105 protein-coding genes, 2 tRNA genes, 1 pseudogene and 1 riboswitch (1 of these 109 running past the window's edge) are annotated in these 114,140 nt (G+C 59.1%); of the genes and pseudogenes, 65 read left to right on the forward strand and 43 right to left on the reverse strand.

Annotation, left to right across the window (positions count from 1 at the left end):
- Positions 1 to 156, reverse strand: a pseudogene (gene glyA, locus C4S59_RS12505) (serine hydroxymethyltransferase); the annotation flags it as partial.
- A gap of 200 nt (positions 157 to 356) precedes the next feature.
- Between glyA and C4S59_RS12510 the strand changes: the two are divergent.
- A complete protein-coding gene (locus tag C4S59_RS12510; protein WP_103910869.1) occupies positions 357 to 1,118 on the forward strand; it encodes an NAD kinase in 762 nt (253 codons plus the stop codon).
- A gap of 168 nt (positions 1,119 to 1,286) precedes the next feature.
- Here C4S59_RS12510 and C4S59_RS12515 read toward each other — a convergent pair whose 3' ends face one another.
- Positions 1,287 to 3,179, reverse strand: coding sequence for a propionyl-CoA synthetase (locus C4S59_RS12515; RefSeq protein ID WP_103910870.1), 1,893 nt, complete (start codon positions 3,177 to 3,179; stop codon positions 1,287 to 1,289).
- Positions 3,180 to 3,421: 242 nt separating this feature from the next.
- The gene (locus C4S59_RS12520) at positions 3,422 to 5,701 is read right to left on the reverse strand and encodes an NADP-dependent malic enzyme (protein WP_103911230.1); all 2,280 of its coding nucleotides are present in this window, start codon (positions 5,699 to 5,701) and stop codon (positions 3,422 to 3,424) included.
- Positions 5,702 to 5,939: 238 nt separating this feature from the next.
- Here C4S59_RS12520 and cdd point away from each other — a divergent pair, with 238 nt between their 5' ends.
- From cdd to C4S59_RS12550, 6 genes are all read left to right on the forward strand, one after another.
- Positions 5,940 to 6,332, forward strand: a complete 393-nt coding sequence (cdd, locus tag C4S59_RS12525; RefSeq protein WP_103911231.1) for a cytidine deaminase — start codon at positions 5,940 to 5,942, stop codon at positions 6,330 to 6,332.
- Positions 6,332 to 7,648 carry a thymidine phosphorylase gene (locus C4S59_RS12530; RefSeq protein WP_103910871.1) on the forward strand — a complete coding sequence of 439 codons (1,317 nt, stop codon included), beginning with the start codon at positions 6,332 to 6,334 and terminating at the stop codon, positions 7,646 to 7,648. Before cdd ends, C4S59_RS12530 begins: the two co-directional genes overlap by 1 nt.
- Positions 7,645 to 8,853: a phosphopentomutase gene (locus tag C4S59_RS12535; protein ID WP_103910872.1), complete on the forward strand. Its 1,209-nt coding sequence runs from the start codon at positions 7,645 to 7,647 to the stop codon at positions 8,851 to 8,853. The genes C4S59_RS12530 and C4S59_RS12535 overlap by 4 nt, the downstream gene beginning before the upstream one ends.
- Positions 8,853 to 9,884 (forward strand): adenosine deaminase, encoded by a 1,032-nt coding sequence (locus C4S59_RS12540; protein ID WP_103910873.1) that lies wholly within the window; start codon positions 8,853 to 8,855, stop codon positions 9,882 to 9,884. Before C4S59_RS12535 ends, C4S59_RS12540 begins: the two co-directional genes overlap by 1 nt.
- On the forward strand, positions 9,881 to 10,513 hold the full coding sequence (gene upp / locus C4S59_RS12545; protein ID WP_103910874.1) for a uracil phosphoribosyltransferase: 633 nt from the start codon (positions 9,881 to 9,883) through the stop codon (positions 10,511 to 10,513). The genes C4S59_RS12540 and upp overlap by 4 nt, the downstream gene beginning before the upstream one ends.
- Positions 10,514 to 10,578: 65 nt before the next feature.
- Positions 10,579 to 11,556, forward strand: coding sequence for a hypothetical protein (locus C4S59_RS12550; protein ID WP_103910875.1), 978 nt, complete (start codon positions 10,579 to 10,581; stop codon positions 11,554 to 11,556).
- 141 nt (positions 11,557 to 11,697) lie between these two features.
- Here the strand turns inward: C4S59_RS12550 and C4S59_RS12555 are convergent, their stop codons facing one another.
- Complete coding sequence (locus C4S59_RS12555) at positions 11,698 to 12,726, reverse strand: hypothetical protein (RefSeq protein ID WP_103910876.1); 1,029 nt, start codon at positions 12,724 to 12,726, stop codon at positions 11,698 to 11,700.
- Between the two features lie 74 nt (positions 12,727 to 12,800).
- A complete protein-coding gene (locus C4S59_RS12560) occupies positions 12,801 to 14,429 on the reverse strand; it encodes an AMP-binding protein (RefSeq protein ID WP_103910877.1) in 1,629 nt (542 codons plus the stop codon).
- 198 nt (positions 14,430 to 14,627) lie between these two features.
- Between C4S59_RS12560 and C4S59_RS12565 the strand changes: the two genes are divergently transcribed.
- From C4S59_RS12565 to C4S59_RS12580, 4 genes are all read left to right on the forward strand, one after another.
- Positions 14,628 to 15,284 (forward strand): sulfotransferase family 2 domain-containing protein, encoded by a 657-nt coding sequence (locus C4S59_RS12565; protein ID WP_103910878.1) that lies wholly within the window; start codon positions 14,628 to 14,630, stop codon positions 15,282 to 15,284.
- An 83-nt stretch (positions 15,285 to 15,367) separates the two neighbouring features.
- Positions 15,368 to 16,570 (forward strand): acetyl-CoA C-acyltransferase, encoded by a 1,203-nt coding sequence (locus C4S59_RS12570; protein ID WP_200813226.1) that lies wholly within the window; start codon positions 15,368 to 15,370, stop codon positions 16,568 to 16,570.
- Positions 16,571 to 16,747: 177 nt separating this feature from the next.
- Positions 16,748 to 21,112 (forward strand): ExeM/NucH family extracellular endonuclease, encoded by a 4,365-nt coding sequence (locus C4S59_RS12575; protein ID WP_103910880.1) that lies wholly within the window; start codon positions 16,748 to 16,750, stop codon positions 21,110 to 21,112.
- Between the two features lie 95 nt (positions 21,113 to 21,207).
- Positions 21,208 to 21,675 carry a copper chaperone PCu(A)C gene (locus C4S59_RS12580; protein WP_103910881.1) on the forward strand — a complete coding sequence of 156 codons (468 nt, stop codon included), beginning with the start codon at positions 21,208 to 21,210 and terminating at the stop codon, positions 21,673 to 21,675.
- Positions 21,676 to 21,838: 163 nt separating this feature from the next.
- Here C4S59_RS12580 and C4S59_RS12585 read toward each other — a convergent pair whose 3' ends face one another.
- From C4S59_RS12585 to C4S59_RS12595, 3 genes are all read right to left on the reverse strand, one after another.
- Entirely contained in the window at positions 21,839 to 22,807 is a 969-nt protein-coding gene (locus tag C4S59_RS12585; protein ID WP_103910882.1) for a pirin family protein, read from the reverse strand.
- Positions 22,808 to 22,889: 82 nt separating this feature from the next.
- Positions 22,890 to 23,291 (reverse strand): hypothetical protein, encoded by a 402-nt coding sequence (locus C4S59_RS12590; protein ID WP_103910883.1) that lies wholly within the window; start codon positions 23,289 to 23,291, stop codon positions 22,890 to 22,892.
- Positions 23,282 to 24,292, reverse strand: a complete 1,011-nt coding sequence (locus C4S59_RS12595) for an alkane 1-monooxygenase (protein ID WP_103910884.1) — start codon at positions 24,290 to 24,292, stop codon at positions 23,282 to 23,284. The genes C4S59_RS12590 and C4S59_RS12595 overlap by 10 nt, the downstream gene beginning before the upstream one ends.
- A 186-nt stretch (positions 24,293 to 24,478) precedes the next feature.
- Here C4S59_RS12595 and C4S59_RS12600 point away from each other — a divergent pair, with 186 nt between their 5' ends.
- Positions 24,479 to 26,167 carry an NAD(P)H-dependent oxidoreductase subunit E gene (locus tag C4S59_RS12600; protein ID WP_103910885.1) on the forward strand — a complete coding sequence of 563 codons (1,689 nt, stop codon included), beginning with the start codon at positions 24,479 to 24,481 and terminating at the stop codon, positions 26,165 to 26,167.
- 69 nt (positions 26,168 to 26,236) lie between these two features.
- Positions 26,237 to 26,896, forward strand: coding sequence for a lysoplasmalogenase (locus tag C4S59_RS12605; protein ID WP_103910886.1), 660 nt, complete (start codon positions 26,237 to 26,239; stop codon positions 26,894 to 26,896).
- Here the strand turns inward: C4S59_RS12605 and ccoS are convergent.
- From ccoS to ccoG, 4 genes are read right to left on the reverse strand one after another with little or no spacing between them, the layout of a single operon-like run.
- The gene (gene ccoS, locus C4S59_RS12610; protein WP_103910887.1) at positions 26,893 to 27,030 is read right to left on the reverse strand and encodes a cbb3-type cytochrome oxidase assembly protein CcoS; all 138 of its coding nucleotides are present in this window, start codon (positions 27,028 to 27,030) and stop codon (positions 26,893 to 26,895) included. The genes C4S59_RS12605 and ccoS overlap by 4 nt on opposite strands.
- Positions 27,030 to 29,162 carry a heavy metal translocating P-type ATPase gene (locus tag C4S59_RS12615; protein WP_103910888.1) on the reverse strand — a complete coding sequence of 711 codons (2,133 nt, stop codon included), beginning with the start codon at positions 29,160 to 29,162 and terminating at the stop codon, positions 27,030 to 27,032. Before C4S59_RS12615 ends, ccoS begins: the two co-directional genes overlap by 1 nt.
- Positions 29,159 to 29,617, reverse strand: coding sequence for a FixH family protein (locus tag C4S59_RS12620; protein WP_103910889.1), 459 nt, complete (start codon positions 29,615 to 29,617; stop codon positions 29,159 to 29,161). Before C4S59_RS12620 ends, C4S59_RS12615 begins: the two co-directional genes overlap by 4 nt.
- Complete coding sequence (gene ccoG, locus C4S59_RS12625; RefSeq protein ID WP_103910890.1) at positions 29,614 to 31,050, reverse strand: cytochrome c oxidase accessory protein CcoG; 1,437 nt, start codon at positions 31,048 to 31,050, stop codon at positions 29,614 to 29,616. The genes C4S59_RS12620 and ccoG overlap by 4 nt, the downstream gene beginning before the upstream one ends.
- 188 nt (positions 31,051 to 31,238) lie before the next feature.
- Here ccoG and C4S59_RS12630 point away from each other — a divergent pair, with 188 nt between their 5' ends.
- From C4S59_RS12630 to C4S59_RS12665, 8 genes are all read left to right on the forward strand, one after another.
- Entirely contained in the window at positions 31,239 to 32,135 is an 897-nt protein-coding gene (locus C4S59_RS12630; RefSeq protein WP_103910891.1) for an Abi-alpha family protein, read from the forward strand.
- A 472-nt stretch (positions 32,136 to 32,607) separates the two neighbouring features.
- Positions 32,608 to 33,111: an Lrp/AsnC family transcriptional regulator gene (locus C4S59_RS12635; protein WP_103910892.1), complete on the forward strand. Its 504-nt coding sequence runs from the start codon at positions 32,608 to 32,610 to the stop codon at positions 33,109 to 33,111.
- A gap of 138 nt (positions 33,112 to 33,249) precedes the next feature.
- Positions 33,250 to 34,389, forward strand: coding sequence for a glycine cleavage T C-terminal barrel domain-containing protein (locus tag C4S59_RS12640; protein WP_103910893.1), 1,140 nt, complete (start codon positions 33,250 to 33,252; stop codon positions 34,387 to 34,389).
- A 3-nt stretch (positions 34,390 to 34,392) separates the two neighbouring features.
- Positions 34,393 to 34,839 (forward strand): OsmC family protein, encoded by a 447-nt coding sequence (locus C4S59_RS12645; RefSeq protein ID WP_103910894.1) that lies wholly within the window; start codon positions 34,393 to 34,395, stop codon positions 34,837 to 34,839.
- A 9-nt stretch (positions 34,840 to 34,848) separates the two neighbouring features.
- Complete coding sequence (locus C4S59_RS12650) at positions 34,849 to 35,640, forward strand: enoyl-CoA hydratase (RefSeq protein ID WP_103910895.1); 792 nt, start codon at positions 34,849 to 34,851, stop codon at positions 35,638 to 35,640.
- Positions 35,637 to 37,274, forward strand: coding sequence for an acyl-CoA synthetase (locus tag C4S59_RS12655; RefSeq protein ID WP_200813227.1), 1,638 nt, complete (start codon positions 35,637 to 35,639; stop codon positions 37,272 to 37,274). Before C4S59_RS12650 ends, C4S59_RS12655 begins: the two co-directional genes overlap by 4 nt.
- 124 nt (positions 37,275 to 37,398) lie before the next feature.
- Complete coding sequence (locus tag C4S59_RS12660; RefSeq protein WP_103910897.1) at positions 37,399 to 38,799, forward strand: selenium-binding protein SBP56-related protein; 1,401 nt, start codon at positions 37,399 to 37,401, stop codon at positions 38,797 to 38,799.
- Between the two features lie 2 nt (positions 38,800 to 38,801).
- Positions 38,802 to 39,461, forward strand: a complete 660-nt coding sequence (locus C4S59_RS12665; protein ID WP_103910898.1) for a hypothetical protein — start codon at positions 38,802 to 38,804, stop codon at positions 39,459 to 39,461.
- A 26-nt stretch (positions 39,462 to 39,487) separates the two neighbouring features.
- On the opposite strand, the gene C4S59_RS12670 is transcribed toward C4S59_RS12665, so the two are convergent.
- The 5 genes from C4S59_RS12670 to ccoN form a co-directional block, all read right to left on the reverse strand.
- A complete protein-coding gene (locus C4S59_RS12670; protein WP_103910899.1) occupies positions 39,488 to 40,300 on the reverse strand; it encodes a DUF2189 domain-containing protein in 813 nt (270 codons plus the stop codon).
- A 95-nt stretch (positions 40,301 to 40,395) separates the two neighbouring features.
- On the reverse strand, positions 40,396 to 41,262 hold the full coding sequence (gene ccoP, locus C4S59_RS12675) for a cytochrome-c oxidase, cbb3-type subunit III (RefSeq protein ID WP_103910900.1): 867 nt from the start codon (positions 41,260 to 41,262) through the stop codon (positions 40,396 to 40,398).
- Positions 41,262 to 41,456, reverse strand: a complete 195-nt coding sequence (locus C4S59_RS12680) for a cbb3-type cytochrome c oxidase subunit 3 (RefSeq protein WP_103910901.1) — start codon at positions 41,454 to 41,456, stop codon at positions 41,262 to 41,264. The genes ccoP and C4S59_RS12680 overlap by 1 nt, the downstream gene beginning before the upstream one ends.
- A gap of 12 nt (positions 41,457 to 41,468) precedes the next feature.
- A complete protein-coding gene (gene ccoO, locus C4S59_RS12685) occupies positions 41,469 to 42,194 on the reverse strand; it encodes a cytochrome-c oxidase, cbb3-type subunit II (protein ID WP_103910902.1) in 726 nt (241 codons plus the stop codon).
- A gap of 12 nt (positions 42,195 to 42,206) precedes the next feature.
- Complete coding sequence (ccoN, locus tag C4S59_RS12690; protein WP_103910903.1) at positions 42,207 to 43,805, reverse strand: cytochrome-c oxidase, cbb3-type subunit I; 1,599 nt, start codon at positions 43,803 to 43,805, stop codon at positions 42,207 to 42,209.
- A 121-nt stretch (positions 43,806 to 43,926) separates the two neighbouring features.
- Between ccoN and C4S59_RS12695 the strand changes: the two genes are divergently transcribed.
- Positions 43,927 to 44,382: a DUF6525 family protein gene (locus C4S59_RS12695; RefSeq protein ID WP_234994763.1), complete on the forward strand. Its 456-nt coding sequence runs from the start codon at positions 43,927 to 43,929 to the stop codon at positions 44,380 to 44,382.
- Between the two features lie 27 nt (positions 44,383 to 44,409).
- Here C4S59_RS12695 and C4S59_RS12700 read toward each other — a convergent pair whose 3' ends face one another.
- Positions 44,410 to 44,901 (reverse strand): hypothetical protein, encoded by a 492-nt coding sequence (locus tag C4S59_RS12700; RefSeq protein ID WP_146064540.1) that lies wholly within the window; start codon positions 44,899 to 44,901, stop codon positions 44,410 to 44,412.
- 63 nt (positions 44,902 to 44,964) lie between these two features.
- Positions 44,965 to 45,705, reverse strand: a complete 741-nt coding sequence (fnrL, locus tag C4S59_RS12705; protein WP_103910906.1) for a transcriptional regulator FnrL — start codon at positions 45,703 to 45,705, stop codon at positions 44,965 to 44,967.
- A 58-nt stretch (positions 45,706 to 45,763) separates the two neighbouring features.
- On the opposite strand from fnrL, the gene hemN reads away from it, so the two are divergent.
- Complete coding sequence (gene hemN / locus C4S59_RS12710; RefSeq protein ID WP_103910907.1) at positions 45,764 to 47,107, forward strand: oxygen-independent coproporphyrinogen III oxidase; 1,344 nt, start codon at positions 45,764 to 45,766, stop codon at positions 47,105 to 47,107.
- Here the strand turns inward: hemN and C4S59_RS12715 are convergent, their stop codons facing one another.
- Positions 47,108 to 47,992, reverse strand: coding sequence for a lytic transglycosylase domain-containing protein (locus C4S59_RS12715; protein ID WP_103910908.1), 885 nt, complete (start codon positions 47,990 to 47,992; stop codon positions 47,108 to 47,110).
- Positions 47,993 to 48,124: 132 nt separating this feature from the next.
- On the opposite strand from C4S59_RS12715, the gene ftsY reads away from it, so the two are divergent.
- The 3 genes from ftsY (at position 48,125) to C4S59_RS12730 (ending at position 50,996) form a co-directional block, all read left to right on the forward strand.
- Complete coding sequence (ftsY, locus tag C4S59_RS12720) at positions 48,125 to 49,369, forward strand: signal recognition particle-docking protein FtsY (protein ID WP_103910909.1); 1,245 nt, start codon at positions 48,125 to 48,127, stop codon at positions 49,367 to 49,369.
- An 88-nt stretch (positions 49,370 to 49,457) separates the two neighbouring features.
- Entirely contained in the window at positions 49,458 to 50,357 is a 900-nt protein-coding gene (locus C4S59_RS12725) for an EamA family transporter (RefSeq protein WP_103910910.1), read from the forward strand.
- A gap of 36 nt (positions 50,358 to 50,393) precedes the next feature.
- Complete coding sequence (locus C4S59_RS12730; RefSeq protein WP_103910911.1) at positions 50,394 to 50,996, forward strand: inner membrane-spanning protein YciB; 603 nt, start codon at positions 50,394 to 50,396, stop codon at positions 50,994 to 50,996.
- Here the strand turns inward: C4S59_RS12730 and C4S59_RS12735 are convergent.
- Positions 50,993 to 51,427, reverse strand: coding sequence for an Lrp/AsnC family transcriptional regulator (locus tag C4S59_RS12735; protein WP_103910912.1), 435 nt, complete (start codon positions 51,425 to 51,427; stop codon positions 50,993 to 50,995). The two genes, C4S59_RS12730 and C4S59_RS12735, sit on opposite strands and share 4 nt — an antisense overlap.
- A gap of 183 nt (positions 51,428 to 51,610) precedes the next feature.
- Between C4S59_RS12735 and C4S59_RS12740 the strand changes: the two genes are divergently transcribed.
- From C4S59_RS12740 to C4S59_RS12750, 3 genes are all read left to right on the forward strand, one after another.
- Entirely contained in the window at positions 51,611 to 52,774 is a 1,164-nt protein-coding gene (locus C4S59_RS12740; RefSeq protein ID WP_327346440.1) for a type III PLP-dependent enzyme, read from the forward strand.
- A 36-nt stretch (positions 52,775 to 52,810) separates the two neighbouring features.
- Entirely contained in the window at positions 52,811 to 55,105 is a 2,295-nt protein-coding gene (locus C4S59_RS12745; protein ID WP_103910914.1) for a xanthine dehydrogenase family protein molybdopterin-binding subunit, read from the forward strand.
- Between the two features lie 164 nt (positions 55,106 to 55,269).
- Positions 55,270 to 55,737, forward strand: coding sequence for a CoA-binding protein (locus tag C4S59_RS12750; RefSeq protein ID WP_103910915.1), 468 nt, complete (start codon positions 55,270 to 55,272; stop codon positions 55,735 to 55,737).
- A 42-nt stretch (positions 55,738 to 55,779) separates the two neighbouring features.
- On the opposite strand, the gene C4S59_RS12755 is transcribed toward C4S59_RS12750, so the two are convergent.
- The 4 genes from C4S59_RS12755 to hisA all read right to left on the reverse strand — a co-directional run bounded on the left by C4S59_RS12755 (position 55,780) and on the right by hisA (position 57,995).
- Positions 55,780 to 56,100, reverse strand: a complete 321-nt coding sequence (locus tag C4S59_RS12755) for a phosphoribosyl-ATP diphosphatase (RefSeq protein ID WP_103910916.1) — start codon at positions 56,098 to 56,100, stop codon at positions 55,780 to 55,782.
- Positions 56,097 to 56,855: an imidazole glycerol phosphate synthase subunit HisF gene (gene hisF, locus C4S59_RS12760; protein ID WP_103910917.1), complete on the reverse strand. Its 759-nt coding sequence runs from the start codon at positions 56,853 to 56,855 to the stop codon at positions 56,097 to 56,099. The genes C4S59_RS12755 and hisF overlap by 4 nt, the downstream gene beginning before the upstream one ends.
- 4 nt (positions 56,856 to 56,859) lie before the next feature.
- Positions 56,860 to 57,153: a hypothetical protein gene (locus C4S59_RS12765; protein WP_103910918.1), complete on the reverse strand. Its 294-nt coding sequence runs from the start codon at positions 57,151 to 57,153 to the stop codon at positions 56,860 to 56,862.
- A gap of 119 nt (positions 57,154 to 57,272) precedes the next feature.
- Positions 57,273 to 57,995, reverse strand: a complete 723-nt coding sequence (gene hisA / locus C4S59_RS12770) for a 1-(5-phosphoribosyl)-5-[(5-phosphoribosylamino)methylideneamino]imidazole-4-carboxamide isomerase (RefSeq protein ID WP_103910919.1) — start codon at positions 57,993 to 57,995, stop codon at positions 57,273 to 57,275.
- Between the two features lie 158 nt (positions 57,996 to 58,153).
- Between hisA and C4S59_RS12775 the strand changes: the two genes are divergently transcribed.
- Positions 58,154 to 58,540: a DUF2147 domain-containing protein gene (locus C4S59_RS12775; protein WP_103910920.1), complete on the forward strand. Its 387-nt coding sequence runs from the start codon at positions 58,154 to 58,156 to the stop codon at positions 58,538 to 58,540.
- A gap of 93 nt (positions 58,541 to 58,633) precedes the next feature.
- Here C4S59_RS12775 and C4S59_RS12780 read toward each other — a convergent pair whose 3' ends face one another.
- The 3 genes from C4S59_RS12780 to C4S59_RS12790 all read right to left on the reverse strand — a co-directional run bounded on the left by C4S59_RS12780 (position 58,634) and on the right by C4S59_RS12790 (position 60,401).
- Positions 58,634 to 59,131 carry a GNAT family N-acetyltransferase gene (locus C4S59_RS12780; protein WP_103910921.1) on the reverse strand — a complete coding sequence of 166 codons (498 nt, stop codon included), beginning with the start codon at positions 59,129 to 59,131 and terminating at the stop codon, positions 58,634 to 58,636.
- Entirely contained in the window at positions 59,119 to 59,757 is a 639-nt protein-coding gene (gene hisH, locus C4S59_RS12785; RefSeq protein WP_103910922.1) for an imidazole glycerol phosphate synthase subunit HisH, read from the reverse strand. The genes C4S59_RS12780 and hisH overlap by 13 nt, the downstream gene beginning before the upstream one ends.
- 62 nt (positions 59,758 to 59,819) lie before the next feature.
- A complete protein-coding gene (locus C4S59_RS12790) occupies positions 59,820 to 60,401 on the reverse strand; it encodes a TetR/AcrR family transcriptional regulator (protein ID WP_103910923.1) in 582 nt (193 codons plus the stop codon).
- A 99-nt stretch (positions 60,402 to 60,500) separates the two neighbouring features.
- On the opposite strand from C4S59_RS12790, the gene C4S59_RS12795 reads away from it, so the two are divergent.
- The gene (locus C4S59_RS12795) at positions 60,501 to 61,109 is read left to right on the forward strand and encodes a DUF2306 domain-containing protein (protein ID WP_103910924.1); all 609 of its coding nucleotides are present in this window, start codon (positions 60,501 to 60,503) and stop codon (positions 61,107 to 61,109) included.
- A 4-nt stretch (positions 61,110 to 61,113) separates the two neighbouring features.
- Here the strand turns inward: C4S59_RS12795 and hisB are convergent, their stop codons facing one another.
- The 3 genes from hisB to C4S59_RS12810 all read right to left on the reverse strand — a co-directional run bounded on the left by hisB (position 61,114) and on the right by C4S59_RS12810 (position 62,097).
- Positions 61,114 to 61,701, reverse strand: coding sequence for an imidazoleglycerol-phosphate dehydratase HisB (gene hisB / locus C4S59_RS12800; RefSeq protein WP_103910925.1), 588 nt, complete (start codon positions 61,699 to 61,701; stop codon positions 61,114 to 61,116).
- A gap of 224 nt (positions 61,702 to 61,925) precedes the next feature.
- Positions 61,926 to 62,000: transfer RNA gene (locus C4S59_RS12805), tRNA-Gly, on the reverse strand.
- A 22-nt stretch (positions 62,001 to 62,022) separates the two neighbouring features.
- Positions 62,023 to 62,097: transfer RNA gene (locus C4S59_RS12810), tRNA-Gly, on the reverse strand.
- A 170-nt stretch (positions 62,098 to 62,267) separates the two neighbouring features.
- Between C4S59_RS12810 and C4S59_RS12815 the strand changes: the two genes are divergently transcribed.
- The 5 genes from C4S59_RS12815 to C4S59_RS12835 all read left to right on the forward strand — a co-directional run bounded on the left by C4S59_RS12815 (position 62,268) and on the right by C4S59_RS12835 (position 70,236).
- Positions 62,268 to 63,425 (forward strand): alpha-hydroxy acid oxidase, encoded by a 1,158-nt coding sequence (locus tag C4S59_RS12815; protein WP_103910926.1) that lies wholly within the window; start codon positions 62,268 to 62,270, stop codon positions 63,423 to 63,425.
- Positions 63,426 to 63,513: 88 nt separating this feature from the next.
- Positions 63,514 to 66,960 (forward strand): pyruvate carboxylase, encoded by a 3,447-nt coding sequence (locus C4S59_RS12820; protein ID WP_103910927.1) that lies wholly within the window; start codon positions 63,514 to 63,516, stop codon positions 66,958 to 66,960.
- Between the two features lie 4 nt (positions 66,961 to 66,964).
- Positions 66,965 to 67,354 (forward strand): rhodanese-like domain-containing protein, encoded by a 390-nt coding sequence (locus C4S59_RS12825; RefSeq protein WP_103910928.1) that lies wholly within the window; start codon positions 66,965 to 66,967, stop codon positions 67,352 to 67,354.
- Positions 67,354 to 67,743, forward strand: coding sequence for an MAPEG family protein (locus tag C4S59_RS12830; RefSeq protein ID WP_103910929.1), 390 nt, complete (start codon positions 67,354 to 67,356; stop codon positions 67,741 to 67,743). The genes C4S59_RS12825 and C4S59_RS12830 overlap by 1 nt, the downstream gene beginning before the upstream one ends.
- Before the next feature lie 78 nt (positions 67,744 to 67,821).
- Positions 67,822 to 70,236, forward strand: a complete 2,415-nt coding sequence (locus C4S59_RS12835; protein WP_103910930.1) for an ATP-dependent helicase — start codon at positions 67,822 to 67,824, stop codon at positions 70,234 to 70,236.
- Between the two features lie 35 nt (positions 70,237 to 70,271).
- Here the strand turns inward: C4S59_RS12835 and C4S59_RS12840 are convergent, their stop codons facing one another.
- Positions 70,272 to 71,243, reverse strand: coding sequence for an alpha/beta fold hydrolase (locus C4S59_RS12840; protein WP_160006868.1), 972 nt, complete (start codon positions 71,241 to 71,243; stop codon positions 70,272 to 70,274).
- Between the two features lie 112 nt (positions 71,244 to 71,355).
- Positions 71,356 to 71,433, forward strand: a riboswitch (SAM riboswitch).
- Between the two features lie 63 nt (positions 71,434 to 71,496).
- Here C4S59_RS12840 and metZ point away from each other — a divergent pair.
- The 8 genes from metZ to C4S59_RS12880 all read left to right on the forward strand — a co-directional run bounded on the left by metZ (position 71,497) and on the right by C4S59_RS12880 (position 80,943).
- A complete protein-coding gene (gene metZ / locus C4S59_RS12845) occupies positions 71,497 to 72,675 on the forward strand; it encodes an O-succinylhomoserine sulfhydrylase (protein WP_103910932.1) in 1,179 nt (392 codons plus the stop codon).
- 125 nt (positions 72,676 to 72,800) lie between these two features.
- The gene (folE2, locus tag C4S59_RS12850; protein WP_103910933.1) at positions 72,801 to 73,901 is read left to right on the forward strand and encodes a GTP cyclohydrolase FolE2; all 1,101 of its coding nucleotides are present in this window, start codon (positions 72,801 to 72,803) and stop codon (positions 73,899 to 73,901) included.
- 60 nt (positions 73,902 to 73,961) lie between these two features.
- A complete protein-coding gene (locus C4S59_RS12855; protein WP_103910934.1) occupies positions 73,962 to 75,410 on the forward strand; it encodes a TrkH family potassium uptake protein in 1,449 nt (482 codons plus the stop codon).
- A gap of 42 nt (positions 75,411 to 75,452) precedes the next feature.
- Positions 75,453 to 76,583, forward strand: a complete 1,131-nt coding sequence (locus tag C4S59_RS12860; protein WP_103910935.1) for an ABC transporter permease — start codon at positions 75,453 to 75,455, stop codon at positions 76,581 to 76,583.
- A 3-nt stretch (positions 76,584 to 76,586) separates the two neighbouring features.
- Positions 76,587 to 77,375 carry an ABC transporter ATP-binding protein gene (locus C4S59_RS12865; protein WP_103910936.1) on the forward strand — a complete coding sequence of 263 codons (789 nt, stop codon included), beginning with the start codon at positions 76,587 to 76,589 and terminating at the stop codon, positions 77,373 to 77,375.
- Between the two features lie 8 nt (positions 77,376 to 77,383).
- Entirely contained in the window at positions 77,384 to 79,117 is a 1,734-nt protein-coding gene (locus C4S59_RS12870; RefSeq protein ID WP_103910937.1) for an MlaD family protein, read from the forward strand.
- 9 nt (positions 79,118 to 79,126) lie between these two features.
- A complete protein-coding gene (locus C4S59_RS12875) occupies positions 79,127 to 79,741 on the forward strand; it encodes an ABC-type transport auxiliary lipoprotein family protein (RefSeq protein ID WP_103910938.1) in 615 nt (204 codons plus the stop codon).
- A gap of 188 nt (positions 79,742 to 79,929) precedes the next feature.
- Complete coding sequence (locus C4S59_RS12880) at positions 79,930 to 80,943, forward strand: GNAT family N-acetyltransferase (protein WP_103910939.1); 1,014 nt, start codon at positions 79,930 to 79,932, stop codon at positions 80,941 to 80,943.
- Positions 80,944 to 80,946: 3 nt separating this feature from the next.
- Here C4S59_RS12880 and C4S59_RS12885 read toward each other — a convergent pair whose 3' ends face one another.
- Together C4S59_RS12885 and metF are read right to left on the reverse strand one after the other, a co-directional pair.
- Positions 80,947 to 81,927 (reverse strand): type I glyceraldehyde-3-phosphate dehydrogenase, encoded by a 981-nt coding sequence (locus C4S59_RS12885; RefSeq protein WP_103910940.1) that lies wholly within the window; start codon positions 81,925 to 81,927, stop codon positions 80,947 to 80,949.
- Between the two features lie 253 nt (positions 81,928 to 82,180).
- Positions 82,181 to 83,047: a methylenetetrahydrofolate reductase [NAD(P)H] gene (gene metF / locus C4S59_RS12890; protein ID WP_103910941.1), complete on the reverse strand. Its 867-nt coding sequence runs from the start codon at positions 83,045 to 83,047 to the stop codon at positions 82,181 to 82,183.
- A gap of 95 nt (positions 83,048 to 83,142) precedes the next feature.
- Between metF and C4S59_RS12895 the strand changes: the two genes are divergently transcribed.
- On the forward strand, positions 83,143 to 84,048 hold the full coding sequence (locus C4S59_RS12895) for a LysR family transcriptional regulator (RefSeq protein ID WP_103910942.1): 906 nt from the start codon (positions 83,143 to 83,145) through the stop codon (positions 84,046 to 84,048).
- Between the two features lie 62 nt (positions 84,049 to 84,110).
- Here C4S59_RS12895 and C4S59_RS12900 read toward each other — a convergent pair whose 3' ends face one another.
- Positions 84,111 to 84,317: a cold-shock protein gene (locus tag C4S59_RS12900; RefSeq protein WP_103910943.1), complete on the reverse strand. Its 207-nt coding sequence runs from the start codon at positions 84,315 to 84,317 to the stop codon at positions 84,111 to 84,113.
- A gap of 212 nt (positions 84,318 to 84,529) precedes the next feature.
- Between C4S59_RS12900 and C4S59_RS12905 the strand changes: the two genes are divergently transcribed.
- Positions 84,530 to 84,844 carry an ArsC/Spx/MgsR family protein gene (locus C4S59_RS12905; RefSeq protein WP_103910944.1) on the forward strand — a complete coding sequence of 105 codons (315 nt, stop codon included), beginning with the start codon at positions 84,530 to 84,532 and terminating at the stop codon, positions 84,842 to 84,844.
- Here C4S59_RS12905 and C4S59_RS12910 read toward each other — a convergent pair.
- From C4S59_RS12910 to thrS, 5 genes are all read right to left on the reverse strand, one after another.
- Positions 84,841 to 85,416: a DoxX family protein gene (locus tag C4S59_RS12910; RefSeq protein WP_103910945.1), complete on the reverse strand. Its 576-nt coding sequence runs from the start codon at positions 85,414 to 85,416 to the stop codon at positions 84,841 to 84,843. The two genes, C4S59_RS12905 and C4S59_RS12910, sit on opposite strands and share 4 nt — an antisense overlap.
- A gap of 17 nt (positions 85,417 to 85,433) precedes the next feature.
- Positions 85,434 to 86,168 carry an HvfC/BufC N-terminal domain-containing protein gene (locus C4S59_RS12915; protein WP_103910946.1) on the reverse strand — a complete coding sequence of 245 codons (735 nt, stop codon included), beginning with the start codon at positions 86,166 to 86,168 and terminating at the stop codon, positions 85,434 to 85,436.
- Complete coding sequence (gene bufB, locus C4S59_RS12920; protein WP_234994764.1) at positions 86,165 to 87,016, reverse strand: MNIO family bufferin maturase; 852 nt, start codon at positions 87,014 to 87,016, stop codon at positions 86,165 to 86,167. The genes C4S59_RS12915 and bufB overlap by 4 nt, the downstream gene beginning before the upstream one ends.
- 59 nt (positions 87,017 to 87,075) lie before the next feature.
- Positions 87,076 to 87,381, reverse strand: a complete 306-nt coding sequence (locus C4S59_RS12925) for a BufA1 family periplasmic bufferin-type metallophore (RefSeq protein WP_103910947.1) — start codon at positions 87,379 to 87,381, stop codon at positions 87,076 to 87,078.
- 251 nt (positions 87,382 to 87,632) lie between these two features.
- Positions 87,633 to 89,582, reverse strand: a complete 1,950-nt coding sequence (gene thrS, locus C4S59_RS12930) for a threonine--tRNA ligase (protein ID WP_103910948.1) — start codon at positions 89,580 to 89,582, stop codon at positions 87,633 to 87,635.
- Between the two features lie 174 nt (positions 89,583 to 89,756).
- On the opposite strand from thrS, the gene C4S59_RS12935 reads away from it, so the two are divergent.
- From C4S59_RS12935 to C4S59_RS13025, 19 genes are all read left to right on the forward strand, one after another.
- Complete coding sequence (locus C4S59_RS12935) at positions 89,757 to 90,425, forward strand: DNA-3-methyladenine glycosylase I (protein WP_103910949.1); 669 nt, start codon at positions 89,757 to 89,759, stop codon at positions 90,423 to 90,425.
- A gap of 60 nt (positions 90,426 to 90,485) precedes the next feature.
- Complete coding sequence (locus C4S59_RS12940) at positions 90,486 to 91,736, forward strand: MFS transporter (RefSeq protein WP_103910950.1); 1,251 nt, start codon at positions 90,486 to 90,488, stop codon at positions 91,734 to 91,736.
- Positions 91,737 to 91,795: 59 nt separating this feature from the next.
- On the forward strand, positions 91,796 to 92,536 hold the full coding sequence (locus C4S59_RS12945; protein ID WP_103910951.1) for an alpha/beta fold hydrolase: 741 nt from the start codon (positions 91,796 to 91,798) through the stop codon (positions 92,534 to 92,536).
- Complete coding sequence (locus C4S59_RS12950) at positions 92,529 to 93,419, forward strand: alpha/beta hydrolase (protein ID WP_160006871.1); 891 nt, start codon at positions 92,529 to 92,531, stop codon at positions 93,417 to 93,419. Before C4S59_RS12945 ends, C4S59_RS12950 begins: the two co-directional genes overlap by 8 nt.
- Before the next feature lie 92 nt (positions 93,420 to 93,511).
- Entirely contained in the window at positions 93,512 to 94,507 is a 996-nt protein-coding gene (locus C4S59_RS12955; protein ID WP_103910953.1) for a nuclear transport factor 2 family protein, read from the forward strand.
- Between the two features lie 91 nt (positions 94,508 to 94,598).
- Complete coding sequence (locus C4S59_RS12960; protein ID WP_160006874.1) at positions 94,599 to 95,339, forward strand: alpha/beta fold hydrolase; 741 nt, start codon at positions 94,599 to 94,601, stop codon at positions 95,337 to 95,339.
- A gap of 113 nt (positions 95,340 to 95,452) precedes the next feature.
- A complete protein-coding gene (gene ftsW / locus C4S59_RS12965) occupies positions 95,453 to 96,619 on the forward strand; it encodes a putative lipid II flippase FtsW (RefSeq protein WP_103910955.1) in 1,167 nt (388 codons plus the stop codon).
- Positions 96,620 to 96,664: 45 nt separating this feature from the next.
- Positions 96,665 to 97,774 (forward strand): UDP-N-acetylglucosamine--N-acetylmuramyl-(pentapeptide) pyrophosphoryl-undecaprenol N-acetylglucosamine transferase, encoded by a 1,110-nt coding sequence (locus tag C4S59_RS12970; RefSeq protein ID WP_103910956.1) that lies wholly within the window; start codon positions 96,665 to 96,667, stop codon positions 97,772 to 97,774.
- Complete coding sequence (murC, locus tag C4S59_RS12975; protein ID WP_103910957.1) at positions 97,774 to 99,180, forward strand: UDP-N-acetylmuramate--L-alanine ligase; 1,407 nt, start codon at positions 97,774 to 97,776, stop codon at positions 99,178 to 99,180. Before C4S59_RS12970 ends, murC begins: the two co-directional genes overlap by 1 nt.
- Positions 99,181 to 99,311: 131 nt before the next feature.
- On the forward strand, positions 99,312 to 99,569 hold the full coding sequence (locus C4S59_RS12980) for a DUF2484 family protein (protein WP_103910958.1): 258 nt from the start codon (positions 99,312 to 99,314) through the stop codon (positions 99,567 to 99,569).
- A gap of 72 nt (positions 99,570 to 99,641) precedes the next feature.
- Positions 99,642 to 100,565, forward strand: coding sequence for a UDP-N-acetylmuramate dehydrogenase (gene murB / locus C4S59_RS12985; protein WP_103910959.1), 924 nt, complete (start codon positions 99,642 to 99,644; stop codon positions 100,563 to 100,565).
- Positions 100,566 to 100,669: 104 nt separating this feature from the next.
- Positions 100,670 to 101,590, forward strand: coding sequence for a D-alanine--D-alanine ligase (locus C4S59_RS12990; RefSeq protein ID WP_234994765.1), 921 nt, complete (start codon positions 100,670 to 100,672; stop codon positions 101,588 to 101,590).
- Complete coding sequence (locus C4S59_RS12995; RefSeq protein ID WP_234994766.1) at positions 101,578 to 102,447, forward strand: cell division protein FtsQ/DivIB; 870 nt, start codon at positions 101,578 to 101,580, stop codon at positions 102,445 to 102,447. The genes C4S59_RS12990 and C4S59_RS12995 overlap by 13 nt, the downstream gene beginning before the upstream one ends.
- A 2-nt stretch (positions 102,448 to 102,449) precedes the next feature.
- A complete protein-coding gene (gene ftsA, locus C4S59_RS13000; RefSeq protein ID WP_103910962.1) occupies positions 102,450 to 103,784 on the forward strand; it encodes a cell division protein FtsA in 1,335 nt (444 codons plus the stop codon).
- A 173-nt stretch (positions 103,785 to 103,957) separates the two neighbouring features.
- Entirely contained in the window at positions 103,958 to 105,556 is a 1,599-nt protein-coding gene (gene ftsZ / locus C4S59_RS13005; RefSeq protein WP_103910963.1) for a cell division protein FtsZ, read from the forward strand.
- Between the two features lie 245 nt (positions 105,557 to 105,801).
- On the forward strand, positions 105,802 to 106,722 hold the full coding sequence (gene lpxC / locus C4S59_RS13010) for a UDP-3-O-acyl-N-acetylglucosamine deacetylase (protein ID WP_103910964.1): 921 nt from the start codon (positions 105,802 to 105,804) through the stop codon (positions 106,720 to 106,722).
- Between the two features lie 123 nt (positions 106,723 to 106,845).
- Positions 106,846 to 107,703: an outer membrane protein assembly factor BamD gene (locus tag C4S59_RS13015; protein ID WP_103910965.1), complete on the forward strand. Its 858-nt coding sequence runs from the start codon at positions 106,846 to 106,848 to the stop codon at positions 107,701 to 107,703.
- A gap of 42 nt (positions 107,704 to 107,745) precedes the next feature.
- The gene (gene recN, locus C4S59_RS13020; protein ID WP_103910966.1) at positions 107,746 to 109,392 is read left to right on the forward strand and encodes a DNA repair protein RecN; all 1,647 of its coding nucleotides are present in this window, start codon (positions 107,746 to 107,748) and stop codon (positions 109,390 to 109,392) included.
- A gap of 147 nt (positions 109,393 to 109,539) precedes the next feature.
- A complete protein-coding gene (locus C4S59_RS13025; protein WP_103910967.1) occupies positions 109,540 to 111,222 on the forward strand; it encodes a chloride channel protein in 1,683 nt (560 codons plus the stop codon).
- Here C4S59_RS13025 and C4S59_RS13030 read toward each other — a convergent pair whose 3' ends face one another.
- The 3 genes from C4S59_RS13030 to cobT form a co-directional block, all read right to left on the reverse strand.
- Entirely contained in the window at positions 111,223 to 111,567 is a 345-nt protein-coding gene (locus tag C4S59_RS13030; RefSeq protein WP_103910968.1) for a DUF427 domain-containing protein, read from the reverse strand.
- Between the two features lie 55 nt (positions 111,568 to 111,622).
- Positions 111,623 to 113,404: an aminopeptidase P family protein gene (locus C4S59_RS13035; RefSeq protein WP_103910969.1), complete on the reverse strand. Its 1,782-nt coding sequence runs from the start codon at positions 113,402 to 113,404 to the stop codon at positions 111,623 to 111,625.
- A gap of 132 nt (positions 113,405 to 113,536) precedes the next feature.
- Positions 113,537 to 114,140: the 3' portion of a cobaltochelatase subunit CobT gene (gene cobT / locus C4S59_RS13040; protein WP_103910970.1), read on the reverse strand. 1,274 nt of this gene lie beyond the right edge of the window; only the last 604 of its 1,878 coding nucleotides appear in the window; its start codon lies beyond the right edge, outside the window; its stop codon occupies positions 113,537 to 113,539.

The following is a 114,140-nucleotide window of genomic DNA, read 5'->3' on the forward strand; positions in this document are numbered from 1 at the left end:
CTGCATCACGGCGCGGGACACGATGTTCTCAGACGCGATCAGCTCGATCTCGTCGCGCTGACGACCAAGCTCACCCGTGATCGACGCAAATAGCTTGGGGTCACTCTCGGATAGCGGGGTGGTGAAGAAGCCGTCTTCAAGGTGAGAGGCGGTCATGTTGCAGGTACTCCTGTCGCGTGGATTCGTTGCGGCGTTTCGTATCGGAAACACAATAAGATGTCCAAGGTGATAAACCGGTCTGATACGACAATGTAAATCCCGTTGGCGGCAAAATATCGGTCTAACCTATCGTCTTGCTGGTCCATCGGGGGAGTTTGTGGTTCTTTCGGAGCCAAAGGGTTCGCACAGGAAACAAAATGGCGCTTCGTATCGCTTTTGCAGCCTCTAACGCGCCGATCGCGCAGGCCGCTTTACAGACTTTGACCCGCCGGTATGGGGACCATTCGGAAAAGGGCGCTGATGTGATCGTCGCTTTGGGCGGCGACGGGTTTATGTTGCAGACGTTGCACCGCACACAGGATCTGGATGCGCCGGTCTACGGGATGAACCGTGGCACAGTTGGCTTCCTGATGAATGAATATTCCGAACACCTGCTGGAAGAACGTCTGGATGCGGCCGAGGAAGAGGTGATCAACCCGCTGTCCATGCGCGCCGTGACCCGCGATGGCGAGGTGCACAATGCGCTGGCCATCAACGAGGTGTCGTTGCTGCGCTCTGGACCGCAAGCGGCGCGGTTGAAGATTTCGGTCGATGGCAAGTTGCGGATGGCCGAACTTGTCTGTGACGGTGCGCTGGTGGCGACACCTGCGGGGTCGACGGCCTATAACTATTCCGCCCACGGGCCGATCTTGCCGATCGGATCGGACGTTCTGGCGCTGACCGCGATGTCGGCGTTCCGCCCCCGTCGCTGGCGCGGTGCCTTGCTGCCGTCAAGCGCACATGTGCGGTTTGATGTTGTCGATCCCGACAAACGCCCCGTGATGGCCGAAGCGGATGCGCGGGCGGTCGAGGATGTGGTGCAGGTCGATATCAAGTCAGAGCCGTCGATTGCACACCGTGTTCTGTTCGATCCGGGCCATGGACTGGAAGAACGGCTGCTGCGCGAGCAATTCGTTTAATCCGCCTGATCCACCCGCCCGATCCAATTGTGCGGCCTGTCGGCCGCGCAGGTTTTCCGCGCCGTCGCTGACGCTTTTGGCGCGCGTGCGGGTGCCCTTTGGCGGACCAAAAGGAACGGGGCCGCGCCTACGGCACGACCCCGAACACCCAGGGACTTAACTTTTGGCTTAGGCTTTGGGGTAGCCCAGTGTTTTCACAGCGTCGCTGATTTCATCGAGGATCGCGGGATCGTCGATGGTCGCGGGCATTTTGAATTCTTGCCCGTCGGCGATGGACGCCATTGTGCGGCGCAGGATTTTGCCCGAGCGGGTTTTGGGCAGGCGGTCGACCACCGTGCAAAGTTTGAACGCCGCCACCGGACCGATCTGGTCGCGGACGCGTTTCACGCATTCCGCAGCGATTTCGCTGTGATCGCGGTTCACGCCTGTGGTCAGGCAGACAAAGCCCATGGGCAGCTGGCCTTTGAAGCTGTCTGCGACGCCAACCACGGCGCATTCCGCCACATCGGGGTGACCAGCCAGAACTTCTTCCATCGCGCCGGTGGACAGGCGGTGGCCTGCGACGTTGATGACGTCATCGGTGCGCGCCATGATGTAGAGATAGCCGTCTTCGTCGATCATGCCTGCATCGCCGGTTTCATAGTAGCCGGGGAATTGCTGGAGATAGCTTTTGCGGAAGCGGTCTTCTGCGTTCCACAGTGTCGGCAAGGTTCCCGGGGGCAGGGGCAGTTTGACCGCGATGGCGCCCAGTTCGCCTGCTTTCATCGGGTGACCGGCTTCGTCCAGAATTTGCACGTCGTAGCCCGGCATCGGAACCGAGGGGGAGCCGATTTTTACGGGCAGTTCTTCGATGCCTGCGGGCATTCCGGCGATGGTCCAGCCGGTTTCTGTCTGCCACCAGTGATCGTAGATCGGCTTGCCTGTGACGCGTTGCGCCCATTCGATGGTGTCCGGATCGGCGCGTTCGCCTGCCAGATAGATCGCACGTAGGCCCGAGATGTCGTGGCCCTTCATCAGTTCAACCTTGGGGTCGTCGCGTTTCACGGCGCGGAAGGCCGTAGGCGCTGTGAAGAAGGATTTCACGTCGTATTCAGAGATGATGCGCCAGAAGGTCGAGGCATCGGGGGTGCCGATAGGCTTGCCTTCGAACAGAACGGTTGTGTTGCCGTGGATGAGCGGACCGTAGACGATATAGCTGTGGCCCACGACCCAGCCCACGTCGGATGCGGCCCAGAACACCTCGCCGGGATTGACGTTGTAGATGTTCTTCATGGTCCAGTTCAGCGCAACCAGATGGCCGCCTGTGTGGCGCACAACGCCCTTGGGCGCGCCTGTGGTGCCAGAGGTGTACAGGATATAGGCGGGGTGGTTGCCTTCGACCGGTGTGCAGCCTGTCGGTTCCGAGCCTTCCTGAACGCTGTCCCAATCGTAATCGCGACCCTCGACCAGAGAGGCCTGCACTTGCGGGCGCTGGTAAGTCACCGTGAACTCGGGCTTGTGTTCGGCCAGGTCAATCGCGCCGTCCAGAAGGGGTTTGTATTCCACGACGCGGCCCGGTTCGATCCCGCAGGAGGCAGCGATGATCGCCTTGGGTTTTGCGTCGTCGATACGGACGGCCAGTTCGTGGGCTGCAAAGCCGCCGAAAACGACCGAATGGATTGCACCCAGACGGGCGCAGGCCAGCATCGCAACAGCGGTCTGCGGGATCATCGGCATGTAGATGATAACGCGGTCGCCCTTTTCGATGCCTTTGGCTTTCAGCGCGCCAGCAAAGGCCGCAACATCGCGCTGCAGTTCGGCGAATGTGATCGTCTGTTTGGTGTCGGTGACAGGGCTGTCATAGATGATCGCCGCCTGATCGCCGCGACCTGCTTCGACGTGGCGGTCCACGCAGTTGTAGCAGGTGTTGGTTTCGCCATCGGCGAACCATTCGAACATATCGTTGCCCAATTCGGACAGGGCTTTGGACGGGGCTTTCGTCCAATCGATGGCCTCGGCAGCTTTCATCCAGAAGGCTTCGGGATTGCTCTTCCATTCGGCATAGACGTCTTTGTAGGTCATCGATCAGCTCCTCCTCGTCACGATAGGGAAGTGTTAGAAAGCCGATGATGGTGGCGCAAGCCCCGTTACCGCAACCAGAAAAAATCCGGTGGGGAAGTTTACAGAATTTGCAGTGGGGGCTGTAAATTACTTAACAATTTTGATATTTCTGCTTGTGATCAAATGCTTAGGGCGCTGACCCGCATGGGGTGCAGCGCCCTGAAATGTCGATAAACGAGTGTTCAGAAACGATCTGTCGGAGTTCAGCCGTATTGCGACACCGGCGTGCCTGCCAAAGCGGCCACGTTCAGCAGCCCGCGGGCGGTGATCGACGGGGTCACGATATGGGCGCGGTTGCCCATGCCCATCAGGATCGGACCGACTTCCAAAGCGCCCGCTTTCATTTTGAGAATGTTCCGCACGCCCGAGGCCGCGTCCGCGTGGGCAAAGATCAGGATGTTGGCATTGCCGGTCATCCGGTTGGTGGGCAGCAGCCGTTCACGCAGTTCTGTGTCCAGCGCGGCCTCGACGTTCATTTCGCCTTCGTAGCAGAAATCACGCGGCTTGCTGTCCAGAATGGCGATGGCGGCGCGCAGGCGTTCTGCGGCTTCGCTGTGCTGGTTGCCGAACTGGCTTTGCGAACACAGCGCGATCTTGGGGTCGATGCCAAAACGGCGGGCATGGCGGGCCGCGCCGATCACGGTTTCGGCGATTTGATCCGGTGTCGGCGTCACATGCACATGGGTGTCGGCGATAAACAGGGGGCCGTCTTCCATGATCATCAGGCTCAGCGCGCCTTGGGGCGACAGGCCTTCGGTGCCCAGCACCTGATTGACGTAGTTCAGGTGCCATTTGAATTCGCCAAAGCTGCCGCAGATCATACTGTCGGCTTCGTCGCGATGGACCATGACGGCGGCAATCGCCGTGGTGTTGGTGCGCATAATCGCACGGGCGATGTCGGGCGTGACACCCTGACGGGCCATCAACTGGTGATAGCTTTGCCAGTAGTCGCGATAACGCGGGTCGTTTTCGGGGTTCACAAGGTTGAAGTCGCGCTCGGGGCGAATTTCAAGGCCCAGACGTTCGCACCGGCGCGAGATGACCTCGGGGCGGCCGATCAGGATGGGCTGTTCGGTGGTTTCCTCCAGAATCGCCTGCGCGGCACGCAGCACGCGTTCATCTTCGCCCTCGGCAAAGACGATGCGGCGCGATGCGGTGGCGGCGGCTTGGAAGACAGGGCGCATCAGCAGCGCGGATTTGTAGACCGAGGCGTCCAGTTTGCGGCGATAGGCGGCAATGTCTTCCAACGGGCGCGTTGCAACACCGCTTTCCATCGCCGCTTTGGCAACGGCGGTTGAGACGACGCCGGACAGGCGCGGATCAAAGGGCTTCGGGATCAGGTAATCGGCCCCGAATGTCAGGCTTTCGCCCTGATAGGCGGCGGCGGCTTCGGCGGATGTGGTGGCGCGGGCCAGGGCGGCGATGCCCTCGACGCAGGCGACCTGCATTTCGTCGTTGATCTCGGTCGCGCCGACGTCCAGCGCGCCACGGAAGATGAACGGGAAACACAGCACGTTGTTGACCTGATTGGGGAAATCCGAACGGCCTGTGGCAATGATCGCATCGGGCGATACGGCGCGCACCTCGTCCGGCATGATTTCAGGGGTCGGGTTGGCCAGCGCGAAAATGATCGGGCGGTTGGCCATTGTTGCGACCATTTCGGGTTTCAGAACCTTCGGGCCGGACAGGCCAAGGAACAGGTCTGCGCCTTCGATCACTTCGGCCAGTGTTTTCGGCTGATCCCCTTGGGCAAAGGCCGCTTTCTGGGGCGTCATATCCTGTTCGCGGCCATTGTAGACAAGACCGTGCAGGTCACAGAGCCACACGTTTTCACGCTTCACGCCCAGCTTCAGCAGCATGTTCAGGCAGGCAATGCCCGCCGCGCCGCCGCCAGTGGACACGATTTTGATATCTTCAAAGGATTTGCCCGCAACGCGCAGCGCATTGGTAGCAGCTGCGCCCACAACGATGGCGGTTCCGTGCTGGTCGTCGTGGAAAACGGGGATGTTCATCCGCTCGCGACAAATTTGTTCAACGATAAAACAATCTGGCGCTTTGATGTCTTCCAGATTGATCGCGCCAAAGGTCGGTTCCAGCGCGCAAACGATATCTGCCAGCTTTTCAGGGTCCGATTCGTTTAATTCGATGTCGAAGCAGTCGATGCCTGCGAACTTTTTGAACAGAACCGCTTTGCCTTCCATCACCGGCTTGGACGCCAGTGCGCCGATGTTGCCAAGGCCAAGAACCGCTGTGCCATTGGTGACAACCGCCACCAGATTGCCGCGTGTGGTGTAACGCGCTGCATTTGCTGGATCTTCTTTGATTTCGATGCAGGCCTCGGCCACGCCCGGAGAATACGCCCATGCCAGATCGCGCCCGTTTGCCATGGGCTTGGTCGCGCGGATTTCCAGTTTCCCGGGGCGCGGTTCTTCGTGGTAGGTCAGGGCCGTTTGGCGAAAACTATCGGTGGGCGAATTGGACATTTCGGGCTCCATTCGAAATTTGGTTCAGCGCTAAACTAATTTTGACGTCAGGGAAACCCGATTTGCGGGAAATGCCCCGGATATTCCGGAAATCTGGTAACTGATTAACGTCATCTTTGCGGAAGATGATATAACTTGTCTGTTTGGTAAAATTTCTTGAGGTTCCGCAACGCCTCCCCCTTGCGCACAATACTACAGGGGCGCAATGTGTCACCCATTCCATATGAGTGAGGTTGCAATGACATTGCGGGATGACGCCAAGCGCGTACGCGAAAACGCCTATGCCCCCTATTCGAATTTCAAGGTCGGCGCGGCGCTGGAAACGCCGTCGGGCACCGTCTTTGTCGGGGTGAACGTGGAAAACGTCGCCTATCCCGAAGGCACCTGCGCCGAAGCAGGCGCGATTGCCGCCATGATCGCAGCAGGCGAGACGAAATTCAGCAAGGCCTATGTGATCGCCGATGCGCCGTCGCCCGTGCCGCCCTGTGGCGGCTGCCGCCAGAAGCTGGCCGAATTCGCAGCCGAAGGCGCGACCGTCACAATGGCCACGCTGGAAGGGACCGAGAAAACCGTCACCATCCCCGAATTGCTGCCCGGCGCGTTTGACCAAGGCCACATGGACCGCACCTGATGGACGCACGCAGCATCATCGCCCAGCTTCGCCGCGGCGAAACGCCTGAGCCCGAAGCAATTGCTTGGTTCGCTCAGGGGCTGGCCGACGGCAATGTCAGCGACGCGCAGGCGGGGGCCTTTGCTATGGCCGTTTGTTTGCGTGGTCTGGGCGATGAAGGGCGTGCGGCGCTGACTTTGGCGATGCGTGATTCCGGTCATGTGATGGGCTGGGATCTGGATGGCCCCGTGATTGACAAACATTCCACCGGTGGTGTGGGCGACTGTGTGTCTTTGGTTCTTGCACCCGCTTTGGCCGCTTGTGGCGTCTATGTCCCGATGATTTCCGGTCGCGGGCTGGGCCATACCGGCGGTACGCTTGATAAGCTTGAGGCGATCCCCGGTGTGCGCACCGATGTGGACGAGGCGAAGTTCCGCGCCATCGTGGCCGAAGCAGGCTGCGCCATCGTCAGCGCCAGCACGGACATCGCCCCTGCTGATAAACGCCTTTATGCAATCCGCGATGTGACGGCGACGGTCGAAAGCATCGACCTGATCTGCGCGTCGATCCTGTCCAAGAAACTGGCAGGCGGGTTAGAGGCGCTGGTTCTGGACGTGAAATTCGGATCGGGCGCATTCATGAAAACGGTGGATGAGGCGCGCGAACTGGCGCAGGCCTTGGTCGATACGGCCAATGCCGCCGGTTGCCCGACCACCGCTTTGCTGACCGATATGAACCAGCCCTTGGCGGACAGCCTTGGCAACGCGGTCGAGGTCGCGTCATCCATGCGGGTTCTGACAGGGACGGATTTCGGGCGCTTGGGCGAACTGACGATCGAACTGGGCGGTGCGCTGCTGGCATTGGCAAAGGTCACGCCGGACGCCAAGGCAGGGGCAGATAAACTGCGTGAGGTTATCTCGTCTGGCGCTGCTGCCGAACGGATGGGGCGGATGATCTACGCGATGGGTGGGCCGAAGACTTTCGTCGAGGATTGGACCCGCTTCCTGCCCGAAGCCACCGTGATCACCGAGGTCACAGCACCCGAGGCCGGTTACATCAGCGCGATTGATGGTGAGGCTTTGGGCCTGACTGTCGTAGGTCTGGGCGGCGGACGTCAGGTGGAAAGCGATGTGGTCGATCCTGCCGTCGGCATCACTGATCTGGTCCCGCTGGGCACCAAGGTCGCCAAGGGCGAGCCCTTGGCCCGCGTCCATTCCAGCCGGTTGACCCAAGCGGAACAGGCGGTGGGCGAAGTGCTGGGCGCAATTACGATCGGCAAAAAGCCGGACGTCGGACCGCTGGTTGGGGAACAGGTCCACGCAAGGGGGGCAAAATGACCCGCGCGTTTCTGGTTGTGATGGACAGTGTTGGCATTGGCGGCGCGCCGGATGCGGATCGTTATTTCAATGGTGATCGGCCGGACACTGGCGCGAACACCGTGGCCCACATCGCGCAGGCCTGCGCCGAGGGGCGGGCGGACGATGGGCGCAGCGGCCCGTTGCATCTGCCCAACCTTGATGCATTGGGTCTGAGCGCGGCGATTGAGCTGGCCTCAGGCGTGACCGCACCGGGTTTGACGGCCACTCCGGTTGGCCTCTGGGGTGCCGCGACCGAGGTGTCAAAGGGCAAGGACACTCCCTCGGGCCACTGGGAACTGGCCGGTCTGCCGGTGCCATGGGACTGGGCCTATTTCCCTGTGTCCGTCCCGAGTTTCCCCGAGGAGTTGACCAAACGCGTCTGCGAACTGGCGGGGACAGAGGGTATTCTGGCCAATTGTCACGGCTCGGGTACGGTCATGCTGGATGAATTCGGCGCGGAACACATCCGGACCGGCTGGCCGATTTGCTATACCTCGGCTGACTCGGTCTTTCAGATCGCGGCGCATGAAGAACACTTTGGCCTGCAACGCCTACTCGACCTGTGCGCGGCCATCGCGCCGACACTGCACGACATGAAAGTGGGCCGTGTCATCGCCCGCCCGTTTGTGGGCGAGCCCGGCAATTTCACCCGTACCACCAACCGCCGGGATTATGCCATTCGCCCGCCTGAGCCGATCCTGACCAACTGGGCGCAGGATGCAGGGCGCAAGGTGTTTGCCGTGGGCAAGATCGGCGACATCTTTTCGATGGAGGGCATCGACGAAGTGCGCAAAGGCGATGATGCCACGCTGATGGGCCATCTGCACGATCTGGTGCGCGACGCGCCCGAGGGCAGCCTGACGTTTGCGAACTTTGTTGAGTTTGACTCGCTCTATGGCCATCGCCGCAATGTCGCGGGCTATGCCGCCGCGCTGGAACGCTTCGATCAGGGGATCGGCCGTGTGTTGGACAGCCTGAAGGACGACGATCTGCTGATCCTGACGGCAGATCACGGCAACGATCCGAGCTGGTCAGGCACCGACCACACCCGCGAACGTGTGCCTGTGTTGATCGCGGGCAAGGGCGCTGGCACGATCGGACATGTGGGTTTTGCAGATGTCGCGGCCTCGGTCGCGGATCATCTGGGACTAGACGCGCGCGGCGCGGGAAAGAGCTTTTTGTGATGTCGGATCGTGATCCTGATGCACCCCTGACAGAAGAAGACCTGTACGAGGTCGCAAACCTGCCCAAGGTCGAACTGCACCTGCACCACGAAGGCGCGGCGCCGCCCCAGTTCATTCGCGGTCTGGCGCGTGAAAAGAACGTCGATATCTCGAAGGTTTTCAGGAAGGACGGCAGTTACGATTTTCAGGGTTTCCTGCATTTCCTGTCGGTTTACGAGGCCGCGACCAGCGTTCTGAAAACGCCTGACGATTACGCCTGCCTGACCACCGCCATTCTGGAAGAAAGCGCCAAGAACGGCGTCGTCTACACCGAAAGCTTTATCAGCCCCGATTTCTGCGGCGGCGGCGATGTCGAAGCATGGCGCGACTACCTGCATGCGATCCGCGAAGCCGCCGATGCGGCCGAACGCGACATGGGCATCACCCTGCGCGGGGTCGTGACCTGCGTGCGCCATTTCGGGCCGGAGCAGGCCAAGGCCTCTGCACTCTGTGCGGCGGAAACGGCGGGCGACTGGATTGTCGGGTTCGGCATGGGCGGGGATGAAAACAAGGGCAAGCAAAGCGACTTTGCCTATTCCTACGACATGGCGCGCGAGGCTGGCCTGAAATTGACCACCCACGCCGGAGAATGGCGTGGCCCATCGGAAGTGCGCGAAGCGGTTGAGGCACTGGGCGTCATCCGCATCGGTCACGGCGTTCGTGCGATCGAAGATCCCGCATTGTGTGAAATGCTGGCCGAACGCGATGTGGTGCTTGAGGTCTGCCCGGGATCAAACGTGGTGCTGGGCGTCTACAAGTCGCTTAGGGATCACCCGATTGCCAAGCTGAAAGATCGCGGGGTCAAGGTGACCGTTTCAACCGATGACCCGCCGTTTTTCCACACCACTATGCGCGACGAATACGTCAATCTTGCCAAAACATTGAACTGGGATGCCTCGGTGTTCCGCGACTTGAACCAAACCGCGCTGGACGCGGCCTTTTGCGACGGTGCCACCCGCGACGCCGTCGCCAAACGATTGGAGATTTCATGACCCAACATCTGACCATCGTCGATCACCCGCTCGTCCAGCACAAACTGACGCTGATGCGCGAACGCGATACCTCGACCGCCGTTTTCCGCCAGCTTCTGCGCGAAATCAGCCAGTTTCTGGCCTATGAGGTCACGCGCGACCTGCCGATGACCAAACGGACAATCGACACACCGCTTCAGGAAATGGAAGCACCGGTGCTGGCGGGCAAGAAACTTGCTCTGATTTCGATCCTGCGGGCTGGGAACGGGTTGCTGGACGGGGTGTTGGAGCTGATCCCGTCGGCCCGTGTCGGGTTTGTTGGCCTGTACCGCGATGAAGAAACGCTGGAGCCGGTGCAATATTATTTTAAAGTGCCGGAAAGCCTTGAGGATCGTCTGGTCATCGCCGTCGATCCGATGCTGGCCACAGGAAATTCGTCGGTTGCGGCGATTGACCTTTTGAAGAAGTCAGGCGCCAAGAACATCCGCTTCCTCTGCCTGCTTGCATCCCCCGAGGGCGTGGCCCGCATGAAAGAGGCCCATCCCGATGTGCCCATCGTGACCGCATCGCTGGATAGTCATCTGAACGAAAAGGGCTATATCGTGCCTGGGCTCGGGGACGCTGGCGACCGGATGTTCGGCACAAAATAGGCATAGTCCCCGCTTTACAGACGCAAGGTGTTGATGCATTCTGCGTCCAATCTGTGGGGTATGACATGAAACTGAAACGCGCGCTCGCTCTTGTTTATCTGGCGTCATCCTGTGCCTTTGCCTTTATGGCTCAGGCCCAGCAAGGAACGGACATTCCTGCAGAATTCCCGCCCGCCAGTTACGAAGGCCGCCAGTATGTGGACAGCCGTGGCTGCGTGTATGTGCGCGCAGGCATCGATGGTGCGGTCGATTGGGTGCCGCGTGTCAGCCGTGCACGGGAACATTTGTGCGGCGCGCAGCCGACTTTTGCTGCTGCCGCCCCTGCGCCAACCGTCGCGCCCATCCCGAAAGACGCAATCAAGATCGTGCCGGCGACCACGGTCGTGCCTGCGGCCAAACCAACGGCGGCTCCGCAGCAACCGGTCCGCGTCGTGCGCACCGCACCTGCGCCCGCGCCGGTGGCCAAGCCCGTCACCAAAACAATCGTAAAAGCACCAGCTTCCAAACCTGTCGCACCAGCGCCCAAGGTGATCAAAACGCTGCCCAAAGTGGCCACGCCGCGTGTCTTGAAGGCTGCGCCGGTACCGCAAAAACGCATGATCGAAGTGCCTGCTGATAACCAGAGCGCCTGTCAGGGCGCGTCGGCGATTTCGAACAAATACATCGGAAACGGTGGCCGTTACCCAGTGCGCTGCGGGTCGCAGGACACAGGTCACGTGACAGAAATCCGCCGCAGCAAAGTCACGCCGTCTGGCGGTTCGTTCCGGTCCTATCAGGACAGCCGCGGCGGCAACCTGCCGGGCAACACCGTGATCGTCCCCAAGCATGTTTATGACGATCACGAAGGCATCAAACCGCAGATCCCGGCAGGCTACCGGTCTGTTTGGGAAGATGATCGCCTGAACCCCTACCGCGCCTATCAGACGGTTCAGGGGTATTACGACACTCAGGCCAAGTGGACGAACACCGTTCCGCGCCGCATGCTGACACCGTCCGAGGCAGCGAAGGCCAAAATCAAAGCGCCGAAAATCGTCAGCCGCTAAGGGGCTTTGCCCCCTTGGCCTGCGGCCAATTCCCCCAAGGTATTTGGGGAAAGAAAATACTTGTAATCAGAGCGCCAAACCCGAGGTCGCAGCCAAAGGCTGAGGCCGAGATGACCTGTGCGGCGCAGCCGCGCATCTGGATCAGTTGCCGCAAATACCCTGAAGGCGGATCCAGTCGCCGTCAGCCAGAACCTGACGGCTGCCTTCCGAGGCGCGGGGATCCGCTTCGATCAGGGCCAGTGTCGTTTCGCCAGTGACGTCTACCGCATAGGCATAGGGCGATGAGCGCAGCTCGGCGGCGTTGAAGGCGGCAATCAATAGCTGTGGGTCAACGGGCGCATTGGGTTGGACCATGACGTGTTCGGCGTAGCTGTCCAGCGCGCTGTCGGGCAAAGAGCCTGTGGTCAGCAGCTTCAGGCTGGCCCAGAGGCCCGCGTGTTGCAGCAGATCCTGAAGCGGATCACTTGCCGCCGCGCGGACCGCTTCGGCTAGGATGTAGCCTGCGGGCACATCTGCATCTTCTGGGTCTTCGACCAGTGCACGGTTCAGAAGGATGCGTCCGCCGGGCAGGTGGGTTGTGGTGGCAACGCCATCGGGCAGGACGACCAGCGCATTTGATCGTTGCGGGCCAAGGATACGGGCCGCCAGTTTGCGCAGTGGCTCTTTCGCCTCGGGCGCGGCACAGGGGCTGCCGCTGACGCGGCTGATCCGGTCCAGAAGCGCGGTGCCGATTTCGGCGCGTTTGACGGGGGGCACGACTTTGCCCGAATAACTCAGCAAAGCGCCGGGCAGCCAGAAGACGGCCAATCCGACGATCGCCACGGCAGATACACCTGCTAGAATGTGGCGCAGCTTGCCGGGTTGGGGGCGGCTGCGGTCGACGGCACGCAGGATCCGGTCCAACGCGTCGATCATCTGATCTTCACCTTCGGCCAGTTCCAGTGTTTCGTTCGGATCGCCGTCGGGGTGATAGATCGCGGGACGGTCGCCTTTGGCGCTGGCCCGTTCAATGGCAGCAAGCGACCAGTGGCCTAGCACGCGGTCTTGCATGTCGGCGATGGTCAGGGTCGCATCGCCCAGGGACACAACCACTTCACGCCGTTGCGCCGCGCCATCCGCGCGCCACAGGCCCGTGGCCTCAAGCCGTTCGTATTCGTGTAGTGCTGTCATACCGCCGGGCTGCCCTGCCTCTTTGCGGCGCACGCTAGCACGGGCAAAGGGACAAGGGCAACGCGCGGCGGCATTCAGAGCGTTTTTGCCGCTTCGCGCAGGGCGAACTTCTGGATTTTTCCGGTCGATGTTTTCGGCAGCTCCTGAAAGACGACCTTCTTGGGCGTTTTGAACCCCGCCAGTGTTTCGCGCGAGAAGGCGATCAGCGTGGCTTCGTCCACCTCGCAGCCTTCTTTCAGTTCCACAAAGGCGCAGGGCACTTCGCCCCACTTCTCGTCGGGTTTCGCGACCACCGCGCAGAGGCTGACGGCGTCGTGGCCCATCAGCACAGATTCAACCTCGACCGACGAGATGTTTTCCCCGCCCGAGATGATGATGTCCTTGGCGCGGTCCGCGATGCGCAGATAGCCGTCTTCTTCCAGAAGCGCGATGTCACCGGAATGGAAGTAGCCGCCTGCAAAGGCCTCGGCCGTGGCTTCGGGGTTTTTGTAGTAGCCCTTCATCACGCCGTTGCCGCGGAACATGATTTCGCCGCGTGTTTCGGCGTCGCGCGGTACACGGTTCATGCTGTCGCCGTCCATGACGGTAACCTCTTCGATGAACGGCATGGCCACACCCTGACGGGCCTTCAGCGATGCGCGTTCGGCGCCTTTGGTGTCGTCCCACTTACTGCGCCATGTGCATTCGGTCGCGGGGCCATAGGTTTCGGTCAGGCCATAGACATGGGTGATGTTAAAACCCAAGGGTTCGATCTTGGCCAGCGTCGCGGGGGCAGGGGGCGCGCCTGCGGTAAAGACCTCGACCACGTGATCGAAATCGCGGCGGTCAGCCTCGGGCGCGTTGATCAGCATGTTCAGAACGATGGGTGCGCCGCCGAAATGCGTGACCTTTTCGTCCGCGATGATGCGGTAGATGTCTTTCGCGACGATATCGCGGCAGCAGGCGATCGTGCCGCCGACCGCAGGCATCAGCCATGTGTGGCACCAGCCATTGCAGTGGAACAGCGGGACAATCGTCAGGTAAACAGGGTTCATCACGATGCGCCACGAAATGACCTGACCCATGGCATTCAGATAGGCCCCGCGGTGGTGATAGACGACACCCTTGGGGCGGCCTGTGGTGCCCGAGGTATAGTTCAGAGCGATGCTTTCCCATTCGTCCTGCGGATAGACCCACGCAAAATCTGTGTCGCCTTCGGCCAGAAGCCCGTCATAGGTCGGGTGGCGGCCTGTGGCCTGCAGGCCCGCGACGGTGTCCACAACCTCGATGATTTCGGGGCCTTCTGTTTCGGCGCGTTCCTTGGCGGCTTCGGCCAGTTCGATGAACTGCGTGTCGACCAGCGCAATCTTTGCGCCGCCGTGATCAAAGATGTAGGCCACCGTGTCCACATCCAGACGGGTGTTGATCGAATTCAGGATGGCGCCGGTTGCGGGCACGCCAAAATGCGCTTCGGCATGGGCGGGGATGTTGGGCAGGATCGTTGCGACCACATCGCCAGAGGCAACGCCGCGTTTGGACAGGGCCGAGGCCAGCTGGGTCACGCGGTCGCGGTATTCGGCGTAGGTGACGCGGTGCGATCCGTAAACGACGGCAAGATGGTCGGCGAAGACATCCGCGGCGCGTGCCAGAAATGACAGCGGTGTCAGTGCAGTGTAGTTCGCGGCATTCTTGTCCAGCCCGGTTTCATCAGCCAACCAGCCCATAGTCCTCTCCCTCAAAAACTCCGGAACAGAGATGAGCAGGTTTTAAAGGCTATGAAAAGGCCAACCAAAGCATGTTAGCGCTATGGGTCTGCGATTTTCCAAAGGCGGGACAACTTGCCACGTCCCGCGCGCATGATCGCGCAGGGGTTGGTGGGGTTTCCATTGCGCAAGAAGCGTGCTGCGCGGTAAAACGGAGGCATGATCATCTCATCCGGCCGTGGCTATATCTTTGTTCATATTCCCAAAACGGGCGGGACATCCTTGGCGATGGCGCTTGAGGATCGGGCACACAAGGATGACATCCTGATTGGCGACACGCCCAAAGCGGTCAAGCGGCGCAACCGGTTGAAGGGCGTCACGACCAAGGGGCGGCTGTGGAAGCACTCCACGCTGGCCGATATCGAAGGCATCCTGCCCGAAGATCAGCTTGCCCCCTTGAAAGTGTTCACCCTGATCCGCAACCCGTGGGACCGTTTGGTCAGCTATTACCATTGGCTGCGCGAACAAAGCTTTCTGCATCCCGCTGTTGCCTTGGCCAAAAGCCTCGATTTTGATCGCTTTCTGGGCCATCCCGTGATCGCGGACAGCATTCGCAGCAATGACTATCCCAGCTATGTGACCACGTCGGACGGGGTTGAACAGCCCTGTAGTTATCTCAAGCTGGAAGACCCCGACGCCGCGCTTGATGCGTTCGAGGCGCATCTGGGGTTTCGCCCTGACCTGGGGCACGAAAACGCATCGGATCGGGCACGGGACTGGCGCGGGTATTACAGTGATCTAACCGCAGGTCTGGTGGCGGACATCTGCGCCAAGGACATCGCACGCTTCGGCTATTCCTTCGATCCTGAAAAGTAAACGACCGTTCATTTTTGCTTGCGCTTCGGCGCGAAAAGCGCAGTCTGTACCCAAGTGAGGGAGGAATAGACATGCCACGCGATCTGACAGCAGAACCGGTAATGATCCTTGGGGCGACGCGTACGCCGTTGGGGGCGTTTCAGGGGGCGTTTTCGCCTTTGTCGGCCACCGAACTGGGGTCGGTCGCGATCCGCGCGGCTGTTGAGCAGGCGGGCATCGCGCCGGAACGCGTGGATGAAGTGTTGATGGGCAACGTGTTGTCCGCCGGTCTGGGCCAGGCACCTGCACGGCAGGCGGCGCTGGGGGCGGGTCTGTCCACAGCGACGCCTTGCACGACGGTGTCCAAGGTCTGCGGATCGGGGATGAAGGCCGTGATGCAGGCCCACGACGCGATCAAGGTTGGCAGTATCGATTTGGCCGTGGCCGGTGGCATGGAAAGCATGACCAACGCGCCGTATCTGTTGCCCAAGGCCCGCGGCGGTGCGCGGATCGGGCACGACCGGATGCTGGATCATATGATGCTGGACGGTCTGGAAGATGCCTATGACATCGCGCCGGACGGCACTCGCCGTTCTATGGGCACCTTTGGCGAGGATTGCGCGCGGAAATACCAGTTCACCCGCGATTTGCAGGATCAATACGCGATTGAAAGCGTGACGCGCGCCCAAAAGGCCGCGTCGGAGGGCAGCTTTGACTGGGAAATCGCGCCAGTGACGTTGCGCACCCGTAAGGGCGAACAGACCGTGACGCAGGATGAAGGCCCGCAGCGCATTGATCCGTCAAAAATCCCGAACCTGCGGCCCGCCTTTGCCAAAGACGGGACCATCACGGCAGCGTCGTCTTCGTCAATCAACGACGGGGCGGCAGCGCTGGTTCTGGGCCGCGCATCCGAGGCCGAGGCTTTGGGCCTGACCCCCATCGCCCGCATCGTCGGCCACGCGGCTTATGCGGGCGAGCCGGGCTGGTTCACCACGGCACCGATCTACGCCAAGCAAAAGCTGGCTGAAAAAATCGGCTGGTCGCTGGACGAGGTCGAACTGTTCGAAATCAACGAAGCCTTCGCCGTGGTTGCCATGGCGTCCATGTCATCCTGCGGGATTGATCGGGACCGGTTGAACGTGCACGGCGGCGCGGTGGCCTTGGGCCATCCTATCGGTGCATCTGGCGCGCGAATCCTTGTGACGCTGCTGGGCGCGATGAAGGCCCGCAAGGCGCGTCGGGGCATCGCCTCGATCTGCATCGGTGGTGGCGAAGCGACAGCAATCGCGTTGGAAATGGAGCATTAAGCTCCATTCCAGAAACATTAATTGCCCCCAAAACTGGCATCACCCCGGGATTACTCAACGTAAGCTTGACTGACTGGTAAAATTGGTTTGCAGTTAAACCGACTTTGGTCATCCATTTGTTACAGCAAGCTGCAAAGCCAATTTAAAGCAGTTTGATTTTAATCCGGGGGGATTACTATGTTTGGACGCGCGTCGTTTAGCGGCAAAGGCCGCTTTGTGTTTAATTTGAATAAAGATTTCGGAACTCAGGGTGATGATACTCTGGCCGGAACGGAAGACACGGATTTCATCTGGGGCCGTCGTGGCGATGATGTCATTCTGGGGTCTAGCGGCTACGATTATATCGACGGCGGTCAGGGCTTTGATGTTGTGTCCTTCGAAGGCTCGGTTCTGGATTACGACATTGGCGACGGTCTGAACCACCTGTCCCGCTTTGCGATGATCGCCGCGCTGGAAGGCGCCCCCACCACCGGAAGTACATCGCTGAAAGACGTGGAAGCGCTTTATTTCGCGGCGGACGACTACACCTACTATCTGGATGGCACGAACAACGCGGTTCTGGCAGGCGATGACACTGCCGCCGCTGTTGAAAATGTCGAACTGACCATCGCGGGTGCCGATCTTCTGGCCAACGATGTGGAATTTGACGGTGACCGGATGGTCATCATCGCGGTCGACGCGACCTCGGCGCTGGGGGCGTCGGTGTCTTTGGTGGACGGCAACGTGGTTTACTTCCCTGACACGGCCTTTGACGCGCTGGCCGAGGGCGATGTGGTCACAGACACGTTTACCTATACCGTTGATGACGGGCTGGGCGGCACCGATGTCGCGACGGTGACCGTGACGGTCACAGGCACCAACGACGATCCGGTTCTGACCATCGCCAGCGCCGTCACAATTGACGAAAACACAACCGACGTGACGACCGCTCAGGTCACGGATGTGGATGGCACGACCGCGACCTACAGCCTGTCCGGCGCGGATGAAGCTCTGTTCACGATTGACCAGACGACCGGCACTTTGTCGTTTATCACAGCCCCCGATTTTGAGGCGCCCGAGGATGACGGCACGGACAACGTTTATAACGTGACGGTCACGGCCACCGACGAATTCGGCGGCACCGACAGTGCAGATGTCGCGGTAACTGTGGCGGATGTTCTGGAACTGCCCGTCATCGACGCGCGCATCAACGAATTCCACTACGACAACGATGGTTCGGACACCGGCGAGTTCATCGAAATCCGCACTGCTGCGGGTGATGATGTGTCTTTCCTGACGGTCGAACTGGTCAACGGGTCCACCGGCTTTGTCTACAACACGATCGCCGTCAACGGCACCGACATGACCAGCGACGGCACCTATGATTACTATGTGATCAACCTGCCCACGAACGGTCTGCAAAACGGAAGCCCCGATGGCATCGTTCTGACCAACGGCCCCGAGGTGATCGAGTTCCTGTCATACGAAGGCTCGCTTGATGCGATAGATGGTGCGGCTGCTGGCATGACCTCGACCGATATCGGTGTTTCTGAGGCTGGTTCGACACCTGTCGGCTTCTCGCTTCAGCGCAACGACGATGGCACATGGCGTGAACCCGAGGAAAACACATCCGGTGCCGAAAACGTGCCGGTGGTCGAACCTGCCCAAATCGTGATCACCGAGATCATGCAGAATCCCTCTGCTGTGGCAGACAGCGCAGGTGAGTATTTCGAAATCTACAACGCTGGCACCGAGCCGGTGGATATCAACGGCTGGACCGTGTCGGACAATGATTTCGACAGTTTTGTCATCGACAATGGTGGTCCGCTGATCGTGCCTGCTGGCGGGTATCTGGTGCTTGGCAACAACGCCGATACCGCGACAAACGGCGGCGTCCCTGTCGATTACGAATACAGCGGCATGTTCCTTGCCAATGGTGCCGACGAGATTGTTCTGACCGATACCAACAGCGTTGAGATCGACCGCGTCGAATACGACGACGGCCCGAACTTCCCCGATCCAACCGGCGCGTCGATGGAGCTGATTGATGTGACGCTGGACAACAATGTCGGGGCCAACTGGACCACAGCCGAAGATGCCTTTGGCGACGGTGATCTGGGCACGCCCGGTGCGTCGAATGACGGGCCAGTGGACCTGACGCCGCGGATCAACGAGCTTCATTATGACAACGTTGATGGAGATACAGGCGAATTCATCGAGGTTCGTGTCGCCGCTGGAACCGATGTTTCGGCCATGAGCGTCGAGCTATATAACGGTAGCACCGGCGCGCTGTATGGTCGCTCGCTGTTGGGGAACAGGACGCCGACCAGTGACGGCACGTATGACTATTACAAGCTGAATTTCCTTGGCATTCAGAACGGATCGCCCGACGGCCTCGCGCTGGTCGACAATGGCGAAGTGATAGAATTCCTGTCCTACGAGGGCACATTCACGGCCACGGACAGCACAGCGATTGGGCTGACGTCCGAAGACATCGGTGTGTTCGAGGACAATAGCACGCCTGTCGGTTTCTCGCTTCAGCGGAACGAAGATGGCACGTGGAGCGCGCCTTCTGAAAACACTGGCGGTGCTGCGAATACCGAAGGCGATCCGGGCCCCGACGCGACGGCGGTCAAAATCTCGGAAATTCAGGGGCAGGGTGGTGACAGCCTGTTGCTCGGCCAATCCGTGTCCGTAACCGCGGTGGTGACGTATGTGACGACCGACGGTTTCTTCCTTCAGGAAGAAGATATCGACGCGGACGGCGATTTGCTGACCTCGGAAGGCATCTTTGTCTTCACTGGCGGCGGTGACCTTGTAAGCCTTGGCGACGTGATGACGGTCACGGGAACGGTTGGCGAATTCTTTGGCCAGACCCAAATCGCGGCGACCAGCACCGAGTTTGTCACCACGACCAACGTCATGCCGACACCAGCCACGATCACCCTGTCGCCGGATATGGCGCAAAATTACGAAGCCTATGAAGGCATGCAGGTGCTGGTCGAAAGCGGCACGGCTGATCCTTTGACGGTCATCACCAATTTCAACCTTGACCGTTTTGGCCAGATCACCGTGTCGTCCGGCAACCAGTACCAGCCGACGCAGCTTTATGATGCCCAGACACAGGCCGCTGAAATCGATGCCCTGCAAGAGGCGAATGAGAACAACAGCTTGCTTCTGGATGATGGCGTCGACTCCCAGAACCCGAGCAGTTTCAACTATCTGCCGGGCGGTCCGGGTGACGATGGCGACGGCGTTCTGAACAGCACAGACGATTTCAGCGACGCAGGCAGCACGATCCGTCTGGGCGCCGAGATCGAGGCACCGATCCAAGGCATCATGTCCTACGGCTTTGGAGAGTACCGTGTCATCGTGACCGAGACGTTGCAGATCGACGAAACCACAAACACAGGCGCGCGGACCGATGCGCCTGCGGATGTGGGCGGTACGCTCCAGATCGCGTCCTATAACGTGCTGAACTACTTCACCACGATTGATGAGCCGGGCGCAGGCACCGGACCGGATGGCACGCTTAATCCGCGCGGTGCGGACACGGCAGAAGAATTCGAACGCCAGTCGTCCAAGATTGTCGATGGCATCATCGGCACCGGCGCCGAGGTCATCGCGCTGCAAGAGATTGAGAACAACGGCACCGTTGCGATCGGGACCTTGGTGGATCAGCTGAACGCCGAAGGCACCGCCGCGAACTATGCCTATGTCGATCCGACGGGCACAGGTGATTTTATCGGCACCGACGCGATTACCACCGGCATCATCTATGACGCCAACGCGGTGACGCTGCTGCATTCGGAATACATCGTTTATGACGAACCTTCGGCAGCGACGACCTTTGCAATTGCGGATGAAATCCAGACGGCGCTGGGCATTTCTGTGGTCGACGATTTCGACCGCAACCGCCCGACGGTCGTGGCCACCTTCATCGACAACGCCACAGGCCAGACGTTTACCGTTGCCTCGTCGCACTTCAAATCCAAAGGTGACAGCGGCTTGCAGGATCTGGCAGATGCGGCGCAGGCCCATCTGGATGCGGGCGGCACGGACATCACGCAGGCGCAGCTTGATGCGCTGCTGGCGGATCCGAACTTTGATCAGGGTGATGGTCAGGGCTTCTGGAACGGTGTCCGTACCGAGGCCGCGCAAGAGCTCGATACGTTCATCAGCACCGTTTACAACGGCGGCGGCGTCGACAATGTCCTGCTTCTGGGTGACATGAACGCCTATGCCGAAGAAGACCCGGTTCAGTTCCTTGATGACGATGCAGGCTATGTCGATCTGATCGATGCCTTTATCGGTCAGGACGTGGCCTATTCCTATGTCTTTGACGGCCAGCGGGGCACGCTGGATCAGGGGCTTGCCGATGCGGCGTTCGCGGGCAGCGTGACGGGCGTCACGGAATGGCACATCAATGCGGATGAACCGGACCTGATCAACTACGATACCAGCTTCAACGATCCGGCCTTCTACAATGACGGGGTCTATGCATCGTCCGATCATGACCCGCTGATCATCGGGGTCGAGTTCGATACGCTGATCTTTACCTAAAGCCGTCATCGCAGGCTTGTTTCTGCGGTGCAGCGTGATACGTTTTTCGGGCAGGCCTTTGCGGGTCTGCCCGATTTACATGAAAGGATGGGCGTATGCTTCGTAGACTGTCATTGGCCTTTGTCGTGCTGGCGGCTCCGCTATCGGCAGAGATGGCGCACCATGGCGACATCATGGTGACCGGTGCCTATGCCTATGAAACACCGAAATCGGCCCCCAGTGGCGCGGGCTATCTGACGGTTAGGAACATGGGCGACACAGATGATGTGTTGCTGGCGGTCAAGTCCGATCCCATGCAGGCGATGATGCACGAAACCGTCGAGGAAAACGGCGTCGCGCGCATGGTGCACAAAATGTCAGTGCCCATCGCGGCAGGTGACACGGTCAATTTCGAACCCGGCGGGCTGCACATCATGTTCATGGGGTTGAATGGCGATCCGTTCGAGGAAGGCGAAGCTGTTCCAGCGACGCTGGTCTTTGAAAAGGCGGGTGAGGTTGCCGTGGACTTCACGGTCATCAACCGCCGCGCCGAACCACCGATGGATCACGGCGCAGGTCACTAATCGTCCGATATTTCAAAAGAGATGTATGCAAAATTGGGCCGCGAGGCACTGGGGGTGTCTCGCGATCGCTCGCCATCCCGCGGCCCAAGTTCTGCATACCATCAGACGCTAACCTGCAGTTGTTTTGACTTCTGTGCGTTTTGATACAGAAGTCAATTTTGTCTCATGATTTCGGGGGCCTGTTCTTGATCTTCATCCGCTCCATGTCGGGTGTGATCGGCACATATTCGTCGTCATCGCCGGGGGGCAGATGGAACGGGCCGTTCGACCAGTCGGCGGTTTTCCATGCCTCTTTCGCGGCGTCGATCTTCTCGGGCGAGGATGAGACGAAATTCCACCATATGTAACGCGGTCCGTTCATCGTTGCTCCACCGAGCGCCATCAGACGCGCGCCTTGCGGGCCTGCCTTGATGCTGATCCGGTCGCCGGGGCGGAACACCATCATCCGGCCCGTGTCAAAGGTCTCGCCCGCCACTTCGATTGCACCTTGGGTGATGTAGATTCCGCGGTCTTCGTGGTTGTCCGGTAGCGGCAGGGTCGCGCCCGGTTCCAGCACCACGTCTGCATAGAAAATCTCGGACTGCATGGTGACGGGCGACGCAGCACCCCATGCATCCCCAAGGATCAGTCGCGCCGTCGCGCCGCGATCTGACAAAAGGGGCAGGGCCTCTTTCTTGTGGTGTTCGAAATCCGGTGCCATGTCTTCGCGGTCTTCCGGCAGGGCAACCCATGTCTGGATGCCGAACAGGCTGTGGCCGGTGCGGCGGGCATCGTCGCCGGTGCGTTCCGAATGGGTCACGCCGCGCCCTGCGAGCATCCAGTTCACTTCACCGGGATAGATCATCTGGTTGGTGCCCAGACTGTCGCGGTGCTGGAATTCGCCTTGGTACAGGTAGGTCACGGTCCCCAAGCCGATATGCGGGTGCGGGCGCACGTCGATACCTTGATCGGTCAGAAACTCGGCCGGTCCCATCTGGTCGAAAAAGATAAAGGGCCCGACCATTTGGCGGCGCGGCGTGGGCAAAGAGCGTCGCACCTCGAACCCGCCGATGTCGCGGGCACGGGGGATGATCACCGTGTCGATGCTGTCGGGGTTGACCGTGTTCGGGTCGATGGTGGGGTTCCAGCTCATGTGACGCTCCTGTGGTTGCGCCTAAGGTAGGGCGCACAGGGTGGTGTGGGTATGGTTGATAATGTGCGTATTTGCACAAGTATTAAGCACCCACATCCGGTCCGTAGCAAAGCATCGGTTTGCTGTCTTGTTGCGCCTCGTACAGCGTCGTGGCCTCGGGGTCGTTTTCAAAAATCGCCCGCAGGCCAGTAGGGGCGTGGAAGAACGTCCAGCACTGCGGGTCAAGGTTGTCTTCATAGACAAAGCAGATCTGGCTGTTTTCTTCGTACCAGAAGCCATCCTTGCAGTCGCCATCAAGGAAAGACCACTGGACACGACGGTCCGGCAGATAGCGTTCTGCCCCATAGGCCATGCCGTCCTGCCCGAAATAGAGCGTTTTGCCCGTGGTGTAGGCCTCGAACTCGGACGCGGACATCGGCGATTGTGCGGCTGCCGGAACTGCGAAAGCCAAACAGGCAGCCACCAAGCGAATTGTTACGCCCATTTCTTTGCCCTCTTGTCCATGATGTTGCGCCAGACCGGCGGAAGCAGCGCAAGCACCGCCATCACCGGCAGGGAATGCGGCAGGATCGGCATCGCCGCACGGTCCAGCGTCAGGTTCGGATAGCTGCGCGTCGGGTTGGCGTGGTGGTCCGAATGGCGGGGCGCGTTCAGCATCAGACCCGACGAAAACCCGTGCGGCGCGTTCCAGCTGTGTTGCGGCCCGACAGGTTCATAGCGCCCATCTTCGCGTTTCTTGCGGCGCAGACCGTAGTGTTGAACGTAATCCGACAGCATCAACTGGAGTTGCGCATAAACAGCCAGCCCGACGTAGACCGCCAATGCAGGGCCACCGCCAGCCAGCGTGATAACCGCCAGACAGACCAACGCCCCTGCGCCGTAAATCTTGTAAGGGTGTATCCCGCCGCCCTTTGACTTGCGCCCGCGAAAGGCGGTTTCGGCGCGATGACCTTCGCGGAAACTGCCCCACCACGCGCGGATCGCAAAGGCATAGAACCCTTCACCCAGCTTGGCCGAATTCGGATCGCGGTCCGTTGCCGCGTGGATATGGTGCACCCGTGGGTGGGCCGAGGCATGATGGCCGAACAGCAGACTGACATAGACCGCCACGCCTAGACGGTGCCCCAACCTGTCGGCGCGGTGGATCAGTTCGTGCGCATTGGAATTGGACACCTGGCCGAAAAACAGCGCCAGCGCGAAGAAGGCAGGCACGCCATAGGCCCAACCCAACGTGCCTGACGACAGCACCAGCGCACCGCCGAACAGAAGCGGGAAATGCACCAACGCCAGAAAGGTCGACAGGCCGTGACCCGCCGGAAATTCCTGATCGGGACGTTCGGGCGCGGCCATAGCGGCAAGCTTGTCCGTAAAGAAGGTGAACACAGTGATGTAGAACAGCGCGGCCCACGCCCAGACCCCGCCAAAGACCAGCGAAAGGGCCAGCAAAGCGACCATTCCAAGTGTGATCAGAACAAAGCGGGTCATCTACATCCTTTTGGCTGTGTTAAGTCCGGTGCAAAGAACATGATACGCCTATCGGAAAATTCCGTCACCCGTAGGATCGAATTTTGGCCGGAATAAGCCGTTTCGTCCCGAACAGGTGTCGCTTTTCAATACACCCCAACGGCTGAGGCGCTGTAAGTTGTCAGTCAATTCGGGAAGGAGAGCTTGATGGCTTTGGACGAACAAAAAGGCGTATGGAAAAAGGCACCCGGCAAAGGCCGTGGGACACCCAAGGGACGCCAGCTGGTTGATACCTCTTGGTCCGAGGTCCGTGATCTTCTGGGCGACCGTCCGCGCCGCCGCGATCTGCTGATCGAATATCTCCACCTGATTCAGGATGAATTCGGCCATCTGTCTGCCGCCCATCTGCGCGCGCTGGCCGAAGAAATGAAACTGGCCATGGCCGAGGTCTATGAGGTCGCGACCTTCTACGCCCATTTCGATGTGGTCAAAGAAGACGAGGCCCCGCCGCCCGCGCTGACGATCCGCGTCTGCGATTCACTGTCTTGCGAACTGGCCGGTGCGGAACAGCTGCGCGAGGCGCTGGAAAGCGGTCTGGACGCGTCCGAGGTTCGCGTGCTGCGCGCGCCCTGCATGGGCCGCTGCGATACCGCGCCGGTTCTGGAACTGGGTCACAACCACATCGACAATGCCACTGTCGAAAAGGTCGAAGCCGCGATCAAAGCAGGCGACACCCACGCCCATGTCCCCGACTATGAAACATACGATGCCTACGCAGCCGAGGGTGGCTATGCCACGCTGAAAGACCTGCGTGAAAACGGCAATTGGGAAGCGGTGCAGGACAAGGTCCTGGCATCCGGCCTGCGTGGCCTTGGTGGCGCGGGTTTCCCGTCTGGCAAGAAGTGGGGCTTTGTGCGCGGCAATGCCGGCCCCCGTTATCTGGCTGTGAACGGTGACGAAGGCGAACCGGGCACGTTCAAAGACCGCTACTATCTGGAGCGCACGCCGCATCTGTTCCTGGAAGGCATGCTGATCGCCGCTTGGGCGGTCGAGGCGGAAAAGGCGTTCATCTACATGCGCGACGAATACCCCGCCGTGCTGGAAATCCTGCGCCGTGAAATCGCGGCACTGGAAGATGCTGGCATCGTCGAGGCAGGCTATATTGATCTGCGCCGTGGCGCTGGCGCCTATATCTGCGGCGAAGAATCCGCGATGATTGAATCGATCGAAGGCAAGCGCGGCATGCCCCGCCACCGCCCGCCTTATGTGGCGCAGGTCGGTATCTTTGATCGTCCCACATTGGTTCATAACGTCGAAACGCTTTACTGGGTCGCCCGCGTTTGCCGCGAAGGGGCCGAGGTCCTGTCGTCGGTTGAAAAGAACGGTCGCAAAGGGCTGCGGTCCTATTCCGTGTCAGGCCGTGTGAAGAACCCCGGCGTGCATCTGTTGCCTGCCGGTTCGACCATTCTGGACGTGATCGAGGCCGCAGGCGGCATGCTGGATGGCCAGACCTTCAAGGCCTATCAGCCGGGCGGTCCGTCCTCGGGTCTGTTGCCCGCATCGATGGATGACATCCCGCTGGACTTCGATACGCTGCAACCGCACGGCAGTTTCATCGGCTCGGCGGCTGTTGTTGTCCTGTCCGATCAGGACAGTGCCCGTGACGCCGCCCTGAACATGCTGCGCTTCTTTGAAGACGAAAGCTGTGGCCAGTGCACGCCCTGTCGTGTCGGCTGTGAAAAAGCGGTCAAGCTGATGCAGGCGGAAACGTGGAACACCGATCTGCTTGAAGAATTGTCACAAGCCATGGTCGATGCCTCGATTTGTGGCCTTGGACAGGCCGCCCCCAACCCAATACGGCTGACAATCAAGCATTTTAGTGGGGAAATCGGATAGGTTCGGCCTTCCGACCTACTAATCAGGATATGTATATGGTTAGCCTCTCCGCGCATTGGGGAGGACTGTATGGCTGTTTGGTGGGGAATCGGTGCGCTTGCCTCTGTGGTTTACCTTGTTCGGTTTTGCCACGCTGAAGAAAGCTATCTGAAATCTGTAATCAAAACGGCATCCATCGCGGCTTTGTCGGTGGGTGCGCTTTTGGCGGGCGGACCATGGGCGCTTGTCGCAGCACTGGCGGTTTCGGCCTTGGGTGACTGGCTGATTTCGCGCGACAGCCAGCTGGCGTTCAAACTGGGCGTTGCATCCTTTGCCGCGGGACATCTTTTATATGTCGGTCTGTTTCTGACGCATCCGCTGGCGGTGCCCGAACGGCTGTATCTGCACCCCGCGCCTTGGGTCATCATGCTGTTGGGCGTTCTGGGCGCTCTGGTCGCCGTTCAGCTTTTTCCGCGCGCAGGCAAACTGCGTTGGCCTGTGATGGCCTATATCCCGATCATTCTGTCGATGGGTGCTGTTGCGCTTGTCCTGCCTGCGACCGGACGGCTGGTCTGGGCCAAGATCGGGGCAGGCGTGTTTATTCTGTCCGATCTGGTACTGGCACAGGAGTTGTTCGTTCTGTCCGACGCATCGCGCCTGCAAAAGGTGGCGCCGTATATCGTCTGGTCGACCTACTGGATCGCGCAGGCCTGTTTAACCTACGCGTTTTTGCCGACCGGCTTTGCTTAATCGTCGTTCAGAATACGGTTCGCATCGCCGTCTGGGTCATCGTACTGATCGGATTGGATCGTCCAAAGAAAACCGGCAAGGGCCAACAGACCCAACAGCAGGGAACAGGGCACAAGGATCACAAGGATGTTCATCAGCTGTCCTTCAGTCTGAGCGCGTTCAGGATCACGGTAACGGAACTAAGCGACATGGCAAGCGCCGCCATCAACGGTGTCGCAAAGCCCATCAGCGCCAGCGGGATCGCCACGGCGTTATAGCTGGCCGCCAGTCCGAAGTTTTCCAGAATGCGTTTGCGGGCCGAACGGGATGTGGCGATGGCTTGGGTCACGCCTGTCAGCGCACCCGAGACGATCACCACATCAGCGGCATTGCGGCTGGCTTCCAACGCGCTTCCCGGCGCGATCGAGGCATGGGCCGCGGCCATGGCGCCTGTGTCATTCAGACCATCGCCCACCATCAGCACCTTGTGACCGGCCTCGGTCAGGTTGGTGACCTGACGCAGCTTGTCTTCCGGTGTCACTCCGGCGGTGACGCCGTCCACGCCCAGTTGCTGGGCGATCGCTTGCGCCTTATCCGACCGGTCACCTGTCAGAAGGTACACAGGCAGGCCCATGGTTTTCAGTTTCCCAACGACTTCGCGTGCGTTCGGCAAAAGCTCTTCGCTGCGGGGCAGGGCATAGCAGGTGTCGTTTACGCAGAACACGGTGTCACCGCTGTTGTCCGCAGGGTCGCGGCCCAACCAGACCTGAGCACCAAACCAATCGGCGCTGACGCCCTCACCGGGCACTTCGCGGATATCGGTCAGCTTTGCCGCAGTTACATCCCCAAGCGCCCGCACAAGGCTTTGGGCCAGCGGGTGATGCGATGCCTGTGCCAGTCCAAGCAGCACAGGGTGCAAGTCATCGGGCAGGGTGTCGGGTGTCAGCAGAACAGCACGGGTCAGCGTGCCTGTTTTGTCGAACACGGCCACGTCCACTTCGGCCAGCCGCTCTAATGCCGTGTCTGATGTCACGAGCATCCCGTTGCGGAACAGACGTCCCGTTGCCGCTGTCGCGACGGCTGGCACCGCCAGCCCGAGCGCACAGGGGCAGGTGATGATCAGGGTCGCAACGGCGATGTTCAGGGCCAGACGGATGTCACTGGTGGCCCAAACCCATCCGACAAACGCACCAAAAGCGATCAGGTGAACCGCAGGCGCATAGATCGCCGCCGCGCGGTCTGCCAGACCGGTGTAGGCCGACTTCGCGCTTTCGGCGATGCCCACAAGGCGTGCCATACGACGCAATGTGGTGTCTTCACCCACTGCCGTCGCGGTGATCTGGATCGGGCCGCCCAGAACGGTTTCCCCCGCCTGAAGCGCCGCCCCACGGTGACGCATCACCGGATCACTCTCGCCGGTCAGCATCGATCGATCCAGCCGCGCCTCGGCCACGTCCAAAGTGCCGTCGACGGGCAGGCGTGAACCCGCAGTCAGCCACAGCTGATCTCCTACCGCAATCTCGGTCAGGGGGCGGCTGACGTGATGGCCCTCCTCGATCCGTGTGACACGTGTCGGCTCCATCGCCGCCAGATCCTTGGCGGCCGAGCGTGCCGCACGGCGCATCCGCTGATCCAGCACACGGCCCGCCAACAGGAAGAACGTCAGCGACAGCGCCGCGTCGAAATAGGCGTGATCCCCGCCCGCCATCACTTCATAAAGTGACATGCCGCAGGCCAGCAGGATCGCCAGCGAAATCGGCACGTCCATATTCAGGCGGCGCACCCGCAACGCGCTCCATGCGTTCACGAAAAACGGTTGGGCGGAAAAGATCGCGGCAGGTAGCGCAATGGATGCGCTGATCCAATGGAACATATCCCGCGTCGCATCCGTCGCGCCCGACCAGACGGCTACGGACAGCAGCATAACGTTCATCATCGCAAAACCCGACACGCCCAGACGCACGATCAGCGCGCGACCAGCATCGTCGGTCAGCGTCTGACCGGTGCTTTCATGCGCTTCGATCCCCGCACGGGACAGCGCATCGATCCATGCCAAAGGATCGGCGGCCTCAACGGCAACGATACGCGCGCGCTTTTGGGTCAGGTTTACACGGGCAGACTGGATGCCGGGCTGGTTGGCCAGCACAGTCTCCACCGTCCGGATACAGCCCGCGCAGTGGATATGCGGCAGCACCAATTCATGCGTCGGCGCAGCATCGCTGCCGCGCTGTGCGGTGCTTTCCGCCATCGGTGCAGCGGTGCAGGCAGGGCAGGCAGAGATAGTCATTCAGTCACCCAAAGCTTCACATCCTTGCGGAAGGCCGTGCCATCTTCGGCCTCTGCCTCAAGGCGCAGCACCCAGCGGCCAGCGCCAAGTTCGGGGATCGGCGCGACATGGCTGCCTCCGACGTAGATCAGGTTCAACGCGATGTCGTCTTCACGTTCGGTCGCGCGGCCCAGAACGGCCTTCAGGTTCTGCGGCTGGATGGGGCCATGGCCATCGTCGAACCGCACCTCGATCTCGCGTGCAGCCAAAGCGACATCCAGATCCCAGTTCAGCGCCTCTTGCGCGGCACGACGTTCGTTGAATGTCTGGCTGTCGATATAGCTGTTCTTGCTTTCGATGCCGGGGAAGGTGCGGACCGCGTTGACCGCCATGGTGACGTTCACACCGATGATGATGGAAAAGGCCAGCGCGAATACGGCAAAGACGTGATAGCCGGTGATTTTACGTGCGGTCATTGTGTGTCCTTTCCATTAAAGACGGTGGCTTCGCCCGAACGGGCATCGGTAATCACATCCTCGATCCACAGGCTCAGGTCCGTGCGGTCTGCCATAGCAGCAGTATCATCCGGACGCGCCGTGACATAGGCCCGAACGCTGCGGGTTTCGTTGGCGGGCACCACCACATGGTTGGGCGAGGACGCACCAGTATCTTCCAGATCGATCCGCAGGATTTCGTCCGACGACAGAAGCACACGGAATTCGCGGTCATCTGCGGCAAGGTTGCGGATGCGCAGGTTATAAACGTTGCGCACCGCGCCATCGGACAGGGTGATATACGTCGGGTTGCGCACCGGTTCGACTGTCAGGTCGATGTCCGAGCGGATGAACAGCGCCCAAACCAGACCCACACCGATCAACGCCCACAGGGCGGTGTAAATGATGGTGCGCAGGCGGAACACGTGCTGCCAGATCGGACGCGGCTTTTCACCGGCCATTTCGCGCGGGGTGTCGGACAGGGCGAGATAGTCGATCAAACCGCGCTCCTGACCGGTGCGCTCCATCACCTCGTCACAGGCGTCGATGCACAGGGCGCAAGTGATACAGGCCATTTGCTGGCCGTCACGAATGTCGATCCCCATGGGGCAGACGTTGACGCAAGCGTTACAGTCGATACAGGCACCAAGGTTCTCGGCACCTTCGGCCTTGCGGTGTTTGCCACGCGGCTCACCGCGCCAGTCGCGATAGGCCACGGTCAGGGTGTCGTTGTCCATCATCGCCGCCTGAATACGCGGCCAGGGGCACATGTAGATGCAGACCTGTTCGCGCATGAAACCACCGAAAATAAAGGTGGTCGCGGTCAGAATGGCGACGGTGGTGTAGGCAACTGGGGCGGCCTGAAGCGTGAACAGATCACGCATCAGGGTCGGCGCGTCGGCGAAATAAAACACCCACGCGCCGCCCGTCGCCACGGCGATCAGCAACCACAGAACCCATTTGGTCAACCGAAGCCGTAGTTTGTGCAGGTCCCACTTGGCGTTCCACAAGCGCACACGCGCGTTGCGGTCGCCTTCGACCCAGCGTTCGACAAGAATGAAAAGATCGGTCCAGACGGTCTGGGGGCAGGTATAGCCACACCACACACGCCCAAGGGCCGAGGTGAACAGAAACAACCCCAAACCCGCCATGATCAAAAGGCCCGCGACGAAATAGAACTCGTGCGGCCAGATCTCGATCCAGAAGAAGTAGAAACGCCGACCGGCCAGATCGACCAGCACCGCCTGATCCGGCAGGTTCGGCCCGCGATCCCAGCGGATCCACGGCGTCAGATAGTAAATCGCAAGGGTGACGGCCATGATCCACCACTTGAGGGTGCGGAACTTGCCCGAGACACGGCGGGGAAAGATGGGCTCTCGCGCAGCATAGAGGCTCGCGGACGGCTGATCGCTCATTTCACAAGGGTCCTGTTTGTGAATTTTCCCCTTCATAGAGCGGGGGAGCGTCAGGCGAATTGACTCAGGTCAAGTTGGGGGGGGAGTTGGAGTGGTTTTACTGCGCGACGATTACTTAAAGAATATGCGCCTTTGCGTTTCTGCATCATCGCGTGCACAGTGCTTATCTACAAAAAAGGTTGGCTTGAATGAACAGCGAAGAAAACGCTTTGACGAACATCGCCGAGCACCTGCCACCAGGGGCTGCAAAAGTACTGTCTGCGGCGGCTGCAGGTATGACACCGGGCATCAAGGATACAGCGTCAGACATATTTGGGGCATTGGTTGGTGATCGCGTCAAGCTTTGGCGAGTTAGAAACTTGATTAATGGGCTTGAGAAGACTGCGGCACATATCGAGAATAAAGGAATAGACCTATCTCAAGCGCACTCCTTGCCGTACGGGGAAATGTTAGCTCTTTTCGATGGGATTTCGAAAGAAGACGACGCTGACCTTTCCGACTTGTGGGCGAGACTTCTAGCGGGGGCCATGTGCGAGAGCGGAGAATCCATCTTATCATCTAGATCAGTCGCCTCTGTTCTGGAACAAATGAGCCCAGACGCCGCACAAGTTTTCTTGTTACTCGCGAAAATGTACCGCTTAGAGCTTCCGCAAGGTCAATCTAGACTAGTACGACATAAAGATTTTCTTGCTCCAAATGAAATCGAACAAAACTTTGATGAAGGCAGCCTTGAAGGTGAAAAAGATCAGTTGAGCTCAGAGATCGACAAGTTGTGGGAGAGCGTAAAGGGAGATGTCCAGCTTGAGATTTCGAAATCAGAGCTTCTGAGGCTTAACCTTATTCAAGGCAAGGAAGTTCACATTTTCTTTGACGAAATGCCATTCAGGCGCGGTATGAATGTCAATGCCGATGGACTTGACAGTGCCTTCAGTGATTTGACGGATAAAATCAGAGAACTCGTTGATAGCAGAACGAAATTTTCTGCACGACCATTCAGAAATCAATTTGTTTCGAATAAAGCCAATTTCGAACTTAGTGTTTCGGGGGTTGAGATTGCGAAGAAGCTAGGAATACTTGACGCTTAACTTGGGTGCATATGAGCATTCAATTTGGTTTCGGATTGTTAAATCACGACCATTTTTCGCTAATGACCGCTAGGTGCGCCGCATTGTTTAGAGTGGCCAAAGCACGTAAATGGTGACTGGCAACATTTTACTGGCTGCTACTATTATCCGTGTTCGTCTCGAACTAAAAAAAAGAGAGAATTGGGGATTCGAGTTTAGGTCAATCGATCCCAACCTACCCCACCGCCTTCTCATACAAATGCCATGTCGTGTGTCCCAGAATGGGCAGGGTAAGGATCAGGCCCATGAAGGCGGGTGCGACGTATGGGGCCATGATGACGGCTCCAGACCACGCACGTTTCGCCGCTTCCTGAACAGTTCGTGTCGGAAAATGCATGGCATTTCGGGGCGAAGGCTCTAAAGGACAAACAGACTTGCCGCCTTGGCCTAAAGGCGGTTCTCTTCTTTGGTGCACAGAGAAAGGTCACGTTCGGTGAAAAAGATCGGCCTCGACGCCACGGATATCCGCATACTCGCCGCGGTTCAGAACCACGGGCAACTGAGCAAAACACGTCTTTCCGAGATTGTGAATATCTCTGCCACGCCATGTTGGGCGCGGTTGGACAGGCTCAAGGCCGCAGGATTCATTCGTGGATATCGGGCCGAGGTCGCTCTCGAAAAGCTGTGTAATTTTACCCAAGTCGTCGTGACGGTGTCCCTGACCCATCACCGCAAGGCCGATTTCGAACGATTCGAGGCATGGGTCGCAGCACAGGACGATATCACCGAATGTATCTCGACCGGTGGGGGGATGGATTACGTGATGAAAGCGATCTGCCCGACGCTTGCCGATTTTCAGGCGCTGATGCAGGACATGCTGGATGCCGACATTTCCGTGGACCGCTACATGACCTATTTCGCGACTCGGGTCGTGAAGGCGAGCCGTCCGAACATCGCCAAACTGGCCGGAAGTGTGCCGCGCGACCGAACGGTCTGAGAGCGGCAGAATTTTTAGCCTGAACGGTCCGCGTTCATCCGATTTTCAGACCACATCACACGAAAATTGCCGCCTAAATAAGCGCCATCATCCACCGTTTCCGGACGACTGATCCGGAGAGTTAGAAGGGCGCTATTCATGCACGCAGACGACTTCGGCTTTGGCACGCAGATCCGCAAATCCCCCTATTTCGACGCCACTGTGCGTTGGGGCGCCAAGGGATTTTCGGTTTACAATCATATGTATATCCCGCGCGACTTCGGTGATCCGGAACAGAACTTCTGGTCTTTGGTCAACGACGCGATCCTGTGCGACGTGGCGGTCGAACGTCAGGTCGAGATCACCGGTCCGGACGCGGCCAAGTTCGTTCAGATGATGACGCCGCGCGATCTGTCCAAGATGGCTGTTGGTCAGTGCAAATATATCCTGATCACAAACGCAGATGGCGGAATCCTGAACGACCCGATCCTGCTGCGCCTGGCGGAAAACCACTTCTGGATTTCGCTGGCAGACAGCGACATCCTTTTGTGGGCGCAGGGTTTGGCGGTGCACTCGGGCATGGACGTGTCGATCTGCGAACCCGACGTCTCGCCGCTGCAATTGCAGGGCCCCAAGTCGGGCGAGATCATGCGCGCATTGTTCGGCGACGACATCATGGACCTGAAGTATTACTGGATGCGTGAAGTCGACCTTGATGGCATCCCGCTGATCGTGTCCCGCACAGGCTGGTCCAGCGAGTTGGGCTATGAACTGTACCTGCGTGACGGATCGAAAGGCGACGCGCTGTGGGAACGTATCATGGCGACCGGTATGGAATTCGGCCTGAAGCCGGGCCACACTTCGTCGATCCGCCGGATCGAGGGCGGTATGCTATCGTACCACGCGGATGCAGACATCAACACCAACCCGTTCGAACTGGGGCTGGATCGCCTTTGCAATCTGGACATGGAGGCGGATTTCGTCGGCAAAGCTGCGCTCAAGCGTATTCGTGAAGAAGGCGTGACGCGCAAGCAGATCGGTTTGATCATCGATGGTGAGCCGCTGAAAGGCCCGAACACCACTTTCTGGCCGGTGTCCCATGGCGGCGAAGAGGTGGGTAAGGTGACCTCTGCGGTCTACTCCCCGCGCCTGGAAAAGAACATCGCGCTGGCGATGGTGTCCGTCGATCATGCGCATCTGGGTATGCAGCTAGAGGTCGTTCTGCCCGCAGGTCCGACAACGGCGACCGTGGTCGAACGCCCGTTCTTCGATCCGAAGAAATCGCTGGCGGCGGCGTGATCCATGTCGCTTGCCATTGATCTGCACTGGCAGCGGGACGGAACCGACCTGCTTCCAGGCAAATACTCTGCCGCGCATCGCGTTTCCTTTGGCGCGCGCTTTGATATCGACGTGGATGCCGCCCCTGATTGGGGCGGGGATCCGGGCAACACAAACCCTGAACAGGCGCTGGCCTCGGCTTTGTCCAGTTGTCACATGATGACCTTCCTTGCGCTTGCGGCCAAGGCAGGCTGGCCGGTGGCGGGCTATTCCGATCACGCTGTGGCGCATCTGGGTAAGAACCCCAAAGGCCAGATGTCGGTCACGCGGATCGATCTGCATCCGGTGGTGCGCTTTGACTCGGGCTTTGCGGTCACGGACGAGGCGCTGTCCCAAATGCAGGACCGTGCACACCGCTATTGCTTTATCGCTAACACGTTGGCGGACAGCGTTGAAATCAACATCTTTTAAGGGACCAGCATGAGCATTCTTCTGCGCGATCTCGACTCTGATGGCGTATTGCGCCTGACCTTGAACGACGCGGCCAAACGCAATGCCCTGTCCGAGGCGATGCTAACCGAACTTGGCACAGCCTTTGACGATGCGGGGCGCGATCCGAAGGTGCGGGTCATCATTCTTGCGGCCAACGGCCCTGCGTTTTGCGCGGGTCACGACCTTAAGGAGATGACGGCAGGGCGCACGGGAGAGGACCGCGGTCGCGCGTATTTCACCCGCATCCTGACGCAGTGTTCGTCGGTCATGCAGGGCATCGTGAACTGCCCCAAGCCTGTCATTGCCGAAGTGACAGGCATCGCAACGGCGGCCGGGTGTCAGTTGGTTGCCAGCTGCGATCTGGCCGTTGCCGCCGATACGGCCAAATTCAGCACGCCTGGCGTTCACATCGGGCTGTTCTGTTCGACGCCGATGGTGGCCTTGTCGCGCAATGTTTCGAACAAACACGCGATGGAAATGCTGCTGACCGGTGACATGACGTCTGCCGAACGGGCGGCAGAAATCGGGTTGGTGAACCGCTGCACAAGCCCCGATGCATTGCGAGACGACGTCATGGCCATGGCGCGCAAGATCGCATCGAAATCGTCCATGACCCTCGCGACAGGCAAGCGTGCCTTCTACGCGCAGGCGCAGATGCCTCTGGCAGACGCTTATGATTACGCGTCGCGTGTGATGGTCGACAACATGTTGGCGCGTGACGCCGAAGAGGGCATCGGCGCCTTCATCGAAAAACGTGCCCCCGAATGGCAGGACGCATGATGGGAAATCCCTATAACACCGATCTTGATCGCAATCCGGCGAACTACCAGCCGCTGACGCCGATTGGTTTTCTGGAACGCGCGGCGCTTGTTTTTCCGAACCATACCGCGATCGTCCACGGGAAGCTGCGGCGAAGCTATGCTGATTTCTACACAAGGTCGCGCCAATTGGCATCGGCGTTGTCAGGGCAGGGCATCGGTCGCGGTCAGACGGTGTCGGCGTTGTTGGCGAATACACCCGCGATGCTGGAATGCCATTACGGTGTCCCTATGTGCGGCGCGGTCTTGCACGCGATCAACACGCGCCTTGATGCAGCGATCATCGCGTTCCAACTGGATCATGCTTTATCGCAGATGGTGATTGTGGACGCAGAGTTTCTGCCGTTGCTGAACGAGGCGTTGAAGCTCTGTTCTGCGACCCCGACGATCATCGTTTATGATGATGCTGAATTCGACGGCCCGCGTGCTTCGCACGATTTGCAAGACTACGAGGCCTTTTTGGCATCCGGCGATCCTGCATTTAAGTGGTTGATGCCAGAGGATGAATGGGATGCCATCGCGATCAGCTACACATCGGGCACGACAGGGGATCCGAAGGGCGTCGTCACACATCATCGCGGTGCCTATTTGCTGGCTCAGGGAAATGCGCTGACCGCGTCGATGGCCAAACATGCTGTGTATCTGTGGACGCTGCCGATGTTTCACTGCAACGGCTGGTGTTTCCCTTGGACCATGTCCGCGATCATCGGCACGCACGTCTGTCTAAGGCAGGTGCGCGCTGAGCCGATCTGGTCGGCACTGGCAGAAGAGGGCGTCACCCATCTATGCGGGGCGCCGATTGTGATGTCGCTGATGATTTCGGCCCCTGACGCGGTCAAGCGCACCTTGGACACTCCTGTCCAGTTCTTCACCGCGGCAGCGCCCCCACCGGAAAAGCTTTTGGCGGATATGAAGGAAGCCGGCTTTGACGTGACCCATCTGTACGGTTTGACCGAAACCTACGGGCCTGCGGTCGTCAACGACTGGCATGCGGAATGGTCCAACCTGCCGCGCGCCGAACAAGCGCGGTTAAAGGCGCGGCAGGGGGTGCGCTACCTTCCCTTGGAAGGGTTGGATGTTCTTGATCCGGAAACCATGCAACCCGTCCCGCGCGACGGCGAAACAATGGGCGAGGTCATGTTTCGCGGCAACGTTGTGATGAAGGGATACTTCCGCAATCCCAAAGCCACAGAAGAGGCATTCAAAGGCGGGTGGTTCCATTCCGGCGACCTCGGGGTTGTGCATCCCGACGGCTACATCCAGCTGAAGGACCGATCCAAGGATGTCATCATTTCGGGCGGCGAGAATATTTCGTCAATCGAGGTAGAAGAGGTGCTGTATCGGCATGATGCTGTGGCGGTTGTTGCCGTCGTCGCAATGCCGCATGAAAAATGGGGTGAAACCCCCTGCGCCTTTGTCGAATTGAATGCGGGTCAGCAGGTGGATGCGGACGAACTGAAGGCATGGTGCCGCGCGCATCTGGCGCATTACAAGGTGCCCGGCCATTTCGTCTTTGCGCCGATCCCGCGCACCTCTACCGGAAAAATTCAGAAGTTTTCCTTGCGTGATCAGCTGCGCGAACCTGCGCCAGCCTGACGCAATTCGTACAGAATGCTTCGTCCACTCTGCAATTTATGGCAGAGTTGGAAAACTGAACACAGAAAGAAAGAGACAGAAGCACGAAAGTTAAAACGATAATAATTCATAGGGAGGAGAAACCATGAATCTAAGACCGGACCCAACGTTCCACGCAACCCCGAAGTTGGCGATGGAGGCGCCGGCGGAAACGCTGGCCTTTACGCTGATGTTGTCCCCCGACGGAAACCAGCCCGATGGTGTGGCGGTGGTCGATGTCGACCCGAATTCCAAGACCTACGGACAGATCGTTCATCAGGTCATCATGCCGAACAAGGGCGATGAATTTCATCACTTCGGCTGGAACGCCTGTTCCTCGTCTCTGTCACCGTTGTCGGGCCATGCCTTTCTTGAACGGCGTTATTTGATTGTTCCCGGCATCCGGTCGTCGCGCATTTACGTGATCGACGTCAAAGAGCCGCTTAAGGCAAAAATTCATAAAATCATTGAACCCGAAGAAGTCTTTTCGAAAACAGGCTATTCCCGCCCCCACACAATCCACTGCGGTCCCGAAGGCATCTACGTCAGCACGCTGGGTGGCGGTGGCGAAGATGGCACTGACGGACCTCCGGGTATTTTCATTATGGACTGCGAAACCTTCGAGGTTTTGGGGCGCTACGAAATGGACCGTGGCGAGCAGGACAAACACTATGATTTCTGGTGGAACCTGCCGCGCGATTACATGGTCTCCTCTGAATGGGGCCTGCCGCCGCAGTTCGAAAACGGCATCGTTGCCGAGGATCTGCTAAGCAACAAATACGGCCACAAAATCCACTTCTGGAAGCTGCGTGAGCGGAAGAATGTGCAAACCATCGATCTGGGTGCAAATCACCAGATGGCTTTGGAAATCCGTCCTGCGCATGATCCGTCCAAGGATTATGGCTTTTGCGGTGTCGTCGTCGACACAACCAACCTGCAAGGCGCGATCTTTACGTGGTGGCAAAAGGACGACGGAACATTCGACGCCAAAAAGGTCATCACCATCGATCCACGCCCCGAAAAGGCAGAAAACCTACCGCCGCTGCTGCAAGGGTTTGAGGCCGTCCCGCCGCTGGTCACGGATATCGACCTGAGTTTGGACGACAAATACCTGTACGTTGCCTGTTGGGGCCTGGGCGAGATGCACCAATACGACGTCAGCGATCCATTCAATCCGAAACTGACCGGCAAGGTCGAACTGGGCGGCATCGCGCGTGGGGCCAAACATCCTAACGGCAAGCCCTTTGCGTACGGTCCGCAGATGGTCGAGATCAGCCGCGACGGCAAACGCGTCTACTGGACGAACTCTTTGTATTCGACGTGGGATGACCAGTTCTACCCCGACGACGAAGGTGGCCAGATGGTTATGGCGCATGTGGGCGAAAACGGCGGTCTGACACTGGCCGAGGATTTCTACGTCGAGTTCCCTGATGGCTATCGCAGCCACCAGATCCGGCTGGAAGGCGGGGACTGTTCCACAGACAGCTTCTGCTACCCCTCCGCCTGAACATGATTGACACATTTACCGCAACGGCCCTCTGGGGGGCCGTTGTTGTCTCTGGCCTGTATCACGGGGTCAATCCGGGCATGGGGTGGCCATTGGCCGTCTCTGCGGCCTTGATGGACCGCCAGCGCAGCAGCCTGTGGCGTGCGCTGGGCGCTTTGGCGCTGGGGCATCTTCTGGCCATGGTGGCTGTTTTGCTACCATTCGGTGCGCTGATGTTTCTGGCCGAATGGCAGGATCCGATCCGGATCGGGGCCGCGCTCTTGGTGATCGCGCTGGGCATCTACCTGTTGTTCAATCGGCGCCATCCGAGGTTTCTTGCGCGTGTACCCCCATCGCGTCTGGCGCTTTGGTCTTTTCTGGCAGCCATGGCGCACGGGGCAGGGCTGATGTTGGTCCCGATCTACCTTGGCATTTGCCAGACGATTGGCGCGGACACGGGTCACACCGCGGCAGCGCGCTTGATGACAGGCAACACTGGTGTTGCGGCACTAGTGGCCCTTGCTCACACGCTGTCGATGGTGATCGCTGGCGGTATATTCGCCTATGTCGTTTATCGCTGGGTCGGACTGAAAGCGCTGTCGCGTAGCTGGTTCAACCTGGACTTGGTCTGGGCCCTGAGTCTTGTGTTCGTTGGGGCGCTGTCGCTGGCGACGATGCACTGACAAACTTGCGATGTGTCGGCCGTTATTTATGACCCGATTTTCGGAGCGACTGCCTTTTCGTACAAATGCCATGTCGTGTGCCCCAGAATGGGCAGTGTAAAGATCAGGCCCATGAAGGCGGGGACGAAGGATAGGGTCATGGTGACGGCGATGATCGCTCCCCAACCCAGCATAACCACGGGGTTGCGTTTGACCACGCGGACGGATGTGATCATCGCGGTGACAAAGTCGATCTCGCGGTCCAGCAGCAGGGGCATGGCAACGACGGTGACGGAAAACAGCACCGTCGCCAGAAAAGCGCTGACAAGGGTTGCGATGATCACGAAGGTCCAACCTTCGGATGTGAACAGCACGACCTCAAAGAACCCCTGAAGGTCCGAGAATGCGGCGTGTTGCAGGGTGATCACCAGCACGGTGCGGAACTGATAGAACCAGACCCACAGGATAAACAGCGTCACGAACGCCATCCAGACCATCTCGCGTTTGCGCTGGTTGGCCATGACGGTCAGGATATCGGCCCAGCCAAAACTGGTGCCCGCCTTGAGCCTGCGAGACATCTCGTAAAGCCCAGCGCAGGCAAAGGGCGCGACTAGGGGGAAGGCGATGGCACCGGGGACGATCATCCAGATCTTACCCATCCACAACAGCGCCCAGACAAAGAAGATCCCGAAAAGCGCATAGAACAGCCCGAAAAAGCCGCTCATGACCGGACGGGCGAGGAAGTCGGAAAATCCGGCTTTCAGCGCTGCGCGGATATCCTCGGCGGTGACCGTTTGGGGCTGTGGCATAGCCGGAGGCTGTTGGTTTTGCGGGGTGGTGCCAGTGGTGCCGGATGTCATGAACGCAATCTCCCTTAACGAAAAAAACCGGAGACAGGTGTGACGTGCCTCCGGTCAGTGGGGAAAAAGGGGCCCGAAGGCCCCTCATGGGACAATTACTCGCCGCCGCCCAACTGGTGGACGTAGAGAGTCACTGCTTTGATTTCCGCTTCGGTCAGGCGCGGGCCCCATGCGGGCATCACGCCAAAGCGGGCATTCGAGATGGTTTCCTGAACAGTTTCGCGATCGCCGCCATAAAGCCAGATCGCATCAGTCAGGTCAGGCGCGCCCAGATCGACGCTGCCTTTGCCATCGTCGCCGTGGCACGCCGCGCAGTTCGAGGCGTAGCTTTCTTCGCCTGCCGCAGCGAGAGCCGAGTCATGCACTGCGCCGGACAGCGACAGAACATATTCGGCGGTGGCCTCGATCACGTCACCTTCGAGAAAGTCGCCAAAGGCGGGCATCTCCGAAAACCGTGTGTCGCCATCGGGTTCATAGCGGATACCGTGACGGACGGTGGCTTCGATCGCTTCAAGGCTGCCGCCCCAAAGCCAGTCATCGTCCAGAAGGTTCGGATAACCCTTGGCACCCGCTGCACCCGAGCCGTGGCACTGCGAACAATTGGCCCGGAAGACCGCCGCGCCACCTGCGACGCCAAATTGGTGGGCGGGGTCTTCGGGCGCCAGCGTTGCCAGATCGGCGTTCGCCAGCGTTGTTGCGACTTCGGCGTTACGGGCATCCACCGCCGCGATTTCTTCGGCCACTTGTGCGCGGGTCGAATAGCCCAGCACACCCGAGGTCGCCGAAGAGATCATCGGCCATGCCGGATAGGCGATGGTATAGGCGATGCCCCAGATGATGGTGATGTAGAAGGTCCACAACCACCACCGCGGCAGCGGGTTGTTCAGCTCTTCGATGCCATCCCAGCTGTGGCCGGTTGTGCCGATGCCGTCATTTGCATCTTGATTGGCATTGTCGGACATCACGCGTCCTCCTTCATTGGTGCCGCGTCAAGATCGGCGGCGATATCGTTACGAAGCGGGATGCCGGCGATCTGCGCATCTGTCTCGCGGCTGCCCGGGCGGAAGGCCCAGACAATCGCGCCGATGTAGAAGGCCGTCATCGCCAGCAGAACCCAGCTATCCGCCAGTTCACGAAGCCAAGAATACGTATCCATATCGTGACCTCCTTAGCGGCTGGCGTCGGCAGTGAAGGTCGAGAAATCGACCAGAGTGCCAAGCATCTGCATGTAGGCGATGATCGCATCCATCTCGGTCAGCTCTGGCTGGCCATCGAAGTTGGACACAACAGCACCGGGATAGCGTTCGACCAGACCGTCCCAATCCGAGTCCGGATCGGCCTGTGCACGGAAGTCCATTCGCGCTTCGGTGATCATTTCATCGGTGTAGGGAACGCCGACCATGCGGTGGGTTTCCATCAGGTCGCCGATGTATTTTCCGTCCAGCTTTGTATCCGCAAGGAAGGCATATTTCGGCATGACGCTTTCAGGTACGACAGACTGCGGGTTTGTGAAGTGATCCACGTGCCACGCGTCCGAGTAACGCCCACCCACACGGGCCAGATCAGGCCCTGTGCGTTTGGATCCCCACTGGAACGGATGGTCGTACATCGACTCCGCCGCAAGGCTGTAGTGGCCATAGCGTTCGACCTCGTCCCGCATGGGGCGGATCATCTGGCTGTGGCACACATAGCAGCCCTCGCGGACATAGATATCGCGACCCGCCAGTTCCAACGGAGAGTAGGGGCGCATGCCGTCTACTTCTTCGATGGTGTTCTCAAGATAGAACAGCGGGGCGATTTCCACGATGCCACCGATGGTCACGACGAGCAGGGAGAACGTGAACAGCAGAGTTGGGCTGCGTTCAAGGATGGCGTGTTTGTTAAGGACAGACATCTTGCTAGCTCCTTATTCTGCAGGTGTCGCGACAGCGGTGCTGTCTGTCTGTGGCTGACGGATTGTCTTCCACATGTTCCAGACCATGATCAGCGCACCGGACAGATAGAGCAGCCCGCCGAAGGTACGCAGGACGTACATTGGGAACTTGGCGCTGACGGTGTCGGCGAAAGAGTTCACAAGGAAACCCTGCGCATCGACTTCACGCCACATCAGGCCTTCCATGATGCCGGTGACCCACATCGACGCTGCGTAGAGAACGATGCCGATGGTCGCCAACCAGAAGTGCCAGTCGATGGCCTTCATGGAATACATCTGGGCACGGCCCCACAGACGCGGTGTCAGGAAGTACAGAGCACCGAAGGTGATCATGCCGTTCCAACCCAGCGCGCCCGAGTGTACGTGGCCGATGGTCCAGTCAGTGTAGTGGCTCAGGCTGTTGACCGCGCGGATCGACATCATCGGACCTTCAAAGGTCGACATGCCGTAGAACGCGAGGCTGATCACGAACATCCGGATGATCGGGTCTGTGCGCAGCTTGTCCCACGCGCCGTCCAGTGTCATCAGGCCGTTGATCATGCCGCCCCAGCTGGGCATCCACAGGATGATCGAGAACACCATGCCAAGGGTCGAAGCCCAGTCAGGCAGCGCGGTGTAATGCAGGTGGTGCGGACCAGCCCAGATATACAGGAAGATCAGCGCCCAGAAGTGGATGATCGACAGTTTATAGCTGTAGACAGGGCGTTCGGCCTGCTTGGGCACGAAGTAGTACATCATGCCCAGGAAGCCCGCTGTCAGGAAGAAGCCCACAGCGTTGTGGCCGTACCACCACTGGGTCATCGCATCTTGAACACCGGCAAACACCTGAACCGATTTGGAACCCCAGATCGACACCGGAATGCTCAGGTTGTTGATCAGGTGCAGCATCGCGACGGTGATGATGAAGGACAGCAGGAACCAGTTGGCCACATAGATGTGCTTTTCCTTGCGTCGGATGACGGTGCCAAGGAAGGCCACAAGGAAGGCGACCCAGACGATGGTCAGCCAGATATCCACGTACCATTCAGGCTCGGCATATTCTTTGGACTGTGTTGCACCCAGCAGATAGCCGGTTGCGGCCAGCACGATGAAAAGCTGGTAGCCCCAGAACACGAACCACGCGAGGTTGCCACCGAACAGACGCACACCGGACGTGCGCTGGACGATGTAGAACGACGACATGATCAATGCGTTGCCGCCAAACGCGAAAATCACCGCAGAGGTGTGCAGTGGGCGCAGGCGACCGAAGTTGGTAAAGGGCTGGGCCCATTCGAAATTCAGGACCGGAAAGGCTAGCTGCGCGGCGATGAACACGCCCACAAGAAAGCCCGTCACGCCCCAAAAGGCGGTGGCGATGGCACCGGCACGGACGACACCGTCCATATAGCCGTTCGCATCGACCAGCGGTTTAGGTTCGTCTACTTTTCTAAGCTCGTAGAAAAACAGACCGGCCGAAACACCCATAATGATCAGCGCATGAACCATGTAGGCAAGGTCATGAGCTTTGTTCGCAGCAATGGCCGCGAGAAGGGCGATCAGGCCGTAAAGGGTGGTTTTAGTAAGTCCCCACATAGCGTTCCCCGATTCGTTATCGCACGAGGGAGGAGCCCCCGCGCAGGCTTGGATGCCTCCGCTTTTGCAGGGATCGGGCTGGGGCCACCTTGATTCAGGTCAAGTTACGGGATTTTGAATCATGCTTAATGGTGATGTGTGTCAAACTGCCCCTTCTCGTCCGCGAGAGGGGGCTTTTTTGTCTGCAGGCTGTTCGTGCCAAGAAACGAGTGTTGTCACCGCATATAAATGTAATAATATCACATTACATTTCGAGTTGAAGGTGATTATGGCAAAGAACCTCGGGGCAACCACACTGAAAAGCCGAAAAAGATCGGGCAACCCGATGCGCGACTATGACAACCTACCGCCAGAACTGCGCCGCTGGCTGTCCGAGGCCGCCCTGCCATGGCGCCCGAAATCTGTTCAGCAGGCCTACCAAAAGGCCGTCGCCCGAACGGGCAACCCGCAGTCAGCCCTCGCCGAATTGAACCGATTGCAAGAGGTCCTCATCTCCAAAGACGCCAGCCGGATTTGGGGCAGGGACCATCCGGATGTGAAACTTAATAGCTTGTGGTGCGGAAGAAGATTTCGATGAGCAGTGGAAGATAATCGGAAAGGAAGTTCAAACCATTGAGTTGGCTGCAGTAAAAATCCCTACAATGAATAGTGAAAGTGAACTGATGGCAAATAGAATGGCAAGTCCATGAAATACAAACCCAGTCCGTGTCCATCCCGCATGCGAAGTGGTCTTTTCAACAAAAGGATAGTCTAAGGAAAGTGTGGTCGAAGATGAGGCTGACGCATGACTGAAATTGGTCAGGTAGCTGCAAAATGAAGTTAAACACGATGCGATCAGCCCATATGCGAAAAATTTGATAGCGAAGATCACTTCATTTAAAATGCCATTTGTCGATAACTCAGCAAATAACGACGAGACAAAAGCCAGCAGGGCGACGATTGCTCCACCATTCAACAGAAAGAGATTTCGAATAGCGAAGTTGGCGCTTTCGACTGCGTCCCTGCTTTGATCCCTGAAATGTGCAATTTGCATGTCGTGAAACATGCGGACGTAGTCTTTTTCGACCTTGTTCGTATTTGTTTCTTTGTCAGTCATACAAGTGCTCGAAAAGTGAATAGCTCTAAAATTCAAATTCTTGATTACAGGAACTATCCCAGTTCAAACAATCATCCCGCCGTCTTCATCATCGCCAGTCTCGGCCAGTAGGGCCCCTAGATCAGGGATGGTGATGGCGCGTTTGCCCTCGATACCGATGATGCCGTCGTTCTTCAGTTTGGTCAGCTGGCGGCTGACGGTCTCAATCGTCAGGCCCAGATAGTTCGCCATCGCTTCACGCGTGATGGGCAGTTCGATGCGGGATGAATTGCCCATGACCTCGCCATCAGGGCGGATCGTGCGTTTGACCATCAGGGTCAGCAGCGATGCAATCCGTTCGCGTGCAGTCTTCCGGCCCAACAGCAGCATCCAATCCCGCGCCGCGTCCAACTCGTCCAGCGCCATTTCCAACAGGCGTTCGCGCACGTGGGGCAGGTCTTCTAGCAGTTTCTCAAACGGCTTGCGCTGGAAGCAGCACAGCGTCACATCCGACACCGCCGTCACATCATATTGCAACGTGTCGCGACCCGGACGGCCGATGAAATCAGAGGGCAGCAAAAGCCCCACCATCTGCGTGCGCCCGTCCTCGATCGACCGTGTCAGCGTCGCTGTGCCCGCCACGATAGAGGCCACGTTCTGCAACGGCTCACCCCTGATCGCGATGGTCTGGCCCGCGGGATAGGATTTGTAGAACTTGATCTTGTTCAGTTGCTCAAGTTCGTCGGTTTCGCAACGGGAGCAAACAGCACGATGCCGGATCGGACAATCACCACACTCGGAAAATTCGATTTTTGCAGTGTTCATGGCGTGCCTTTGATCTGGGTCAAGGAAAGTGGTCGATCAGTTCCCTAGCAAGAACGCTATGGAACATAAAACGCACCTTCGTCGTCTGGGGCTATTTGACGCTAAAGTCCCGAGATTCACAAGCTACCCACCTGCAAATAGGTTTTCGGGTGACATTGATGTCGCGACGACCCAAAGCTGGCTGACCGCCACGCCACATGGGAGCGAGGTGTCGCTTTATATCCACATCCCGTTTTGCCGCAGGTTGTGCTACTTCTGTGCGTGCCGGACGCAAGGCACCAAGACAGACGCACCGTTAGAGCGTTACGTGCGTACCTTGATCGCAGAAATCGACATGGTGCGCGAACAGCTTCCGGTTGATGTCACCGTGCGCCGTCTGCATTTCGGCGGCGGCACGCCCACGTTGTTGTCGCCCGACTATCTGACCGCATTGCTAGATGCCTTGCACGGGTCATTCGGGCTGGACGATCTGGATGAGTTCTCGGTCGAGATTGACCCGACCGAGGTGGACAAGGCCCGCATCGACGTTCTGGCCCGCTACGGCATGAACCGCGCCAGCCTTGGCGTGCAGGACTTCGATCCGCGTGTGCAAAAGGCCATCGGGCGCGAACAGGGGTTCGATACAACCCGCGCCACAGTCGATCTGCTGGCCGAGGCCGGTATCGACGAGGTGAACATCGATCTTCTTTACGGGTTGCCCTTCCAGACCATGGGCAGTCTTGAAAAGACGATTGATCAGGTGCTGCAACTGAACGCATCGCGCCTTGCGCTTTATGGCTATGCCCATGTGCCATGGGTGTCGAAACGTCAGGTCGTTATTCCGTTCGAGGCGCTTCCAGATCCCGAAACCCGCTTTGATCTGTTTGAACGTGCGCAAAAGCTGTTGCTGGGGCAGGGCTATCTGCAAGTGGGCATCGACCATTTTGCCCGTCCACACGACGGTCTGGCCCGAGCGATGATCGACCGGCGACTGGCGCGCTCTTTCCAGGGGTATACCGATGACCGCGTGCCACGCCTGATCGGGCTGGGGGCCTCGTCGATTTCGAAATACCCCGAGGGCTATGTCCAGAACCAGCCCGCAACGGCGATGTATCAGGGCATGATCGAAGCAGGCCGTCTGGCCGCCGCCCGTGGTGTCGTTCTGACGCCCGAGGATTGCGCCCGGGGTGCGCTGATCGAACAGTTGATGTGCTACTTCGATGCGTCGCTGTCTGCCTTGCACGATCCCTATCCGGCTGCAGGCCAATGGTTGGCCCATCTTGCCGATGAATACCCGGAAGCCATCGATTTCGACGGCGACCGTCTGTCACTGCGCCGATGGGCACGTCCCTTGGTTCGGATCATGGCCGCTCAGCTGGGCCAGACCCGCACCACGCCCGATACCTACAGTGCTGCTATCTAATCACTTGTTGGCGTAGACGGCGCAGTGACAGCCTGATTTCCGCAACTCCGCACAGAGCGTCCACGCGCTGTTGCGGTCCGGCCTGCCGATCCGCGCAATGATATAGCGGCCACTGGCCGAGGCGCGGCTTTTCTCGGACAGGTAATCCACTTTTTCCTTGGTCACCTTGACCCGACAGGCCGAGGGAAGGGATTTGATCTTGCTCTGGGCATGGGCTTTGGTCGTCCCGAACCCCACCTGCACGCCCCAGGGCTGGATCGCAGGCTCGGGCCGTTTGAAGGCGGTCAACCGGCGGTTCAACGCCAGATCATGGCAGGCGCGATCAAAGGGCACGTCCTTTTGCAGGCTGAAATCATGCGCCTCGGGTGGTTCATCGCGCCACGTCTCGGCGGTCAGACCGGTGATGATCTGCACATAGTCAATGGTTTCCCGCGCCAGACCGCCTGTGCCGGCAATCAACCCCTCGGCTCGCCGCTCGCCCCCGTTATAGGCCACCGCCGCCAACCCCTCATTGCCGAACCGGCGCACCAACTCGCCCAGATACTGCGCCGAAAACTCGATCGCCATAGCGGGGTTGTAGCTGTCCTTCAGCCCGCGCAACGCTGCGGTGCTGTCGATAAACTGCGCAATCCCACGGGCATTGGCATGGGACAGTGCGTTGGGATCGAACCGGCTTTCCTGCCACAAAAGTCGTGCAAGGAAATGCGGATTCAGCCCATTGCGATCTGAAAATTTGGCAATCGCCTGACAGGTGTCATGCACGAAATGGCTGGGGCGGATGCATTCCTTTTGGCCGAACGTCCCCGAACTGCAAAGCGTCCCCGGCTCGGCCCAAGCGGCCGAGGCAATGAGAAACCAGAACAGAACACCGATAAAATGACGCATAACACCTCAGAAACTGTGCCAGAGGGGCAGTTTGCGTCAACTCACACTTTTCACTCAGCCCGCAAGGGATTAGGTGGGATACAAGGCTTTTCGGCGGGCACATGCCGAAGATGCAGCAGTGAAGGAGTGTGAATGTCCTTTTTCGGTAAGCTCAAGCAGCGTTTGATGCGGTCCTCGTCCAAGCTGGAAGAGGGGCTCGATGCCATTGTCGCCGAAGGCGCAGAGGAAGAAACGCCCCCTCAGCCTGAACCGGCAACAGTACAAACGCCAGACCCCGAAAAAACGCCCGAGCCTGCACCCGCCGCCGATCCCGCACCTGTCGAGGAGACGCCGGAGCCGGTCGCCGACGCCACACCGGAACCCGCCCCAGGGCCGGAGCCTGTTATTGAGGCGGACCCTATGGTCGAACCCGAGCCCACGCCCGAACCGACACCAGAACCCGAGCCGGTCCTCGCGCCGGAAACAGTCGTCGCCGACAGCCCCGAGCCCGCCAAACCCGGTCTCATCGGTCGTCTTCTGGGTCGCAAAGAACCATCCGAGCCGCGTCGCGTCCTTGACGACGACATGCTGGAACAGCTCGAAGAACTGCTCATCGCCTCGGATATGGGCGTCGACACCGCGCTCCGCGTTTCGGCCAACCTTGCAGAAGGCCGCATGGGCAAAAAGGTCTCGACCCGCGAAATCAAAGACCTGCTCGCCGCAGAAGTCGCCCGTATCATGGAGCCCGTGGCCAAACCCCTGCCGCTTTATCCGACCAAACCGCAGGTCGTGCTGGTCGTGGGCGTCAACGGCTCGGGCAAAACCACCACCATCGGCAAACTCGCCTCGCAATTCCGCGCTGCTGGCAAAAAGGTTGTCATCGCCGCTGGCGACACCTTCCGCGCCGCCGCCGTCGAACAACTTCAGGTCTGGGGCGACCGCGCAGGCGTGCCTGTCCTGACAGCGCCCGAAGGCTCCGATCCCGCGAGCCTCGCGTTTGATGCCATGACCCGCGCACAGGCCGACGGCGCCGATCTTCTGATGATCGACACCGCAGGCCGCCTGCAAAACCGCGCCGACCTGATGGAAGAACTGGCCAAAATCGTCCGTGTCATTCGCAAAAAAGATCCCGACGCGCCGCACAACACACTGCTCGTCCTCGACGCCACCACCGGCCAGAACGCAATCAGTCAGGTCGAAACCTTCCAGAAGCTGGCCGATGTCTCGGGGCTTGTTATGACCAAACTCGACGGCACCGCCAAAGGTGGCGTTCTGGTCGCACTGGCCGATAAATTCGGCCTGCCGATCCACGCCATCGGTGTAGGCGAACAAATCGACGACCTCGCCCCCTTTGATCCACAAGACTTCGCCGCTGCCCTGACCGGCAAAGACCTCTGATCTTCATCTGTCCACAAATACTCCGGGGTGAATTGGCCAAAGGCCAAGAGGGGCAGCGCCCCTCCACCCGGCAGACAGGGCGCACAACATGAGCGACTATCTCATCTCTCTCGAAGGCTCCGAGGCGGGGCACAACGTCGCCCTCATACTGGCACTGTTGGCCGCCTTCCTGCATGCGCTCTTCGGTGCGTTGCAAAAGGGCCGACACGACCCGTGGCTCAGCCGCGGGGCGATTGACGCCAGCTATGGCCTGATGGCTGCGCCTTTTGCGCTGTTTGTCGTTCCTTGGCCCGAACAACATATGTGGCCGATCTTCGGGATCGTGTTCTGTATACACCTGATATACAAGATTTTACAGGCATATGCCTACACCAAGGGCGCCTATACCGTGGTCTATCCCGTGGTCCGTGGTACCGGACCGCTCTTCACCGTCATCGGCGCCTATTGGCTGTTTGGCGAAACGTTTTCACTGACCCAATGGGCGGGTGTTGGCGTGTTGATCTCGGGCATCTTCGGGCTGGCGATCTACAACTACATCTTCCTTGTCACCGAACGCGACACGCTGAACATCGCGTTGTTTTTTGCGGTTTGCACAGGGCTTTTTGTAGCGCTCTACACCACCTATGACGCCTACGGCATCCGCGCCACCGCCGACCCGTTCACCTTCCTTGCGTGGTTCTTCATGATCGATGGCATTGCCATGCCGATCTATGCGGCGTGGCGCTATCGCAAGATGGCGGACAAACCCGACCTCGGGCCTTTGGCGCTACGGGGTTTTGTGGGCGGCATCGTCGCGTTCTTCAGTTTTGGCGCAATCATGCTGGCGACCCGTCTGGATAAAGTGGGCGAAGCAGCAGTCTTGCGCGAAACATCAACCGTTTTTGCCGCCCTCATCGGCTGGCTGGTGCTGAAAGAAACCGTGGGTCCCCGACGCATCGCCTTGATGGCGCTGATCGCTTTGGGCGCGGTCATCGTTGAGTTCGGCTGACATCCGGCCCATATAAGCGAAAGCAGGAGGCACCCAATGGCAGAACGTGATGTGAACCCGATGTTGAAAACCGCGCTGGAACTCGGCCCCGTGCTTGGGTTCTTTGTGGCCTATCTCTGGCTCAAGGATCACGTCTTTACTATTGGCGGCACCGAGTATGAGGGATTTATCGTTGTCACAGCGGGCTTTATCCCTGTGCTGCTGGCCTCGATGGGGGTGCTTTGGTACCTGACGGGTCACCTCAGCCGGATGCAAATCATGACGGCGGTTCTGGTGGTTGTCTTTGGCGGGCTGTCTGTCTGGCTGAACGACGAACGGTTTTTCAAGATGAAACCGACGCTGATTTACTTCCTGTTCGGCGGCCTTCTGGCCTTTGGTCTGGCCCGTGGCCAAAGCTATCTGCGGACCGTGATGGAGGGGTTGATGCCCCTTGAACAGGAAGGCTGGATGATCCTGACCAAGCGCGTGATGCTGTTTTTCTTTGCTCTCGGGATCGCCAACGAACTGGTCTGGCGGTTCCTCAGCACGGAAACGTGGGTCTATTTCAAAACCTTCGGCTTGTCCGCCGCACTGTTTGCGTTCTTCATGCTGCAGGGCAAACTGTTCGCGCGCTACAGCATTGACGAAGACGCCTCTTAACCAGAGCGTTCGATTTTCGTCGACAGGTGGATCAGGCTTTCCGAGCTTTTGACCCCGGACGCCTGACCGATCTGGTCCAGCACGAAATCCAGCGCCTCGGTCGAGGGTGAGGATACTTCGACAATCATATCCACGCGGCCCGACACTGTGTGCACCGATTCAATCCCTGCAAGGGTTTTCAGACGCGACAGCACAGATGCACCTGCGTTCGGTTCGACGCAAATCATCACCGTCGCACGGATCGCGGATTTCAGTATCTCGCCTTTGCGAATGGTGAAACCAGCAATCACCTTGTTCGTCACAAGCCGGTCAATCCGCGCCTGAACCGTCGTGCGGGCAATCCCCAGACGCCGCCCCAGTTCGGAAACGGGCGTGCGCGCGTTTTGCGCCAAAAGGACAATCAGCTTTCTGTCTGTGTCGTCTAACTGCATGCCAGTCCCTCTTGTTTCGAAACCTTTGAAAGCCGTAGATCGGCACATCCATCGTCATATTTATTGTTTCTTCCGTCAATACGCTAAAACAAACTGACGAATTCGTCCAACTGCCACATGAAATCGACCGCGAAGCGGCGCACACTTGGGGAAAGACACACAAACGCAAAGGTGCCTATGTCGATGCAGGACAACGATTTTTCCCGGATCATTGCCTATGTGAAATCAGAAAAGCCGGACGATCCGGTGCATTTCTTTCATCCTCGACATCTCGACCACGCGGTTAAAACGTTCCAGACCGGATTTGGCGGCATGCTGACCTATGCGGTCAAGGCAAACCCCGATCCGCTGGTTATCGCGCGGATGGTCGAACTGGGGATGCAAGGCTTTGATGTGGCCTCACCTGCGGAAATGGCGTTGGTACGATCGGTGTCGGATACTGTTGCCTTGCACTACAACAACCCCGTCCGAAGCCTGTCCGAAATCGTGGCGGCGGAACGGCACGGCGTTCGGTCGTGGTCGGTTGACCGCGAAGACGAACTGGCCAAGCTGGCGCATCTGCCGAAGGGGCATGAAATCGCGGTGCGTCTGCGCCTGCCTGTGAAGGGCGCAGCCTATGATTTCGGTGCGAAATACGGCGCCGATCCTGAAACGGCGGTTCTACTGCTGCAAAAGGTGCGTGACTTGGGCCTGATCCCGTCGATGACCTTCCATCCTGGCACGCAATGCGATGCTTCGGGCGTCTGGGCGCAGTACATCCGCGCCTGTGCCGACATTGCTGCCCGCGCGGGTGTCACCCTGCGCCGCCTGAACGTGGGCGGGGGCTTTGCCGCCAACCGCCTGGGCATTTCCCCCGATCTCTATCGCATCTTCCGTGAAATCGATCAGGCGGTGGACCAAGGTTTTGGCGCAAACCGCCCCGAATTGATTTGCGAACCGGGCCGCGCGCTGGCGACCGAGGCGTTCAGCCTGCTGGTGCGGGTCAAAGCGATGGATGAACGATGCATGACGCTGAACGACGGCATCTATGGCGGGCTGGCTGAATGGCGGGATTTGTCGGTCGGCAACCGCATCACCTGTTTCGCGCCGGATGGCACTCTGCGTCGCGCAGACGGCATGGAGCGTATCGTCTTTGGCCCGACCTGCGACAGCCTTGATTGCCTGCCCACGCCTTTGGTCGTCCCCTGCGATCTGAGCCCCGAAGATTACATCCTGATCAGCGGCATGGGGGCCTATTCGCAGGCGACCGCCACGGGCTTTAACGGCTATGGCCACAGCCACGTTGTTTGCCTTCAGGATCACGACACATTCGATAGGGGGGCTGGACACCGCCACGCTGCCGCCTAAAGTCCCTATGACAGCGAAAAGCTAACAGGGACAATCATGGAAAAGTTCGGCAAAAGCCAACCGGTCAAACGGGTGGAAGACATCCGCTTTCTTAAAGGCGAAGGGCGTTACATCGACGACATCGCCGATCAAAACGCACTGCATTGCGTGTTTTTCCGGTCGTCCGTGGCGCATGGGGACATCACGTCGCTGGACGTGTCCGAGGCCCGCGCGGCTGATGGCGTGCATCTGGTTCTGACCGCTGATGATCTGGCTGAGGCCGGTGTGACCAAAGGCTTGGTCACCTCGATGGTGCCCAACCACGACGGCACAACAGGCCCGACACCCCGCCGCCCTGTGCTGGCCGAGGGCCGCGTGCGGTTTGTGGGCGAACCCATCGCGCTGGTGGTGGCCGACAGCATCAACGCCGCCAAAGACGCCATCGAACTGATCGAATGCGATATCGAAGACCGCCCCGTCCATCTGGACCTGCAGGCAGGCGGCGACCCCATCCATGACGAAGTGCCCGACAACCGCGCCTTTGATTACGCCTTGGGCGACAAGGACGGGACCGATGCGGCCTTTGCCAAGGCGGCGCATGTCGTGTCGCTTGAGGTGGGCGATAACCGCATCATCTCGAACCCGATGGAAACCCGCGCCTGTACGGCCATTTGGGATGGGGAACGCCTGCACATGGGGATCAACGGGCAGGGGGTGTGGAACTTCAAAACCCAATTGTCGCGTATCCTGAACCTTGATCCCGAGGCCGTGCATGTGACCACGCCTGACGTGGGCGGCGGGTTCGGCACGAAATCCATGACCTACCCCGAATATTTTGCCATCGGTCAGGCCGCACGCGTGTTGGGCAAACCACTGCGCTGGATGGCGGAGCGCGGCGAAGGCATGCTGACAGACAACGCCGGCCGCGATCTGGTGTCGCTGGCGGAATTGGCCTTTGACGAAGACCTGCGCATTCTGGGCTACCGTGTACACACACGCAGCAATCTGGGGGCCTATCTGTCGCAATTCGGGCCACTGATGCAGACGTTCCTATTCGCCCGCGTACTGACCGGCGTCTATGACTGCAAAAATGCATACCTGCGTAGCGAAGGTATCTTCACCAACACCACACAGGTCGATGCCTATCGCGGCGCGGGCCGCCCCGAGGCGAACTATCTTCTGGAACGGATAATGGACCGCGCCGCGCGCGAGTTGAACGTCGACCCGTGGGAGCTTCGACGCCGTAACTTTATCGCCGTAGACCAGTTCCCCTACGATACGGTGTCGGGCGAAACCTATGACGTGGGCGATTTCAAGCGCGTTCTGGCACGGGTTGAGGAAACCTCGGACCGGACAGGCTTTGCCGCGCGTCGTGCCGCCAGCGAAGCGCAGGGCAAACTGCGCGGGCAGGGGCTGTGTTACTACATTGAATCGATCCTTGGTGCGTCGGATGAAGACGTGAGGATCGAGTTCACGGAAGATGGCGCAATCATCTATGTCGGCACCCAGTCGAACGGGCAGGGGCACGAAACGGTCTTTGCCCAGTTCCTGTCGGATCAGACGGGCATCCCGTTTGAAAAGATCAAAGTGGTGCAGGGCGACAGTGACCTGATTTCCAAAGGCGGCGGCACAGGTGGGTCGCGGTCTGTCACAGTGCAGGCCAACGTCACGCTGAAAGCGGTCGCTGGCATTGTCGAGGCATTCAGCGATTTCCTGTCTGATGAAATGGGTGTGCCTGCGTCCGAGATCTATTTCGACGACGAACGCTTCCGTGCGGACGGATCGAACCTGTCGCCCACCATGCTCGAGGTCGCAGAGCTTGCCCGCGAAAAGGGCCGCGATGATCTGCTGACCCATTCCGCCTATGCCCAGCTAGAGGCGCGGTCTTTCCCGAACGGTGCCCATGTGGCCGAGGTCGAGATTGATCCCGACACAGGCCATGTCACGCTGGATCGGTATTCGATTGTCGATGACTTCGGAAACCTTGTGAACCCGATGCTGGTTGAAGGTCAGGTGCACGGCGGTGTTGTCCAAGGCGTCGGTCAGGCGCTGTGGGAACAAGTGGTTTATGACGAAACCGGCCAGCTACTAAGCGCGAGCTTTATGGACTACGCCATGCCGCGCGCCAAAGACGTACCGATGTTCAGCTTTACGACCGAAGCGGTGCCATCAACAGCGAACGTTCTGGGCATGAAGGGCTGCGGCGAGGCGGGCACAGTGGGATCGATGGCGGCTGTGTCCAACGCGGTGCAGGATGCGCTGTGGGATCGCGGGGTGCGTCAGGCCGATATGCCGTTCACGCCGTTCCGTGTCTGGGACATGCTGAACGGGCAGAAAACCGCCGCCGAATAGGCGGTTTGGTCTCACGCTTTCTTGAGCAGGGTTTAAAAATCCATGGAAAACCCCATCTCTTTGACAGGATCGCAGGGCCGGAACCCCTGTGAAACCTTCACTGTCCCTCGTTCCGAACCTGGCGCCCGACATGGATTCGGGCGCCTTTTTTTGTGAGGAAACCAATGACCTACAGTGACGACTATCTGAAAAAGATCCTCGGCCGCACCAAAACGATTGCCGTTGTGGGGGTATCGACAAACTCTGTCCGCCCGTCTTATTTCGTGGCGCGCTACCTGTCGCTGAAAGGATTTACCGTCATTCCGGTGAACCCCGGTCACGCGGGCAAAATGCTGTTCGGTCAGACCATCCGCGCGTCGCTGTCCGAGATTGATCGCCCCGTCGATATGGTCGATATCTTCCGTAAATCCGAAGCGGTGCCCCCCATCGTAGACGAGGCGCTGGAAAAGTTTCCCGACCTGCAAACCATCTGGATGCAAATCGGCGTGGAAAACCCCGAGGCTGCCGCCGTGGCAGAAGCGCGTGGTGTGGATGTGGTGATGAACCGCTGCCCGAAAATCGAATACCAGCGCCTGTTCGGCGAGTTGCGCATGGGCGGATTCAATACGGGCGTGATTTCATCGAAGCTGTAGGTATTTTCTGTCCCAAAATACCTCTGCCGGAGGCGGCGCAGCCTAGGATGCCGGGCGCGACGCCTTTTCGGCAAGCCCCGATTGCGACTGGCGGCGTTCCAGTTCGGCCAGCACATCGGCCAGCGCCACATCGCGGGATTTCAGCATGACCAGCAGGTGAAACAACACATCTGCTGCCTCGCTTGTCAGGCCCGCCTTGTCGTTCTTGACCGCTTCGATCACGGCCTCAACCGCCTCTTCCCCGAATTTCTCGGCGCATTTCTCAGGGCCTTTGGCCAACAGTTTCGCGGTCCAGCTTTCGTCTGCGCTGGCGGCTGCGCGATCTGCGATGATCGCCTCTAGGTCTGTCAGGGAAAAGCTCATAGCCGCACCGGAATGCCCGCATTGGCCATGTGGGCTTTGGCCTCGGCGATGGTGTGGTCGCCGAAATGGAAAATCGACGCGGCCAGTACCGCGCTTGCGCCGCCTTTGGTGACGCCGTCAACAAGGTGGTCAAGGTTGCCCACACCGCCCGAAGCAATGACAGGCACCGGAACCGCATCGGAAATCGCGCGGGTCAGCGGCAGGTTAAAGCCCGCCCGCGTGCCGTCGCGATCCATCGAGGTCAGCAGGATTTCACCTGCACCTTTTTCCGCCATCAGCTTGGCAAATTCGACCGCATCTATGCCGGTTTCGCGGCGACCGCCGTGGGTGAAAATCTCCCACTTACCAGGCGCCACGGTTTTCGCATCAATCGCCACAACGATGCACTGGCTGCCGAACTGGTCGGCGGCTTCGGCCACCACATCGGGGTTGGCCACCGCGGCAGAGTTGAAGCTGACCTTATCGGCACCGGCCAACAGCAGGTTGCGCACGTCTTTCACGGTGCGCACGCCACCGCCCACGGTCAGCGGGATAAAGCACTGTTCCGCCGTGCGGGTGACCACATCATACATGGTGTCGCGGTTTTCGTGGGTTGCGGTGATGTCGAGAAAACAAATCTCGTCTGCGCCAGCGGCATCATAGGCGCGCGCCGCATCCACAGGATCGCCTGCATCCACCAGATCGACAAAGTTCACGCCTTTGACCACGCGGCCTTCGGCCACATCAAGGCAGGGGATGATCCGGGTTTTCAGCATAGGCTCAGTCCTTTTTTCGTGACCGGATATGCCTGCTGAGATCGGTAAGCGCAAGAACAGCCAGCACCAAGACGCATCCAAAGGCCACGGGCAGTGTCGCCAATGCAAACCATCCCGATACAAAGGCGCTGGATAAGGTGCCGCCCCAGTCGTGGCCGTCAACGATACAAGGGTTCGTCCAGCCTTCGTGCAGGACGCACCCATGACGTGCGGCGAACCAGCTGGACCAATACACAAGAAAGACAGGGATCAGGCAGATCAGAATGACAACGGGAAGAATCCAGTAAATGCGCCTCATGTGGCTGTCTTCCGATTTACGGCGCACGTCGGGCGCCCTGAGAATTCAAAAGTATAAATAAAAAACATGCGAACCAGAGTGATCCGATTCGCATGCAAAATCCAGATTTTGGAGGGCGATCAGCCTTTCAGCAGCGCCAGCGCCTCGGCCAGATCAATCGCACCATCATAAAGCGCACGGCCCGAGATCGCGCCAGCGATCACACCTGTGTCGCGCAGCGCGGTCAGATCGGCGAGGGACGATACACCGCCCGATGCGATGACAGGGATCGACACGGCGCGGGCCAATGCCTCGGTCGCCTCGATGTTCGGGCCACCCATCGCGCCGTCGCGGTTGATGTCGGTGTAGATGATCGCGGAAACGCCAGCGTCTTCAAAGCTTTTTGCCAGATCGGTCACCATCACATCGGTTTCCTCGGCCCAGCCTTTGGTCGCCACTTTGCCGTTGCGGGCGTCGATGCCCACAGCCACGTGACCGGGGAACGCCTTGGCCGCTTCGCGCACCAGATCAGGGTTTTCGACGGCCACGGTGCCAAGAATGACGCGCTGCAGGCCTTTTTCGATCCATGCCTCGATCGTCGCCATGTCCCGGATTCCGCCGCCCAATTGCGCCGGAACACCGGGGCAGGCGGCCAGAATGGCCTCAACCGCGGCGCCATTCACAGGCTCGCCCGCGAAAGCGCCGTTCAGATCGACCAGATGCAGCCATTCACAGCCCGCATCCACAAAGGATTTCGCCTGATCTGCGGGTTTATCGTTAAAAACGGTCGATTTTTCCATGTCGCCACGCAAAAGGCGCACGGCTTGGCCGTCTTTAAGGTCAATAGCAGGATAGAGGATCATAGCGCGGGCCCTTTTAAAACTTGGCCGCTCTTTTGCACGGGACAGCCAGATATGCAACGCGACCTTGCGTCAGAACGGCCATGGGCGACCTAGCGTCAAGCTTGATTTGAAAGCCCTGTTTGGATCAGACTTTTTACAGTTTTGGGAGGAGAACCAACATGAAGAAGTTTCTGGGCATCGTGATGGGCCTTGTGCTTGCGGCGTCTGCGGCAACGGCGGACCCGATCAAAGGCACGTGGAAAACCGAAGTGGATGACGGCTCTTACGCCCACATCGGTCTGAAATCCTGCGGCGACAAAATCTGCGGGACAATCGACAAGACGTTCAATTCGTCGGGTGAATACCAGTCGCCCAACCTTGGCAAGGTTCTGGTGATCAACATGGAACCCCAAGGTGGCGGCAAATACGAAGGCAAAGTCTGGCGTCCTTCGAACAACAAAATCTACATGGGTAAAATGACGCTGAGCGGCAACAAACTGAAGCTTCAGGGCTGTGTGGCTGGTGGCCTGCTGTGTTCCAGCCAGAACTGGACCCGCGTGAACTGATCACGACTGCAAGATTCCCAGGCAAGAACGCGCGTCGAGCAAACGGCGCGCGTTTTTCTTTGGGCTATTAGCGCGGCATTAGCGTCAGTATACTCAAAGTATTTCAAGCTTCAGAATATGTTGCGGGCCAGCTCCACCGTCTTTGTAGACCAGCTCCGTGTCGGTCCATCCGTTCGCGAGATACACATGCTTGGCGCGCGGGTTTTCGAAATTCACCGTCAGGAAAGCACGTTTAGCTTTGTATACTGAAAGTATATATTCCGGCAGCGCCGCCATCAGCGCCTTGCCGTATCCTTTGCCCTGAAACTGCTGTCCGACAATCACCATCCGCAAACCAAGGTCGCCGTCCTCATAGCCGCATTGGGCCAAAGGCGCTGTCGGCACACGCAGGTGATAACCGCGATCCAGCTTGAAGAACCCGACGATTTCGTCACCGGCCACAGCGCAGTGATAATCGCACTCCGGTTCAACCTCGGCCGTGACCTCTTCGATCCGGCCGCCAAAGCGCAACTGATCTTCGGGAAGCTGAAGGTGATAGACCTGCTCCACATCCGCGCGGGGCAGGGGCATCAGCGTGATTACGGCTTCCATGTCAGGAAGTTTGCGATCATCCGCAGGCCGGTTTCCGCGCTTTTTTCCGGGTGGAATTGAAAGCCCACGCGGTTGCCCGTGCCGACAATCGCGGTGATGTCGCCGCCATAGTCCACATGCGCGATGCGCTGCGACAGATCGGTCATATGCATTTGATAGGAATGGACAAAATAGGCGTGTTCGCCGGTTTTGACTCCGTCCAGAACGGGGTGCGCCTGTTCGATCACCAGATCATTCCAGCCCATGTGCGGCACTTTCAGGGTTGGATCAGTGGGGGCGATTTTTTCGACCTCGCCATCGATCCAGCCGAGCCCGTCTGTTTCGCGGTATTCGTGCCCTTTGCGGGCCATTAGCTGCATGCCGACGCAAATGCCCAGAAACGGTACGCCGCGCGTTTCGACCGCCTCAACCATCGCGTCGAACAAACCGCCCGAGCCTTTCAACGCCTCAGCGCAGGCAGGGAAGGCGCCGTCACCCGGCAGGACCAGATGATCGGCCCGAGCCACAACATCGGCGTCCGACGTCACGATCACATCGCCCGCGCCGACCTCATCCGCCATACGGCGAAAGGCTTTGTCGGCGGAGTGCAGGTTGCCGCTTTCGTAGTCGATGATCGCAGTGAGCATGCGGAGCCTCCTTTGGGGGCGGGTGTCTTTTGCCGCTTGGGTCGCGCGAAACGGGGGCGGCGTCAAGCAGGCTCTTGGCCGATATGCCGCAGAAGAGCAAGGATCGCATCATCCGGCGGAGGCGTGTCCCCGAGCCGTCCGTGCAGTTCCAAAAGCGCAAAGCCGTGAACAAGGGACCAGACCTGGGTTTCGATGATCACAGGGTCGGTGCCGGGCGGGACAAAGGGGGCGCAGGTGTCGCGCAGAATGCTGTAAGACGTTGACGCGTCGCGCTTTGACTCCGGGTCCTTGCGCTGAAGGCAAAAGATCATCTCGTAGAGCGCAGGTTCGGCGCGGGCGAAGGCGAGATAGCCGCGACAAATACCCAAAAGCCGCCCATGTGCCGTGTCATCAGCGGCTGCGGCGTGGGTGCGCATAAATTCGGAAAACCGCGCAAAGGCCTCTTCTGCGATGGCCCATTTCAGCCCTTCGAGATTTCCGAAGTGATGGGCGGGGGCCGCGTGAGAGACGCCGGCAAGTGCCGCGCATTTGCGCAGCGAAAGCGCATCAAGACCGCTGCTGCGCAGGATATCGATCCCCGCTTCGACCAGCGCGGCATGCAGGTTTCCGTGATGGTGGCGGGATTTGTCTTTGGTCAATTCCATGGGGGCGGGAATAAATCAGCAAACTTGACGGCGTCAAGTCTTCTCCATTATGACGGTGTCAAGTTTACACTGTAAAGATTCGATTGAAGGAGATTGAGAATGTTAGAGCGGGCGCGAATTTCGATGTTCTGGATCCTGTCGCTGGGCGTGGCGCTGGTGTCGTGGCGGTTTTTGGTGTTCGGGGTCGAGGCCTCGATGCCGGCCATGGCGCATTTCCCTGAGACACAGAAGTTGGCGCTGTACCTACATATCGGCCTCGCGCCTGTGGTGCTGGCGCTTTTGCCGTTTCAGTTCTGGCAGGGGTTACGTGCGCGCAGGCCAGCGCTGCACCGTTGGTTCGGACGGCTGTATGTGCTGCTGATCGTTGTGTCGGGTGTGGCCGCGCTTGTCCTTGCCAGCGGGACCCGCGCCGGACCGGTGGCAGGCGTGGCCTTTGGTATTCTGGCCGTGCTTTGGATTGCGGTCACGGTGCAGGCGGTGCGGCTTGCCATGTTGGGACGGATCGCAGAGCACCGGCGCTGGATGATCCGATCAGCCGCGCTGACGCTGGCGGCGGTGACATTGCGGGTTTATTTGCCGTTTCTTGCGATGGGGTTCGGGTTCGAGACCGGATACCTGATCGTGTCGTGGCTCTGCTGGGTGCCGAATGCGCTGATCGCTGAGTGGATACTCTGGCGGAAAGGGGCGGCCCGACTTCGGACCGCCTGAGGCGTTACAGCGCGCCCTTGGTCGACGGGATCGCGTCGGCCGTGCGCGGGTCGGTTTCAAGTGCCACCCGCAGCGCGCGGGCCACGGCCTTGAACGCGGCCTCGGCGATGTGGTGGCTGTTGAAGCCGTGCAGCTGGTCGATGTGCAGCGTGATGCCGCCATGTGTCGACAATGCTTGGAAAAATTCGCGCACCAGCTCGGTGTCGAAAGTGCCGATTTTTGCGGTCGGCATGTCGACATTCCACACAAGGAAGGGGCGGCCGGACAAGTCCAGCGCGCAACGCACCTGCGCATCATCCATGGGCAGGTGGCATTCGCCGTACCGACGCAAGCCGCGCTTGTCGCCCAATGCCTGTGTCAGGGCCTGACCTAACGCGATGCCGGTGTCCTCCACGGTGTGGTGGTCGTCGATGTGGTAATCACCCTTGGCACGGATGGTCATATCGATCAGCGCGTGGCGCGATAGCTGATCCAGCATGTGGTCGAAAAAGCCGACACCGGTTTGGTTGTCGTACTTGCCCGTCCCGTCGAGATTGATCTCGACCGAAATGTCGGTTTCAGCGGTCTGTCGCGTGATCTTGGCGCTGCGCATGTCAACGATCCTTCGTCTGTCTCGGGGCGCTTATAGGCAGGCAGGGCGATCAGGGAAAGCCATGCCGTTCACGCGGGCCGCCAAGTGATGCGGATTTCAAACGGCGTGTGCGTAGGTGAGGTGCGAACACGTCAGCAAAGCGCACCAATCCCAAGGGCTTTAGCCCGAGATAGGCCTGTGCGCCGAAGGCGCGCCGCTGGATTTGGTAGGAAAGGACTGACTGATGGAGCGGGCGAGGCGATTCGAACGCCCGACCCTAACCTTGGCAAGGTTATGCTCTACCCCTGAGCTACGCCCGCAAACCATCATGTCTGTCCCAATTGGAGCGGGCGAGGCGATTCGAACGCCCGACCCTAACCTTGGCAAGGTTATGCTCTACCCCTGAGCTACGCCCGCTAACCATTGGGTGGAGGCGATTTAGGATGTGTCGCGACGGGCTGCAAGAGAAAAGTGAAGACTTTTGCGCGGAATTTTTATACTTCTGCGGTGCGGCGTAGCGGCGGGCCTGTAATCGTGGGTTTTTACGGGGCTGGACATTGCGCATGTTAACGCTAACAAGGGCGCTTATGGATCTAGATCAGTTCTATCCGGCACTCTCTGACCTGCGCGGCCGTGCAAAACGGCGGCTTCCCCGATTTGTTTGGGATTTTCTTGATTCATCGACCGGCGACGAACAGACCAACGTTCGCAATCGTGCCGATCTGGATGCTTTGTGTTTTCTTCCCTCGATCTTGCATGGCGAACAGACGCCCGATCTGACCACGGATGTTCTAGGCGCTTCCTACAAACTGCCCTTCGGTGTGTCGCCGGTTGGAATGTCGGGCCTCGTCTGGCCGGGGGCCGAGAGAATCCTTGCTCGCGCGGCCACGGCTGCCGGTATTCCTTATTGCCTGTCCACCGTCGCCACCGCCACACCGGAAGAGGTGGGGCCGCTGACGGGGGGCAAGGGCTGGTTCCAGCTTTATCCGCCCCGCGATGAAGCCACGCGTAAGGATTTGCTGGATCGCGCCAAGACGTCGGGCTTTTCGACATTGGTTCTGACAGTGGATGTTCCCGTGGCGTCGCGGCGCGAACGGCAGATTCGCGGTGGGCTGACCCAGCCGCCGAAGCTGAACGCGCGTCTGTTGGCGCAGGTGGCTTGCCGTCCGGCTTGGGCCATGGCGATGGCGCAAAACGGGTTGCCGCATATGAAGACGCTGGATGCCTATGTTCAGGATGTGTCGAGCCGGTCCTCGACGGCGCATGTGGGCTACTTGCTGCGGACATCGCCCGACTGGGACTATTTGCATTGGCTGCGCGACAACTGGGATGGGCCCTTTGTCGTCAAAGGCGTGATGCGCGCAGAGGATGCGCAGCGACTTGACGCCGCAGGTGTGGACGCAATCTGGGTGTCGAACCATGCCGGACGGCAGTTCGACGGGGCGCCTTCGGTGGCGTCTGTCCTACCCAGAATTCGTGATGTTACCAATTTGCCAATCATTGCTGATGGATCGATATCAGGGGGGCTTGATATTCTGCGTCTAATCGCCTTGGGTGCCGACATCTGCATGTTAGGGCGTGGTTTTCACTATGCTCTGGCTGCTTTGGGGGGACGGGGGCCAAAGCATCTGATCGATATTCTCACCAAAGATTTGGTCGCCAATCTGGGGCAGCTTGGCGCCATCCATCCCGCTGAATTGCGGGGTAAAATTCTCAGAACGGGGAGTGGAAACCCACCCGTTTGAGCGCCCGTCACTATCCGGTTCGCCAAGTTGTTGCACCGTGACAATCCGCATAACCTTGCACCAAGTTACTAATCAGGAAGCCAGCCTTATGACCGACTTCAAGAAGATCCTCATTGCCAACCGTGGCGAGATCGCGATCCGCATCATGCGTGCGGCCAACGAGATGGGGAAAAAGACCGTTGCCGTTTTTGCCGAGGAAGACAAACTTGGCCTGCACCGGTTCAAAGCGGACGAAGCGTACCGCATTGGTGAGGGGCTGGGGCCCGTTGCAGCCTATCTGTCGATTGACGAGATCATTCGCGTGGCCAAGGAAAGCGGCGCGGACGCGATCCATCCGGGTTATGGCCTGCTGTCTGAGAACCCCGAATTCGTAGATGCCTGCGAAAAGAACGGCATAACCTTTATTGGTCCCAAGGCGAAAACCATGCGTCAGCTGGGCGATAAGGCCAGCGCCCGCAAGGTTGCGATTGAGGCTGGTGTGCCTGTCATCCCCGCGACCGAGGTTCTGGGCGATGACATGGAAGCCATCAAAAAAGAGGCCGAAGAGATCGGCTTCCCGCTGATGCTTAAGGCGTCGTGGGGTGGTGGTGGCCGCGGTATGCGCCCGATCATGAATGCCAAGGAACTGCCCGAAAAGGTCATGGAAGGCCGCCGCGAGGCCGAGGCCGCCTTTGGTAACGGCGAAGGTTATCTGGAAAAGATGATCATGCGCGCCCGTCACGTCGAGGTTCAGATCCTTGGTGACAGCCATGGCAATATCTATCACCTGTATGAACGAGATTGTTCTGTTCAGCGCCGCAACCAGAAGGTCGTTGAACGCGCGCCCGCACCGTATCTGTCCGAGGCGCAGCGGGAAGAGCTGTGCGAGCTGGGCCGCAAAATCTGTGCCCATGTGAACTATGAATGCGCAGGCACAGTCGAATTCCTGATGGATATGGACACAGGCGCGTTCTACTTCATCGAGGTGAACCCGCGTGTTCAGGTGGAACACACCGTCACCGAAGAAGTCACCGGCATCGACATTGTTCAGGCGCAGATCCTGATCGCCGAGGGCAAGTCGCTGGCCGAGGCCACAGGCAAGGCATCGCAGTATGACATCCGCCTGAACGGCCACGCGCTGCAGACGCGGATCACAACAGAAGACCCGCAGAATAACTTTATCCCCGACTATGGCCGCATCACGGCCTATCGGTCGGCGACCGGTATGGGCATTCGTCTGGACGGCGGCACGGCCTATGCGGGCGGCGTGATCACGCGCTACTACGACTCGCTTCTGGTGAAGGTGACGGCTTGGGCGCAGACGCCGGAAAAGGCGATCTCGCGGATGGACCGTGCGCTGCGCGAATTCCGTATTCGTGGCGTGTCGACCAATATCAACTTTGTTGAGAACCTGCTGAAGCACCCGACGTTCCTGTCGAACCAGTACCACACCAAGTTCATCGACGAGACGCCCGAGCTGTTTGATTTCAAACCGCGCAAGGACCGTGGCACCAAGGTTCTGACCTATATCGCCGACATCACGGTGAACGGGCATCCCGAAACCGAAGGTCGTGCGAAACCGCACCCCGATCTGAAACCGGCGCGCGCGCCCAAAACCTCGACCGATCCGGTGGCCTATGGCACCCGTAATCTGCTTGAGGAAAAAGGCCCGCAAGCGGTTGCTGACTGGATGGCGGCGCAGAAACAGGTTCTGATCACCGACACCACCATGCGCGACGGTCACCAGTCTTTGCTGGCGACGCGGATGCGGTCGATCGACATGATCAAGGTGGCGCCGGCCTATGCCGAAAAGCTGCCGCAGCTGTTCTCGGTCGAATGCTGGGGCGGGGCGACGTTCGATGTGGCCTACCGCTTCTTGCAGGAATGCCCGTGGCAGCGTCTGCGCGATATCCGTGAAAAGATGCCGAACCTGATGACGCAGATGTTGCTGCGTGCATCGAACGGTGTTGGCTACACGAACTATCCCGACAACGTGGTGCAGTTCTTCGTCAAACAGGCGGCTGAGTCCGGTGTCGACGTGTTCCGCGTGTTCGACTCGCTGAACTGGGTGGAAAACATGCGCGTCGCGATGGACGCCGTGATCGACAGCGGCAAGGTCTGTGAAGGCACGATCTGCTATACCGGCGACATCAACGATCCTGACCGCGCGAAGTATAACCTGAAGTACTACGTCGACATGGGTAAAGAACTGCGTGACGCAGGTGCCCATGTTTTGGGTCTGAAGGACATGGCCGGTCTGTTGAAGCCCGCCGCCGCTGGCCCGCTGGTTCGTGCCCTGAAAGAAGAGGTCGGCCTGCCGATCCACTTCCACACGCACGACACGTCCGGTGCAGCGATTGCAACCGTCATGGCCGCAGCCGAGGCTGGTGTGGATGCCGTCGACGCTGCAATGGACGCGCTGTCGGGTAACACATCGCAGCCGACGCTGGGATCGATTGTCGAGGCGCTGCGCTTTACCGAGCGTGACACCGGTCTGGACATCGGTGCGATCCGCGAGATTTCCAACTATTGGGAAGCGGTGCGCGGTCAATACGCGGCGTTCGAATCGTCGCTTCAGGCACCGGCGTCCGAGGTCTATCTGCACGAAATGCCCGGTGGCCAGTTCACCAACCTCAAGGCGCAGGCGCGCTCGATGGGTCTGGAAGAACGCTGGCACGAGGTCGCGCAGACCTATGCGGATGTGAACCAGATGTTCGGTGACATCGTCAAAGTGACCCCGTCGTCCAAGGTTGTGGGTGACATGGCGCTGATGATGGTCAGCCAGAACCTGACGCGCTCTGAGGTGGAAGACCCGAAACGTGATGTGTCCTTCCCGGATTCGGTGATCGACATGATGCGCGGCAACCTTGGTCAGCCTCCGGGTGGTTTCCCGAAGGCGATCCAGAAGAAGATCCTGAAAGGCGAAAAGCCGATGACGGATCGTCCGGGCAAGCACATGAAGGCGCAGGATCTGGAAGCCACGCGCAAGGAACTGTCGGACAAGTTTGATGGTGCCGAGATTGATGACGAGGATCTGAACGGTTACCTGATGTATCCCAAGGTCTTTACCGACTATCTGGAGCGTCACAACACCTATGGTCCGGTGCGCACGCTGCCGACACGGACGTTCTTCTATGGTATGGAGCCGGGTGAAGAGATCACTGCCGAAATCGACCCTGGTAAGACGCTGGAAATCCGCATGATTGCGGCCAGTGAAACCAACGAAGATGGCGAAGTGCGGGTTTTCTTTGAACTGAACGGTCAGCCGCGGTCGATCCGTGTGCCGAACCGTAAGGTCAAGGCAACGACAGCGGCGCGTCCCAAGGCGGAAATGGGCAACCCCAACCACGTCGGCGCGCCGATGCCGGGTGTTGTGGCGTCGGTCGGTGTGTCTGCTGGTCAGTCCGTCAAAGAGGGCGATCTGCTGCTGACGATCGAAGCGATGAAAATGGAAACCGGTCTGCATGCAGAACGTGACGCCGTCATCAAAGCGGTTCACGTCACAGCCGGTGGTCAGATCGACGCGAAAGACCTGCTGGTCGAGTACGAGGCCTAAGCACATGAAACTGCGGATATCCGCCGCGGAATTGGTGGCCGAAGCCCGGTCGCAAATTCCCGAGGTCGACACGCTGGACGCGCTTGAGATGTTCAAACGTGACGACGTCGTGGTGGTGGATATCCGTGATGTACGCGAACGCAACAGAACCGGGTGGATTCCCGGTTCTGTGCACGCCCCGCGCGGGATGCTGGAATTCTGGGTTGACCCAGACAGCCCCTATTTCCGCGATGTCTTTGCCCAAGAGGGGAAAGAATACGTTTTGCACTGTGCTTCTGGTTGGCGTTCGGCGTTGGCTGTGTTTCAGTTGCAGAAGATGGGTTTTGAAGCGTCGCACCTGAAGGACGGGTTTTCCGACTGGGTTCTTGAGGGAGGCGCGGTGGAGGGGCCGTAATGACCTTGGAAATCACGCCGATTTACGCAGCACTGCTGACATTACTGTATCTTTGGTTGTCCTATCGCGTCGTGCAGATGCGTGGTTCGGCCAAGGTGTATTTGGGCGATGGGGGCGACCGCATTCTGGAGCGCCGGATTCGCGCCCACGGGAATTGCGCCGAAAACGCGCCCATCGGCCTGATCCTTATGCTGATGATGGAACTGAGCGGCGCGCCTGCCGTGGCGGTTCATGGCGCGGGAATGATGCTGTTGGTGGGGCGTCTGGCCCATGCGGCGGCACTGTCATCTCCGACGCCGAAGATGCTTTTGCGGGCAGGGGGCATGGGCCTGACCTATCTGATGCAAGGCCTGGTCGCGGTCGGCCTGTTGGCGCATGCTTTGATATGATTGGGACTTTTGGAATAGTGTAGAACATTTGCCGAACGTCTCTTTATCTTCGGACGTGGCAGAGCTATTCTTAGGACCATGAGCAGCTTTGATGAAATGGACGCCTTCGAAGGCGCATCCTTGTCCGCCCGCGCCATGGCGGCGCGTCCGACACCCTATTTGGATGATCTGAACCCGGCACAGCGCGAAGCGGTGGAAACGCTGGACGGTCCGGTGCTGATGCTGGCGGGTGCCGGTACGGGCAAGACAAAGGCGCTGACTTCGCGGATCGTGCATCTGTTGTCGACAGGCAAGGCGCGTCCGAACGAGATTCTGTCGGTCACATTCACCAACAAAGCTGCACGCGAGATGAAAAACCGTGTGGGCGGCATGCTAGGCGGTGCGATCGAGGGGATGCCTTGGTTGGGCACGTTCCACTCGATCTGCGTGAAACTGCTGCGCCGACATGCGGAACTGGTTGGGCTGAAGTCGAACTTCACCATTCTGGACACTGACGATCAGTTGCGTCTGCTCAAGCAGTTGATCGTGGCACGCGGGATTGATGACAAACGCTGGCCTGCGCGGCATTTGGCGGGGGTGATCGACGGTTGGAAAAATCGCGCGTTGACGCCGGACAAGGTGCCGTCGTCTGATGCCAATGCGTTCAACAACGCAGGCCCGTCGCTGTATCTGGAATACCAGAACCGGCTGCGCGAGCTGAACGCTGTGGATTTTGGCGACCTGCTTTTGCACATGGTCACGATTTTCCAGACCCATCAGGACGTGTTGGAGCAATACCAGCGCTGGTTCCGCTATATTCTGGTGGACGAGTATCAGGATACGAACGTTGCCCAGTATCTGTGGCTGCGTCTTTTGGCAGGGTCTCATAAGAACATCTGTTGCGTGGGCGACGACGACCAGTCGATCTATGGCTGGCGCGGGGCCGAAGTGGGCAACATCCTGCGGTTTGAAAAGGATTTTCCGGGTGCCCATGTGGTGCGGCTTGAGCAGAACTATCGCTCGACGCCCCATATCCTTAAGGCCGCGTCCGGTGTGATTTCCGGCAACTCGGACCGGTTGGGCAAAGAGCTGTGGACCGATGTGCAGGACGGCGAAAAGGTTCGTCTGATCGGCCATTGGGATGGCGAGGAAGAGGCACGCTGGATCGGGGAAGAGATCGAGTCTGCGCAGTCTGGTTCGCGTGGTGTGCGGGCGATGTCGCTGGATGAAATGGCCATTCTGGTCCGTGCGTCGCACCAGATGCGGGCGTTCGAAGACCGTTTCCTGACCATCGGACTGCCCTATCGCGTCATCGGCGGCCCGCGCTTTTATGAGCGGATGGAGATACGCGATGCTATGGCCTATTTCCGGCTGGTCGTGTCGCCCGACGATGATCTGGCGTTCGAGCGGATTGTGAACACGCCCAAGCGTGGGTTGGGGGATAAGGCGCAGCAGACAATCCAGCGTGCGGCGCGTGAAAACGGTGTGTCGCTGTTGAACGGTGCGGCGATTGCGGTCGAGCAGGGGCTGATCAAGGGCAAGGGCGCTGCGGCGCTGAAAGAACTGGTCGTAGGTCTGGCCCGCTGGGGGCGCATGTCGCGCAACGTGGTGACGGTAGAAAGCGACGAGGTGGTTGATGACCTGATCGAGCCTTTGGCGTCCGAGCCCGAGGTCAGCCACGTTGAGCTGGCGCAGATCATTCTGGACGAATCCGGCTACACCACCATGTGGCAGAACGACAAAACGCCCGAGGCGCCGGGACGGTTGGAAAACCTGAAAGAACTAGTCAAGGCGCTGGAAAGCTTTGAAAACCTGCAAGGGTTTCTGGAGCATGTCAGCCTGATCATGGACAACGAGACCGACGACGCGGGCGCGAAAGTGTCGATTATGACGCTGCACGCGGCCAAGGGGCTCGAGTTCCCGATGGTGTTCTTGCCCGGTTGGGAAGACGGGCTCTTCCCGTCGCAGCGGTCAATGGATGAAAGCGGGGTTAAGGGGCTCGAGGAAGAGCGGCGTCTGGCCTATGTGGGGATCACGCGGGCCGAGGAGGTTTGCACGATTTCCTTTGCTGCGAACCGCCGTGTGTTCGGCCAGTGGCAAAGCCAGATGCCGTCGCGCTTTATCGATGAGCTGCCCGAGGCGCATGTGGATGTGCTGACGCCGCCGGGGCTTTATGGCGGTGGCTATGGCGCTGCGTCTGGGATGGGCGGTATGTCGTCTGGCGTCGAGACGCGGGCGACCGAGGCAAACGTCTATAACTCGCCCGGTTGGAAGCGGCTGCAGGAGCGGGCGAGCGAGCGGCCCATGAGCCAGCCCAAGGAAACCCGCCATCAGGTGATCGATGCGACGGCGGTGTCATCTTATGTGATGGGCGAGCGGGTGTTTCACCAGAAGTTCGGCTATGGCGAGATTATCGGGATCGAGGGCGACAAGCTAGAGATTGCCTTCGATAAGGCGGGCGTGAAGCGCGTGGTGTCGCGGTTCATTTGCGCCGCAGATGATGTTCCGTTCTAGGTGATCCGGATGTGCGCGCTGGCGCGCGCGCATGTTCATGTCGCAATCCCGCCTTTGGCAGGCTTGCTCCGGTTTGGTCTGCCCCGGGCCCTTTGTTTGATGGCATAGAGCGTCGGCAGAAGGCGGGACCAGCGCGGGGTCATCTTGTCCGGAAGGATTGTGCCCAGTTCGGTCAGTGTGATTTTTCCCGACAGATAGGCGCGATAGAGCCGGAAGACGCCCGGGCGCAGGTAGGGCGACCAATGGCAGATGCGGTTTTTCGGAGGCTCGATCGGGTAGCCTGCGTCTTTGAGGGCGCTCAGGCTGTCGATGTGATCCAGCTGGAGCGTTCGTACGTTGGCGGCGGTGATGCCTTTGTGGCTGATGGTGCGGTCGCCGCGGTAGGCCGGTTTGACGAACACTTCTAGCAGAAGATCGAAGAGATCGTTTTCGCGGCTGGTCACCACGAGCATGTCCGTCTGCCGTCCGGCGGGGGAGTTCAGTGCATCATAGGTGGTTTTGGTGAATTCGGCGGGGGCGAGCAGGATGGCGCGGGTCAGGGGCTGTGCGTCGGGTTGGCGGAGAGCGGAGAGGATGACCCGTGCGCCAAGGGAATGCCCGACAGCGTGGATCGGGCGGTCGGGGCATTTGGCTTTGATCAGGGTGATCAGATGCGCCAGCGCGTGTCCTGCGGTTTCCGCATCGCGGTAGACCTGACTGATGTGGCCCCGCGCGGGCCAGCCGAAAGAGATCGCGTGGCCCGCGTTGCGCCGTGTCATGCGCAGGTGCCGTGGCCAGCTGATGATGCGCGGATTATTTTTGTATTTGCGCGGGTTGGTGGAGAAGATTGTCTTGTGCGGACAGCCATGTTTGCTGCCGGGCTGGTATTTGAAACCGTGCACCATGATGACCACGGGCTTGCCGGTGTCTTCGGGTTTTGTCAGGCTTCGCAGCAGGGTGCACAAATCGCCTTTGGTCCCGTGCGCGCGGGGATATGCGTCTTGGGCTGTGATGAACAGGACAGGCATCGTCGACCTCCTTGGCATCTTACGATGCAGGTAGCGTGCCGACATGATGGTTACGTGAAAGCTGCGTGACAGCGCGATGACAGGGTTGACCTGAAAGGGTTTTGAGCTTAGCCGTCTTTCCCGTGGCGATTTGTTACCGGATTGCGGGCCACGTTAAAAATGCCGCTAAAGAGGTCAGACGAGGGAGCCCCTTTCGCTTTGACCGCGATCGGGGTTTTTTTGTGGGTTGGACAGGCCCGAGGAAGGATATGAGATGACGAAGAAGCGCACACGGACCAATCTTGTTCATGGCGGAACACGCCGTAGCCAGTGGGGCGAACTGAGTGAAGCGATCTATCTGACGCAGGGCTTTGCCTATGACAGTGCGGAACAGGCCGAGGGCCGTTTTGCAAACCCGTCGCCTGACGAGTTTGTCTATGCGCGTTACGGCAATCCGACAGTGCGCATGTTCGAGGAACGTATTGCTTTGTTGGAAGGGGCCGAGGATGCCTTTGCCACAGCATCAGGCATGGCGGCTGTGAACGGCGCGTTGATGTCTGTTCTGAAGGCTGGCGACCGTGTTGTTTCGGCCCGCGCGTTGTTCGGATCCTGTAGCTATATCGTCGAGGAAATCCTGACCCGTTTCGGTGTTGAAATCGAGTTGGTCGATGGGGAAGACCTGAGCCAGTGGGAAAAGGCCGTCACGCCCGGCACGACGGCAGTGTTCTTTGAATCCATGTCGAACCCGACGCTGGATATCGTCGATGTCGCGGCTGTGTCCGCGCTGGCCCGCAAGGTTGGTGCGCTGACCATCGTTGACAACGTCTTTTCGACGCCTGTGTTTTCCAACGCTATCGAGCAGGGTGCCGATCTGGTCGTCTATTCGGCGACCAAGCATATCGACGGTCAGGGCCGTGCGCTGGGTGGCGTGATCCTTGGGTCGAGCGAGTTGATCCGTAAAAAGGTTGAAACCTACATGAAGCACACCGGCGGCGCGATGAGCCCGTTTACGGCGTGGATCATGTTGAAGGGACTTGAGACGATTGATCTGCGCGTTCGTGCGCAGGCTGCGTCGGCAGAAACCATCGCGAAGGCGCTGGAAGGTCACAAGGCGCTGACGAAGGTGATCTATCCGGGTCTGGCGTCGCATCCGCAGAACGACCTGGCGATGCGCCAGTTGGGGGCCGGTGGCACGATGCTGGCGTTCGAGATCGACGGCGGGAAAGAAGCGACCTTCCGTTTCATGAACGCGCTCGAAGTCATTTTGATCTCGAACAACTTGGGTGATGCAAAGTCGATTGCGACCCATCCGGCGACCACAACGCATTCGCGCCTGACACCGGAGGCCCGCGCGCGTCTGAACATTTCCGACGGGCTGATCCGCCTGTCGGTCGGTTTGGAAGATGCCGACGATCTGGTCGAAGATTTGCTGGCCGCTTTGGACGCCGTGTGAAACAAAGTTGTGGATGGGACGTTAAAGTTTCATCCATCAGCCCATCCGCTACGTAGGTAAGGATAGATGGAAATTTCCCAATCCCTGCCTATCTATGGTAGGTGAGTTGCCGAGAGGGCTAATGCATGAACGTGTTCACACCTGAAATCGACCGAAAGCCAAGCCGCGAAGAGGCGGAGCAGGCCTTGGCCGTGTTGCGGCAGTGGGCCGGTAAAGCGCAGGATGAAGAGATCGTTGATCTTGATCCTGCGGTGCATGCGCTTGTGCCTGATGGCAATGGTGTGGCGTATCCGGCGCTTGATCGCGACTATGATGGCGATTTTACTGTCGATGCGGCCTACAAGGCCGGCTTGCCGGACCTGCAAAATGGTCCGTCGTCGCTGATCCGTGGCGCAAAGCGTGCGATCCAGCATGTTGGGATTTCGAACTTCCGCCTGCCGATCCGTTATCACAGCCGCGACAATGGCGACCTGACGCTGGAAACCAGCGTGACAGGGTCGGTCAGTCTTGATGCCGATAAGAAGGGCATCAATATGTCGCGGATCATGCGCAGCTTCTACAAACACTCAGAAGCGACGTTTTCGTTCGAGGTGATCGAAAAGGCGCTTGAGGATTACAAGACCGATCTGGAAAGCTTTGATGCCCGCATCAATATGCGCCTGAGCTTTCCAGTGCGGGTCGATAGCCTGCGTTCCGGTTTGTCCGGTTTCCAGTATTACGACATCGCGCTGGAACTGGTCGAGATGAACGGCGTGCGCCGCAAGATCATGCACCTTGACTATGTCTATTCGTCGACATGCCCCTGTTCTCTGGAATTGTCCGAGCACGCGCGCCGCACACGTGGCCAACTGGCGACGCCGCATTCGCAGCGCTCGGTTGCGCGTATTTCGGTGGAATTGAAGGGTGATGACTGCCTGTGGTTCGAAGACCTGATCGACATGTGCCGTGCGGCTGTGCCGACAGAAACGCAGGTCATGGTGAAGCGCGAAGACGAACAGGCCTTTGCCGAACTGAACGCGGCGAACCCGATCTTTGTAGAGGACGCGGCGCGTCTGTTTGCCGAGCAGCTGCTGCAAGATGACCGGATCGGCGATTTCCGCGTGGTGGCCAGCCATCAGGAAAGCCTGCACAGCCATGACGCTGTGTCTGTGCTAACAGAGGGCGATCTGTTCCATTCGGAAAGTCTTGATCCCAAGCTGTTTTCGACGCTGTTCCACGTCGGCTAAGACCCGCCTGACACGTTGCAGCGCTTGACTTAGGCGCTGCGGCGCGGCAACGCTCCGTTCATGTTTGACTTGCGTCCAGTAGCCTATGTGATCGGCCTTTTGGTGTCCTTTCTTGGGGTCACTATGCTTTTCCCGCTGATCGTGGATATCGCCGAAGGGCGGGGCGCGTGGCCGGTGTTTCTGGAAAGCGCAATCATCAGCATTCTGGCGGGCGGGTTGATTGCGCTGTCGTCGGCCAATGGCGTGAAAGAACGGCTGTCGCTGCAACAAACGTTTTTGCTGACCACGGGCGTCTGGGTGGCTTTGCCGGTCTTCGGCGCGATCCCCTTTGTGATCGGCGCGACCGAAGCAACAATAGTCGACGCATATTTCGAAGCGATGTCAGGCCTAACAACCACCGGTTCTACTGTGTTCTCGGGCTTGGACGACTTGCCCAAGGGCCTGCTTTTGTGGCGCGGGTTGCTGCAGTGGCTGGGCGGTATCGGGATCATTGTGGTCGCGATGGTTTTCTTGCCTGAACTGCGCGTCGGCGGTATGCAGATTTTCCGATCCGAAGCCTTTGATACGATGGGTAAAATACTGCCCCGCGCGACCGAGATTTCGGCCTCGATTTCCACCATCTATGTGACAATCACGCTGATCTGCGGCTTGTGCTATCTGGTGACAGGCATGAACGCCTTTGACGCCACGGTGCATGCGCTGACCACCGTGTCTACGGGCGGATTTTCGAACTACGACGCATCGTTCGGGACGTTCCAGGGGCCTGCGGAATATGTGGCGTCTGTCTTTATGATCCTTGCGGCGCTGCCGTTTGTGCGTTTCGTGCAGATGGCGCGCGGGAACCGCACCGCGATTTTGTATGACAGTCAGGTACGGGCGTTTTTGGCGATTATTGTCATTCTGGTGGTGGTCACGGTCAGCATTCTGGTGACCGTTTTCCCGCACCATCCTGAACAGGCAATCCGTGAGGCGTTGTTCAACATCACATCGATCATGACGGGCACTGGCTATGCGTCGGTCGACTACATGCAGTGGGGGCCGTTCCTGATTGCGATGTTCTTCTTCATCGGTCTGATCGGCGGTTGCGCGGGATCGACGGCCTGTTCGGTCAAGGTGTTCCGCTATCAATTGCTGGTGGCCTCGATCAAGACGCAGCTGCGCAAGATCAGATCGCCCAACGGCATCTTCACGCCGCGCTATGAAGGGCGCCCTGTGTCCGAGGATGTCATGAGCTCGGTCATGAGCTTTTTCATGTTCTTCCTTGTGATCCTGGGGATGTTCGCCATCGCCCTGGGCATGACGGGACTGGATTTCATCACGTCCATTTCCGGCGCGGCGACTGCGCTGGCCAATATCGGGCCGGGTTTGGGCGATGAAATCGGGCCTGCGGGGAACTTTCAGAACATCAACGATACCGCCAAGTGGCTGCTGATTTTCGCGATGCTGATGGGGCGGTTGGAATTGATGGCTGTGTTGATTTTGTTCACTGTCCGCTTCTGGCGGGGCTGAGACCTTGCCAACGACCTGAAAAGGTAGAAAGACTCGTCGCCAATGACAGAGCCTGCCATCTCTCTGACCGAGTTGTCCGCGACCGATACGTTGCTGACCCTGCGTTTGCGCGGGGCCTGTACGGTTGTACGGCTGGAAGCGTTGCAAAAGGCGTTGGACCCGCTGCCCAAAGACCGCGATATCGTGCTTGAGGTGTCGGGTGTCGAACGGCTGGATACCGCTGGTGCATGGGCGCTGATCAATCTGGCCAAACGCTTGGAGAAGGCGGGCAAATCTCTGCGATTTGAGGGCGCGAGCGAGAACTTTCAGAGCCTGATCGAAACCGTTGAAAACGCCTATCCCGAACCGGACGTCGAACCCGAGCATGCCCTGAACATCACCGACCGTCTGGACCTGTTGGGGCGCAAGACGGTGGCCGGCTGGACATTCTTAAGCGAGCTGATGGCCTTTCTGGGCCTGTTTCTGGCGCGGCTGTTCCGGTCGATCCTGCGCCCGTCTGAATTTCGCCTGACCGCGCTGGTGCATCACTGCGAAGCGGTGGGCGTACAGGCGGTGCCGATTGTGTCGCTTATGGCGTTTCTGATTGGCGTTGTTCTGGCCTTTCAGGGATCGACACAGTTGCAGCAATTCGGGGCCGAGGTGTTTGTGGTCGATCTGATCGCGATCTCGATCCTGCGGGAACTGGGCATTTTGCTGACCGCGATTATCGTGGCGGGCCGGACCGCATCGGCCTTCACGGCGGCCATCGGCTCGATGAAGATGCGGGAAGAGATCGACGCGATGGAAACCCTGTCGCTGGACCCAGCGATGATGTTGTTCGTGCCGCGCATTCTGGCGCTTTTGTTGATGCTGCCGATCCTTGGCCTGATTGCCGATGTGATGGGGCTGTTGGGCGGTGCGCTTATGGCCTGGGCTGATTTGGGCATTTCGCCTGCAATGTTCATGACGCGACTGGTTGAAGGCACTGACGTCAAACACGCCATTGTCGGCCTGATCAAAGCGCCTTTCTTTGCGGTGACGATTGGCGTTGTTGGCTGTCACGCTGGGATGAAGGTGAAATCCAACGCGGAATCGCTGGGTCGCCAGACCTCGGCTGCGGTTGTGACGGCGATCTTTGCGGTGATTGTCATTGACGCGATGTTCTCGATCTTCTTTGCCGAGATGGGGTACTAAGCCATGTCGGAACACGCAGAAAAAGCCCCCGTCATCCGCCTGCGTGGCATTCGCAACCAGTTCGGTACGCAGGTCGTTCACGATAATCTGGACCTTGATATCTACCGCGGCGAAATCGTCGGTATCGTCGGCGGTTCAGGCACAGGTAAATCGGTGCTGCTGCGCACCATCGTCGGGCTTCAAACGCCCCGCGCAGGCGATATCGAGGTGCTGGGCGTTGATCTGAACAAGGCCAGCGAAGAAGAGCACAACGATGTTGAACGCCGCTGGGGCGTGATGTTTCAGGACGGGGCGCTGTTTTCATCGCTGACCGTGCGGGAAAACGTCGAAGTTCCGATGAAGCAGATCGAAGGGCTGGATGCGAAAACGCGCGCTGCGCTGGCCGATCTGAAAATCGCGCTGGTGGGTCTGCCGTATCTGGCAGGCGACAAATATCCATCGGAACTGTCGGGGGGGATGCGCAAACGCGCCGGTCTAGCCCGCGCGCTGGCGCTTGATCCCGATATCGTATTTTTGGACGAACCCACCGCTGGTCTGGACCCGATCGGCGCGTCCGAGTTCGACCAATTGATCCGTAAACTGAGCCGGTCACTTGGTTTGACCGTCTTTCTTGTGACGCACGACCTTGATACGTTGCACGCAACCTGTGACAGGATTGCGGTGCTTGCGGAAAAGAAGGTGCTGGTGACAGGCACGATGCAAGAGATGTTGAAGGTCGATCACCCTTGGGTGCACAGTTATTTTCACGGTCCGCGGGCGCGTGCGGCGCTTGAGACGGCTGAAAAGGAATAAGGCAGGGCATGGAAACCAAAGGAAATTACGTTCTGATCGGGGCCTTTACCCTTGCTGGTGTGGTGGCGATTTTGGGCTTTCTGATGTGGTTCGCGCGTGTGAACCTTGACCAGAGCTATGCCTATTACGACGTGAAATTTTCGTCGGTGTCCGGCCTGTCGAATGCCTCTGACGTGCGCTTTGCCGGTCTGCCTGTGGGGCAGGTTGTCAGTGTGAAACTGTCGCCGGATCGTGACGGCACCATCGTTGTCCGCCTTGAGGTCGACAGCGAAACGCCGGTGCGCGCCGACAGTGAAGCAACGATTGAAAGCCAGGGTGTGACGGGCGTGGCCTATGTGGGCATCAGCGCCGGTGATCCGTCGTCTGAGTTACTGGACGGGGTGAACGATATTCCGACCATTCCTGCGGGAAGGTCCATTCTCCAAAGCCTGTCCGAAGATGCGCCGGAACTGGTCGAAACCGCTCTGGACACGATGAAGGAACTGAACGCGCTGCTGAGCGCGGAAAACCGTGCGCGTGTCGACAACATCCTGATTAACGTCGAAGAAGCATCGGAAAGCTTTTCGACCGTTCTGGACAGCTTTTCGTCGGTCACCGATCAGATTTCCGGATTTGCGGATCAGATCGACCGCTTCAACACCACGCTTGAGGGCCTGAGCGAGGATCTGTCTGTGGTTCTGAAAACCGCCGACACGACGCTGGTGACCGTGAATGATCTGGCGAAAGACGGTCAGACGCTGATCCAGAAGGGGCAGGGCACGCTGACGGCAGCGACGGAAAGCATCGACTCAGCCACCGGGTATCTGTCGAACGACCTGCCTGCGCTGACCATCGAACTGCAGGGCGCGATTGCCGATCTGCGGCGCGAGATGCTGGTCGTTGTGGAAGAGGCACGCACCACCATGGCGACGTTTGATAGCGCTGGCTCTGCTGCCCTCGCACGCTTTGACGAAGCCGGACCGCTGATTGGGGAAACCCGTGCGCTGATCGCGTCGCTGGAAACCGCGACTGCCGAAATCGAAGAGGCAGCCACCAATTTCGATGATCTGATGATGATCGATGGTGCGGCGCTGATTGACGAAAGCCGCGTCGCAATTGCCAGCGTGCAAACGGCGGTGGATGAAATCAACAAAGTTGCGCAAACCGATCTGCCCGCCATCGTGGCCGACATCCGCGAGGCGACGGCCACGGCATCCGGTGTCGTGCAGTCTGTCGGCGAAAACCTGAACGCCGCATCGGGCGATGTGGCGGCTTTGACCGACGATGCGCAGGCCGCGCTTGAAATGGTGACCGAGACCTTCTCAAACGCGAATGACACACTGACCGAGGTGAACGTTGCGCTAGAGGTTGGCCAGCGCACCCTGATTGCTGCGGAAAAGACGTTTGAAGGCGCGGATCGTGTTCTGAACGAAGACATCGGCCAGATCACCGCCGATCTGCGCGAGGCGATCAACACGTTCAACGCTGCGGTCGCTGATGTGTCAGCGGACCTGCCCGAGGTGACCGAAGACCTGCGCGGTGCTGCCCGCAGCGCCGAGGCAACCTTCGTCGAATTGCAAACCATCGCCCGCCGCGCAGGCACCCCCATTGCCACGTTCGCCGCCGATGGCCTGCCGCAGTACACTGCGTTGGCCGATGAAACGCGGCGCCTGATCCGGAACTTGGAAAAGCTGACCAAACAGATTTCCCGCGATCCGGCGCGGTTCCTGCTTGACCGCGATACACCTGAATTCAGACGATAGGGATCTGATATGTTTCGACTGCCTTTGATTGCTTTGTTGGTGTCTGCCTCCCTGTCGGGCTGTTCCGCGATTTCCGCCTTTACCGAGGCGACCGAAGTGCTGGACGTCTACGAATTGCGCGCACCCGAGGATATCGGGCCGCTGGGTCGGAGCCTGCCTTATGACGTGACGGTGGAACTGCCGACGACCACGGGGGCCCTGGACACCGACAGGATGATGATCAAACCGGGCGCGCTGTCGGCCCAGTATCTGCCAAGCGCCCGTTGGGGTGAAACGGTGCCCGTCATGGTCCAAAGCCTGATCCTGCGGTCGCTGCAACAGACCGAAGCGCTGCGCTATGTGGGGCGTGAACCGCTGGGGCTGTCGGGTGATGTCGCGGTTGTAACGGATGTGATTGATTTTCAAGCGGAAACTGCCCCTGATACTGATACGGCCGAGGTCAAACTGCGGCTGTCGGTTCAGTTGGTACGGGAACAGGACATCCGCATTCTGGCCAGCCGGACATTCACAGCGACGGCACCATCCGCGAGCTTGGATAATGCAGACGTCGTCGCGGCGTTTGACGCAGCCTCGAACAGCATGATGCGGGATATCACTGATTGGATCGTAGGCGGCCTGCGCTGATCCGGCGCGGGTTCGGAAACAATCGGTGGAGTGTTTCCCAATTGGTCACAATCTTTCCCATTTTAATCAAAATCCTGCCGAATTGAATTTGTACATCTTGCCTAACGAATAACTAAGGCGTTGGGCTTTCGTAGGTTTCCTTTGATCTGTCAAAGGCTTGCGTGGGTGCTTCGCCAACGAGGCACCAGATGTTTTACGAACACAAACCGTCGCTTGAAAATGCCAAACCCGTCGCGCCGCGCCGTCTTCAGGTGACGATGGCGATCACGTTGGACGCATTTGAAAACCTGCGGTCGGGCTGGAAAAATCTGGAAACCATTGATCCTAACGCCACGGTCTTTCTAAGCTGGTCATGGATGCGCCGGATCATGCGGGACAACCCCGATGCGTGGCGTGTGCTTGTCGTCAGCGATCTGGCGCAAAACGGACAGGTCGTTGGTCTGTTGCCTGTTGGCCTGAAAAAGGGCGAAGCCTTTGGTGCCAGCGGTTTGCTGGGGGCTGAATACGGCGCGCTGCTGTGCCATCCGGACTATGAGGCGGCGGTGTTGCCGCTTCTGGCCAAAGCGGTTCAGACGCTGGAGTGGACAACACTGCGCGTTTCCGGAAACGGTGCGCAGGGCCGTATGCGCAAGTTCATGGCAGGCTTTTCGTCGAACGTATTCCGCACCGCCAGCCTTCAGAAAGACAGCGCGCAGATCGTTCTGCCAGATAGCGCCGAGGCCTATTTGAAGGACCTTGAAGACACATCGGTCGCCGAACACCTCGTTGCGATGCGCAAGCGCCGTGCGTGGCGGTCCTATGTGTCCGAGCCCGAAGATGTGGCCACGGATCTGGATTTCTTGATGGACATGATGCTGGCAGAGGGCGCCACGGAACAAGCGCTGGTTGCGATGCGAGCGCTCTTGGTCAACGCACAGCATTCCGACGCCTTGTTTCTCGTTACCCTGCGGGATGCAGACGGTCCGATTGGCGTTCTGGCGCACATTCTGGACCACGATCTGGACCGTGTGCACGTTGTGGGCTTTGCCGCTGCACAGGGTGTCGATCGCACTGATGTCCGCGCCAAGCTGCACCTGGACTGCGTGTCTTGGGCAATCCGCCATGGTTTTGCGGTCTATGATCTTGGGCAGGATGCTGATGCTGCGCGCTATGCCAACAGCATGCTGAACACATCCGGCGCACAAATCGTGCGTCGCGGCTGATCTTTAGCGGTCTGCCATCAGGCGGGCCATGTCGATCATCCGTGCGGAAAAGCCCCATTCGTTGTCATACCAACCGAAGATGCGGATTTGCTGGCCGCCGTTGCTGACGATGGTCTCAGGCACCGCGATCACAAGGCTTTCCGGCCGCGCGCGCAGGTCTGTTGAGACCGTGGCATCTTCGATCAGGCCGATCACTGGGTTTTGTGCAGCCAACTGGCGGACGTAATCCTGTCCGTCGCCTTGAACCGGCGTTTCCAGCTGCAAGACCGCATCAATCGCCGACACCGAGATCACGGGCACACGCACCGCCGATCCGGTTACACGGCCAGCCAGATCGGGCAGAACATCGTCAATCAGTTTTGTCGCACTTGTGGTGGTCGGCACCATAGACACAGCACCTGCACGGCTGCGCGCAAAATCCCCACGGGGGGCGTCTACCATCGGCTGGCTGCCGGTGTAGCAATGGATCGTTGTCATATGCCCGCGGGCGATGCCCAGCGTTTCATGCACAGACCGCAACAAAGGGGCGAGGGCGTTGGTGGTACACGACGCGTTCGAAACGATACGCGCGTCGCCCATGCGGCCTTCGTTCGCCCCCAGAACCAATGTTTCTTCGGCTTCCGTGCAGGGCCCAGAAATCAGTAAATTTTGCGCGCCGGCACTCAGACCTTTCGCGGCATGATCCCGCGTTTTGATGGTGCCTGTGCAATCCATCACCACATCAACGCCCGCCAAATCCAACGCACCAAGGTCGCCTTCGCGGGTCAGCGGGATGGCACGTTCGCCAATCAGTAGGTTGGTGCCGTCGTGGCGGACATCCTCGGGGTAGGGGCCGAACACACTGTCGTATTTGAAGAGATAGGCGCAGCTTTCGATCGTTGCGATATCGTTGATCAGCGCGATTTTGATATCGGTGTGATCCGACAGAAGCTGGCGCAATACCGTGCGGCCGATCCGTCCGAACCCGTTGATTGCAATGCGCATAAAACGATTCCCTTCGCATGTCTTAAGGCGGAGAGTTTCGCAGATATCAGACGGGCGCAACCGGGACCAGTGACGCAGATAGGGGCTTTGCCCCCTTGGCCTGCGGCCAATTCCTCCAAGGTATTTGGGGAAAGAAAATACCAAATGGGTTGGTGCATTTTCTTTCTGGAAATACCTCCGCCGGAGGCAAAATCCGAGGACCCAGCCGTTAGGCTGGGGCCGAGATATCAAGCGCGGGCGCTAGCCCGCACAATCAGGCAACGTTTTCCAGACCGGACTGCGGTGTGACGCTCAGTGCATAGCACACATCACGGGTCAGTTCGGGGCGGTTCAGCGTGTAGAAGTGCAGTTGTTCAACGCCGCCATCCAGCAGGTCCGAGCAGAGTTCGGTGCAGATGGTTGTCGCCAGCAGATCCTGACGGCCATCCCGTTCCGCGGCTTCGAACGCCTCAATCACCCATGCGGGGATTTTTGTGCCGCAGGCTTCCGCAAAGCGACGCGCGCCTTTCCAGTTTTCGATGGGCAGGATGCCCGGCACGATCGGTTTGTCGATGCCTGCTTTTTCACAGGCGTCGCGGAAGCGGAAGAAGGTTTCAGCTTCGAAGAAGAACTGTGTCAGGGCCTCGTCCGCGCCTGCGTCGAACTTGCGTTTCAGGTATTCCACGTCTGCTGTGGCCGAGGATGCCTCGGGGTGTTTGTCGGGGTATGCGCCGACGCGGATGGTGAAGTTGCCTTCGTCTTTCAGGGCTTCGATCAACTCGCATGAATTCTGAAAGCCGCCTTCGGTCGGAACAAAGCCGTTCGCGCCTTTGGGCGGGTCGCCACGCAGGGCGACGATGTCTGTGACGCCTGCTTTGGCGAAGTCGCGGGCGATGGTCAGGGTTTCTTCGCGGGTCGCGTCAACGCATGTCAGGTGCGCTGCGGTGCGCAGGCCGGAGTGCTTGTGAATGGTGGCAACGGCGTCGCGTGTCAGTTCGCGTGTCGTGCCGCCAGCACCATATGTGACGGAAACAAAGCGGGGGCCCAGCGGGGCCAGTGTCTGTACGGTATCCCACAGGCGGAAAGACGCTTCGAGCGACTTGGGTGGGAAGAATTCGAGCGAAATCTCGGGGCGGTTCATTGTTTTATCCTTGCTCAGGTTTGAGCCCTTGTCGCACATTCTGGAATGTGAGACAAACTCATAAATCTCAACAACAACATGAGCTGGATTCCAGAATGCATATCGAGTTTCGTCATCTTCGCACGATCAAAGCGATCCATGAATCCGGCGGTTTGGCCCGTGCTGCCGATCAGTTGAATATCACGCAGTCTGCATTGTCTCATCAGATCAAAGGGTTAGAGGATCAGGCGGGTGTCGAGCTTTTCGTGCGGCGCTCCAAGCCAATGCGGCTGTCGCCAGCTGGCTTGCGTTTATTGAGGTTGGCTCAACAAGTTCTGCCGCAGGTCGAGGCGTTGCAGGCCGAGTTTGACGGGCTTCGGAAGGGATCGTCTGGCCGGATGCATATCGCGATTGAGTGTCACGCCTGTTTCGAATGGCTCTTTCCGGTGTTGGAGGCATTCCGCAAGGATTGGCCGGATGTGGATGTCGATATCCGTCCAGGCCTTGCCTTTGACGCGTTGCCCGCGCTTCTGAAAGAAGAGGTCGATCTGGTGGTGTCGTCGGATCCGGAAACGATCCCCGATGTGACCTTTACCGAGCTGTTCGATTACAACCCGGTTTTTGTCGCTGCTGCCAGCCATCCGCTGGCGCAGAAAGAGTATATCGAGGCGGATGATTTCCGCGGTCAGACGCTGATCACTTATCCGGTCGAACGCACGCGTTTAGATGTGTTTTCCCAGCTTTTGATCCCGGCCAAGGTTGAGCCCGCCGCTGTCCGGCAGGTGGAGCTGACGGCTGTGATCCTGTTGCTGGTTGCCTCCAATCGCGGCGTCGCGGTTCTGCCGGATTGGGTTGTGCGCGAGGTCAAATATAACTCGGATTACGTCACGCGGCCTTTGACCAAAGACGGCATTACACGGCGCCTTTATGCGGCGACGCGGTCGGATGATGTGGATAAGAAATACGTGCAGGATTTAATCAGCTTTGCGAAACGCGAAGCTGTTAAATTGCAATCAGCCTGAGGCACGCCAGAGATGCCTCAAGCTTAATCGATGCTCAGGCGGTCCGCTGGTGTGCGGCCTGTTCAGAGCAGTTGAAGGTCAGATGCCATTTCGCGGCCGTCACGGCCTTCGCGAAGTTCGTAGCTGATCTTCTGGTTATCCGCGAGGCCAGTCAGCCCCGAGCGTTCTACCGCTGAAATATGAACAAATACGTCTTTCCCGCCATCTTCGGGTGCAATAAAGCCGTAGCCTTTTGTAGTGTTGAACCACTTCACGGTGCCATTCGGCATGTCCCGTGTCTCCTTCTGTCTTACGTTCTTCCGGCGAGCCGGTCTTGACGTAACGGTCGGGCCACAGGAAGAAGTCGACGAAGCCAACCTGATCGGGTCTGAGAAACGACAGTTACCTCTCGACTGTCGCACGGGTCTGATAAAAATCAAGAAAAACCGCGAATGCGTTCACGAACGGCGTGATATCGCGATTGGGAATGAAAGATACGACTATGGTCTTATACGGTTTGAAAAACTGCGACACGTGCCGCAAGGCATTGAAAGCGTTGGGGGAAGTTGAATTTGTCGACGTTCGCGCCGATGGCGTGTCCGAGGATGTGTTGAAAGCGGCTTTTGACGAATTTGGTGAAAAACTGATCAATACACGGTCCACAACCTGGCGCGGTTTGGACGAAGAAGAACGCAAAAAAGAGCCGATTTCGCTGTTGAAAGCGAATCCCACCCTGATGAAACGGCCCCTGATCGTTGCTGACGGGGCCATGTATTTGGGCTGGGATAAGGCCGTTCAGACCGCGCTTCTGGACTAGGTTCCAGCGGCCTGTGCGGGGGCGCTTGGCGCGGCCATGGGGCTGCGTTTTGCGATGAATTGATCCACCGACAGCGCACCTGCGCCTTTGACGGCGATGATGACAAAGGTCAGCATCCAGAATGCCCGTTGGTCCAGGATCGCGCTGTCCGGTGCGCGGTCGAACCACGCGCCCAGTGTCTCTGCGTGGGCGATACCGCCGTGGCCGTATAGGTCGGTCAGGCTTTGGACGGTGACAAATCCGATCATGCCCAGGGCAGCGGGACGGGCCAATAGGCCGATGACCAGCAGGGGTGGCAGGATGAATTCGGCGTAGGTGCCCGCCATCACGACCAGCCAGTGAAACACGCTGAGTTGGCTGGCGTCATATCCGGCGGCTTCCAGTTGTTTCGGGAATATCTGGGCGTAGGCCCCGACAGAAGGGCTGAAGAACCCGCCGATCCCTTCACCCAGTTTGGTTTTGGCCGAGGCCCAGAAATATCCCAAGAGCGTGGCGGCAAAGACAAAGCGTGCCAGCAGGGGCAGGATCTGGTCGTTTCGGTCGGTCGGGGCGAACAGCAGTTTGTGCAGCATGGTGCGGCCTCTTTGGGTCAAACGGTGATACGGGCAATTGCGCCTTCGGTGAAAAGCAGGGTCAGGATTGCGCCGACGTCGGTGTCGGGGGCATTTTCGATGGCTTGAGACAGGGTTTTGCCTGCTCCGAGCGCGCGAATGAATTTGGCGGCGTTTGCGGGCAGAAGGTGCGGTTTCGGGTCGAACTCTTTGCGCAGGATCAGGATATCTTGTGCCGCTGCCTGTGGTTGGGGCGCGGTCGGGTCCAGTGCAAAGGTGTAGATGTCGTGGATTGGCCAGACCGATTGCAACAGGATCGCAGAGGGGGCGAGCGACAGTTTTGCGTCGTCAATCTGTTCGGGAGCCAAAGACTGCAGCGCCGAGAACGGTTGCGGATCGTGATTGGCGGCGTGGTACGAGGTGCGCAGCCCGTATTCCAGCGCAGCGATATCCGGCAGATAGGGAAGATTGGCCAGTGCCTGAGTTTGGGCCAGAAACTGCGCAAAATCCGCACCGTAAAGCATCATCAACGGCGATTGCGGCGGGTTTGCACGGGCGTAGTGGGTGGCCAGAGCCCGAAAGTTCTGGTCACCCAACAACGAGTGGATCGCCGGAAAACCGGTTTGGAGTGCGTCCACGAGTGAAACGGTGACGTTGTTGCGATACACGCCATAGCGCTTGGGCGAGGGAACGCCTTGGGCGTTGGTCAGCCCCTGCGGCATGGGCGCATCGGGGTTCAAAAGCCCCGCGCGGAAATCGGTTTGCGTGGTCATACGAACACCCGTGTCAGGGCTTGTGCGGCGCGGTCGGCCTCGGCGGCCAGAACGGGCCAGTCTGGAACATCGGTGTCCCATTCCACCAGCAACGGGCGGGGGCCGGAGTGGGCCAATGTGATATCCAGAAGCGCCCAGACCGGATCAGCGATTTCGCGGCCGTGGCTGTCGATCAACAGCGGTTTGCCGTGATCATCTTCGTCCTCGTCATGGCCGCCAAGGTGGATTTCGCCGACTTCTTCGAGTGCGAAGTTGGCAATGTAGTCTTGGGGTGAGAATTCAAGGTTGGTGGCGGACACGAACACGTTGTTCACGTCCAGCAGAAGGCCACAGCCGGTGCGTTTGGCGACTTCGCGCAGGAAGTCGGGTTCGGACCATGTGCTTTCGGAAAAGGCCAGATAGCTGGAGGGATTTTCCAACAGCATCTTGCGGCCAAGGGTGGCCTGCACCTGATCGATGTGATCGCAGATGCGGGACAGGCTGGCGTTGGTGTATGGCAGCGGCAGCAGATCGTTTAGATATTCGGCGCCGTGGCTGGACCATGCCAGATGTTCGGAAAAGCTGGCGGGGTTGATCCGGTCGCAAAGCGTTTTCAAGCGGGCGAGGTGATCGGCATCCAGCGGGCCTTCGCCGCCGATCGACAGACCCACACCGTGGACCGAAATCGGAAAGCGGCTGGCCAGCGCATCAAGCTGTGCCAAGGGACGGCCACCTTGGCCCATGTAGTTTTCCGCATGGATTTCGAACCAGCGCGTTCTTCCCGCGTCTTGCATGATGTCGGCAAAATGCTGGGGTTTATAGCCAAGGCCGGGGGCCAACGGCAGCGAACACATGGTGGTATCGAACATCGTCTTATCCTGCGGGAAAAGGGTGCGTGGGGCAGGAAGGCCACCCCACGCAAAGTGACTTATGTTGTGGGCAGATCGCGATCGAGCGCTTCGAGCGAACCCATGCGCGCCTTGCCGTCTGCCATCGCAGGCAGTTCGATCGACGTGCATGTGCCTGCGTCAACCAGCGTGAAGGCGTTGCCCTGATAGTCGACTTTGGATGTGCCGGCGCAGGTTGTGCCCGGGCCTGCGGCGCAGTCGTTTTCACCTGCGAGGGAAACGCCGTAGCATTTCTCTTTTTCCATGGCGTGTGCGCTTGTTGTTGCGGCTGTCATGGATGCGGCAACTGCACCAATCAGTGCGACTGTTTTGAGTGTTTTGGACATTTCGGTTTCCCCTGTCTGATGACATGTTTCAAAAAATCCGGAACGGGATCGGTTCCGACGCCATCAGGGTGCCGCGAGAAGCGGGAGCAGGCCATTCACAGGCCCGTGGGTCACGATCTGCTTATCTCGTGTTATGGTTGTGTGATGGATTGCAGGTGCAGCAAGGCTATGTTTTTCGGGCCGAAATAAAAAAGGCCCCGCGTGCTGCAGGGCCTTTTTGTAAGATTTCGCAACCTTCCAGTGGCGGAATGTTACAGAAGATCGGGCGCTTTCGCGGCCTTGGCCAGCTCGTCCGTAATTTCCGTGAGCGATGTTACAGAGGTTTTGTTTTCGCCCAGACGGCGCACGGTGACGGTACGCTCTTCGACTTCGCGGTGACCGACGGCCAGAATGACCGGCACTTTGCCGACCGAATGTTCACGGACCTTATAGTTGATCTTTTCGTTGCGAATGTCGGCCTCGGCGCGGATGCCTGCTTTGCGCAGGATATCGACGACCTCGGTCACGTAGTCATTCGCTTCGCCAGTGATCGAGGCCACGACGACCTGACGCGGGGCCAGCCAGAACGGCAGCTTGCCTGCGTGTTCTTCGATCAGGATGCCGATAAAGCGTTCGAACGATCCCAGAACCGCACGGTGCAGCATAACGGGGCGGTGCTTCGACCCGTCCGCGCCAACATAGGTCGCGTCCAGACGTTCGGGCAGAACAAAGTCCACCTGAAGCGTACCGCACTGCCAGTCACGGCCGATGGCGTCGGTCAGAACGAATTCCAGCTTGGGGCCGTAGAAGGCACCTTCACCTGGGTTCAGCTCGAACTCGCAACCTGCGGCCTGCGTGGCGGCTTTGAGGGCGGATTCGGATTTATCCCAGACTTCGTCGGATCCGGCGCGTGTTTCGGGGCGGTCAGAAAACTTGACCTTGAAGCCTTCAAATCCGAGGTCTTTGTAGATGCCTGACAGGAAGTCGATAAACCGTTTGGTTTCATCTTCGATCTGATCTTCGCTGCAGAAGATGTGCGCGTCATCTTGGGTAAACCCGCGAACGCGCATGATGCCATGCAATGCGCCCGAAGGTTCGTACCGGTTGCACGACCCGAATTCGGCCATGCGCAGCGGAAGATCGCGGTAGGATTTCAGGCCTTGGTTAAAGATCTGGACGTGGCAGGGGCAGTTCATCGGCTTAAGCGCATTGACCGCCTTTTCGCGGGCGTGTTCTTCGTCCACTTCGACGATGAACATGTTTTCCTGATACTTTTCCCAGTGACCCGAAGCTTCCCACAGTTTGCGGTCAACGACCTGCGGTGTGTTCACCTCGACATAGCCGCCCGCGCGCTGGGCGCGGCGCATGTAATCCTGAAGTGTGGTGTAGACGGTCCAGCCGTTCGGGTGCCAGAACACCTGACCGGGGGCCTCTTCCTGCATGTGGAACAGGTCCATTTCGCGGCCCAGTTTACGGTGGTCGCGTTTGGCGGCCTCTTCCAGCATCAGAAGGTAGGCCTTCAGGTCGTTGCGGTTCTGGAAGGCGACGCCGTAGATACGCTGAAGCATCTCGCGGTTGCTGTCGCCCCGCCAGTATGCGCCGGCCACGGACATCAGTTTGAACGCATCACCGGGGACCTGACCTGTGTGCTGCAGGTGCGGGCCGCGGCACAGATCCTGCCAGTCGCCATGCCAGTACATGCGGATCGGCTGACCATCATCAGGGATCGCGTTGACCAGTTCGACCTTATAGTTTTCGCCGGTCTTTTCGTAGTGCGCGATGGCATCGGCACGCGACCAGACCTCGGTCCGGACTTCGTCGCGGGCGTTGATGATGTCTTTCATCTTCTTTTCAATCGCGCCGAGGTCTTCGGGTGTGAAGGGCTCTTTGCGGTCAAAGTCATAGTACCAGCCGTTGTCGATAACGGGGCCGATGGTGACTTTGACGTCGGGCCAGAGTTCCTGCACCGCGCGGGCCATGATGTGCGCCAGATCGTGGCGGATCAGTTCAAGCGCTTGGGGCGCGTCCTGCATGGTGTGGATCGCGATGTCCGCGTCGGCGTCGATCGGCCACTGCAGATCCCAGTGCTGGCCGTTGATGGTGGCCGAGATCGCTTTTTTGGACAGGGATTTGGAAATGGAGGCCGCGACTTCGGCAGGGGTGATACCTGCGTCGAATTCACGTGCGTTGCCATCGGGGAAAGTCAGGGAAATCTGGGCCATCGGCCGTGCTCCTCGTCGGTTTGGCGCCCACAGAACGCCCGGTTGCGGGTGAATGTTTGAGGCACATGTGACGGGCCAAAGCCGATAGGTCAAGATAGGTTGTTGTGCGCGATATGTGTTCGCGTTATGTTCTTTTGGGTAATTTGATGCATTTTTCGACGTAGGGCACATTTCATGAGACGGTTTGACGATATTCTGGCCATCGCGGCTGAACAGAAGGGCAGCTTTGGCGCGGTGCTAGAGGATATTCCGGTTCCCAAAACGCCCGAAGAACTGGCCGCTATTCCAGATGATCGCTGGCTGTCGACCATGGCTTTCGGGATTTTTCCAGCTGGGATGAGTTGGAAAGTAGTCGAACGCAAATGGCCCGATATTGAAGAGGCGTTTCACGGCTTTGACGTGGCGCGTGTCGCGGGCATGTCAGAGGCTTGGTTTGATGAGTTGATCGCCGACACGCGTATCATTCGCAGCCCGCCCAAGGTTCGGGCGATCCGCGACAATGCGGTGATGATCCAGCAGGTTGCGGGGGAATACGGTAGTTTCGGCAAAATGATCGCCGACTGGCCGTCAGATGATTTCGCCGGATTGTTGCAGTGGATCAAGGCGAACGGAGCGCGTCTGGGTGGCGCGACAGGGGCCTATGTGATCCGCCGTATGGGTAAAGACGGTTTCGTGCCCACACAGGATGTGGTCAAGCGGCTGGTGGCGGAGGGCGTGATCGATAAAGCGCCGTCATCGAAAAAGGCATGGGCGGCTGTGCAGGACGCGTTCAATGCTTGGGCGAAAGAGTCCGGTCGGTCCCTGACCGAGATCAGCCGCGTTCTGGCGCAAAGCGTCGATTAAGCGGAACCATGCGCGCCCGTCCGGTGTTTGTCTGCGACAGCAGACGATGCGGGACGGGATATGAGCGATACGACGACCGAAAAACTATACGACACGGTGACCAGCGGCACATCCGAGCCAGACGCGACTGAGGCGCGGAATGGTTTGCGGCATATGGTGTCGCTAAGCATGACCAAAGTCGCCGATGGTGTGCTTAGCCCCAAGCTGGTGCTTGCGTGGATATTGAACAGCCTCGGGTCGCCATCTGCTCTGGTCGGCCTGCTGGTTCCGATCCGTGAGGCGGGTGCGCTGCTGCCGCAGATTTTGATGGCGGGCCGCTTGGCGCGGATGAAGTATCGCAAATGGTTCTGGATTGGCGGATCGTTGGGGCAGGGCCTGTCGGCTGCGGGCATCGCGGCCTCGGCCCTGTTGTTGGAAGGCACCGCTGCCGGTTTGGCGGTCTGTGGATTTCTGGCGGTTCTGGCGCTGTCGCGGGCGGCCTGTTCGGTCAGCTACAAGGATATTCTGGGTAAAACCGTTGCTGAAAGTCGCCGAGGAACAGTGACAGGTGTTGCTGGCACGGTGGCTTCGGGGGCCGTTGTTATCTTTGCGCTGTTGCTGTTGGTCGGCGCGTTGCAGGACGTGACCATTCTCGCGTCGGCGCTGCTGGTGGCCTCGGTCCTTTGGATCATTGCCGCGCTGTTATTTTCGCGAATGGAGGAAGAGGCGTCAGAGCCGAGTGATGCGCCCTCAATTGACCTGTCGCCATTGCGGGATGACGCGCAGTTCCGACGTTTTATCATGGTGCGTGGTGCATTGACGGCGACGGCGCTGGCCCCGCCGTATTTGGTGCTTCTGGGCGGCGACGAGTTCGCACTGGGCGCGTTGGGTGGTTTGCTGTTGGCGTCGTCGGCCGCGTCTTTCGTCAGTTCGTACATTTGGGGTCGTCTGGCCGATGTGTCGTCACGCAAGGTGTTGATGCTGGCGGGTGTGGCGGGGGCTGCTGCGATGCTGGCGGCTGTCGCGGCGTCCTGGGCAGGTGTCACCAGAATTGTTTGGGTTCTGCCCTTGATCCTGTTCGGACTGCAGATCGCCTACAACGGCGTGCGTCAGGGACGGTCCACCTATCTGGTGGATATGGCACCCGAAGACAGCCGGTCGTCGTATGCGGCTGTGGCGAACACGCTGATCGGCACCTTGTTGTTGGTGGCCGGTGCGTTTGGCGGTGCGCTGTCGTTCCTATCTGCGGAAGCGGCTTTGATCGGGTTTGCTGGCCTGTCGGTTCTGGGCTCGCTTCTGGCGGTTGGGCTGGAAGAGGTCGAAGACGCGTAACGCCGCTCTGGTAATCTGCCGCTCGGGCCGTCATTCTGCGCCCAAGTGAAGGAGGCGTTATGAGCGACGTTGCATATCTGGATGGCCCGAAGGGTCGCAAACTGGCCTATGTGAAAACCGAAGGTAAGGGGCCTTGTGTTGTGTTCCTGTCCGGTTTCATGTCGGACATGGAAGGCACAAAGGCCGTGCATCTGGAGGCATGGGCCAAGGCCCAAGGGCGCGCGTTCTTGCGGTTTGATTATTCCGGTCACGGTGTTTCGGGCGAACAGTTTGTCGATGGTTGCATCGGCGATTGGGCGGAAGACGCCTGCGCTGTGATCACCGCGGCGGTTGAAGGGCCGGTTGTATTGGTTGGCTCTTCTATGGGGGGCTGGATTTCCTGTCTGGTGACCAAGGCAATGCCCGATCGCATCGCGGGGTTCGTTGGTATCGCCGCCGCACCTGATTTCACCGAGGACGGTTTCTGGGCGTCGTTCAATGATGCGACACGCGACAAACTGATGACGGAAGGGCAGGTCAGCCTGCCGTCGGATTACGTGGACAGCTACATCATCACCAAGCGTTTGATCGAGGATGGGCGCGACCAGCTGGTTCTGCGTGATCCTCTGCCGATGTCTTGGCCTGTGCGTCTTTTGCAGGGAACTGAAGATGCCAGCGTCAGCCGCGAAACGGCGTTGCGTCTGTTGGATCATATCGACGGAGCGGATGTGCGTCTGACCTTGGTAAAAGGGGCCGATCACCGGTTTTCCGAGCCCGAGTGCCTGAGCATGATCGAAGAGGCGGTGCTGGATATTGTCTGACAGATTTGATCCAGCCGCGCTGGCAGACGGCGTTGATGCCTATCTGGCGACCTCGGAGGCGCAGGTCGCAGGGCTGGACGCCCGCGTGGCCAAGCGCGTGGTTTGGTCGGGCGCGCCCGAGGATCAAACGGATTGGGCGGTTGTCTATCTGCACGGCTTTTCTGCCACGTCCGAGGAAATCCGCCCAGTACCGGATAAAGTGGCCGAGGCGCTTGGCGCCAACCTGTATTTCGCGCGGTTCACGGGTCATGGTCTGGATGGCGAAGCGTTGGGGCAGGCGAGCCTTGATCGCTGGCTGCAGGACATGGATGAAGCGCTGGCCATCGGGCGCGCGATAGGTCGCCGCGTTTTGCTGATCGGCACGTCGACTGGTGCGACATTGGCGACTTTGGCCGCGATGCGTGGGCTGCCCATGGACGGGGTGGCGGGCTTTGCCTTTGTATCCCCGAACTTTGGACTGCGTCCCAAGATCACCAAGCTGCTGGATTGGCCCAAGGTCGATGTCTGGGGGCCTTATGTGGCAGGCAAGGAGCGCGGGTTCCAGCCGCAGAACGCGGACCATGCCGCATTCTGGACGACGCAATACCCGTTCAAGGCGGTGCTTCCTATGGCCGAAGCGGTGCGTGGTGTCTGGGCGGGGGATTTGGGCGCGCTGATGCTGCCTGCGCTGATGGTGTATTCGCCGGACGACAGGATCGTGTCGCCTGCCAAGACCGAAAAGCTGGCTGAAAAATGGGGCGGCGTGGTCGAGTTGTGCCCCATTGCGCAACAGGACGGGATGGAGCCGGACGCCCATGTGATTGCAGGCGATATCCTGTCGCCGGGGATCACCGGTATGGCGGCGGAAAAGATCGTTGCTTGGGTGCGTGCGTTGCCTGCATGAACCGGCGATCTTGGTTAAGCGGGAATTAAGCTTTTGCAGGCAAACTGACGTGGTTTTCGGGGGAACATGCCCCACCGCGACAGGAGGTCGATGTGAAAGATCTGGTCACAGAACAAAGCGGCGACGTGCAAATGCGCGCCCTGATCGACGGTTTGTGGCGGTCGGCCAACTTTGGGGCGGTCTTTGAAAAGGCAGTGCACCGTGACGTCGTCCTGCATGGGGGCGAGGCAGAGTATAAAGGACGGCTGGCGGTTGCGACCTCGGCGCTGGGGCCGATGGTGGCCTGTCCGGACCGCCATGTGATTTGCGAAGACATGGTTTCCCACAAATTGGCAGATGCGCGGGATATCGGCGCGGCACGGCTACGGGTGTCGGGGCGACACGCGGGCGGGGGCGTGTGGGGCGCCCCCACAGGGCGGGACATCAGTTATTCCGTGATGGTGGAAACGACCGTCTCGGACGACAGGATCACTGACATCTGGCGCGTCAGGGATACAGGCGCTGTTTTGTCAGCCTTGGATATCGTGCCCGAGAAATGGGCCGATGACATGCTTGGCGCAACATTGCCCGATGATGTGGTGTTCACGGATGCGGCGGTGACCGACCATGGGGCCGAGGCCGGGAACAACAGCGATTGGGCGCATGTCTGGTCGGATTTGCTAGAGCGCGCGATGGAGGGCGGGTTCCAGCTGTTTGATCAGCAATACGATCCGGGCGCGGCGCTTCACTATGCGGGCGGCGTGACGGCACATGGCCCGAAATCAGCACAGGCGTTCTGGCTGAACCTGCGGTCATGCTTTCCTTCGGCCGAGTTCCGTATCCTGCGCAAACTGGGGGGCGACGCGCCGCTGGCAGCGCCGCGTGCGGCATTGCGCTGGGAAATGCGCGGGCGGCATGACGGTTGGGGATCGTTCGGGGCGCCAACGGGAAAAGAGGTCGTCATTTTGGGCTTGTCGCAGGCCGAATTCGGACCGGATGGCGTGCGGCGGGAATGGTCGATCTTTGACGTCGGATCGGTCTGGATGCAAATCCGGAAGGGTGGCATTTCCTCTCGTTTGGCTGGGACAGCCGGTGCCTTAAAAACCTAAGGGCTGATTGCGGCGAAATGCCGATAGACAGGGGCAATGAAGTGCGATTTGAACGCGGGTAGATTTTAAGCCCTTTGTTCAGGTGTGTTCATTGACAAGAGTATTCTTTTGCCACGGTGTCCCCGGTGGCGACGCCGAACGGCAGTTGTTGGCCAGTGCCAATCCCGATGTCGAGATCGTTGATCTTAACATATTTGAGCACCTGCCCGAGGATGTCGAGCGGGCTTTGTCTGTCGCGGTTCCTGCGTCCGAAACGGCACAAGGCGATATTCATCTGGTGGGATTTTCTATTGGCGCGATGGCTGCGCTTCAAATTGCAGCGCGCTGTCCTGACAAGGTCTCAAAGGTGACACTCATCTCTCCGGCGGCACCGCTGCAGTTGGGGGATTTCCTGCCTGATATGGCGGGTAAGGTGGTTTTTGAACTGGCCGCCCATAAACCAAAAGTGCTGGCGCTTTTGACAGGTGTCCACGCCGCGATCGTGCGTGCGGCACCTGCGCTGCTGATCAAGGCGTTGTTTGCCAAAAGCACGGCGGCAGAACTGGACCTGTTGAAAGACGCGGATTTCCAAAGCGCGATGAAGCGGGTGCTTATACGGGCTTTCGGGGAATACAGGTCGGCCTATCTCGCGTATCTGAAGGCCTATGTTCTGGATTGGCGATCTGTGCTGCCCCAAATCCGCTGTCCGGTTGATATCTGGCACGGCACGGCGGACACATGGTCACCGATCGCGATGGCCTATGCTCTACGTGAAAATATCTCGACTGAATGCACCGTGCGTGAAGTTCCCGACAGCGGACATTATTCTACGCTGTTGCAGGTGCGGCTATAAGCGGGCGGTCTGCGTGGCCTTTCATTTCCGCTAGCTTCGCAAGCAAAATAACGCTAAACTTGGCGTCAGACCCGGACAAACGGGCGATATGAGGCAGTCGAAGGCGGTTTTCCATGACGGAAATGGTTTACGGCACGGTTCCCGTGCGCGACGTAGAACCGATTCTGCCCAAGTGGTGGCGGACGGTAGATACGTGGACGTTGACATGCATCCTGATCCTGTTCGGGATCGGCATGTTGTTGGGGCTTGCGGCCTCTCCGCCCTTGGCAGAACGCAACGGGTTTGACCCGTTCCACTATGTTCAAAGACAGGCGATCTTTGGCGGCGCGGCGCTGGTGGCGCTGTTCCTGACGTCGATGATGTCGCCCACATTGGTGCGGCGCTTGGCGGTAATCGGCTTTGCCGGCGCATTCGTGGCGCTGATGTTCCTACCCGTTCTGGGCACGGATTTCGGCAAAGGCGCGGTGCGGTGGTATTCGCTGGGCTTTGCTTCGGTCCAGCCGTCGGAATTCCTGAAGCCAACCTTTGTGATCGTTGCCGCATGGATGATGGCCGCGAGCCAAGAGATTGGCGGTCCTCCGGGCAAGCTGTGGTCGTTCATGCTGACCATGCTGATCGTGGGCTTTCTGGTGATGCAGCCGGACTTTGGCCAAGCCTGTCTGGTGCTGTTCGGCTGGGGTGTGATGTATTTCGTGGCCGGCGCGCCGATGATCCTGCTGATTGCGATGGCGGGTCTGGTTGTGATCGGCGGGACGGTTGCCTATCAGAATTCAGAACACTTCGCGCGCCGGATTGACGGGTTTCTGAACCCTGACATCGATCCGACGACGCAGCTGGGCTATGCCACCAACGCCATCCAAGAGGGCGGTTTTTTCGGCGTAGGCGTGGGTGAAGGCCAGGTGAAATGGTCGCTGCCCGACGCGCACACGGACTTTATTATTGCGGTTGCCGCCGAGGAATACGGCCTTGTGCTGGTGCTGGTGATCATCGCGCTTTATGCGACGATTGTGGTGCGCAGCCTGATCCGCCTGATGCGGGAACGTGATCCGTTCATTCGTCTGGCGGGCACAGGTCTGGCCTGCATGTTCGGCGTTCAGGCCATGATCAACATGGGTGTCGCGGTGCGGTTGCTGCCCGCGAAAGGCATGACTTTGCCGTTTGTCAGCTATGGCGGGTCGTCGCTTATTGCAGGTGGGATCGCAGTGGGTATGTTGCTGGCGTTCACGCGGACCCGTCCGCAAGGCGAAATCGGAGATATCCTGCGCGGCAGGATGCGTTAAGACAGGCTGCTCTGCGCCTGTTTGGCGCTGGGCAGAGGGCAAGCGATGGCACAGCCGGACCGTAAAAAACTACTGGTGATTGCCGCTGGCGGCACGGGCGGGCACATGTTTCCCGCGCAGGCTTTGGCCGAGATCATGCTGCGCCGTGGTTGGCGGGTGAAGCTGTCGACCGACGCGCGTGGTGCGCGCTACACTGGGGGCTTCCCCCATTCCGTCGAAATCGAACAGGTCAACAGCGCGACATTCGCGCGGGGCGGTTTGTTGGCCAAGGCGCTGGTGCCGTTCCGTGTTGCGTCAGGCATCGTGTCGATGGCGGTGCGGATGCTGCGGGATAAGCCGGATGTTGTCGCGGGCTTTGGCGGTTATCCGTCCATTCCGGCGCTGGGTGCGGCGACGTTGTTGCGCCTGCCGCGGATGATCCACGAACAAAACGGTGTGCTTGGCCGAGTGAATAAGCTGTTTTCCAAGCGCGTTGATGCAGTGGCCTGCGGGACGTGGCCCACGACCTTGCCTGAGGGTGTCGAGGGCGTGCATGTAGGCAACCCCGTGCGTGGTGCGGTGCTGGAACGCCATGGCGCGGGTTATATCGTGCCGGGTGAATACCCGATGTCGATCCTTGTGATCGGCGGATCGCAGGGTGCGCGTATTCTGTCGGACGTGGTTCCGCCTGCGATTGCGGCCTTGCCGATGGCGGCGTTGAAGCATCTACGTATCGCCCATCAGGCGCGGGACGAAGATGGGGAACGTGTCGCGACCTTCTATGCTGAAAACGGCATTGATGCCGATGTGCAGCCGTTCTTTCACGACATTCCGACCCGTATGAGCGAGGCGCAACTGGTTGTGTCGCGGTCCGGTGCGTCGAGTGTCGCCGATATTTCTGTGATCGGCCGCCCGTCGATCCTGATCCCCTTTGCCGCGGCAACGGGTGATCACCAGACTGCCAATGCCAAGGGGTTGGTGGATGCGGGTGCGGCGATCAAGATCCCTGAATCCAAACTGACCGTCGAGGCCATGACCGAGGCGCTGCTGGCTGTGCTGGACCATCCCGATGGGGCCATGCAGATGTCGCTGGCGGCCCTGTCGCAGGCCAAACCTGACGCCGCTGAAACGCTGGCGAATATGGTCGAAGAGCTTTCTGAAAAGGACAAATCGTAATGAGTGCAGCAGCCACCAAGCTTCCCGGTGACGTAGGGCCGATCCATTTTGTGGGGATCGGCGGGATCGGGATGTCGGGTATTGCCGAGGTTTTGTTGAACCTTGGCTACACCGTTCAGGGGTCTGACCTGAAACGGTCCAAGATCACCGACCGTCTTGAGGGGCTGGGCGCGACTGTTTTTGAAGGCCAGCGCGCGGAAAATCTGGAAAACGCGGCTGTTGTCGTGATTTCGTCGGCGATCAAACCGGGCAACCCCGAGCTGGACACCGCACGGATGAAGGGACTGCCGGTGGTGCGCCGCGCGGAAATGCTGGCCGAGCTGATGCGGATGAAGTCCAACATCGCGATTGCGGGCACGCATGGCAAAACGACCACGACCACAATGGTCGCGACACTGCTGGATGCGGGGAAATATGACCCGACCGTTGTGAACGGCGGGATCATTCATGCCTACGGTTCGAACGCGCGTATGGGGCAGGGCGAATGGATGGTGGTCGAGGCGGACGAGTCCGACGGCACGTTCAACCGTCTGCCCGCGACCATCGCGATTGTCACCAATATCGACCCTGAACACATGGAGCATTGGGGCGATTTTGATAATCTGCGTCAGGGCTTCTTGGATTTTGTGTCGAACATTCCGTTCTACGGTCTCGCGGTGTGCTGCACCGACCATGCCGAGGTTCAGACGCTGGTGGGCAAGATCACCGACCGTCGCGTGCTGACTTACGGGTTCAATGCGCAGGCAGACGTGCGGGCTGTGAACCTGCGCTATGAAAAGGGCGTCGCGCATTTCGACATTCTTTTGCAGAACGAAGACGCCAAGATCGAAGGCTGCACATTGCCGATGCCAGGTGATCACAACGTGTCTAATGCGCTGAGCGCTGTTGCTGTGGCCCGTCATCTGGGGATGAAACGTGATGAAATCCGCGATGCGTTGGCGGCCTTTGGTGGCGTGAACCGCCGCTTTACCCGTGTGGGTGAAGTGAATGGTGTGACCATCATCGACGACTATGGCCACCACCCCGTGGAAATCGCCGCTGTGTTGAAAGCTGCGCGTCAGGCCTGTGATGGCCGTGTCGTGGCCGTCCATCAGCCGCATCGCTATTCGCGTCTGTCGTCGCTGTTTGATGATTTCTGTTCCTGCTTCAACGACGCAGATGTCGTGGCCATAGCCGAGGTCTATGCCGCTGGCGAAGATCCGATCCCGGGCGCAAGCCGCGATGATCTGGTTGCGGGGTTGATCCGTCATGGCCACCGCCATGCACGCGCGCTGCAAAGCGAGGACGATCTGGAGCGCCTTGTGCGCGAACAAACGCAACCTGGGGATATGGTTGTCTGCCTTGGTGCCGGTACGATCAGTGCCTGGGCCAATAATTTGCCTGCCCGTCTTAGTGGAAAAAGCTAAGTCGAGATAATCCTTTTGGCGCAAAGACATGTTGCTGGACCTGCGCTTTAATACGGCTGTGACCTGAGGGGGTGCACACCTGAGCCGATGACTTTCGGTTCGCACTTTGGGTAACGCGTAGGAGGTACGCTATGAGCCTGTCTTTGGTACTTGCGCTTGTGTGGGCGCTGGCGGCGAATGTTTTGGCGATGATCCCGTCCAAGGATAATCACTGGACGCGGGCCTATATCCTGATCGGGATCGGCATCCCGCTTTTGGGGTATGTCACCTATGAAAACGGGCCTTGGATCGGCCTGTTGGTTCTGGCGGCAGGTATGAGTGTTCTGCGTTGGCCCGTGCGTTATCTGTTGCGCTGGGTGCGTCGACAGATCGGGCAGGAAAAGGCATAAAGCCGCCTTTTGTCGCCGCGCATATGCGCTGAAATCTTGCGTCCCTGCGCGGTGCGCAGTAGCAGAGCAGGCATGACACAGAAGCTTCCGACACCTCGTGGCCGCTTGACGGCGGACCGTTCCCTGAATGATCTGACATGGTTGCGTGTCGGTGGTCCTGCGGATTGGTTTTTCCAGCCTGCGGATGTCGAGGATTTGCAAGAGTTTCTGCGCGATCTTCCGTCCGAAATTGATGTGTTCCCCATGGGTGTCGGATCGAACCTGATTGTGCGTGATGGCGGTTTGCGTGCCGTTGTGATCCGGCTGGGTCGTTGGTTCAACGGGATTGAGGTCGATGGCACGCGGGTGCGCGTGGGCGCTGCGGCGTTGGATGCCCATGTGGCCAAGAAAGCCGCAGAGGCGGGCGTTGACCTGACCTTCCTGCGCACAATTCCCGGCAGTATCGGTGGCGCGGTCACAATGAACGCAGGGTGCTATGGCTCTTACGTGGCGGATGTGTTTGTCGAGGCGCGTGGTGTGACCCGTAAGGGCGAATTGGTGACACTGACCGCTGATGATCTGAACTTCCGCTACCGCCAGAGCGATCTGCCCGAAGGTATGGTGCTGATCGATGCGGTGCTGGAAGGCGATGCAGGTGATCCGGAGGAACTGCAGGCGCGGATGGAGCATCAGCTGGCAAAACGTGATGCAACGCAGCCCACCAAGGACCGGACAGCGGGGTCGACCTTTCGCAATCCGGCGGGACATTCTTCGACCGGCAAGGCCGACGATGTGCATGATCTAAAGGCCTGGAAGGTCATTGATGATGCTGGCATGCGCGGTGCGACGTTGGGTGGCGCGCAGATGAGCGAGATGCATTCGAACTTCTTAGTGAACACTGGAGAGGCAACTGCCGCTGATCTGGAAGGTTTGGGCGAAGAAGTGCGAAAAAGGGTTTTCCAAAACAGTGGAATAGAGTTACATTGGGAAATCATGCGGGTCGGTGATCCGGAATGACCAACGGGCGCTAGACCCGACACTCAGGTGACCACAGGCAGGTTGCCAAAAATATAAAACAAAAGGGCACGGCAATTTTGGCCGGAACCCTGAACAAGAGGCGATTGGGAATGTCGAGCAGGACATCCCCGAAAGTGGCGGTACTGATGGGCGGACCCTCGGCTGAACGCGAGGTTTCCCTCAGCTCTGGGCGTGAATGCGCCGCTGCTTTGCGGGACGTAGGATTCGAAGTGATTGAGGTCGACGCAGGCCCCGATCTTCCTATGCGCCTTTCCGAAATAGCGCCGGATGTTGTGTTCAACGGTTTGCATGGCCGTTGGGGCGAAGACGGCTGCGTGCAGGGCATTCTGGAATGGATGGGTCTGCCGTACACGCATTCGGGCGTTCTGGCGTCGTCGCTGGCGATGGATAAAGAGCGTACCAAGAATGTATATCGCGCTGCTGGCTTGCCGGTAGCGGAAAGCGTTCTGGCGGACAAAGATGCCGTGATGGCCGATCACGTCATGACGCCGCCCTATGTGGTGAAGCCTTATAATGAAGGGTCTTCTGTTGGTGTCTATCTGGTGGATGCCAACGCGAATACTCCGCCGAAACTGTCGGATGAGATGCCCCAGACTGTGATGGTCGAAGCGTTCCTGCCGGGACGTGAGTTGACCTGCACTGTCATGGGCGACCGCGCGCTGGGCGTGACGGAAATCCTGACAGACGGCTGGTATGACTATGAAGCGAAATACGCCGCTGGCGGATCGCGCCATGTGTGCCCCGCTGAGTTGCCGGACGAGATTACGGCGGCCTGTCTGGATTACGCGTTGCGGGCGCATCAGGCACTGGGCTGCCGTGGTGTGACGCGCACCGACTTTCGTTGGGATGAAGGCAAAGGTCTGGATGGGTTGTTCCTGTTGGAAACAAACACCCAGCCCGGCATGACCCCCACATCGCTGAGCCCCGAGCACGCCGAGTTGATCGGCATGAGCTTTGGCGAGTTCTGCAAATGGATGGTGGAGGACGCGTCGTGCAACAGGTGAACCGCGCCGATCCGGCACCATCGCGTCTGAAGTATCGTCTGCACCGGATGATGTTGACGCCGCTGTATCGCTTGATGCTGCGCGTGGGCATTCCGTTTGTTGTGGCGTTTGGCGCAGGCGCGCTGTGGTTCAGTGATGAAGGTCGTCGCGACAGCTTTGTCGGTGCGGTGGCCGATGTTCGTGACGCGGTGCAGCAGCGTCCCGAGTTCATGGTCAAGCTGATGGCGATTGATGGTGCGTCCGAAGGCGTGGCCCATGCGATCCGTCAGGTTCTGCCTTTGGACTTTCCGATTTCGTCCTTTGATCTGGATTTGGATGCGATGCGCACAACGGTCGTCAAACTGGATGCTGTTAAATCTGCGCGCTTGAAAGTGCGGCAGGGCGGTGTTTTGCAGATCGACGTGACCGAACGGGTGCCTGTTGCGCTGTGGCGGACCGACGAGGGGCTGTTCGTTCTGGACCGCGAAGGCGTGGCCATCGGTATGGCAGCATCGCGTGTTGATTTTCCCGACCTTCCCGTGATCGCGGGCGAAGCCGCAGACGCGGCGGTGGTCGAGGCGCTTGATGTGATTGCGGCCTTGGGGCCGCTTCAAGCGCGGTTTCGGGGTCTTGTCCGTATGGGCGAGCGCCGGTGGGATGTGGTGTTGGACCGTGGGCAGCGCGTTCAACTTCCATCAAAAGGCAGCGTTGCGGCGCTGGAACGGGCCATCGCAATGGATCAGGCGGTTGATCTGATGGGCCGTGAATTGACGACTGTCGATCTGCGTTTGGCAGAAAGACCAACATTAAGAATGTCCGAATACGCCGTCCAGGAGCTCTGGAAGATTAAGGCGATTGAGGCAGGGGTTAAGAATTAAAAATGATCGAGCTTTATGAAACCCAACGGGCAATGAGAAACATGCGTCGTGCAGCTATGCAGCGCGGCGTGATTGCGATCCTTGACGTGGGATCGTCCAAGATTGCCTGTCTTGTCCTTCGGTTTGATGGAAATGATCGCGCGCTGGACAGCGACGGGATCGGATCGCTGGCGGGGCAGTCCGGTTTCCGCGTGATTGGTGCCGCTACGACGCGGTCGCGCGGTGTGAAATTTGGCGAAGTGGATTCCATGGGGGAAACCGAACGCGCCATCCGCACCGCTGTTCAGGCCGCTCAGAAAATGGCGCAGATCCGTGTCGATCACGTGATCGCCTGTTTCTCGGGCGCAGACCCGCGCAGCTATGGTCTGGCGGGTAAGGTTGAACTTGAGGGTACGACGGTCAGTGAACAGGATATCGCGCGGGTGCTGTCATCTTGCGATGTTCCCGACTTTGGCGAGGGCCGCGAGGTGCTGCACGCACAGCCGGTGAACTTTGCTTTGGATCACCGTTCGGGACTGGCTGATCCCCGTGGTCAGATCGGGCAGGAACTGGCGACTGACATGCACATGCTGACAGTGGATGCCTTGGCGATCCAGAACCTTGTCCAGTGTATCAAACGCTGTGATCTGGAACTGGCGGGTCTGGCGTCGTCGGCTTACGTGTCGGGCATTTCGTCGTTGGTTGAGGACGAACAGGAACTGGGCGCGGCGTGTATCGATCTGGGCGGCGGTGCGACCGGCGTTTCGATCTTTATGAAAAAGCACATGATTTATGCCGATACTGTGCGCATGGGCGGCGATCACGTGACCAGCGATATTTCGATGGGCCTTCAGGTGCCCATGGCGACCGCCGAGCGTATCAAGACATTCTACGGCGGTGTTGTGGCCACCGGCATGGACGACCGCGAGATGATCGAGATCGGCGGCGACACAGGTGACTGGCATCACGACCGCCGCACTGTCAGCCGTGCGGAACTGATCGGCATCATGCGTCCGCGGGTCGAGGAAATTCTGGAAGAGGTCCGCGTGCGTCTGGACGCGGCGGGCTTCGAATACCTGCCGTCGCAGCAGATCGTTCTGACCGGTGGCGCAAGCCAAATTCCGGGGCTGGACGGTATCGCTTCCAAGATTTTGGGTCAGCAGGTGCGTCTGGGCCGTCCATTGCGTGTGCACGGGCTTCCTCAGGCGGCAACAGGGCCGGGGTTTGCCAGCGCGGTGGGCCTGTGTCTGTTCGCGGCACACCCGCAAGACGAGTGGTGGGACTTTGAAATTCCCGTGGATCGACTGCCTGCAAGGTCGTTCCAGCGTGCAGTGAAGTGGTTCCGCGACAACTGGTAACCGCTATATCTGCCGAAATCGGCGAAATCCCGCATAACTAGCCAAAAGAATCTCCATATTTTGTGGAATGAACGCGTTTTTCGCGTGACGTTCCCTATGGGGATCGGTATTATTTTGTTAATTCGGCGGAAAAAGGTCGTTTGGCGGCTTAAAAACAACAGGCGGATATAGCAATGACTTTGAACCTTTCGGTGCCAGGGCACGACGAACTTAAGCCGCGTATTACGGTGTTTGGTGTTGGTGGCGCGGGCGGCAATGCCGTCAACAATATGATCGACAAGCAACTGCACGGCGTGGACTTTGTAGTTGCAAACACGGATGCGCAGGCGCTGCAGCAATCGAAATCCGAAGCACGCGTTCAGCTGGGCGTTAAAGTGACCGAGGGTCTGGGTGCGGGAGCCCGGGCTACTGTGGGCGCTGCCGCTGCTGAAGAAAGCATCGAACAAATCGTAGACCATCTGGCTGGCGCACATATGTGCTTTATCACTGCCGGTATGGGCGGTGGCACCGGTACAGGTGCAGCCCCGATCATCGCGCAGGCGGCGCGTGAACTGGGTGTTCTGACCGTTGGTGTTGTCACCAAGCCGTTCCAGTTCGAAGGCGGCAAGCGTATGCGTCAGGCCGAGGAGGGTGTTGAAGCCCTTCAGAAGGTCGTCGACACGCTGATCATCATTCCGAACCAGAACCTGTTCCGTCTGGCTAACGAGAAGACCACGTTCACCGAAGCGTTCTCGATGGCGGATGACGTTCTGTACCAAGGTGTTAAAGGCGTAACTGACCTGATGGTTCGACCGGGCCTGATCAACCTCGACTTTGCTGACGTTCGCGCCGTAATGGACGAAATGGGCAAGGCGATGATGGGCACAGGCGAAGCGGCTGGTGAAGATCGTGCGATCCAGGCTGCCGAGAAGGCCATCGCGAACCCGCTGCTGGACGAAATCAGCCTGCGCGGTGCGAAGGGCGTTCTGATCAACATCACCGGTGGTCACGACCTGACGCTGTTCGAACTGGACGAAGCGGCCAACCGCATTCGCGAAGAAGTCGACGCAGACGCGAACATCATCGTTGGTTCGACGCTGGACGACTCGATGGAAGGCAACATGCGCGTCAGCGTTGTTGCGACAGGTATCGACGCAGCAGAAGACGTTATGGAAACTCCGGTTCCCCGTCGCAGCCTTGCGCAGCCGCTGAAAACACATGTTGAAGCAGAAGCGCCTGTTGAAGAAGCAGCAGCGGCAACTGTTGCAGCCACTCAGGCAGTTTCCCAAGCATATGAAGACGAAGAGCCGTCGCTGTTCGAAGGCATGAGCGCCGAGCAGGTTGCTGCAGAAGACGAGATGGAAGATGTGGCCGAGCATGACGATGGTCTGCCGCCGCCCGCCTACCAGCCCCGTGTTCAGGAATTCCAGCCGCGCGCTGATTTCGATGCAGAGCCGGAAGGTTTCGTCGCGCCGCGTGCAGCAGCACCTGGCACGCCGTCGCCCGAAGCGCTGGCTCGTCTGCAGGCAGCCGCGTCGCGTGCACGCACCGATGCTCCGGCGGCCCGTCCGGCACCCGCTCCGGCACCGCGTCCGGCAGCAGAAGCCGAAAAGCCGCGCTTTGGCATCAACTCGCTGATCAACCGCATGACAGGCAGCGCGCATGAGGGTCAGGCGGCCCGTCGTCAGCAGCCTCCGGTACAGGCACGTCCCGAGCCGATGGTTGATCACGAACCCGACGCCGAGCAGGACAAGATCGAAATTCCGGCATTCCTGCGCCGTCAGGCAAACTAAAAACCGCTCACATTTCAGATATGAGCGCAGAAAACGCCCCTGTCATCAGGGGCGTTTTTCATTTGAAAACATGCGGTTGCGAGGCGTTGTTTCAAAGTAAGCGGGCATTTGCGCAAAATATGACAGACATGTTTCAGAACGTTGCAATACTTGATTTGAGGCTTTGGCCCCCCGTGCGTAACTAATCCCCGACGCCAGATGTGTGCGGAATCGCACGTCTTGCGTAGGTCGATTAGAGGTGACTTTTGCAACATACCGTTCGTGGTCCAATCGTATTTGATGGAGTTGGTTTGCATTCTGGCAAGCCGGCGCGTTTGACGATTCGTCCGGCTGCGGCCGAGCATGGCATCTGGTTCAAACGCACCGACATCCGTTTTGGTGATGCTCTGATCCCTGCGCTTTGGGACGCGGTCGAACGGTCTCCGCTTTGCACACGTCTGGTGAACGCGGCAGGTGCTTCGGTTTCGACCGTTGAGCACGTCATGGCCGCTTTGGCGGGTTGCGGTGTGCACAATGCCCTGATCGAAATTGACGGCCCCGAGGTTCCGATCCTCGACGGGAGTGCCGTTCCTTTCGTCACCGCCATTCTGGACAAAGGTCTGCGCGGTCAGGCAGCGCCGCTGCGCATTCTGGAAATCATCGAAACTGTTCAGGTACACACGGCGTCCGGTTGGGCGCGTCTGTCGCCTGCTGACACGCCGCGCATGACATTCCGTATCGAATTTGCGGATGACGCCATCGGGACGCAGGAAAAGTCGCTGGAAATGTCCAACGGCACATTCGTGCGTGAACTTTCTGACAGCCGTACATTCTGCCGCAACAGCGATGTTGAAGCGATGCGCGAGCAGGGGCTGGCCCTTGGCGGTACGCTGGAAAACGCCGTGGTCGTTGATGGTGACAAAGTTCTGTCGCCGGGTGGTTTGCGCCACGCCGATGAGGCCGTGCGCCACAAAATGCTGGACGCTTTGGGTGACCTGATGCTGGCTGGTGCGCCGATCCTTGGTCATTATGAGGGTCACAAGGCGGGTCATGCGATCACAAATATGTTGCTGCACGCGCTTTTCAGCACGCCAAGTGCATTCCGAATGATTGAGTGCACAGGCGATATTCGTGCAAAAATGCCCGGTGTTGGCGTTCTGCCCGAGGAAATTCCCGAGGTCGCCTGACACAGGTCACGCTTGTGATCGCCAAAATTGTTCAAAGCCGTTTTGCACCGGAATTTTCTGTGCTAGGACCATGAACGAACGGGGCGCTTGTCGCCTTGAAGGAACAGCCGAGGGTGGTCGAGCATGGTGGGCGGTACAACACGGAAAACGGGGATCGCAGCGGTTCTTGTGACGTGTTTTCTGGCAAGCTGTGGGGATGGTGGGCCCGATGGGCGCAGTGCTCCGAACGGCCAGCCGATGGAAAGTTTCACGGCAGAGCAAATCTTTGAACGCGGTGAGTTCGAACTGAACCGCAGCAAAGAAGATGATGCGGCTTTCTTCTTCTCTGAGGTTGAGCGGCTTTATCCCTATTCCGATCTGGCCAAGCGTGCGTTGATCATGCAGGCCTACGCCTACCATAAGGACAAGGATTACGAGAACAGCCGCGCAGCAGCGCAGCGCTATATCGATTTCTATCCTTTGGAAGATGATGCGGCCTATGCGCAGTATCTGTTGGCATTGTCCTACTACGACCAGATCGAAGAGGTCGGTCGTGATCAGGGGCTGACATTCCAGGCGCTGCAATCGCTGCGCGCCGTGATCGAACGCTATCCCGACAGCGAATACGCGCGGTCGTCGATCCTGAAATTCGATCTGGCCTTTGACCACCTTGCAGGCAAGGAAATGGAGATCGGGCGCTATTATCTGAAGCGCGAACACTATGCGGCGGCGATCAACCGGTTCCGTGTTGTGGTTGAGGATTTCCAGACAACCACGCATACCGCCGAGGCGCTGCATCGTCTGGTCGAAAGCTATCTGTCGCTGGGTCTGACCGATGAGGCGCAGACCGCTGGTGCGATCCTTGGCTATAACTACCAGTCCACCGAATGGTACGAAGACAGCTATAAGCTGCTGACGGGCCGTGGGTTGGAGCTTGAGGCTGCGGGTGATAGCTGGTTGCGCCAGATTTACCGTCAGATGATCAAGGGCCAGTGGCTCTGATTTTCGGGGCGGTTTCGTCCTTCTGTCAGAACGTGTGCTGTCATGCTCAGAGCGCTTGAAATCCGCGACATGTTGATCATCGACCGGCTGGACCTTGAGTTCCAGCCGGGTCTGAACGTGCTGACCGGTGAAACGGGCGCGGGTAAATCTATTTTGCTGGATTCCCTGGGCTTTGTTCTGGGCTGGCGCGGGCGTGCCGAACTGGTGCGTCAGGGCGCTGATCAGGGCGAGGTCGTGGCGGTGTTTGATCTGCCGGATGACCATGCTGTGCACGAGGTTCTGGAAGAGGCGGGCATTCCTGCTTCGGACGAACTGATCATGCGCCGCGTAAACACCAAGGACGGGCGCAAAACCGCATGGGTCAATGATCGCCGCTGTTCGGGCGAGGTGCTGCGCCAGTTGTCAGAGCGCTTGGTGGAATTGCACGGTCAGCATGATGATCGCGGTTTGCTGAACCCCAAGGGGCATCGGGTTCTGCTGGATACCTATGCCGGTCTTGAAGGCGATCTGGCAGAGCTGCGTGCGGCATGGCGTGCACGTAGCGATGCGCAGAAGGCCTTGGATAAGGCGCGTGCCGATCTTGAGGCGGTGCAGGCCGAGGAAGAGTTCCTGCGCCATGCCGTAGGCGAGTTGGATGCGCTTTCGCCAGAAGCGGGCGAAGAGGCGACGCTGGACAGTGATCGCCGCCGGATGCAGGCGGCTGAGCGTATCCGTGATGATGTGATGCGGGCAGGACAAGCCCTGTCGGATGGTGCGGAAAACGCCATGGGGGATGCACTGCGCTGGCTCGAGGGCGTGACGGACAAGGCCGAAGGTCTGGTCGATGCGCCGATGGCGGCGCTTGAACGGGCGATGGTGGAATTGGGCGATGCAGTCAGCGGTGTTGAGGCCGCGCTGGACCAGTTGACGTTTAATCCGCACGAGCTTGAACAGACGGAAGAGCGGTTGTTCGCAATCCGCGGGTTGGCGCGCAAGCATCAGATCGCGCCGGACGAATTGGCCGGATTTGCCGACACGCTGCGCGGCAAGCTGGAGGCGCTGGATCAGGGAGCTGAGAATATTGGCTCGCTTGAGGCGGCTCTGAAAGCGGCCGAGGCGCGGTATGCGGATCTGGCGACGGCACTGCATGGCAAGCGCGTTACAGCGGCCAAAGCGTTGGACAAGGCCGTGTCGGAAGAGCTTGCTCCGTTGAAAATGGAGCGTGCGGTTTTCCAGACCTTGATCGAGGACGCGCCGGACGGGCCCGAGGGCCGCGACGCTGTCAGCTTTACCGTGGCAACCAACCCCGGTGCGCCTGCGGGGCCGTTGGCCAAGATCGCGTCGGGCGGGGAACTGAGCCGCTTCTTGTTGGCTTTGAAGGTGTGCCTATCGGAACCGGGTGCAGGTATCACCATGATCTTTGACGAAATCGACCGTGGCGTCGGTGGGGCCACCGCGGATGCTGTGGGCCGTCGTTTGAAGGCGCTGGCAGAAGGACAGCAGGTTCTGGTCGTCACACACTCGCCGCAGGTGGCAGCACTTGGTGCGCATCACTGGCGCGTTGAAAAGCGTGTTCAGGATGACGTGACCACATCCACGGTCACGCCGCTGGACGACGGCGAACGGGAAGACGAAATCGCACGGATGATTTCCGGCGATACCGTCACAGAAGAAGCACGCGGCGCTGCGCGGGCACTGCTGAACGGCTAAAACGCCCCGAACGGTCCCCTACAATTTGCGCATCTCTTAATCACAACGGGATTTCTGCCGTTTTTTTCGGCAGCTTACCTTGGACCGCCGAGTGACTTGGCGTAAGGAACTATAGGACTCATCTATTCAGATTTGGCGACACGCGGAATGGCGGACACATCCTTGATCAAGCAGCAGTGGGGGGAATTTTCCCGAAACTGTGGGCGCGGCTGGGATTTGCTTCGTCATGAAGGCCCCGGACAGATCCAGTTCTGGTTTATCGCTTTGGCCATCGGCATCGCGGCAGGCTTTGCGGCTTTGTGTTTCCGTCTCGGGATCGAGTGGTTGCAGACGCTGGTTTATGGCACGCCCGATGTGAACACGCTGCACAGTTTTGCTGAAACGCTGCCGTGGTATCTGGTGATGCTGATCCCCATCCTTGGTGGCACTGTTGTCGGTTTGATCCTGCATTTTTTCACCCCTGATGCCCGTGTGCGCAGCGTGTCCGACGTGATCGAAGGCGCGGCGCTGAACGATGGGCGGGTCGAGAAGAAGGCAGGTATCGCGTCGGCGTTGTGTTCATGGATCACGCTGTCGACAGGGGGATCATCCGGTCGGGAAGGGCCGGTCGTGCATATCGCGGCGATGATGTCGAGCTGGGTGTCCAACTTGATCCGTGCGGATGGCATCACGGGTCGCGACCTGCTGGGATGCGCTGTGGCGGCGGCTGTTTCTGCGAGCTTCAACGCGCCAATCGCAGGCGCCTTGTTCGCGCTTGAGGTCGTGTTGCGCCACTTTGCTTTGCACGCCTTCGCGCCCATCGTAGTCGCCAGCGCGGCGGGCACCGTGATCAACCGGCTGGCGTTTGGCGACGTGACCGAATTCAGTTTACCCGGCACGACGACGGTCGAATTCTATCTAGAGCTGCCAGCGTTCCTGATCCTTGGTCTGGTCTGCGGGTTGGTTGCGGTTGTCATGATCCGGTCCGTGTTCTGGGCCGATGATCTGGGCACCGCGTGGCAATCAAAGCTGGGCCTGCCCAACTGGCTGCGGCCTGCGGCAGCGGGCGTGTTGCTGGGGGCGATGGCGATCTGGTTCCCGCATATCATTGGTGTTGGCTATGAAACCACCTCGCGTGCGCTGACAGGATCACTGTTGCTGCATGAGGTTGTGGTGTTTGCCATGCTGAAGGTTGTGGCTGTGGCTGTGACCGTCGGTGGCCGGATGGGCGGCGGTGTCTTTTCCCCGTCCTTGATGATCGGCGCGTTGACCGGTTTGGCGTTCGGGATGATTGCGACGGGCTTTTTCCCGAACCAGTCCGGCTCTGCGACGCTGTACGCATTGGCCGGGATGGGGGCAGTGGCGGCGGCTGTTTTGGGTGCCCCGATTTCCACCACTTTGACCGTGTTCGAACTGACAGGGGACTGGCAGACCGGTCTGGCGGTGATGGTGTCGGTGTCAATGTCCACAGCGATTGCATCGCGGCTGGTGGATCGCAGCTATTTCCTGACACAGCTTGAACGTCGCAATGTGCATCTGGCGGCGGGCCCGCAGGCCTATCTTCTGGCGATGTTCAGGATGGCGGGTGTCATGCGCAAACCGACCGAGATCGGCGCTGCCGATGAAGAGGCCTGTCTGCGAATGATCGAACAGAACCTGTTTCTGCAGCCTTCTGCGACATTGGAAACTGCGTTGCCGATGTTTGAGAAGTCCGGCGTGGCGTTTCTGCCGGTCGCCGACATCGACAATGAAACCGGCCAACCCGTTCTTGTTGGCGCTCTGTTTCATGTCGATGCGTTAAAGGCCTATAACCGCGCGCTTGCGGCGACGGCCGAAGAGGAGCACAGCTGATTACAGCTGTTCCACATTGACGCCGTCCTGAACGGTAAACGCCAGATGGTCTTTGATCTCGGCCACGTCTGCCGCCGGATTTTCGTATGTCCAGACCGCGTTATCGTAGGTGCGGCTTTTGGACATGATCGAATAGTAGTTTGCCGTACCCTTTTTCGAGCATTCAGTCGTGTGATCTGTGCGGTCAAGCAGCGCCATGGCGATGTCGTTGCGCGGGAAATAGATCACGAAAGGCAGATCGCCCTCTGTCAGTTCCAGAGCATTGGAAGATTCGCCCAGAACGGCGCCACCTGCACGCACCACCCAAGTGCCATCCGCCGGTCTGATTTTGATATCTGTAGTCATTATAATCTCCCTCTAGTCTGTTGTTGTCCTGCCCGCGTTTTATGACAATGCGGTGTCAAATCGGCTGCGTCGCATTCACGAGCCATTGTGCCGCAGTGTCATCAACCAGCGGCAACAGGGTATTCCGGCACGTTTCATGATAGCTGTTCAGCCACGCGCGTTCCGGCGCTGTAAGCATTTCAGCCACGATTAGGCGGCGGTCAATAGGGACGTACGTCAGTGTTTCAAATTCCAAAAGGTCGCGAATTGTCGCGTCTGGCCGTGGTTCGGCCTGCGTGACGACAATCAGGTTTTCGATACGAATGCCAAACGCGCCTTCGCGGTAGAAGCCGGGTTCGTTAGACAGGATCATTCCGGGTTCAAAAGGGACGGTGCCTGTTCGTGCCAAACGCTGCGGTCCTTCGTGAACGCTCAGAAACGCGCCGACGCCGTGGCCGGTGCCGTGACCGTAATCCAGGCCCGCTTCCCACAGGGGCGCGCGGGCGAAAGCATCCAGATCGCGACCGGCCAGACCTTTGGGAAACTTCAGGCGGCTGATCGCGATCATGCCGCGTAGGACACGGGTGAAGGCCTGCTTTTCTGCGTCGCCCACGGTGCCGATGGCGATGGTGCGGGTGATGTCGGTGGTGCCGTCACGATATTGTCCGCCAGAATCGACCAACAGCATGTGCCCGTCTTCGATCCGCGCATTGGTTTTTTCCGTGACGCGGTAGTGCACGATGGCACCGTTCGGGCCGGTGCCCGAGATGGTTTCAAAGCTGATGTCTTCCAGACAGTTGGTTGCGCGTCTTTCGCCCTCAAGCTGTTTGACCACGTCAATCTCGGTCAGGCTGCCTGCTGGCTGCTGATCCAGCCATGCCAGAAAACGCACCATGGCGACGCCATCACGTGTGTGTGCTGCGCGGGTCGAGGCGATTTCCGTGGGGTTCTTGCAGGCTTTCGGCAGAAGGCACGGGTCGGGGGCTTCCGTAGTTGCGATGCCGGATGTGGCCAGTACGCTGGAAATGGCGACGGGGCAGGTGGCCGGATCAATCTGAACGGGGCCTTCTGTTCCGGCCAAGACCGTGATTAGCGAATCCGGCGCGGCAATTTTAACCTTGGGGCCAAGCGCTGTTGCCAGATCGCCAAGCTTCCGGTCATCGACAAATAGCGTGATATCGCCCGAGTTATTGAGGATCGCAAAGGCGTGCGGAACCGGATTGCGGGGGATGTCCGTGCCGCGAATGTTCAAAAGCCACGCGATGGAATCCGGCAGCGTCAGGACACAGGCTTTGGCCGCTTTCAGGGACGCGCCGATGCGTTTTAGTTTTTCGTCATGCGCCTCGCCCGCGAACTCAACAGGCTGGGCTGTGATCTTGCCGATCGGTGCATCGGGCTGATCCTCCCAGATGCGGTCAATCAGGTTGTCCGTGGCGCGAAACTCATGCTCGGGAAGGTCCTTCATCAGCTTGCGCAGCTGTTCGACAGAAAACAGCCAAGGATCGTAGGCAACTACACCGCCCGATAAATGTTCTGCGATCCAGTCGGACAGGGAAATCTCGGGCCAGTCCACTGGCGTGAAGTCAGACGCGACTTGCACCTTGACCTGAACGCGGTAGCGGCTGTCGACAAAGACGCCCGCACGGTCAGCCAGAATAACGGCAAAGCCCGCAGATCCGGTGAACCCAGTCAGCCACGCCAGCCGGTCGTCGCGGGGGGCAACATATTCGCCCTGATGGGCGTCCGAGCGGGGAACGATGAAAGCATCAAATCCTTCTTTCGACATGACACCGCGCAAATCCGCCAAGCGGCCGGGGCCCGCGGCGGGATTGGATGTCTCTTCAAAACTCTGGAACATGGTCAGCCCCTAAATAGATATTTTCTTTCCCCAAATACCTCGGGGAGCGCGAGGGGCGGCGCCCCTCGTCCAAGCCTGGTGGCCGTCAGGTCATCAGGCGCCGGTCGGATCGGCAGAGCCGATCCGAAACCTTTACGATGCTTTACGCATGCCCATTGCACGAGCGCGTTTGCGCGGATCGCTGTCGAACAGCGATGCAAGCTGCTCGGTCATCGCGCCGGCCAGCTGTTCCACATCGGTGATGGTCACAGCGCGGTCGTAATAGCGGGTCACGTCGTGACCGATCCCGATCGCCAAAAGTTCGACCAGTTTGCGCTTTTCGACCATGGCGATCACATCGCGCAGGTGTTTTTCCAGATAGTTCGCGGGGTTCACCGACAGCGTGGAATCGTCCACCGGTGCACCGTCTGAAATCACCATCAGGATTTTCCGCGCTTCGTGCCGCCCCGCCAGACGACGGTGTGCCCATTCCAGCGCTTCGCCGTCGATGTTTTCCTTCAGCAGGCCTTCTTTCATCATCAAGCCCAGATTGGGCCGCGTCCGGCGCCATGGGGCGTCGGCGGATTTGTAGATGATGTGGCGCAGGTCGTTCAAACGACCGGGTTGCTGTTCGCGGCCGTCGTTCAGCCATTTTTCGCGGGACTGGCCACCTTTCCACGCGCGGGTGGTGAAGCCGAGGATTTCGACCTTCACGTTGCAGCGTTCCAGCGTGCGCGCCAGTACGTCGGCACAGATC

It is taken from the genome of Thalassococcus halodurans (assembly GCF_900108225.1).
Classification (GTDB): Bacteria; Pseudomonadota; Alphaproteobacteria; order Rhodobacterales; family Rhodobacteraceae; genus Thalassococcus; species Thalassococcus halodurans.

Excerpts from the sequence above, each read along its gene's own strand:
- C4S59_RS12510 (WP_103910869.1), top strand. The coding sequence starts at position 357 with ATGGCGCTTCGTATCGCTTTTGCAGCCTCTAACGCGCCGATCGCGCAG.
- C4S59_RS12515 (WP_103910870.1), bottom strand. The coding sequence starts at position 3,179 with ATGACCTACAAAGACGTCTATGCCGAATGGAAGAGCAATCCCGAAGCC.
- C4S59_RS12520 (WP_103911230.1), bottom strand. The coding sequence starts at position 5,701 with ATGTCCAATTCGCCCACCGATAGTTTTCGCCAAACGGCCCTGACCTAC.
- cdd (WP_103911231.1), top strand. The coding sequence starts at position 5,940 with ATGACATTGCGGGATGACGCCAAGCGCGTACGCGAAAACGCCTATGCC.
- C4S59_RS12530 (WP_103910871.1), top strand. The coding sequence starts at position 6,332 with ATGGACGCACGCAGCATCATCGCCCAGCTTCGCCGCGGCGAAACGCCT.
- C4S59_RS12535 (WP_103910872.1), top strand. The coding sequence starts at position 7,645 with ATGACCCGCGCGTTTCTGGTTGTGATGGACAGTGTTGGCATTGGCGGC.
- C4S59_RS12540 (WP_103910873.1), top strand. The coding sequence starts at position 8,853 with ATGTCGGATCGTGATCCTGATGCACCCCTGACAGAAGAAGACCTGTAC.
- upp (WP_103910874.1), top strand. The coding sequence starts at position 9,881 with ATGACCCAACATCTGACCATCGTCGATCACCCGCTCGTCCAGCACAAA.
- C4S59_RS12550 (WP_103910875.1), top strand. The coding sequence starts at position 10,579 with ATGAAACTGAAACGCGCGCTCGCTCTTGTTTATCTGGCGTCATCCTGT.
- C4S59_RS12555 (WP_103910876.1), bottom strand. The coding sequence starts at position 12,726 with ATGACAGCACTACACGAATACGAACGGCTTGAGGCCACGGGCCTGTGG.
- C4S59_RS12560 (WP_103910877.1), bottom strand. The coding sequence starts at position 14,429 with ATGGGCTGGTTGGCTGATGAAACCGGGCTGGACAAGAATGCCGCGAAC.
- C4S59_RS12565 (WP_103910878.1), top strand. The coding sequence starts at position 14,628 with ATGATCATCTCATCCGGCCGTGGCTATATCTTTGTTCATATTCCCAAA.
- C4S59_RS12575 (WP_103910880.1), top strand. The coding sequence starts at position 16,748 with ATGTTTGGACGCGCGTCGTTTAGCGGCAAAGGCCGCTTTGTGTTTAAT.
- C4S59_RS12580 (WP_103910881.1), top strand. The coding sequence starts at position 21,208 with ATGCTTCGTAGACTGTCATTGGCCTTTGTCGTGCTGGCGGCTCCGCTA.
- C4S59_RS12585 (WP_103910882.1), bottom strand. The coding sequence starts at position 22,807 with ATGAGCTGGAACCCCACCATCGACCCGAACACGGTCAACCCCGACAGC.
- C4S59_RS12590 (WP_103910883.1), bottom strand. The coding sequence starts at position 23,291 with ATGGGCGTAACAATTCGCTTGGTGGCTGCCTGTTTGGCTTTCGCAGTT.
- C4S59_RS12595 (WP_103910884.1), bottom strand. The coding sequence starts at position 24,292 with ATGACCCGCTTTGTTCTGATCACACTTGGAATGGTCGCTTTGCTGGCC.
- C4S59_RS12600 (WP_103910885.1), top strand. The coding sequence starts at position 24,479 with ATGGCTTTGGACGAACAAAAAGGCGTATGGAAAAAGGCACCCGGCAAA.
- C4S59_RS12605 (WP_103910886.1), top strand. The coding sequence starts at position 26,237 with ATGGCTGTTTGGTGGGGAATCGGTGCGCTTGCCTCTGTGGTTTACCTT.
- ccoS (WP_103910887.1), bottom strand. The coding sequence starts at position 27,030 with ATGAACATCCTTGTGATCCTTGTGCCCTGTTCCCTGCTGTTGGGTCTG.
- C4S59_RS12615 (WP_103910888.1), bottom strand. The coding sequence starts at position 29,162 with ATGACTATCTCTGCCTGCCCTGCCTGCACCGCTGCACCGATGGCGGAA.
- C4S59_RS12620 (WP_103910889.1), bottom strand. The coding sequence starts at position 29,617 with ATGACCGCACGTAAAATCACCGGCTATCACGTCTTTGCCGTATTCGCG.
- ccoG (WP_103910890.1), bottom strand. The coding sequence starts at position 31,050 with ATGAGCGATCAGCCGTCCGCGAGCCTCTATGCTGCGCGAGAGCCCATC.
- C4S59_RS12630 (WP_103910891.1), top strand. The coding sequence starts at position 31,239 with ATGAACAGCGAAGAAAACGCTTTGACGAACATCGCCGAGCACCTGCCA.
- C4S59_RS12640 (WP_103910893.1), top strand. The coding sequence starts at position 33,250 with ATGCACGCAGACGACTTCGGCTTTGGCACGCAGATCCGCAAATCCCCC.
- C4S59_RS12645 (WP_103910894.1), top strand. The coding sequence starts at position 34,393 with ATGTCGCTTGCCATTGATCTGCACTGGCAGCGGGACGGAACCGACCTG.
- C4S59_RS12650 (WP_103910895.1), top strand. The coding sequence starts at position 34,849 with ATGAGCATTCTTCTGCGCGATCTCGACTCTGATGGCGTATTGCGCCTG.
- C4S59_RS12655 (WP_200813227.1), top strand. The coding sequence starts at position 35,637 with ATGATGGGAAATCCCTATAACACCGATCTTGATCGCAATCCGGCGAAC.
- C4S59_RS12660 (WP_103910897.1), top strand. The coding sequence starts at position 37,399 with ATGAATCTAAGACCGGACCCAACGTTCCACGCAACCCCGAAGTTGGCG.
- C4S59_RS12665 (WP_103910898.1), top strand. The coding sequence starts at position 38,802 with ATGATTGACACATTTACCGCAACGGCCCTCTGGGGGGCCGTTGTTGTC.
- C4S59_RS12670 (WP_103910899.1), bottom strand. The coding sequence starts at position 40,300 with ATGACATCCGGCACCACTGGCACCACCCCGCAAAACCAACAGCCTCCG.
- ccoP (WP_103910900.1), bottom strand. The coding sequence starts at position 41,262 with ATGTCCGACAATGCCAATCAAGATGCAAATGACGGCATCGGCACAACC.
- C4S59_RS12680 (WP_103910901.1), bottom strand. The coding sequence starts at position 41,456 with ATGGATACGTATTCTTGGCTTCGTGAACTGGCGGATAGCTGGGTTCTG.
- ccoO (WP_103910902.1), bottom strand. The coding sequence starts at position 42,194 with ATGTCTGTCCTTAACAAACACGCCATCCTTGAACGCAGCCCAACTCTG.
- ccoN (WP_103910903.1), bottom strand. The coding sequence starts at position 43,805 with ATGTGGGGACTTACTAAAACCACCCTTTACGGCCTGATCGCCCTTCTC.
- C4S59_RS12695 (WP_234994763.1), top strand. The coding sequence starts at position 43,927 with ATGCTTAATGGTGATGTGTGTCAAACTGCCCCTTCTCGTCCGCGAGAG.
- C4S59_RS12700 (WP_146064540.1), bottom strand. The coding sequence starts at position 44,901 with ATGACTGACAAAGAAACAAATACGAACAAGGTCGAAAAAGACTACGTC.
- fnrL (WP_103910906.1), bottom strand. The coding sequence starts at position 45,705 with ATGAACACTGCAAAAATCGAATTTTCCGAGTGTGGTGATTGTCCGATC.
- hemN (WP_103910907.1), top strand. The coding sequence starts at position 45,764 with ATGGAACATAAAACGCACCTTCGTCGTCTGGGGCTATTTGACGCTAAA.
- C4S59_RS12715 (WP_103910908.1), bottom strand. The coding sequence starts at position 47,992 with ATGCGTCATTTTATCGGTGTTCTGTTCTGGTTTCTCATTGCCTCGGCC.
- ftsY (WP_103910909.1), top strand. The coding sequence starts at position 48,125 with ATGTCCTTTTTCGGTAAGCTCAAGCAGCGTTTGATGCGGTCCTCGTCC.
- C4S59_RS12725 (WP_103910910.1), top strand. The coding sequence starts at position 49,458 with ATGAGCGACTATCTCATCTCTCTCGAAGGCTCCGAGGCGGGGCACAAC.
- C4S59_RS12730 (WP_103910911.1), top strand. The coding sequence starts at position 50,394 with ATGGCAGAACGTGATGTGAACCCGATGTTGAAAACCGCGCTGGAACTC.
- C4S59_RS12735 (WP_103910912.1), bottom strand. The coding sequence starts at position 51,427 with ATGCAGTTAGACGACACAGACAGAAAGCTGATTGTCCTTTTGGCGCAA.
- C4S59_RS12740 (WP_327346440.1), top strand. The coding sequence starts at position 51,611 with ATGCAGGACAACGATTTTTCCCGGATCATTGCCTATGTGAAATCAGAA.
- C4S59_RS12745 (WP_103910914.1), top strand. The coding sequence starts at position 52,811 with ATGGAAAAGTTCGGCAAAAGCCAACCGGTCAAACGGGTGGAAGACATC.
- C4S59_RS12750 (WP_103910915.1), top strand. The coding sequence starts at position 55,270 with ATGACCTACAGTGACGACTATCTGAAAAAGATCCTCGGCCGCACCAAA.
- C4S59_RS12755 (WP_103910916.1), bottom strand. The coding sequence starts at position 56,100 with ATGAGCTTTTCCCTGACAGACCTAGAGGCGATCATCGCAGATCGCGCA.
- hisF (WP_103910917.1), bottom strand. The coding sequence starts at position 56,855 with ATGCTGAAAACCCGGATCATCCCCTGCCTTGATGTGGCCGAAGGCCGC.
- C4S59_RS12765 (WP_103910918.1), bottom strand. The coding sequence starts at position 57,153 with ATGAGGCGCATTTACTGGATTCTTCCCGTTGTCATTCTGATCTGCCTG.
- hisA (WP_103910919.1), bottom strand. The coding sequence starts at position 57,995 with ATGATCCTCTATCCTGCTATTGACCTTAAAGACGGCCAAGCCGTGCGC.
- C4S59_RS12775 (WP_103910920.1), top strand. The coding sequence starts at position 58,154 with ATGAAGAAGTTTCTGGGCATCGTGATGGGCCTTGTGCTTGCGGCGTCT.
- C4S59_RS12780 (WP_103910921.1), bottom strand. The coding sequence starts at position 59,131 with ATGGAAGCCGTAATCACGCTGATGCCCCTGCCCCGCGCGGATGTGGAG.
- hisH (WP_103910922.1), bottom strand. The coding sequence starts at position 59,757 with ATGCTCACTGCGATCATCGACTACGAAAGCGGCAACCTGCACTCCGCC.
- C4S59_RS12790 (WP_103910923.1), bottom strand. The coding sequence starts at position 60,401 with ATGGAATTGACCAAAGACAAATCCCGCCACCATCACGGAAACCTGCAT.
- C4S59_RS12795 (WP_103910924.1), top strand. The coding sequence starts at position 60,501 with ATGTTAGAGCGGGCGCGAATTTCGATGTTCTGGATCCTGTCGCTGGGC.
- hisB (WP_103910925.1), bottom strand. The coding sequence starts at position 61,701 with ATGCGCAGCGCCAAGATCACGCGACAGACCGCTGAAACCGACATTTCG.
- C4S59_RS12815 (WP_103910926.1), top strand. The coding sequence starts at position 62,268 with ATGGATCTAGATCAGTTCTATCCGGCACTCTCTGACCTGCGCGGCCGT.
- C4S59_RS12820 (WP_103910927.1), top strand. The coding sequence starts at position 63,514 with ATGACCGACTTCAAGAAGATCCTCATTGCCAACCGTGGCGAGATCGCG.
- C4S59_RS12825 (WP_103910928.1), top strand. The coding sequence starts at position 66,965 with ATGAAACTGCGGATATCCGCCGCGGAATTGGTGGCCGAAGCCCGGTCG.
- C4S59_RS12830 (WP_103910929.1), top strand. The coding sequence starts at position 67,354 with ATGACCTTGGAAATCACGCCGATTTACGCAGCACTGCTGACATTACTG.
- C4S59_RS12835 (WP_103910930.1), top strand. The coding sequence starts at position 67,822 with ATGAGCAGCTTTGATGAAATGGACGCCTTCGAAGGCGCATCCTTGTCC.
- C4S59_RS12840 (WP_160006868.1), bottom strand. The coding sequence starts at position 71,243 with ATGCCTGTCCTGTTCATCACAGCCCAAGACGCATATCCCCGCGCGCAC.
- metZ (WP_103910932.1), top strand. The coding sequence starts at position 71,497 with ATGACGAAGAAGCGCACACGGACCAATCTTGTTCATGGCGGAACACGC.
- folE2 (WP_103910933.1), top strand. The coding sequence starts at position 72,801 with ATGAACGTGTTCACACCTGAAATCGACCGAAAGCCAAGCCGCGAAGAG.
- C4S59_RS12855 (WP_103910934.1), top strand. The coding sequence starts at position 73,962 with ATGTTTGACTTGCGTCCAGTAGCCTATGTGATCGGCCTTTTGGTGTCC.
- C4S59_RS12860 (WP_103910935.1), top strand. The coding sequence starts at position 75,453 with ATGACAGAGCCTGCCATCTCTCTGACCGAGTTGTCCGCGACCGATACG.
- C4S59_RS12865 (WP_103910936.1), top strand. The coding sequence starts at position 76,587 with ATGTCGGAACACGCAGAAAAAGCCCCCGTCATCCGCCTGCGTGGCATT.
- C4S59_RS12870 (WP_103910937.1), top strand. The coding sequence starts at position 77,384 with ATGGAAACCAAAGGAAATTACGTTCTGATCGGGGCCTTTACCCTTGCT.
- C4S59_RS12875 (WP_103910938.1), top strand. The coding sequence starts at position 79,127 with ATGTTTCGACTGCCTTTGATTGCTTTGTTGGTGTCTGCCTCCCTGTCG.
- C4S59_RS12880 (WP_103910939.1), top strand. The coding sequence starts at position 79,930 with ATGTTTTACGAACACAAACCGTCGCTTGAAAATGCCAAACCCGTCGCG.
- C4S59_RS12885 (WP_103910940.1), bottom strand. The coding sequence starts at position 81,927 with ATGCGCATTGCAATCAACGGGTTCGGACGGATCGGCCGCACGGTATTG.
- metF (WP_103910941.1), bottom strand. The coding sequence starts at position 83,047 with ATGAACCGCCCCGAGATTTCGCTCGAATTCTTCCCACCCAAGTCGCTC.
- C4S59_RS12895 (WP_103910942.1), top strand. The coding sequence starts at position 83,143 with ATGCATATCGAGTTTCGTCATCTTCGCACGATCAAAGCGATCCATGAA.
- C4S59_RS12900 (WP_103910943.1), bottom strand. The coding sequence starts at position 84,317 with ATGCCGAATGGCACCGTGAAGTGGTTCAACACTACAAAAGGCTACGGC.
- C4S59_RS12905 (WP_103910944.1), top strand. The coding sequence starts at position 84,530 with ATGGTCTTATACGGTTTGAAAAACTGCGACACGTGCCGCAAGGCATTG.
- C4S59_RS12910 (WP_103910945.1), bottom strand. The coding sequence starts at position 85,416 with ATGCTGCACAAACTGCTGTTCGCCCCGACCGACCGAAACGACCAGATC.
- C4S59_RS12915 (WP_103910946.1), bottom strand. The coding sequence starts at position 86,168 with ATGACCACGCAAACCGATTTCCGCGCGGGGCTTTTGAACCCCGATGCG.
- bufB (WP_234994764.1), bottom strand. The coding sequence starts at position 87,016 with ATGTTCGATACCACCATGTGTTCGCTGCCGTTGGCCCCCGGCCTTGGC.
- C4S59_RS12925 (WP_103910947.1), bottom strand. The coding sequence starts at position 87,381 with ATGTCCAAAACACTCAAAACAGTCGCACTGATTGGTGCAGTTGCCGCA.
- thrS (WP_103910948.1), bottom strand. The coding sequence starts at position 89,582 with ATGGCCCAGATTTCCCTGACTTTCCCCGATGGCAACGCACGTGAATTC.
- C4S59_RS12935 (WP_103910949.1), top strand. The coding sequence starts at position 89,757 with ATGAGACGGTTTGACGATATTCTGGCCATCGCGGCTGAACAGAAGGGC.
- C4S59_RS12940 (WP_103910950.1), top strand. The coding sequence starts at position 90,486 with ATGAGCGATACGACGACCGAAAAACTATACGACACGGTGACCAGCGGC.
- C4S59_RS12945 (WP_103910951.1), top strand. The coding sequence starts at position 91,796 with ATGAGCGACGTTGCATATCTGGATGGCCCGAAGGGTCGCAAACTGGCC.
- ftsW (WP_103910955.1), top strand. The coding sequence starts at position 95,453 with ATGACGGAAATGGTTTACGGCACGGTTCCCGTGCGCGACGTAGAACCG.
- C4S59_RS12970 (WP_103910956.1), top strand. The coding sequence starts at position 96,665 with ATGGCACAGCCGGACCGTAAAAAACTACTGGTGATTGCCGCTGGCGGC.
- murC (WP_103910957.1), top strand. The coding sequence starts at position 97,774 with ATGAGTGCAGCAGCCACCAAGCTTCCCGGTGACGTAGGGCCGATCCAT.
- C4S59_RS12980 (WP_103910958.1), top strand. The coding sequence starts at position 99,312 with ATGAGCCTGTCTTTGGTACTTGCGCTTGTGTGGGCGCTGGCGGCGAAT.
- murB (WP_103910959.1), top strand. The coding sequence starts at position 99,642 with ATGACACAGAAGCTTCCGACACCTCGTGGCCGCTTGACGGCGGACCGT.
- ftsA (WP_103910962.1), top strand. The coding sequence starts at position 102,450 with ATGATCGAGCTTTATGAAACCCAACGGGCAATGAGAAACATGCGTCGT.
- ftsZ (WP_103910963.1), top strand. The coding sequence starts at position 103,958 with ATGACTTTGAACCTTTCGGTGCCAGGGCACGACGAACTTAAGCCGCGT.
- C4S59_RS13015 (WP_103910965.1), top strand. The coding sequence starts at position 106,846 with ATGGTGGGCGGTACAACACGGAAAACGGGGATCGCAGCGGTTCTTGTG.
- recN (WP_103910966.1), top strand. The coding sequence starts at position 107,746 with ATGCTCAGAGCGCTTGAAATCCGCGACATGTTGATCATCGACCGGCTG.
- C4S59_RS13025 (WP_103910967.1), top strand. The coding sequence starts at position 109,540 with ATGGCGGACACATCCTTGATCAAGCAGCAGTGGGGGGAATTTTCCCGA.
- C4S59_RS13030 (WP_103910968.1), bottom strand. The coding sequence starts at position 111,567 with ATGACTACAGATATCAAAATCAGACCGGCGGATGGCACTTGGGTGGTG.
- C4S59_RS13035 (WP_103910969.1), bottom strand. The coding sequence starts at position 113,404 with ATGTTCCAGAGTTTTGAAGAGACATCCAATCCCGCCGCGGGCCCCGGC.